The 92,293-nt window shown below is 56.0% G+C and carries 75 protein-coding genes, 4 tRNA genes, 1 rRNA gene and 2 pseudogenes (1 of these 82 running past the window's edge); 22 read left to right on the top strand and 60 right to left on the bottom strand.

All coding sequences use genetic code 11. The features are described 5' to 3' along the window. Positions 1 to 8 precede the first annotated feature (8 nt). The 5 genes from E0E17_RS08160 to pepQ form a co-directional block, all read right to left on the bottom strand. Positions 9 to 1,550 (bottom strand): 16S ribosomal RNA (locus E0E17_RS08160). A 399-nt stretch (positions 1,551 to 1,949) separates the two neighbouring features. Then, positions 1,950 to 2,486 (bottom strand): menaquinone-dependent protoporphyrinogen IX dehydrogenase, encoded by a 537-nt coding sequence (gene hemG, locus E0E17_RS08150; protein WP_130833245.1) that lies wholly within the window; start codon positions 2,484 to 2,486, stop codon positions 1,950 to 1,952. Between the two features lie 19 nt (positions 2,487 to 2,505). Beyond that, complete coding sequence (trkH, locus tag E0E17_RS08145; protein WP_130833243.1) at positions 2,506 to 3,957, bottom strand: Trk system potassium transporter TrkH; 1,452 nt, start codon at positions 3,955 to 3,957, stop codon at positions 2,506 to 2,508. Between the two features lie 30 nt (positions 3,958 to 3,987). After that, positions 3,988 to 4,605, bottom strand: a complete 618-nt coding sequence (locus tag E0E17_RS08140) for an IMPACT family protein (protein WP_130833241.1) — start codon at positions 4,603 to 4,605, stop codon at positions 3,988 to 3,990. Further along, positions 4,605 to 5,936 carry a Xaa-Pro dipeptidase gene (gene pepQ, locus E0E17_RS08135; RefSeq protein ID WP_130833239.1) on the bottom strand — a complete coding sequence of 444 codons (1,332 nt, stop codon included), beginning with the start codon at positions 5,934 to 5,936 and terminating at the stop codon, positions 4,605 to 4,607. The genes E0E17_RS08140 and pepQ overlap by 1 nt, the downstream gene beginning before the upstream one ends. Positions 5,937 to 6,121: 185 nt before the next feature. Here pepQ and fadB point away from each other — a divergent pair, with 185 nt between their 5' ends. Together fadB and fadA are read left to right on the top strand one after the other, a co-directional pair. Beyond that, a complete protein-coding gene (fadB, locus tag E0E17_RS08130) occupies positions 6,122 to 8,305 on the top strand; it encodes a fatty acid oxidation complex subunit alpha FadB (RefSeq protein ID WP_130833237.1) in 2,184 nt (727 codons plus the stop codon). A 10-nt stretch (positions 8,306 to 8,315) separates the two neighbouring features. Then, positions 8,316 to 9,479, top strand: coding sequence for an acetyl-CoA C-acyltransferase FadA (fadA, locus tag E0E17_RS08125; RefSeq protein WP_130833235.1), 1,164 nt, complete (start codon positions 8,316 to 8,318; stop codon positions 9,477 to 9,479). A 58-nt stretch (positions 9,480 to 9,537) separates the two neighbouring features. On the opposite strand, the gene fre is transcribed toward fadA, so the two are convergent. Together fre and ubiD are read right to left on the bottom strand one after the other, a co-directional pair. After that, positions 9,538 to 10,239, bottom strand: a complete 702-nt coding sequence (gene fre, locus E0E17_RS08120) for an NAD(P)H-flavin reductase (RefSeq protein ID WP_130833233.1) — start codon at positions 10,237 to 10,239, stop codon at positions 9,538 to 9,540. Between the two features lie 42 nt (positions 10,240 to 10,281). Then, positions 10,282 to 11,766: a 4-hydroxy-3-polyprenylbenzoate decarboxylase gene (ubiD, locus tag E0E17_RS08115; RefSeq protein WP_130833231.1), complete on the bottom strand. Its 1,485-nt coding sequence runs from the start codon at positions 11,764 to 11,766 to the stop codon at positions 10,282 to 10,284. A 210-nt stretch (positions 11,767 to 11,976) separates the two neighbouring features. Between ubiD and rfaH the strand changes: the two genes are divergently transcribed. Next, positions 11,977 to 12,465 (top strand): transcription/translation regulatory transformer protein RfaH, encoded by a 489-nt coding sequence (gene rfaH / locus E0E17_RS08110; protein WP_130833228.1) that lies wholly within the window; start codon positions 11,977 to 11,979, stop codon positions 12,463 to 12,465. Here rfaH and tatD read toward each other — a convergent pair. The 9 genes from tatD to udp form a co-directional block, all read right to left on the bottom strand. After that, the gene (gene tatD / locus E0E17_RS08105; RefSeq protein ID WP_130833226.1) at positions 12,462 to 13,244 is read right to left on the bottom strand and encodes a 3'-5' ssDNA/RNA exonuclease TatD; all 783 of its coding nucleotides are present in this window, start codon (positions 13,242 to 13,244) and stop codon (positions 12,462 to 12,464) included. The two genes, rfaH and tatD, sit on opposite strands and share 4 nt — an antisense overlap. A gap of 91 nt (positions 13,245 to 13,335) precedes the next feature. Beyond that, a complete protein-coding gene (tatC, locus tag E0E17_RS08100) occupies positions 13,336 to 14,088 on the bottom strand; it encodes a Sec-independent protein translocase subunit TatC (protein WP_130833224.1) in 753 nt (250 codons plus the stop codon). A gap of 2 nt (positions 14,089 to 14,090) precedes the next feature. Then, positions 14,091 to 14,621, bottom strand: coding sequence for a Sec-independent protein translocase protein TatB (tatB, locus tag E0E17_RS08095; protein WP_130833222.1), 531 nt, complete (start codon positions 14,619 to 14,621; stop codon positions 14,091 to 14,093). A 3-nt stretch (positions 14,622 to 14,624) separates the two neighbouring features. Continuing rightward, positions 14,625 to 14,882 (bottom strand): Sec-independent protein translocase subunit TatA, encoded by a 258-nt coding sequence (gene tatA / locus E0E17_RS08090; RefSeq protein WP_130833220.1) that lies wholly within the window; start codon positions 14,880 to 14,882, stop codon positions 14,625 to 14,627. Positions 14,883 to 15,010: 128 nt separating this feature from the next. Then, entirely contained in the window at positions 15,011 to 16,648 is a 1,638-nt protein-coding gene (gene ubiB, locus E0E17_RS08085) for a ubiquinone biosynthesis regulatory protein kinase UbiB (protein ID WP_130833218.1), read from the bottom strand. Further along, positions 16,645 to 17,250, bottom strand: a complete 606-nt coding sequence (ubiJ, locus tag E0E17_RS08080) for a ubiquinone biosynthesis protein UbiJ (RefSeq protein ID WP_130833216.1) — start codon at positions 17,248 to 17,250, stop codon at positions 16,645 to 16,647. The genes ubiB and ubiJ overlap by 4 nt, the downstream gene beginning before the upstream one ends. A gap of 12 nt (positions 17,251 to 17,262) precedes the next feature. After that, on the bottom strand, positions 17,263 to 18,018 hold the full coding sequence (ubiE, locus tag E0E17_RS08075) for a bifunctional demethylmenaquinone methyltransferase/2-methoxy-6-polyprenyl-1,4-benzoquinol methylase UbiE (protein WP_130833212.1): 756 nt from the start codon (positions 18,016 to 18,018) through the stop codon (positions 17,263 to 17,265). Positions 18,019 to 18,093: 75 nt separating this feature from the next. Next, on the bottom strand, positions 18,094 to 19,608 hold the full coding sequence (rmuC, locus tag E0E17_RS08070; protein ID WP_130833210.1) for a DNA recombination protein RmuC: 1,515 nt from the start codon (positions 19,606 to 19,608) through the stop codon (positions 18,094 to 18,096). 222 nt (positions 19,609 to 19,830) lie between these two features. Further along, positions 19,831 to 20,592: a uridine phosphorylase gene (gene udp, locus E0E17_RS08065; RefSeq protein ID WP_130833207.1), complete on the bottom strand. Its 762-nt coding sequence runs from the start codon at positions 20,590 to 20,592 to the stop codon at positions 19,831 to 19,833. A 297-nt stretch (positions 20,593 to 20,889) separates the two neighbouring features. On the opposite strand from udp, the gene E0E17_RS08060 reads away from it, so the two are divergent. Further along, positions 20,890 to 21,726: a dienelactone hydrolase family protein gene (locus E0E17_RS08060; protein ID WP_130833205.1), complete on the top strand. Its 837-nt coding sequence runs from the start codon at positions 20,890 to 20,892 to the stop codon at positions 21,724 to 21,726. Positions 21,727 to 21,950: 224 nt separating this feature from the next. On the opposite strand, the gene metE is transcribed toward E0E17_RS08060, so the two are convergent. Further along, positions 21,951 to 24,224: a 5-methyltetrahydropteroyltriglutamate--homocysteine S-methyltransferase gene (gene metE, locus E0E17_RS08055; RefSeq protein WP_130833203.1), complete on the bottom strand. Its 2,274-nt coding sequence runs from the start codon at positions 24,222 to 24,224 to the stop codon at positions 21,951 to 21,953. 174 nt (positions 24,225 to 24,398) lie between these two features. Between metE and metR the strand changes: the two genes are divergently transcribed. Both metR and E0E17_RS08045 read left to right on the top strand, forming a co-directional pair. Then, on the top strand, positions 24,399 to 25,331 hold the full coding sequence (gene metR, locus E0E17_RS08050; RefSeq protein WP_130833201.1) for an HTH-type transcriptional regulator MetR: 933 nt from the start codon (positions 24,399 to 24,401) through the stop codon (positions 25,329 to 25,331). Positions 25,332 to 25,430: 99 nt separating this feature from the next. Continuing rightward, positions 25,431 to 25,919, top strand: coding sequence for a YehS family protein (locus E0E17_RS08045; protein ID WP_130833199.1), 489 nt, complete (start codon positions 25,431 to 25,433; stop codon positions 25,917 to 25,919). 28 nt (positions 25,920 to 25,947) lie between these two features. Here E0E17_RS08045 and E0E17_RS08040 read toward each other — a convergent pair whose 3' ends face one another. Beyond that, on the bottom strand, positions 25,948 to 26,808 hold the full coding sequence (locus E0E17_RS08040; protein ID WP_130833196.1) for a carboxylate/amino acid/amine transporter: 861 nt from the start codon (positions 26,806 to 26,808) through the stop codon (positions 25,948 to 25,950). 379 nt (positions 26,809 to 27,187) lie between these two features. Here E0E17_RS08040 and glpT point away from each other — a divergent pair, with 379 nt between their 5' ends. Then, positions 27,188 to 28,534: a glycerol-3-phosphate transporter gene (glpT, locus tag E0E17_RS08035; RefSeq protein ID WP_130833194.1), complete on the top strand. Its 1,347-nt coding sequence runs from the start codon at positions 27,188 to 27,190 to the stop codon at positions 28,532 to 28,534. Between the two features lie 48 nt (positions 28,535 to 28,582). On the opposite strand, the gene yigL is transcribed toward glpT, so the two are convergent. Together yigL and pldB are read right to left on the bottom strand one after the other, a co-directional pair. Then, complete coding sequence (yigL, locus tag E0E17_RS08030; RefSeq protein WP_130833192.1) at positions 28,583 to 29,383, bottom strand: sugar/pyridoxal phosphate phosphatase YigL; 801 nt, start codon at positions 29,381 to 29,383, stop codon at positions 28,583 to 28,585. A 52-nt stretch (positions 29,384 to 29,435) separates the two neighbouring features. Continuing rightward, on the bottom strand, positions 29,436 to 30,431 hold the full coding sequence (gene pldB, locus E0E17_RS08025; protein WP_130833190.1) for a lysophospholipase L2: 996 nt from the start codon (positions 30,429 to 30,431) through the stop codon (positions 29,436 to 29,438). A 107-nt stretch (positions 30,432 to 30,538) separates the two neighbouring features. On the opposite strand from pldB, the gene rhtB reads away from it, so the two are divergent. Then, entirely contained in the window at positions 30,539 to 31,162 is a 624-nt protein-coding gene (rhtB, locus tag E0E17_RS08020; protein ID WP_130833188.1) for a homoserine/homoserine lactone efflux protein, read from the top strand. Between the two features lie 58 nt (positions 31,163 to 31,220). On the opposite strand, the gene rhtC is transcribed toward rhtB, so the two are convergent. Genes rhtC through pldA form a run of 3 tightly spaced genes read right to left on the bottom strand, consistent with a single transcriptional unit; the run spans position 31,221 to position 34,589 of the window. Beyond that, positions 31,221 to 31,844 carry a threonine export protein RhtC gene (rhtC, locus tag E0E17_RS08015; RefSeq protein ID WP_130833186.1) on the bottom strand — a complete coding sequence of 208 codons (624 nt, stop codon included), beginning with the start codon at positions 31,842 to 31,844 and terminating at the stop codon, positions 31,221 to 31,223. A gap of 12 nt (positions 31,845 to 31,856) precedes the next feature. Further along, positions 31,857 to 33,686 (bottom strand): ATP-dependent DNA helicase RecQ, encoded by a 1,830-nt coding sequence (recQ, locus tag E0E17_RS08010; RefSeq protein WP_130833184.1) that lies wholly within the window; start codon positions 33,684 to 33,686, stop codon positions 31,857 to 31,859. A 24-nt stretch (positions 33,687 to 33,710) separates the two neighbouring features. Then, positions 33,711 to 34,589 (bottom strand): phospholipase A, encoded by an 879-nt coding sequence (gene pldA / locus E0E17_RS08005; RefSeq protein ID WP_130833182.1) that lies wholly within the window; start codon positions 34,587 to 34,589, stop codon positions 33,711 to 33,713. Between the two features lie 175 nt (positions 34,590 to 34,764). On the opposite strand from pldA, the gene E0E17_RS08000 reads away from it, so the two are divergent. Together E0E17_RS08000 and rarD are read left to right on the top strand one after the other, a co-directional pair. Beyond that, complete coding sequence (locus E0E17_RS08000) at positions 34,765 to 35,235, top strand: thioesterase family protein (protein WP_130833179.1); 471 nt, start codon at positions 34,765 to 34,767, stop codon at positions 35,233 to 35,235. A gap of 47 nt (positions 35,236 to 35,282) precedes the next feature. Next, positions 35,283 to 36,179 carry an EamA family transporter RarD gene (gene rarD, locus E0E17_RS07995; protein WP_130833177.1) on the top strand — a complete coding sequence of 299 codons (897 nt, stop codon included), beginning with the start codon at positions 35,283 to 35,285 and terminating at the stop codon, positions 36,177 to 36,179. Here rarD and E0E17_RS07990 read toward each other — a convergent pair. Both E0E17_RS07990 and corA read right to left on the bottom strand, forming a co-directional pair. After that, positions 36,151 to 37,197, bottom strand: a complete 1,047-nt coding sequence (locus tag E0E17_RS07990; protein WP_130833175.1) for an AbrB family transcriptional regulator — start codon at positions 37,195 to 37,197, stop codon at positions 36,151 to 36,153. The two genes, rarD and E0E17_RS07990, sit on opposite strands and share 29 nt — an antisense overlap. A gap of 99 nt (positions 37,198 to 37,296) precedes the next feature. Continuing rightward, positions 37,297 to 38,250 carry a magnesium/cobalt transporter CorA gene (gene corA / locus E0E17_RS07985; RefSeq protein WP_130833173.1) on the bottom strand — a complete coding sequence of 318 codons (954 nt, stop codon included), beginning with the start codon at positions 38,248 to 38,250 and terminating at the stop codon, positions 37,297 to 37,299. A 527-nt stretch (positions 38,251 to 38,777) separates the two neighbouring features. On the opposite strand from corA, the pseudogene E0E17_RS07980 reads away from it, so the two are divergent. Both E0E17_RS07980 and E0E17_RS07975 read left to right on the top strand, forming a co-directional pair. Beyond that, positions 38,778 to 38,959 (top strand): annotated as a pseudogene (locus E0E17_RS07980) (type II toxin-antitoxin system RelB/DinJ family antitoxin). Then, a pseudogene (locus E0E17_RS07975) lies at positions 38,959 to 39,250 on the top strand (type II toxin-antitoxin system RelE family toxin). Before E0E17_RS07980 ends, E0E17_RS07975 begins: the two co-directional pseudogenes overlap by 1 nt. A gap of 91 nt (positions 39,251 to 39,341) precedes the next feature. On the opposite strand, the gene uvrD reads toward E0E17_RS07975, so the two are convergent. The 7 genes from uvrD to E0E17_RS07940 form a co-directional block, all read right to left on the bottom strand. After that, positions 39,342 to 41,504, bottom strand: a complete 2,163-nt coding sequence (gene uvrD, locus E0E17_RS07970; protein ID WP_130833170.1) for a DNA helicase II — start codon at positions 41,502 to 41,504, stop codon at positions 39,342 to 39,344. Positions 41,505 to 41,556: 52 nt separating this feature from the next. Further along, entirely contained in the window at positions 41,557 to 42,273 is a 717-nt protein-coding gene (yigB, locus tag E0E17_RS07965; RefSeq protein ID WP_130833168.1) for a 5-amino-6-(5-phospho-D-ribitylamino)uracil phosphatase YigB, read from the bottom strand. Then, on the bottom strand, positions 42,270 to 43,181 hold the full coding sequence (gene xerC / locus E0E17_RS07960) for a tyrosine recombinase XerC (protein ID WP_130833166.1): 912 nt from the start codon (positions 43,179 to 43,181) through the stop codon (positions 42,270 to 42,272). The genes yigB and xerC overlap by 4 nt, the downstream gene beginning before the upstream one ends. Then, positions 43,178 to 43,882 carry a DUF484 domain-containing protein gene (locus E0E17_RS07955; protein ID WP_130833164.1) on the bottom strand — a complete coding sequence of 235 codons (705 nt, stop codon included), beginning with the start codon at positions 43,880 to 43,882 and terminating at the stop codon, positions 43,178 to 43,180. The genes xerC and E0E17_RS07955 overlap by 4 nt, the downstream gene beginning before the upstream one ends. Then, positions 43,879 to 44,703 (bottom strand): diaminopimelate epimerase, encoded by an 825-nt coding sequence (gene dapF / locus E0E17_RS07950; RefSeq protein ID WP_130833162.1) that lies wholly within the window; start codon positions 44,701 to 44,703, stop codon positions 43,879 to 43,881. Before dapF ends, E0E17_RS07955 begins: the two co-directional genes overlap by 4 nt. A gap of 33 nt (positions 44,704 to 44,736) precedes the next feature. Beyond that, on the bottom strand, positions 44,737 to 44,982 hold the full coding sequence (lptM, locus tag E0E17_RS07945) for an LPS translocon maturation chaperone LptM (protein ID WP_130833160.1): 246 nt from the start codon (positions 44,980 to 44,982) through the stop codon (positions 44,737 to 44,739). A gap of 154 nt (positions 44,983 to 45,136) precedes the next feature. Next, the gene (locus tag E0E17_RS07940) at positions 45,137 to 47,701 is read right to left on the bottom strand and encodes a class I adenylate cyclase (RefSeq protein ID WP_130833158.1); all 2,565 of its coding nucleotides are present in this window, start codon (positions 47,699 to 47,701) and stop codon (positions 45,137 to 45,139) included. 315 nt (positions 47,702 to 48,016) lie between these two features. Here E0E17_RS07940 and hemC point away from each other — a divergent pair, with 315 nt between their 5' ends. Genes hemC through hemY form a run of 4 tightly spaced genes read left to right on the top strand, consistent with a single transcriptional unit; the run spans position 48,017 to position 52,052 of the window. Next, on the top strand, positions 48,017 to 48,958 hold the full coding sequence (hemC, locus tag E0E17_RS07935; RefSeq protein ID WP_130833156.1) for a hydroxymethylbilane synthase: 942 nt from the start codon (positions 48,017 to 48,019) through the stop codon (positions 48,956 to 48,958). Beyond that, positions 48,955 to 49,695, top strand: a complete 741-nt coding sequence (gene hemD, locus E0E17_RS07930) for a uroporphyrinogen-III synthase (RefSeq protein WP_130833154.1) — start codon at positions 48,955 to 48,957, stop codon at positions 49,693 to 49,695. Before hemC ends, hemD begins: the two co-directional genes overlap by 4 nt. Positions 49,696 to 49,719: 24 nt before the next feature. Further along, complete coding sequence (gene hemX, locus E0E17_RS07925) at positions 49,720 to 50,853, top strand: uroporphyrinogen-III C-methyltransferase (protein ID WP_130833152.1); 1,134 nt, start codon at positions 49,720 to 49,722, stop codon at positions 50,851 to 50,853. A gap of 2 nt (positions 50,854 to 50,855) precedes the next feature. After that, complete coding sequence (gene hemY / locus E0E17_RS07920; RefSeq protein ID WP_130833150.1) at positions 50,856 to 52,052, top strand: protoheme IX biogenesis protein HemY; 1,197 nt, start codon at positions 50,856 to 50,858, stop codon at positions 52,050 to 52,052. A gap of 546 nt (positions 52,053 to 52,598) precedes the next feature. On the opposite strand, the gene E0E17_RS07915 is transcribed toward hemY, so the two are convergent. From E0E17_RS07915 to trxA, 18 genes are all read right to left on the bottom strand, one after another. After that, positions 52,599 to 52,675 (bottom strand) — tRNA-Pro (locus tag E0E17_RS07915). 30 nt (positions 52,676 to 52,705) lie between these two features. Next, positions 52,706 to 52,792 (bottom strand) — tRNA-Leu (locus E0E17_RS07910). A 16-nt stretch (positions 52,793 to 52,808) separates the two neighbouring features. Then, positions 52,809 to 52,884, bottom strand: a tRNA-His gene (locus E0E17_RS07905). A gap of 58 nt (positions 52,885 to 52,942) precedes the next feature. Then, a tRNA-Arg gene (locus E0E17_RS07900) sits at positions 52,943 to 53,019 on the bottom strand. A 159-nt stretch (positions 53,020 to 53,178) separates the two neighbouring features. Beyond that, positions 53,179 to 53,919: a lipopolysaccharide N-acetylmannosaminouronosyltransferase gene (gene wecG / locus E0E17_RS07895; protein WP_130833148.1), complete on the bottom strand. Its 741-nt coding sequence runs from the start codon at positions 53,917 to 53,919 to the stop codon at positions 53,179 to 53,181. A 34-nt stretch (positions 53,920 to 53,953) separates the two neighbouring features. Then, on the bottom strand, positions 53,954 to 55,297 hold the full coding sequence (wzyE, locus tag E0E17_RS07890; protein ID WP_130833146.1) for an ECA oligosaccharide polymerase: 1,344 nt from the start codon (positions 55,295 to 55,297) through the stop codon (positions 53,954 to 53,956). After that, positions 55,294 to 56,364 (bottom strand): TDP-N-acetylfucosamine:lipid II N-acetylfucosaminyltransferase, encoded by a 1,071-nt coding sequence (gene wecF / locus E0E17_RS07885; RefSeq protein WP_130833144.1) that lies wholly within the window; start codon positions 56,362 to 56,364, stop codon positions 55,294 to 55,296. The genes wzyE and wecF overlap by 4 nt, the downstream gene beginning before the upstream one ends. Further along, positions 56,361 to 57,611 (bottom strand): lipid III flippase WzxE, encoded by a 1,251-nt coding sequence (wzxE, locus tag E0E17_RS07880; RefSeq protein ID WP_130833142.1) that lies wholly within the window; start codon positions 57,609 to 57,611, stop codon positions 56,361 to 56,363. Before wzxE ends, wecF begins: the two co-directional genes overlap by 4 nt. Further along, on the bottom strand, positions 57,611 to 58,741 hold the full coding sequence (rffA, locus tag E0E17_RS07875) for a dTDP-4-amino-4,6-dideoxygalactose transaminase (protein ID WP_130833140.1): 1,131 nt from the start codon (positions 58,739 to 58,741) through the stop codon (positions 57,611 to 57,613). The genes wzxE and rffA overlap by 1 nt, the downstream gene beginning before the upstream one ends. Next, complete coding sequence (gene rffC, locus E0E17_RS07870; protein WP_130833138.1) at positions 58,728 to 59,435, bottom strand: dTDP-4-amino-4,6-dideoxy-D-galactose acyltransferase; 708 nt, start codon at positions 59,433 to 59,435, stop codon at positions 58,728 to 58,730. Before rffC ends, rffA begins: the two co-directional genes overlap by 14 nt. Beyond that, positions 59,413 to 60,294, bottom strand: a complete 882-nt coding sequence (gene rfbA / locus E0E17_RS07865) for a glucose-1-phosphate thymidylyltransferase RfbA (RefSeq protein WP_130833135.1) — start codon at positions 60,292 to 60,294, stop codon at positions 59,413 to 59,415. The genes rffC and rfbA overlap by 23 nt, the downstream gene beginning before the upstream one ends. Beyond that, on the bottom strand, positions 60,291 to 61,388 hold the full coding sequence (gene rfbB, locus E0E17_RS07860; protein WP_130833133.1) for a dTDP-glucose 4,6-dehydratase: 1,098 nt from the start codon (positions 61,386 to 61,388) through the stop codon (positions 60,291 to 60,293). Before rfbB ends, rfbA begins: the two co-directional genes overlap by 4 nt. Continuing rightward, positions 61,385 to 62,644 (bottom strand): UDP-N-acetyl-D-mannosamine dehydrogenase, encoded by a 1,260-nt coding sequence (gene wecC / locus E0E17_RS07855; RefSeq protein WP_130833131.1) that lies wholly within the window; start codon positions 62,642 to 62,644, stop codon positions 61,385 to 61,387. The genes rfbB and wecC overlap by 4 nt, the downstream gene beginning before the upstream one ends. Further along, complete coding sequence (wecB, locus tag E0E17_RS07850) at positions 62,641 to 63,771, bottom strand: non-hydrolyzing UDP-N-acetylglucosamine 2-epimerase (protein WP_130833129.1); 1,131 nt, start codon at positions 63,769 to 63,771, stop codon at positions 62,641 to 62,643. The genes wecC and wecB overlap by 4 nt, the downstream gene beginning before the upstream one ends. 10 nt (positions 63,772 to 63,781) lie before the next feature. Further along, complete coding sequence (wzzE, locus tag E0E17_RS07845; RefSeq protein ID WP_130833127.1) at positions 63,782 to 64,831, bottom strand: ECA polysaccharide chain length modulation protein; 1,050 nt, start codon at positions 64,829 to 64,831, stop codon at positions 63,782 to 63,784. Between the two features lie 25 nt (positions 64,832 to 64,856). Continuing rightward, entirely contained in the window at positions 64,857 to 65,942 is a 1,086-nt protein-coding gene (gene wecA / locus E0E17_RS07840; RefSeq protein ID WP_130835497.1) for a UDP-N-acetylglucosamine--undecaprenyl-phosphate N-acetylglucosaminephosphotransferase, read from the bottom strand. 271 nt (positions 65,943 to 66,213) lie between these two features. Then, the gene (gene rho / locus E0E17_RS07835; protein WP_130833125.1) at positions 66,214 to 67,473 is read right to left on the bottom strand and encodes a transcription termination factor Rho; all 1,260 of its coding nucleotides are present in this window, start codon (positions 67,471 to 67,473) and stop codon (positions 66,214 to 66,216) included. Positions 67,474 to 67,937: 464 nt separating this feature from the next. After that, positions 67,938 to 68,270, bottom strand: coding sequence for a thioredoxin TrxA (trxA, locus tag E0E17_RS07830; protein ID WP_130833123.1), 333 nt, complete (start codon positions 68,268 to 68,270; stop codon positions 67,938 to 67,940). 117 nt (positions 68,271 to 68,387) lie between these two features. On the opposite strand from trxA, the gene rhlB reads away from it, so the two are divergent. Beyond that, positions 68,388 to 69,680: an ATP-dependent RNA helicase RhlB gene (gene rhlB, locus E0E17_RS07825; RefSeq protein WP_130833121.1), complete on the top strand. Its 1,293-nt coding sequence runs from the start codon at positions 68,388 to 68,390 to the stop codon at positions 69,678 to 69,680. A gap of 7 nt (positions 69,681 to 69,687) precedes the next feature. Then, positions 69,688 to 71,172: a guanosine-5'-triphosphate,3'-diphosphate diphosphatase gene (gene gppA, locus E0E17_RS07820; protein WP_130833119.1), complete on the top strand. Its 1,485-nt coding sequence runs from the start codon at positions 69,688 to 69,690 to the stop codon at positions 71,170 to 71,172. Positions 71,173 to 71,217: 45 nt separating this feature from the next. On the opposite strand, the gene rep is transcribed toward gppA, so the two are convergent. Next, complete coding sequence (gene rep, locus E0E17_RS07815) at positions 71,218 to 73,239, bottom strand: DNA helicase Rep (RefSeq protein WP_130833117.1); 2,022 nt, start codon at positions 73,237 to 73,239, stop codon at positions 71,218 to 71,220. 73 nt (positions 73,240 to 73,312) lie between these two features. Between rep and ppiC the strand changes: the two genes are divergently transcribed. Further along, positions 73,313 to 73,594, top strand: a complete 282-nt coding sequence (gene ppiC / locus E0E17_RS07810) for a peptidylprolyl isomerase PpiC (RefSeq protein ID WP_130835496.1) — start codon at positions 73,313 to 73,315, stop codon at positions 73,592 to 73,594. On the opposite strand, the gene E0E17_RS07805 is transcribed toward ppiC, so the two are convergent. Together E0E17_RS07805 and pdeH are read right to left on the bottom strand one after the other, a co-directional pair. Beyond that, positions 73,595 to 75,655 carry an AsmA family protein gene (locus E0E17_RS07805; RefSeq protein WP_130833115.1) on the bottom strand — a complete coding sequence of 687 codons (2,061 nt, stop codon included), beginning with the start codon at positions 75,653 to 75,655 and terminating at the stop codon, positions 73,595 to 73,597. A gap of 63 nt (positions 75,656 to 75,718) precedes the next feature. Next, positions 75,719 to 76,477: a cyclic-guanylate-specific phosphodiesterase gene (gene pdeH, locus E0E17_RS07800; protein WP_130835495.1), complete on the bottom strand. Its 759-nt coding sequence runs from the start codon at positions 76,475 to 76,477 to the stop codon at positions 75,719 to 75,721. 292 nt (positions 76,478 to 76,769) lie between these two features. Here pdeH and kdgK point away from each other — a divergent pair, with 292 nt between their 5' ends. From kdgK to E0E17_RS07785, 3 genes are all read left to right on the top strand, one after another. Beyond that, positions 76,770 to 77,702, top strand: coding sequence for a 2-dehydro-3-deoxygluconokinase (gene kdgK / locus E0E17_RS07795; protein ID WP_130833113.1), 933 nt, complete (start codon positions 76,770 to 76,772; stop codon positions 77,700 to 77,702). Between the two features lie 85 nt (positions 77,703 to 77,787). Further along, the gene (locus tag E0E17_RS07790; RefSeq protein WP_130833111.1) at positions 77,788 to 78,426 is read left to right on the top strand and encodes a glutathione S-transferase family protein; all 639 of its coding nucleotides are present in this window, start codon (positions 77,788 to 77,790) and stop codon (positions 78,424 to 78,426) included. A 443-nt stretch (positions 78,427 to 78,869) separates the two neighbouring features. Continuing rightward, the gene (locus E0E17_RS07785; RefSeq protein ID WP_130833109.1) at positions 78,870 to 79,742 is read left to right on the top strand and encodes an alpha/beta hydrolase; all 873 of its coding nucleotides are present in this window, start codon (positions 78,870 to 78,872) and stop codon (positions 79,740 to 79,742) included. A 9-nt stretch (positions 79,743 to 79,751) separates the two neighbouring features. Here the strand turns inward: E0E17_RS07785 and E0E17_RS07780 are convergent, their stop codons facing one another. The 7 genes from E0E17_RS07780 to bcsB form a co-directional block, all read right to left on the bottom strand. After that, positions 79,752 to 81,248: a M16 family metallopeptidase gene (locus E0E17_RS07780; RefSeq protein WP_130833107.1), complete on the bottom strand. Its 1,497-nt coding sequence runs from the start codon at positions 81,246 to 81,248 to the stop codon at positions 79,752 to 79,754. Positions 81,249 to 81,497: 249 nt separating this feature from the next. Then, positions 81,498 to 82,784, bottom strand: a complete 1,287-nt coding sequence (locus E0E17_RS07770; RefSeq protein WP_165446214.1) for a dicarboxylate/amino acid:cation symporter — start codon at positions 82,782 to 82,784, stop codon at positions 81,498 to 81,500. 216 nt (positions 82,785 to 83,000) lie between these two features. Further along, positions 83,001 to 85,010: a biofilm formation regulator HmsP gene (gene hmsP, locus E0E17_RS07765; RefSeq protein WP_207302081.1), complete on the bottom strand. Its 2,010-nt coding sequence runs from the start codon at positions 85,008 to 85,010 to the stop codon at positions 83,001 to 83,003. Positions 85,011 to 85,216: 206 nt separating this feature from the next. Further along, positions 85,217 to 86,224 carry a family 8 glycosyl hydrolase gene (locus tag E0E17_RS07760; protein WP_130833101.1) on the bottom strand — a complete coding sequence of 336 codons (1,008 nt, stop codon included), beginning with the start codon at positions 86,222 to 86,224 and terminating at the stop codon, positions 85,217 to 85,219. Between the two features lie 10 nt (positions 86,225 to 86,234). Next, positions 86,235 to 86,687 (bottom strand): cellulose biosynthesis protein BcsD, encoded by a 453-nt coding sequence (gene bcsD / locus E0E17_RS07755; RefSeq protein ID WP_130833099.1) that lies wholly within the window; start codon positions 86,685 to 86,687, stop codon positions 86,235 to 86,237. Continuing rightward, positions 86,687 to 90,700, bottom strand: a complete 4,014-nt coding sequence (locus tag E0E17_RS07750; RefSeq protein ID WP_130833097.1) for a cellulose biosynthesis protein BcsC — start codon at positions 90,698 to 90,700, stop codon at positions 86,687 to 86,689. The genes bcsD and E0E17_RS07750 overlap by 1 nt, the downstream gene beginning before the upstream one ends. Further along, on the bottom strand, positions 90,693 to 92,293 hold the 3' portion of the coding sequence (bcsB, locus tag E0E17_RS07745) for a cellulose biosynthesis cyclic di-GMP-binding regulatory protein BcsB (RefSeq protein WP_130833095.1). It continues 814 nt past the right edge of the window; the window shows 1,601 of its 2,415 coding nt (coding positions 815-2,415); its start codon lies off the right edge, out of view — the gene reads right to left on this strand; it ends in the stop codon at positions 90,693 to 90,695. The genes E0E17_RS07750 and bcsB overlap by 8 nt, the downstream gene beginning before the upstream one ends.

The following is a 92,293-nucleotide window of genomic DNA, read 5'->3' as shown; positions in this document are numbered from 1 at the left end:
CGTTCAGGTAAGGAGGTGATCCAACCGCAGGTTCCCCTACGGTTACCTTGTTACGACTTCACCCCAGTCATGAATCACAAAGTGGTAAGCGCCCTCCCGAGGGTTAAGCTACCTACTTCTTTTGCAACCCACTCCCATGGTGTGACGGGCGGTGTGTACAAGGCCCGGGAACGTATTCACCGTGGCGTTCTGATCCACGATTACTAGCGATTCCGACTTCACGGAGTCGAGTTGCAGACTCCGATCCGGACTACGACGCACTTTATGAGGTCCGCTTGCTCTCGCGAGGTCGCTTCTCTTTGTATGCGCCATTGTAGCACGTGTGTAGCCCTGGCCGTAAGGGCCATGATGACTTGACGTCATCCCCACCTTCCTCCGGTTTATCACCGGCAGTCTCCTTTGAGTTCCCGACCGAATCGCTGGCAACAAAGGATAAGGGTTGCGCTCGTTGCGGGACTTAACCCAACATTTCACAACACGAGCTGACGACAGCCATGCAGCACCTGTCTCACGGTTCCCGAAGGCACTTCCGCATCTCTGCAGAATTCCGTGGATGTCAAGGCCAGGTAAGGTTCTTCGCGTTGCATCGAATTAAACCACATGCTCCACCGCTTGTGCGGGCCCCCGTCAATTCATTTGAGTTTTAACCTTGCGGCCGTACTCCCCAGGCGGTCGACTTAACGCGTTAGCTCCGGAAGCCACGCCTCAAGGGCACAACCTCCAAGTCGACATCGTTTACGGCGTGGACTACCAGGGTATCTAATCCTGTTTGCTCCCCACGCTTTCGCACCTGAGCGTCAGTCTTCGTCCAGGGGGCCGCCTTCGCCACCGGTATTCCTCCAGATCTCTACGCATTTCACCGCTACACCTGGAATTCTACCCCCCTCTACGAGACTCAAGCCTGCCAGTTTCAAATGCAGTTCCCGGGTTGAGCCCGGGGATTTCACATCTGACTTAACAGACCGCCTGCGTGCGCTTTACGCCCAGTAATTCCGATTAACGCTTGCACCCTCCGTATTACCGCGGCTGCTGGCACGGAGTTAGCCGGTGCTTCTTCTGCGGGTAACGTCAATGACGAAGCGTATTAAGCTTCATCCCTTCCTCCCCGCTGAAAGTACTTTACAACCCGAAGGCCTTCTTCATACACGCGGCATGGCTGCATCAGGCTTGCGCCCATTGTGCAATATTCCCCACTGCTGCCTCCCGTAGGAGTCTGGACCGTGTCTCAGTTCCAGTGTGGCTGGTCATCCTCTCAGACCAGCTAGGGATCGTCGCCCAGGTAGGCCGTTACCCTGCCTGCTAGCTAATCCCATCTGGGTTCATCCGATGGTGTGAGGCCCGAAGGTCCCCCACTTTGGTCTTGCGACATTATGCGGTATTAGCCACCGTTTCCAGTGGTTATCCCCCTCCATCGGGCAGATCCCCAGACATTACTCACCCGTCCGCCACTCGCCACCCGGAAAGCAAGCTTTCCTGTGCTGCCGTTCGACTTGCATGTGTTAGGCCTGCCGCCAGCGTTCAATCTGAGCCATGATCAAACTCTTCAATTAAAAGCTTGATTTGCTTCAACTCGTGAAGCGATGCTCAAGGAAAAACGTCGTAATGAATTACGTGTTCACTCTTGAGACTTGATATTTTTTAAGCCCGGAGGCTCCGATATCAATCCTGCGAGTGCCCACACAGATTGTCTGATAAATTGTTAAAGAGCGGTGCGACGCGGCTCAGCCGTCTGTCGCGAGGTGGCGTATATTACGCTTTCCTCCTTCAGAGTCAATCCTTTTTTCAGGATTTTTCTCCGGCGGTTCAGCGGGCTGAACCTGCTGACCCGGCGGCCTGTATGCCGTTGTTCCGTGTCAGTGGAGGCGCATTATAGGGAGTTCTTTTCCCCTGACAAGCGTTAATTACAAAAAACTTGCCGTTTGGGTTAAATTTCGCCAGATTGTATTAATTCAGGGCTTTTTGCCTGGTAATTGCGCGAATTCCTCGGCAAAACGCTGCACTTGCTGCCAGTCGGTATACTCAACCTCTTTCGTTGCGTCCGTTTCCCCGCCGGTCATGCGCATAATCAGCTGAATCATGATGCGATCGAACCAGCGATAGCGCGGATAACGCAGCGCGCCGGCAAAAACCGCACAGCAATCGGGTTGCCAGGGAGACTGCAGCAAAAACTTACGGGTATAGGCGTTGGTTTCTGGTGTGCGCTTTTCAGCTTTGCGCGCGGTCAGGTTAACTGAGAAGAAACCGCCCGGACGTTGCTGCAACGCCTGTAGATGCTGCTGCACAAATTGCCCCACAGCGGGATGAAAATGACCATAGCGGATCGAGGCGCCAATCAGCACGCGGTCATACTGCGACCAGTCGAGTTTATCCGCATGCAGAATGTTCAGCACCTCACAGGCGACCTTCCCTTCCAGCACCTTTGCTATATAAGAAGCGATATCGCGTGTTTGTCCATCGCGGCTGGAAAAAAGAATTAAGGCTTTCATAACGGCTTCCTGTCAAAAATTACTCACGCCAGAATGTCGGCGTAAACAGCACCAGCAGCGTAAAGACCTCAAGACGACCGAACAGCATCGTTAAAATCAGGATCCATTTCGCTACGTCATTCATCGACGTGAAGTTATCTGCCACCACACCCAGTCCGGGACCAAGGTTATTCAGTGTCGCGGCCACCGCAGCGAATGCGGAAAAATCATCCACGCCCGTAGCGATGATCGCCAGCATGCTAACAAGAAATACCAGCGCATAGGCGGAGAAGAATCCCCAGACCGCCTCCAGGATGCGTTCCGGCAGAGCACGGTTGCCCAGCTTGATGGTATAAACCGCATTCGGGTGCACCAGGCGTTTCAGTTCCCGCGAGCCCTGCTTAAACAACAGCAGGATACGGATGACCTTCAGGCCACCGCCCGTCGAGCCAGCACAACCGCCGATAAACGCCGAACACAGCAGCAGTACCGGCAGAAAGAGCGGCCAGTGCGCAATGCTGTCAGTAGTAAAGCCCGCCGTGGTCGCCATCGACACCACCTGAAAAAACGCCTGATTCAGGGTCTGCCAGCTGCTGTCATACACCTGATGCAGCCAGAGTATCAGCGTACAGATCACTACCAGCGTGATCTGTACGCCAATAAACATGCGAAACTCCGGGTCACGCCAGTAAACACGCAGATTACGCCCGCTCAGCATCGAAAAATGCAGGCCGTAGTTACAGCCTGAGATCAGCAAGAATATCGCCACAATAGTGTTAATGGTGGGACTGTTAAAATAGCCGATGCTGGCGTCATGGGTAGAGAAACCGCCGATGGCAATAGTGGAGAAGCTGTGACCGATAGCATCAAAGGCGGACATCCCGGCCAGCCAGAGCGCCACCGCGCAGACGATGGTTAAAACCACATAGATCAGCCATAACGTTTTTGCTGTCTCGGCAATACGTGGTCGCATTTTATTATCTTTCAGCGGTCCCGGCATTTCTGCCCGGTAAAGCTGCATGCCACCGACGCCAAGAATCGGCAGTATCGCCACCGCCAGCACAATGATCCCCATACCGCCCAGCCACTGCAGCATTTGTCGATAGAAGAGAATCGCTTTTGGCAGCGTATCCAGACCCACTAAGGTGGTGGCTCCGGTGGTGGTCAGTGCAGAGAACGACTCAAAAAAGGCATCGGTTACGGACAGGTGCGGCTGTTCCGCAAAGATAAAGGGCATTGCCCCCACGCTGCCCAGCACGGTCCAGAACAGCACCACGATTAAAAAGCCTTCGCGCGGCTTCAGCTCACTTTTCTGTTTACGGTTTGGCCACCAGAGCAGTGAACCAATCACAATCGCCATTAAAAAAGTCTGACTGAACGCACGGCCGGCGCCGTCACGGTAAATCAGGGCCACCAGGCCGGGGACGATCATGGTGACCGAAAACAGGATCACCAGCAGACCGACAATGCGGGTAATGGCACGAAAATGCATTCAGCCGTTTCCTTTACAGAAATAAGAAAGTCACTGTTTCAGCGGGATCAGCATTAACGTGCCCCGACTAAAGTCTGACAAATTTTGTGCAACCACGTCGGCCTGGCCATACGGCAACGCCAGCAGGAGATCGATTCGATCCAGAAAGCGGCTCTCTACCACTTCACCATCATACCGTTGCAGGATACGTTCTATATCGTTCAGTTGTGCATAGTCACATTGCAGATGGAAACGCTGCATGGGCACTTTGCGCTTTCGCGCCAGCTGCTTTAGTCCCTGCTGCACGCCGCCGCCATAGGCTTTCACCAGACCACCGGTGCCCAGCATAATGCCACCGTAGTAACGCACCACCACTGCGGTGATTTCACCCATCTGACTGCCCATCAGTTGCGCCAGCATCGGTTTACCTGCGGTGCCAGAAGGTTCACCATCATCAGAAAAACCGAGCTGCTGTGAATCGTCAGGCGCCCCGGCAACCCAGGCCCAACAGTGATGACGCGCAGCAGGATGCTCCGCTTTAACCTGCTGCACAAAGGCACGCGCGGCCTCCACTCCTTCGGTATGGGCCAGCAGCGTAATAAAACGGCTCTTTTTAATGGTTTCCTCGCTGCTGGTCACGGGCTGCGCAGGAATATCATAAGCGTTCATCAGGCCAGATGCAGATCGCGTGTCATGTTTTCAATCCGGTTGGCATGAATCACGACATTATCCTCAATACGCACGCCGCCGTACGGTCTGAGCGCATCAATGGTCTGCCAGTCGAAGTACTGGCCGTACTTACCTTCACGCCATGGGGCAAGCAGCGAGTCGATAATATACAGACCCGGCTCAATGGTCAGCACCATTCCCGGCTCCAGCGTACGTGTACAGCGCAGATAAGGATACTGTTTTGGTGCCGCCAGATGGGTGCCGCGATCGTCCTGCATAAAGCCAGCCACATCATGAACCTGAAGACCCAGCGGGTGGCCAAGACCATGAGGCATAAAGGGAGCAGTAATATCTTCTGCCACCAGCGCCTCTTCGCTCAGCCCTTTCACCAGACCAAACGACAACAATAATTTCGCAATACGCTGATGCATTTGCAGATGATAATCGGTGTAGCGTACCCCTGCCTGCAGCGTATTGATCAGCGCCAGCTCCTCTTTATTCATCGCCTCAACCAGCTGGGCATAAAGCGAGTGACTCTGCGCGGCATAGCTGCGGGTCAAATCCGCGGCGTAACCGAGATACTCTGCGCCCGCATCAAGCAGGAAGCTGTGGCGTTTCGCGGGCGGCTGGTGATCCAGTCTGGTGTAGTGCAGCACGGCGGCGTGTTCATTTAGCGCGACGATATTGCTGTACGGGACATCCGTATCGCGATGTCCGGTTGCGGAGAGATAAGCAATATTGATATCGAACTCACTCAACCCGGAGAGAAACGCCTCTTTCGCCGCACGGTGACCGGCTACCGCCAGCTTCTGCGCCTCGCGCATACAGGCCAACTCATAGTCGGTTTTATAGCTGCGATAATAGTGCAGGAAATCGATCGCCTGCTGGGGGTTCACCTTATCAGCGCTAAAGCCAAGCTGCGCGGCACGCGCAGGATGTGCGCCAATATAAGCGACATTTTCGCGCTGTACAGGCAACAGCTGACCAATCTCATCCGCCTTTTTCAGCCCGATAACGTCAATATCGTCCGTCCAGAAGCTGTTCGGCAGCGGCTCAACGTTGTGCCAGTAATCCACCGGCGAGTAAAACCATAATTTTGGTTTATTCACGCCATCCACCCATAGCCAGCAGTCAGGCACCTGGGTAACCGGCACCCACGCTTTGAACTGAGGGTTCACTTTAAACGGATAGCTATGGTCATCAAGAAAAACAGTTAACAGCTCACCTGAATGGATCAGCATGGCATCCAGTTTACAGCGGGTCAGCATCTGCTGAGCGCGCTGCTGCAGCGTAGCAATATGCGTGTGATAAAGGCGTTTAAGGGAATCCATAATTCTCTCTCCGGCATCGCGAAATGGCCGCAGTGTAGCACAGCCCGACGGCGGATGCCGTGTTCCGGAGGCTGTGATCTTGTTAGCAAATAAGCAAAATCTCGTTTGCAAAAAATTAACATGGCTCCCACACTCTCGGTCATCTGGTATGACCAGATCCCCATTGGCAGTTTCAGGAGACGGACATGCTCTACCAAGGCGCTACCCTTTCTCTCAAATGGCTTGAAGATGGCATCGCCGGGCTGGTATTTGATGCTCCCGGTTCGGTCAACAAGCTGGATGTACGTACCGTTGCCAGCCTCGGCGAAGCGATTACCGTTCTGGAGCAGCTGCCGACGTTACGCGGCCTCCTTATCAGCTCCGCCAAACCTGCGTTTATCGTGGGTGCTGACATCACTGAATTTCTCTCGCTGTTTAATACCCCGGGCGAAAAGCTGAGCCAGTGGCTGGCCTTTGCCAATACTATTTTTAATCGTCTGGAAGATCTGCCGGTGCCCACCGTGACCGCCATAGATGGCTATGCGCTGGGCGGCGGCTGTGAATGCGTTCTGGCTACCGATCTGCGTATCATCACGCCAAAGGCGCGCATCGGCCTGCCGGAAACCCGCCTGGGCATTATGCCGGGCTTCGGCGGCAGCGTGCGCTTACCGCGCCTGCTGGGGGCAGACAGCGCGCTGGAGATTATTGCGGCGGGTAAAGATGTCGATGGCTATACGGCGCTGAAGCTGGGGCTGGTGGATGCAGTGGTCGCGCCAGAAAAATTACATGACGGCGCGCTGACTATGCTGAAAGCGGCGATTGCCGATGGCAGCTGGCGTCAGCGTCGTCAGCCAAAGCTGGAGCCGTTAAAACTCAGCCCCATCGAAGCGGCGATGAGTTTTACCAGCGCCAGGGCACTGGTGATGCAGACCGCCGGCAAGCATTACCCCGCCCCTCTGACCGCAGTGAAAACCATCGAAGCGGCAGCAGGCCTCGGACGTGACGAGGCGCTGAAGCTGGAAACCGCGGCCTTTGTACCGCTGGCGCAATCAGACGAAGCCCGGGCGCTGGTAGGGATTTTCCTGAACGAACAGTATGTGAAAAGCCTGGCGAAACAGCGTGCGCAGGATGCCGGTACGCCGGGTCAGGCAGCCGTATTAGGCGCAGGCATCATGGGCGGCGGCATTGCTTACCAGTCGGCGTTAAAAGGCGTGCCGGTCAAAATGAAAGATATCAATGCACAGGCGCTGACGCTGGGCATGCAGGAAGCGAGCAAGCTGCTGAACAAGCAGCTTGAGCGCGGCAAAATTGATGGCAAAACCCTCGCCAGCGTGATCGCCACCATTCAGCCAACGCTGGATTATGCCGGTTTCGAACACGCCGATATTGTGGTGGAAGCGGTAGTCGAAAATCCCCGGGTGAAAGCGCAGGTACTGGCCGAGACAGAAAAACATCTGCACGACGGGGCGATCCTCGCCTCCAACACCTCGACCATCCCCATCAGCCAGCTGGCGCAGGCGCTGCAGCGGCCAGAGAATTTTTGCGGCATGCACTTTTTCAACCCGGTGCCGCGTATGCCTTTAGTCGAAGTGGTGCGCGGCGAGAAAACCGCCGACGCCACCCTGAGCAAAGTGATGGCCTGGGCCAGCAAGATGGGTAAAACGCCGATCGTGGTGAATGACTGCCCGGGCTTCTTCGTCAACCGCGTGCTGTTTCCCTATTTTGCCGGTTTCAGCCTGCTGCTGCGTGACGGCGCCGACTTCCGCCAGATCGATAAAGTGATGGAAAAACAGTTCGGCTGGCCCATGGGCCCCGCCTGGCTGCTGGATGTGGTGGGCATTGATACCGCGCACCATGCGCAGCTTGTGATGGCCGACGGCTTCCCGACGCGCATGAAGAAAGATTATCGTGATGCCATTGACGTGCTGTTTGAAGCCCAACGCTACGGACAAAAAAATCAGCGCGGCTTCTGGCGCTGGGAAGAGGATAAAAAAGGCAAGCCGCAGAAAATCGCCGATCCTGAGGTAGACAACCTGCTGCAGACCATCTGTGAGCCTAAACGCGTGTTCAGTGATGAAGAGATTATCCAGCGCATGATGATTCCGATGCTGAATGAAGTGGTGCGCTGTCTGGAGGAAAAAATTATCGCCTCGCCAGCGGAAGCGGATATGGCGCTGATTTATGGCCTGGGCTTCCCGCCCTTCCGCGGCGGCGCCTTCCGTTACCTGGATACGCTGGGCAATGATCGGGTGCTGGCACAGATGCAGCGCTATCGCGAACTGGGTGCACTGTATCAGGCGCCTGCCCTGCTGGAACAAAAAGCGCACCAGCATGAGAGCTGGTATCCCGCCGCCAAACCGATGGATGACGCCGCGCTGAAAAGCGCGTGAGGAGTAGAGAGTGGAAAATGTCGTTATTGTTGATGCGCTGCGCACGCCTATGGGGCGCTCAAAAGGCGGCGCATTTCGCCATGTCCGTGCGGAAGATTTGTCTGCTCATCTGATGCGCGAACTGCTGAGCCGTAATCCTGCGCTGGATGCCAGCCAGCTGGATGATATCGTCTGGGGCTGCGTACAGCAGACGCTGGAGCAGGGCTTTAACATCGCCCGCAACGCCGCCTTGCTGGCGGAGATCCCGCACCGCGTCCCGGCCACCACCGTCAACCGCCTGTGTGGTTCGTCAATGCAGGCGCTGCACGACGCAGCGCGCGCCATTATGGTGGGTGATGCGCAGGTCTGCCTGGTGGGTGGCGTGGAGCATATGGGCCATGTGCCGATGAACCATGGCGTCGATTTCCATCCCGGACTGAGCCGCACGGTAGCCAAAGCGGCGGGCATGATGGGACTGACCGCCGAGATGCTGGCGCGCATGCACCATATCAGCCGGGAACAGCAGGATGCCTTTGCGCTGCGTTCTCATCAGCGTGCCGCCCAGGCTACGGAACGCGGTGATTTTAAACAGGAAATCCTGCCCACCTGGGGCCATGATGCCGACGGGGTACTGAAGCGCTTCGATTATGATGAGGTGATCCGCGAAGAAACCAGCCTGGAAGGGCTGGCGGCGTTAAAACCGGTGTTTGACCCGGTCAACGGCACCGTTACCGCAGGCAGCTCATCCGCGCTCTCAGACGGCGCGGCTGCCATGCTGGTGATGAATGAATCGCATGCCCGTGAACGGGAATTCAACATTCTGGCGCGCATTAAAAGTATGGCGGTGGTGGGCTGCGATCCGTCGATTATGGGTTACGGTCCGGTTCCCGCCAGCCAGCTGGCTCTGAAACGTGCCGGCCTGACCATCGATGATATCGACGTGTTTGAGCTGAATGAAGCTTTTGCCGCCCAGACTCTGCCCTGCCTCAAAGACCTCGGCCTGCTGGATAAGCTCGATGAGAAAGTGAACCTGAACGGCGGTGCGATCGCGCTGGGCCATCCGCTGGGCTGCTCTGGTGCCCGTATCAGCACCACTCTGCTGAATATCATGCAACGACGCGATGCCCGCTTTGGCCTGGCGACCATGTGCATCGGCTTAGGCCAGGGCATCGCAACGGTGTTTGAGCGCGTTTAACTTCTTTAGCTTGTCCCTGAGCTCTTTTCCCGCCCGTAACAGGCGGGTTTTTTCTGCCTTAAATAAAGGCGAAGGCGTCGCCAAACATATGTGCTTCCTGCGCGCCACGCTCCGCACAGAAACGATCGCGGGCGATTTTTGCCATCTCGAAGCGACCGGCAATGTAGATATCGTGCTCACTCAGCGAAGTGAAATCCTGCATCACAGCGGTCAGCACCGTACCGCTGCGGCCCTGCCAGCCCGCTTCCGGTTGCTCAACCACCGGGATTACTTTCAGGTTCGGATGATGGCGGGTCAGCGCGTTCAGTTCGTCCAGATCGTAGAGGTGTTTCAGTTCACGTCCGCCCCAGTAGATCGCGATATCACGATCCGGCTGCTGCGCCAGCGCCGTCAGCAGAATCGAGCGCACGTAAGAGAAACCTGTACCGCCCGCGATCAGCAGCAGCGGGCGGCTGCCCTCTTCGCGCAGCCAGGCATCGCCATGGGGCATATCGACAGTAATCTGGCGCTGGTTCTGAATCCGCTCCATCACTGCCATCGCATACAGGTTTAAATCGGACGCACCAATGTGCAGTTCGATCAGATCTTTTTCCATCGGGGTGGAAGCGAGGGAGAAGGGGCGTTTATCCCGCTCATCCATGACTACCATCAGATACTGTCCTGCCCGAAAGCTAAAATCCGCTTCCGGCACCAGCCGGACGCGGTAAACGGTATCGGTAATGGCTTCCACCGAAGTTACTTTACAGCTTAACGTTGTCATGCGTTGCCTCTGTCGGGTCGTCATTGGGATCAGAGCACGCCATCAACGCTGCGGCGGCTGATTAAAAATGCCTAACTCATCCCAGATTGCGTCAATGCGCGCGGTCACGGCAGGATCCTTGACGATCGGTCGGCCCCATTCGCGCTGGGTCTCGCCTGGCCATTTATTGGTCGCGTCGAGCCCCATTTTTGAGCCCAGGCCGGAAACTGGCGAGGCGAAATCGAGATAGTCGATCGGGGTGTTTTCTACCAGAACCGTATCGCGAGCCGGATCCATGCGCGTGGTTATCGCCCAGATCACATCGTTCCAGTCACGGGCATTAACGTCGTCATCACATACAATAACAAATTTGGTGTACATAAACTGACGCAGGAATGACCAGACGCCAAACATCACGCGTTTGGCATGACCGGCATACTGTTTTTTAATCGTCACCACTGCCAGGCGATAAGAGCACCCCTCCGGCGGCAGATAGAAATCCACAATCTCCGGAAACTGTTTGATCAGGATCGGCACCAGTACTTCATTCAGCGCCACGCCCAGCACTGCGGGTTCATCAGGCGGCCGTCCGGTATAAGTTGAATGGTAGATCGCCTGCTGCCGCTGCGTAATATGCGTTACGGTGAACACCGGGAAGCTATCCACTTCATTATAGTAGCCGGTGTGATCGCCATAGGGGCCTTCCGGGGCCATATCGCCCGGTTCAATGTAGCCTTCAAGCACGATTTCGGCACTGGCGGGCACTTCGAGATCGTTAGAAAGGCACTTCACCACCTCGGTTTTATTGCCACGCAGCAGGCCTGCAAAGGCATACTCAGACAGCGTATCGGGCACGGGCGTAACCGCGCCAAGAATGGTGGCGGGATCGGCGCCCAGCGCGACCGCCACCGGGAAGCGTTCACCGGGATGCGCCTTGCACCACTCCTGAAAATCGAGCGCGCCGCCGCGATGGGAGAGCCAGCGCATAATCAGGCGGTTTTTGCCGATCACCTGCTGACGATAGATGCCCAGATTCTGGCGCTCCTTGTGCGGGCCGCGGGTCACGGTCAGCCCCCAGGTAATCAGCGGCGCGGCATCGTCAGGCCAGCACTTCATTACCGGAATGCGTGACAGATCGACCTCCTCTCCCTGCAATACCACCTCCTGGCAGGGCGCATGGCGCACCCGCCTGGTCGGCATATTCAGCACCTGTTTGAACTGTGGCATTTTGTCGAACAGATCGCGGAAGCCTTTGGGCGGCTCCGGCTCTTTCAGAAAGGCGAGCAACTTACCTACTTCACGCAGTGCGCTGACATCCTCCTGCCCCATTCCCATAGCCACGCGTTTTGGCGTGCCAAACAGGTTACAAAGCACCGGCATATCATAGCCTTTTGGATTCTCAAACAGCAGTGCCGGCCCGCCCGCGCGCAGCGTACGGTCCGCAATTTCGGTCATTTCAAGTTCCGGGTCGATCGGCTGAGCGATCCGCTTCAACTCTCCGCGCTGCTCCAGCAAAGAGAGGAAATCTCGTAAGTCCTGATATTTCATGTGGCTTTAGCTTTCCGGCCAGAGTGAATCGGCCATTATAGAGCCGATTCGGATGAAGTGTTGAGGTTTATGCGGCACACGCACGCAACGCCCCCGGCTGGTAAGAAAATTCTCAGTTATTTTCCGCTAACCACCGCTTTACGCCCCCCGATGCGCTATAACTCTGGCAGCAGGTTTGCTATTCTTAGCGTCCGATATTTGGGAGCAGTTATGGAATCCTGGTACTTACTTTACTGTAAACGTGGGCAGCTGTTGCGTGCTAAAGAGCATCTGGAACGGCAGGAAGTGCATTGCCTCAGCCCGATGATTGCACTTGAAAAGATTGTGCGCGGTAAACGCACCACGGTCAGTGAGCCGCTGTTTCCCAACTATCTGTTTATTGAGTTCGATCCCGAGGCGATCCACACCACCACCATCAGCGCGACGCGTGGCGTCAGTCACTTTGTGCGTTTCGGCACCATGCCTGCCACAGTGCCGTCAGAAGTGATTGAAGCGCTGCAAAGCGAAGCTCCGCAAGCGATGCTGGCGCCCGGTACGCCGCAGACCGGCGATGAAGTGCTTATCACCGAAGGCACCTTTGAAGGCCTGCGCGCTATTTTTGCCGAACCGGATGGCGAAACCCGCTCTATCCTGCTGCTTAACCTGCTCAACAAGCAGGTGATGCGCAGCGTCGATAACAAACAGTTCCGTAAACTTTAAGCCAGTCCAAACAGCCTGCGGGCATTACTGTCAGCGCTGGCGGCCAGCGACTCTACCGTTTCACCCCGCCAGTGAGCGACCTGCTGCACAATATGAGGCAAAAAGCAGGGTTCATTGCGCCGTGAGGTGGGCCGGGGACGCATATCGCGCGGCAGCAGCCAGGGGGCATCAGTCTCCAGCAGCAGGCGATCGGCCGGAATCAGCGGCAGCATCTCACGCAGCGCCAGCCCGCGTCGTTCATCACACACCCAGCCGGTAATGCCGACCGATAACCCCAGCGCCAGACACGCTTCCAGTTCCTCTCGCGTGCCGGTAAAGCAGTGAACCACCGCACCCGGCAGCCGGGGCAGCCAGGGCTCCAGCACCGCGACCAGGCGATCATGCGCTTCGCGGCAGTGTAAGAACACCGGCATATTTAACTCTGCCGCCAGCGCCAGCTGCGCATCGAAAGCATATTCCTGCTGATCGTGGGCTGAGAAGTTGCGATTAAAATCGAGTCCGCATTCGCCTATCGCCACCACTTGCGGGCTCTCCGCCAGTCGCCGTAGCGTACTGGCCGTTTCTGTTGACCACTCGCTGGCATGATGGGGATGCACGCCCGCCGTTGACCAGCAATAGCCCGGATGGCGTTCGGCCAGGCGCTGCGCCTGCGAGCTTTCCAGCGCGTTCGTGCCGGTAATCAGCATGCCGGTGACGCCCGCTTCGCGCGCACGTACGATAACCTGTTCGCGATCTCTGGCGAATTGCGTGCTGGTCAGGTTTACACCGATATCAAACATAGGCTCTTCCAAAACAGAAACCGCCCTGTCGGGCGGTTTGAATTTATCGGGACCCCGCCGGTGCGGGAGGCTTAATGATGAGACATCAGGATTACGTCTCCTGTTCCTTATCCCTATCCTGACGCCCTTTTCCCACATAGTAACGGGAAAAGAATACGCCAACCTCAAACAGGCAGTACATCGGAATAGCGAGCAAAGTTTGCGAAAAAACATCCGGCGGCGTGAGCAGCATCCCGATTACAAAGGCCCCGACCAGAATATAGGGGCGCTTCTTCTTCAAATCTTCCGGGCTGGTGATGCCGGTCCAGCAGAGCAGCACAATCGCGACCGGTACTTCAAAGGCCACGCCAAAAGCCATAAACAGCGCCATGACGAAATCGAGATAGTTGCTGATATCGGTCGCGATCTGGACGCCCTGCGGCGCGGTTTTGGCAAAAAAGCCAAAGGCCAGCGGGAAAACAATGAAATACGCAAAGGCGACGCCGACATAGAACAGCAGCGTACTGGAGAACAGCAGCGGCATCACCAGTCTGCGCTCATGCCGATAGAGCGCAGGCGCCACAAAGGCCCAGACCTGATAGAGGATCACCGGCACCGCGAGAAACACCGAGACAATGATAGTCAGCTTGATCGGCGTAAAAAAGGGCGAAGCAACATCGGTCGCAATCATGCTGGCGCCAGAAGGCATCTGACTAATCAGCGGGGCGGCGACCAGATGATAGATATCGTTAGCAAAATAGATCAGCGCCAGAAAAATAATAAAGACGGCGATGATGCAGTTCAGCAGGCGCTTGCGCAGCTCAATCAGATGGCTGATGAGCGGTTGAGTATCTTCAACGTCCATGGTTATCGTTCATCACTGGCGGGAGAGGACTTAGCCGCATCACGACGTTCAGCACCCGCGCTTTCAGGCGGGTGAGCGGGCGTGGCAGCCTCGCTGTGAGTTTGCGCCGCCTGAACCCCGGTCTCATTCTGACGTTCAGACGCAGCGGGCATCACAGCGGGCTGTTGCGCCGTCGGTGACATCTGCTGGGGTGCGTGAATGGTATTGGCTTCGTCATCGGCCTTTTCAATGTCGATGCTTTGCTGAACAGAGCGCTTCATGGCGTCAGCGGTTTTACGCAGCTCTTCCATGGATTCTTTCAGCTCCGGAGAAAGCGAGCCTTTGCCCGCCTCTTCGACTTTTTTCAGGCTGTCCTGCAGTTCCTGCAGCTTCAGTTCCTGTGCCAGTTCCTGTTGCACATTCGCTGCCAGCGAACGCATCGCGCGGATCCAGCCCACCACGGTTTTTACCGCAACGGGTAGCCGTTGCGGACCGAGGACAATCAGCCCGATAACAAACACCAGTACCAGTTCACTAAAACCAATGTCGAACACGGTTTACACCTGCTTGTCGTTCTTGGTTTCTTCTTTGTGCGCTGTAGTTTGCTGCTGTTTATCCGCCAGCGTTTTGGCGTTAAATTCAGCATCCTGCTCTTTAGGATGATCTTTTTTTTCATCCTCATCGCCCATCGCTTTTTTAAAGCCGCGAATGGAGGAACCCAAATCTGACCCCAGATTACGTAATTTGTTGGTACCGAACAGAAGTACAACAATGACGGCAATAATTAACAATTGCCAGATACTGATACCGCCCATGGGATATAACCTCAACTATTCTGTAAAAAACTGACGCGAAACGCACCGCTCACTGCCCTTTCCGGCGCATTGCGCGCGGCACAGGGGATAAGCCAGCGACATTATCGCGTTTCAGGTGAAACTCACAATCAGTTTGTTTTGCGCCAACCTACCAGCCAGGTCACGACACCCGCAGCCATTAACAGGGCAGGAAAGAAATCCCAGTCTGGCCGGTTCAGCAACACCGCGGTTCCGCTCAACAGTAACGCCGCCCCCACGCCAAACAGATAGCGTGACTGATGATGACGGGTGCGCTGCGTATTCAGATCGTTAACCAGTTTATCGACACTGTGTTGCAACATTTTATGCTGACGCATACTTTCATAAAAAAGTTCCGGCAGTTCCGGCAATTTCTCCGCCCAGAACGGCGCTTTATCTTTTACTGCCCGCCAGATGGCAGGCAGTCCAATCTGATCTTTGATCCACTCTTCAAGGAAGGGTTTGGCGGTCTTCCACAGATCGAGCTGCGGATACAGCTGACGACCGATGCCTTCCACATAGAGCAGCGTTTTCTGCAGCAGCACCAGCTGGGGCTGCACTTCCATGTTAAAACGGCGCGCGGTATTAAACAGGTTCAGCAGCACATGGCCAAACGAGATTTCCGCCAGCGGCTTCTCAAAAATCGGTTCGCATACCGTGCGGATCGCGAACTCAAAATCTTCCACGTTGGTGTCCGGCGGCACCCAGCCGGAATCCACATGCAGCTCAGCCACCCGGCGGTAGTCACGATTAAAGAAGGCGATAAAATTCTCTGCCAGGTAGCGCTTATCTTCTTTATTCAGCGAACCGACGATTCCGCAGTCAATGCCGATATATTGCGGGTCTTCCGGATGATCATAGCTGACAAAGATATTGCCGGGGTGCATATCCGCATGAAAGAAGCTGTCGCGGAATACCTGCGTAAAAAACACCTGCACACCACGCTCAGCCAGCAGCTTCATGTTTACGCCATGCTGCTCCAGCTGCGCCACATCGGCAATGGGAATACCATAGATACGCTCCATCACCAGCATCGATTCGCTGCAATAGTCAGAATAAACTTCCGGGATATAGAGCGAGCGGTCACCGTCAAAATTGCGCCGTAGCTGGATGGCATTCGCTGCTTCACGCAGCAGGTTAAGCTCATCAAGCAATGTTTTTTCGTAATCGCGCACCACTTCTACCGGACGCAGGCGACGACCGTCGGGCAGCAGACGCGGCACCCAGCGGGCAATGCGATAAACCAGGCGCATATCCGCTTTGATCACCGGCAAGATATCGGGACGGATTACTTTGATCACGACTGCCTTACCGTTCTCTTTCAGCGTTGCGGTATGTACTTGCGCAATGGAGGCGGAGGCCAGCGGATTGATATCAAAATCATCAAACCAGGTTTCCAGCGGGCCGCCCAGCGAACGTTCGATCTGCGCTTTTGCCTGAGCACCGTCAAAAGGCGCCACGCGATCCTGCAGGATCGCCAGTTCATCGGCAATCTCCGGTGGAAAGAGATCGCGGCGGGTCGAAAGCATCTGTCCCAGTTTTATCCACACCGGCCCCAGCTGCTCCATCGCCATACGCAAGCGTACACCGATAGCCGCATCTTTATGGCGGTTCGGGATCCAGAACACCCCGCGTCGCCAGAGGCGCAACGGCAGCGTAATACGCATGCGCGGGATAAGCTCATCAAGGCCGTACGTCAGGAAAACCTTGATAATAAAATATAATCGCCGAATTTCTCCTGGCGTCATTTCGCCTCCAGCTGCGCTAAACGCGTCGTTAACGCATCAAGCGAACGATCCATCGCGTCTACTTCTTCACAAAACCAGGCGAGTTCCAGCGCACCCGGCGCAACGCGCCACTCTTCGGTGAGCGCCTGACCAAGATAACTCTGCTTACGCTGAAAATCGCTGCGTAAAAACTGTAACGCATGCTGCGCCGTCTGGCTGATGCTCTGTGCGGCGATATCGCCGACCCAGGGCGCCAGATACTCCGCCGGATCGAGCTCGGCGAGGTCGATCAAGGCAGAAAACCGCTGTACCACCTGCAGATCGCCTTCCACTTCCAGCTCGCCGCTCCGGATCAACCCGGTAAGCTGCTGACGATCGCGCAGTTTCGGCAAGGTCGCGAGGCGCATCGTAACCACACAGTCGCTGGTGTCCTGCCAGTCGCCCAGCACATCCAGCTGCTGTTCACTGAACACCAGCACCAGCGGTTGCGTCAGCTCTTTCAGGCGCAGCGTCAGCACCTTACCAGCCAGACGCTGGCGTGCGGCTTTCAGGCTACGATCGCGGTAAAGAATACGATTCAGCGCGGTTTCCAGCGCAGCCGTCATCAGGGGCGTTAGTCTCATCACCATAGCGGATTAAAACTTATAGCCACGATGCAACGCGACAATGCCGCCGGTCATGTTGTAATAGCTGGTATTTTCAAAACCGGCATCGTTCATCATCGCCTTGAGCGTCTCCTGATCGGGATGCATACGGATCGATTCCGCCAGATAACGGTAGCTTTCCGCATCTTTCGCCACCAGCTGACCGATGCGCGGCAGGATATGGAAAGAGTAAGCGTCATAGGCTTTGCTTAACGGATCGATCAGCGGTTTCGAAAACTCCAGCACCAGCAGACGTCCACCCGGCTTCAGCACGCGATACATGGAGGCCAGCGCTTTCTCTTTCTCGGTGACGTTACGCAGCCCGAATGAAATGGTAATACAGTCAAAATGGTTATCAGGAAACGGCAGCGCTTCGGCATTCGCCTGCACATAGCTGACGTTGCCGACCACACCGAGATTGCGCAGCTTTTCGCGGCCCATTTTCAGCATAGAGCTGTTGATATCCGCCAGCACTACCTGGCCATTCTCTCCCACCAGACGGGAAAATTTCGCCGTCAAATCGCCGGTTCCGCCCGCCAGGTCCAGTACCCGCTGGCCGCGACGCACACCGCTGCTGTCGATGGTAAAACGTTTCCAGACGCGATGGATGCCAAAGGACATCAAATCGTTCATCAGGTCATATTTTGCCGCTACGGAGTGAAACACGTCCGCGACCTTTTCAGCCTTTTCGCTTTTGGCGACAGTCTGAAAACCAAAGTGGGTTGTTTCCTGTGATTCATCTGCCATCGGTTATACCTGCTCTACAATCAAGACTTCCCGAAGTGTAACAGAGTCCCGGAAGTCAGGCACGTTACGCCCGCGTTATTCATTGATCTGACGTAACGACTGGGTGGACGACGTTATCTCTCCGGGTGCCTCCTCCTCTTCATCAAGCCATGCGCGATCGTCATCCTGATCCGGCTTCGCCTGTTCTACCAGTTGTGGATTAATTGAGCGTTTTACCTCTACTCCCAGCGAACGAAAAGCCTCGCTCTGCGCGATCAGATTGCCACGCCCTTCTGCGAGTTTTTTCATTGCCAGACGGTAACTTTGCTGCGCTTTATCCAGGTTGTGGCCGATGCCGCTCATGTCATCCACAAACAGGCGCATCTTGTCATAGAGCCGTGCGGCACGATCGGCGATACGCTGCGCATTCCGGCTCTGGTGCTCATAGCGCCAGAGATTATTGATGGTACGCAGCGCCACCAGCAGCGTGGTGGGGCTGACCAGCATAATATTTTGCTGCAGCGCCTCGGTGATCAGCTCAGGCTGACGATCGATCGCCAGTAAAAAGGCAGGCTCAATGGGGATAAACATCAACACATAATCCAGCGAGCGTAAACCGGGTAATTGTTGATAATCTTTACGGCTCAGTAAGCGAATATGACCGCGCACGGCGCTGACATGCTCCTGCAGCGCCTGCTCGCGTGTGATCTCATCCGTCGCATTAAAATATCGCTCGTACGCCACCAGCGTCATCTTGGCATCGATGACCACATCTTTCCCCTGCGGCAGACGCACGATAACGTCGGGTTGCATACGGCCCTGCTGCTCCAGCTGTATGCTGACCTGAGTTTCATATTCGTGACCGGCACGCAATCCTGAGGCTTCCAGTACCCGGCTCAACACCACTTCGCCCCAGTTGCCCTGGATTTTATTGTCGCCTTTCAGCGCTTTCGTCAGGTTAATCGCCTCCTGCGCCATCTGCGCATTCAGCTGCTGTAACTGGCGGATCTCATGCGCCAGAGTGTGACGCTCGCGCGCTTCCAGGCCAAAGCTCTCATGCACCTGTCGCCGGAAGCCGTCCAGTTGCTCACGCAACGGATTTATCAGGCTGTTCAGACTCTGGCGATTTTGCTCATCGACGCGGCGGCCACTGTTTTCGAAGATACGGTTAGCGAGGTTTTCAAACTGCGCGCTGAGGCGCTGTTCGCTGTTGGTCAGCAGACGCTGCTTCTCTTCGGCGGCGAAGCGCGTCTCCTCCAGACGAATGGTGACTTCACGTAGTTCCGCCTCCTGCGCACTGTTTACTTCCAGCTGATTACGCAGTTCGCGGTTCAGCTGTTCGCATTCGCTGCGCCAGTAATCGAGCTGATGGAGTTTTTCCTGCGCCGCGCTGAGCGCGCCATGCAGCTGGCGCAGCTCCTGCTCGCGCTGCTGTAGTTGCTGCTGTGCACTTGCCAGCTGTTGCTCTTGCCGACGCTGCGTCTCTTCCATCAGCCGTTTTTCGGTGGTGAACCGGGTCTGCTGATGCCCTGCACGCAGCTGCGCCAGTATCCAGCCGATGCCGAGCCCGGCCAGCGCCAGGCAACTACTGATAATAAATTGCTGATCCACGTTAACTCTCACCCATCGCGTCGTTCAGGGAAAAGGTAGAGTCGCACTGTATGAATGTCCAGACAATTTTCTGTGCTGACACATCAGGTTGCGTAGATTTTGCGGCATCTTGCTCAGGCGCAGTGCAGAGACGGAGAATCCTGGCAGGAGGGGAGCGTTTTTGAACCGGCGAGGGTAACGCATCCCCTCCTCCGCCGGGAAAGAGAGGAGGGCGTTAAGAGGTTATAACAGGCGACGCGCTGCTTCCACGACGATTTTCACCGCATCGCTTTCCGTCTGCTTCATGGTTTCCGCGTCGGGAATCTCTTTCTGCGTGCGGTTGACAATCACTCCCGCCACCATCCCGGCGCGCAGGCCCTGGCTGGCGCACATGGTCAACAGGGTTGCGGATTCCATCTCATAATTGAGCACGCCCATTTGCTGCCATTCCTGCATCGATCCCTGAAAACGGCTTACCACGCGACCGGAGAAGGTATCGTAGCGCTCCTGGCCGGGATAAAAGGTGTCAGACGAGGCGGTGATGCCGATATGCGTTGTCGCACCGCAGGCTTTGGCCGCCTCAACCAGTGCTGTGGTACAGGTAAAATCAGCCACCGCCGGAAATTCCATCGGTGCAAAATGGAGGCTGGCTCCGTCGAGGCGTACTGACGCGGTGGTGACCAGCACGTCGCCAACATTAATATGCGGCTGAATCGCCCCGGTAGTACCGACGCGCAAAAAGGTACGCACACCCAGCTGAGCCAGTTCTTCTACCGCAATGGAGGTGGAAGGACCGCCGATACCGGTAGAGCAGATCACCACAGCCTTACCATCAAGCTGCGCCAGCCAGCTGGTGAATTCGCGATGTGAAGCCAGGTGTTGCGGATTTTCCATCATTCCGGCAATTTTTTTTACGCGCTCCGGATCGCCAGGCACAATCGCCAGCGTTGCGCCCTGCAGATCGGCTTTGGTAAGCCCCAGATGGAAAACGTCAGACTGCGCCATAACAAGCTCCTGAAAAAAGAGGTTCAGCAGGCACTCTACGTCACTGCGCCGGATAATTATGTGATTACAATCACCAGAAAAAATGAAAGTTACATTTCAATGGATAATTATTGCGACAACAGTCACATATAATCATTTTTCCCACAACTAATGCTACAGGCTGCACTGTGTAACCCCGGTCTGCAATGTTAATAGAGATGAAGAAATGGCAACTTTCTGTCCCCTCTGCTACCCGGTGCCTGGCTATCCCCCAGGCTATAGTTACCTGATTGCGCTATTGCTTGCACGGAGAGAACAATGAAAACCGAAGAAAATATGGCACAAAAACGCGCAACCGGCGGCTTCGCGCCGGCCGTGTTGCCCACGGCCTCGACCACTATTGCGACAGAAAGCGCCGGGATTCAGTGTGGGGAAACCTCTGTGCCCAGCCAGGGCGAAAATATGCCCGCTTATTTTGCCAAACCGAAAGATGCCGGTGACACTTTGCCGGTGGTGCTGGTTGTGCAGGAGATCTTTGGCGTCCATGAGCATATCCGCGATATCTGCCGTCGTCTGGCGCTCGAAGGCTATCTGGCGGTTGCGCCGGAACTCTATTTCCGCGAAGGCGACCCGAATGATTACGATGATATCCCGACGCTGTTTAAAGAGCTGGTGAGCAAGGTGCCCGATACCCAGGTGCTGTCCGATCTCGATCATGTGGCGAACTGGGCCGCACGCAACGGCGGCGATATGCGCCGTCTGGGCATTACCGGCTTCTGCTGGGGAGGACGTATCAGTTGGCTTTATGCGGCGCATAATCCGCAACTGCGTGCCGCCGTTGCCTGGTATGGTCGTCTGATGGGCGATAAGACCATGAAACAGCAAAAGCATCCCATTGATGTGGCAATAGATCTGAACGCCCCGGTGCTGGGTCTGTATGGTGGTCAGGATAACGGAATCCCCCTGGAGAGCGTCGAGCAGATGCGTCAGGCGCTGCGTGCCGCCAATGCCAAAGCGGAAATCGTGGTCTATCCCGAGGCGGGACACGCGTTTAATGCCGACTATCGCCCCAGCTATCATGCCGAATCGGCAAAAGATGGCTGGGTACGCATGCTGGCCTGGTTCCGTCAGTATGGCGTGGCGCCCAACGCCTGAAAGTAAAAATCCGCCTTCATAGAAGTCGGCTTTGATTGCACCCCATAGGGGGGTACCAAAAACCTTAAAAAGCAGTCTCTGCCTGTTCCGTAAGATTCAAATCCAGAGACGATAAGGCAGAGCCAAAACGTATTGATGACCACGCCCGCAGGACGTGGTTTTAAGCTGGCAATAAAAAAAGGGCGCTCAGGCGCCCCAACATCCAACACAACATTTAACAGAACTTATCCGCGCGTCGCTGCCCGCAGATTTTGCGCCGCCTGCACCATATTTGCCAGCGCCTGACGCGTCTCTGTCCAGCCACGGGTTTTCAGTCCGCAGTCCGGGTTTACCCACAAACGGGCTGGTGGGATATGCTCCGCCGCCTTGCGCAGCAGCGCTTCCATCCATTCCACACCCGGAATATTCGGCGAGTGGATATCGTAAACACCAGGGCCGATTTCGTTGGGATAATCGAACGCTTCGAAGGCTTCCAGCAGCTCCATATCGGAACGTGACGTTTCAATAGTGATGACATCGGCATCCAGCGCGGCTATCGCCTCCATGATGTCGTTGAACTCGCAGTAACACATATGGGTGTGGATCTGCGTCTCATCCTGCGCGACCGCCGCATTAAGACGAAACGCCTCTACCGCCCAGGCCAGATAAGCAGCCCATTCGGATTGATGCAGGGGCAGGCCTTCGCGCAGCGCCGGTTCATCAATCTGGATAATACCGATGCCGGCTTTTTCCAGATCGGCGACTTCATCACGCAGTGCCAGCGCGATCTGTCTGGCGATGGTTTCCCGTGACACATCTTCACGCGGAAACGACCAGCAGAGGATAGTGACCGGACCGGTCAGCATCCCTTTTACCGGCTTGCTGGTCAGCGACTGGGCATATTTTGCCCACTCCACGGTGATGGGGTGCGGGCGGCTGATGTCGCCAATGATCACCGGCGGCTTCACGCAGCGTGAGCCGTAACTCTGCACCCAGCCGTTACGGGTAAAAACAAAACCATCCAGATGCTCGCCGAAATATTCCACCATATCGTTGCGCTCCGCCTCGCCATGCACCAGCACGTCGAGACCCAGACGCTCCTGCTCCACAATCGCCTGTTTGATATGTTGCGCAATGGCGGTGTGGTAGTGTTGACCGTCAAGACGCCCCTGGCGGAAATCGAGGCGCAAGCCGCGGATTTCCGGGGTTTGCGGGAAAGAGCCGATAGTGGTGGTGGGCCAGGCGGGCAGCCTGAAGCGCTGACGCTGAACGCTGGCACGCTGTACATAAGGGCTGCGCCGCTCGCTGTCTTCAGGACGAATCGCCGCCAGGCGTGCGCCTACTGCGGCATTATGCACACGGCCAGAATGCGCGCGGGCGCGGACTGGCGCACTCCAGGCTTCCAGTGATGCGGGATCGTTATGGTTAAGCGCCTGGCTGAGTAGCGCCAGCTCGCCGCATTTTTGCAGTGCAAAGGCGAACCAGCTTTTCACTTCTTCATCAAGACGGGTTTCGACGCTCAGATCGATCGGACTGTGCAGCAGCGAACAGGAGGAGCCCACCCATAAGCGATCGCGCTGGCTCACCAGCGGCTGCAGACGCTCAAACCAGCTGCTGAGGTCGGCACGCCAGACATTACGCCCGTTAATCACGCCCAAAGAGAGCAGCCAGTCAGTAGGGATCTGCTGATGCAGCTGCTGAATATCGTCACGTCCATGCACCAGATCGACATGCAGGCCCTGTACCGGCAGCGAACGAATAACGTCCAGATTCTGGCCGATGCTGTCAAAGTAGGTCGTCAGCAGCAGGTCAGAGGCGCCCTGCAGCGCAGCATATGCAGGCCGGAACGCGGCACGCCAGGCCTCCGGAAGCTCCAGCGCCAGGATCGGCTCATCAATCTGCACCCACTCCACATCACGTTTCGCCAGTTCAGCCAACACCTGCTGATAGACTGGCAGGATATCCTGCAGCAGGGAGAGGCGATCAAAAGGTTCGCCTTTCACCTTTCCTGACCAGAGATAGGTCACCGGGCCCAGTAACACCGGCTTGATGCGATGGCCCAGCGCCAGCGCTTCATCAACTTCATCCAGTAGCTGGGTCCAGGCCAGACGAAACTGCTGCCCTTTGGTGAATTCCGGCACGATATAGTGATAGTTGGTATTGAACCACTTGGTCATTTCACCCGCAGCCGCCGGTTCGCCGTTTGGCGCACGACCACGTCCCAGGCGAAACAGGGTATCAAGATCCACCGAGCCATCTTTATTCTGATGACGCGCCGGGACATTGCCCAGCATCAGACTGGTGGTCAGCACATGATCGTACCAGGCAAAATCGCCAACCGGCAGCAGGTCCACCCCTGCGTCGCGCTGCTGCTGCCAGTGACGGGCGCGCAGTTCACGTCCTGTCGCCAGCAAGGCTTCCCGGGTGCTGTTACCTGCCCAGTAACTCTCCAGCGCTTTTTTCAGTTCGCGATGCAGGCCAACACGAGGAAAGCCGAGGGTATGAGTCAGAATGGTCATTAAATGTTCTCCTGAAATTCTTTTAAGTGCTGACGGCGGTGTCGCTGCGGTTTAAAACGACAATCAAAACCGCGCCAGAGATGTTTAGCCGTCCAGATGTTTACACCGCTATAATCTGCGGGTAGTGTATGTTCCTCAAGCGCAAATTGTTCAACCCCGATGTGAAGGACTCTCATGATTGAACTCAAGCATCTGCGGACGCTGCAGGCACTGAGGAATACGGGTTCGCTGGCGGCGGCCGCGGCTCAACTCCACCAAACGCAATCGGCGTTATCGCATCAGTTCAGCGATCTGGAACAACGCCTCGGATTTCGTCTGTTTGTCCGTAAAAGTCAGCCGCTGCGCTTTACGCCGCAGGGGGAAATTTTGCTGCAACTGGCCGAGCAGGTGCTGCCGCAAATCCAGCAGGCGCTGCAGGCCTGCCATGAGCCGCATCAGACCAGCTTGCGCATCGCGATTGAGTGTCACAGCTGCATACAGTGGCTGACGCCAGCGCTGAATAACTTCCGTCAGAGCTGGCCGCAGGTGGTGATGGATTTTAAATCGGGCGTGACTTTCGACCCTCAGCCTGCTCTGCAGCAGGGTGAACTGGACGTGGTGCTGACCTCGGATATTCTGCCACGCAGCGGGCTGCACTATTCTCCGATGTTCGATTTTGAAGTGCGTCTGGTGCTGGCGCCGGATCATCCGCTGGCGCTAAAGACACATATCGCGGCAGAAGATCTGGCAAGCGAAGTTTTAATGATCTACCCGGTGCAGCGACAGCGCCTCGATATCTGGCGTCATTTTCTGCAACCCGCAGGCGTCAGCCCGGCGCTGAAAAGCGTCGATAACACCCTGTTGCTGATTCAGATGGTCGCGGCCCGCATGGGCATCGCCGCGCTGCCGCACTGGGTGGTGGAGAGTTTTGAACAGCAGGGGCTGGTGGTGACCAAAACCCTGGGACCAGGGCTCTGGAGCCGGCTTTATGCAGCGGTGCGCGATGGCGAACAGCGTCAGCCCGTGGTAGAAGCCTTTATCCGCTTTGCGCGCCAGCATGCCTGCGCCCACCTTCCTCTGGTGCGTGATGCCCTGCGGCCCGCCCCCCTGCTTAACACGGCGCCCTGAACAGTGCTGGCGGTCGAAATGCCGCCCCTTTTCTGGTATCGTCGTCGCCCTCTGCCCTGTTATGTGCAGCCTTGTTAACCAGCCGAAGAAGAATTCACCATGACCAATAACGATATTCTGCGCAGCGTGCGCTATATGCTTGATCTGAGCGACGCGAAAATGGTGGACATTTTTGCCCTGGCAGAGAGCGAGGTACCGCTGGCTGACGTTCAGGCGTGGTTAAAAAAAGAGGATGATGCCGCGTATCGTCCCTGCCCCGATGTGCTGATGGGCTATTTTCTCAATGGACTGATCTTTTACCGTCGTGGCAAAAGCGAGGATGCGCCTGCGCCTTCTATCGAACGCAAAATGAATAACAATATTTTCATCAAAAAACTGCGTATCGCCTTTGCTCTGAAAACTACCGATATTCCTGAGGTGTTAAAAAAAGCTAATTTTAACGTTTCTCAGGCGGAAATCGGGGCCATCTTCCGTAAACCTGACCACAAGAACTATCGCGAATGTGGCGATCAGATTCTGCGTAACTTCCTCAAGGGGCTGTCGCTGATTCACCGCCCTGCGTCTGGCAAGCCTGCACAGAAGTCATAAGCGCCTGCTGCCGTGACAGCGGTGAGCCTCAGGAGAGACTGTGGCTCACCACCCAACGTTTGTGTACCCAGAGTGATGCGCAAATTACCGTCGCACCGAGCAGAAAGCTGCTCCAGTGCGGCTGCTGCTGCCAGATCGCCAGGTTAACCAGCAAGCCCGCCGGAACATGCATGTTGTTCATAATGCCCAGTGTGCCGGCGTCGACCTGAGTCGCTCCGTAGTTCCACATGAAATAACCCAGCCCCGAGGCCGCCACCCCCAGCCAGATCAGAATTCCCCATTGCAGAGAAGTGGTCGGTAGTTTTTGCGCATTGCCCCACAGGCACCAGGCGATCACGGCAATCAGCACCGCGCCGAGGTAGAACCAGGAAAAGGCAGTATGCTGCGGCATGGGACGTGTCTCCTGCAGGCGCTTATAGCCCACCATGCCCACCGCGAAGCAAAGGTTCGCCAGCTGCACCAACAGCAGGCCAAACCAGAAGTGGTCGCTTACTTTGTCGTAGCGAATAATCGCCGCTCCCGCCACTGCCAGCAACGCGCTGAATGCGTAACCGATGCGTAGCGGACGCCGACTGATCAGATCATAAATCAGCGTGACGTAGAGCGGCGTCATAACGGTAAACAACAGGAATTCCGAGACGCTGAGGTAGAGATAGGCCTCAAAACTCAGCAGATACATAATGCCCAGCTGCAGCATGCCCACCAGCATATAGAGCAGTAAGGTCGAGGGGCGATAACCGCGCCAGCGCAGAAACGGCAGGAAGACCAGCGTCGCCAGCGCCAGGCGCATCAGCACTGAGAACCAGCTGTCCACCTGACCAGCAAGATACTCGCCGATCAGGCTAAATGAGAATGCCCAGAGAATAGTAGTTACAATCAATAAGATCACGTATACGGCCCCGAAAAACAGTCAGCCGCTAGTGTAAACAAAGCTGTGTGCAAAAGGCGAAATTTTTGGTTTACATCTGGTCATTATTTAATCTGCCGCATCGGGCAGGCAACCATTCTTTCATGGCGCGTTTATTTTCTGAACACAACACAGCGTGATCCCCCTGCCAGAAAAATGAGCGTAAAGAAACATTTTATGAACCGTAATGTTCTTTTTTGTCATAAAATTGTAACAATGAGTCATAAATCACAGTATTAATCCGAAAATAAAATATGATACGCGCGAAATGGAACATCACGTGATCAATTTATGTTCGCCTGCCATTTTGAGTCCGACCCCCTGGGGGAAAAAAACAATAGTGCGCCGGGAGGCCTGTTTCATGTTAAGTTTTTTTAGACCTGCACCACACCAGTCTCGTGTTGCGGCGGATCGGGTTGATCCGTTGTATCGCCGTCTGCGCTGGCAAATCTTTATTGGTATTTTCTTTGGCTACGCAGCCTACTATCTGGTACGTAAAAACTTTGCGCTCGCGATGCCTTATTTAGTCGAGCAAGGGTTTTCTCGTGGCGATCTCGGCTTTGCTCTGTCCGGCATCTCTATCGCCTATGGCTTCTCAAAATTCATCATGGGTTCAGTCTCGGACCGCTCTAACCCGCGCGTGTTTCTGCCAGCTGGTCTGATCCTCGCTGCTGCGGTGATGCTGTTTATGGGCTTTGTGCCCTGGGCAACCTCCAGCATTGCGGTCATGTTTGTGCTGCTGTTTCTCTGCGGCTGGTTCCAGGGTATGGGTTGGCCGCCATGTGGTCGTACCATGGTGCACTGGTGGTCACAGAAAGAACGTGGCGGTGTTGTTTCTGTCTGGAACTGCGCCCATAACGTGGGTGGCGGTATCCCTCCGCTGCTGTTCCTGCTGGGTATGGCATGGTTTAACGACTGGAAAGCGGCGCTCTATATGCCTGCTTTTGGTGCCATCCTGATCGCAATTATCGCGTTCGCGCTGATGCGTGATACTCCTCAATCCTGCGGCCTGCCCCCGGTTGAAGAGTATAAAAACGACTATCCGCCTGACTATGACGAGAAACATGAAGAAGAGCTGACCGCTAAACAGATTTTCATGCAGTACATTCTGCCGAACAAACTGTTGTGGTACATCGCGCTGGCGAACGTGTTCGTTTATCTGCTGCGTTACGGCATTCTCGACTGGTCGCCGACCTATCTGAAAGAAGTGAAGCACTTCGCGCTGGATAAATCCTCCTGGACTTACTTCCTGTATGAATATGCGGGTATCCCGGGCACCCTGCTCTGTGGCTGGATGTCAGATAAAGTCTTTAAAGGCAACCGTGGCGCAACCGGCGTGTTCTTCATGACGCTGGTAACTATCGCTACCGTGGTGTACTGGCTGAACCCGGTGGGCAACCCCGGCATCGATATGGCCTGTATGATCGTTATCGGCTTCCTGATCTACGGTCCGGTTATGCTGATTGGTCTGCATGCACTGGAACTGGCACCGAAAAAAGCTGCCGGTACCGCAGCGGGCTTTACCGGTCTGTTTGGCTACCTGGGTGGTTCGGTTGCCGCGAGTGCTATCGTGGGCTACACCGTTGACTACTTCGGTTGGGACGGCGGCTTTATGATTATGATTGGCGGCTGCGTGCTGGCCGTGCTGCTGCTGATTCTCACCATGATGAGCGAGCGTCGTCACAAAGAGCTGGTGCTGAACAGCTAATCACTTCCTGTTATCAGTGACAAAAAAGGCCGGGTTAACCGGCCTTTTTTACTCCAGAAACAGTTTGCGCAGCGTATGGGGTACCGCATCATCGCGGTTGCTGCCAATCACCTCCAGTTCCGGCAACCGATCCTTCAGCCGCTGATGCGCATTGGCCATAATGCAGCCCTTGCCCGCCATGGTCAGCATCTCTTTATCATTCATCCCGTCACCAAAGGCGATACACGCCTGCAGCGAAGTCTGCAGCCGCTTCGCTACGGCTTCCAGCGCATGGCCTTTGGAGACGCCGCCCGCCATCACTTCCAGACAGCCAGGCAGAGAGAAGCAGACGTTTACCCGATCGCCCCAGCGCGCCTCAATCGCCTGCTCCAGCGGGATCAGCTGGGCAGGATCGTCGCTGGTAAAAAAGACCTTACTGATGCCATCAACCGGCAGCATGCCCGGCTCAAATACCTGATAGTTGAATTCTGACTCGCGGAAATAGTCCTGCTCTGCCGGGCGATGGCGGCTGATAAACCACTCATCGTTGCGATACACATGCGTCAGGATAGCGCTGTCGGTGTAACGCAGCGCATACAGATCCCGGGCAATATCTTCATCGAGATTATGGCTGAAAATCAGCTCGCCTGCGGCGTTATGCACGCGTGCGCCATTGGCGGTGATCATATACGCCGGGATACCGAGCTTATCGCGCATTTGTCCGACATCGATATGGTGACGGCCGGTAGCGAAAACAAAATGAATATCCTTTGCGGTAAGCTGTTGCAGCGTTTCACGGGCAAAGGGCGTCAGAGTATGTTCGGGAGAAAGCAGCGTGCCATCCAGATCGGATGCAACGATGTGATACATGTAAACCTCTGTCGTTATGATATCAACGGCCGGAGCCGCGCGGGTAAGATCGCTATGCGCCGTGGCGGTCAAAAAAGTCAACCACGGCATTCAGCGCTTCAGCGCGCATCGCGTCTTTTTCAAACAAGATCTCATGACGCGCGCCCTGAATAATCATGGGTTTCGTGCCTTCGCAAGGGTGACCCGCTTCAGCCATCGCAGTACAAAACAGATCCTGCGAGCGGTTATCCACCACCCGATCGTCACTGGCCTGCAGCACCAGCATCGGCGTGGTGATACTGGCCGCCTGGCGGATAATATTGCGCCCCGCGTGGATGCCTTCGCGCACCCAGTGGTACGTCGGCCCGCCCACGCGAATGGCCGGATCGTCAGCATAGAAGCGCAGACTGCGCCGGTAGCGCTCACGGCTGTGCGTCAAACGGTTAATGCCGAAGGGATAGGGCCGCCAGCGTCCGGTTCCCAGCGCGTAGCCATCGCGCAGAGCGGGGCGTTTTTCGGCCCAGTCAAGAATGCGGTGCGCCAGAAAAGAGGGCATCGGCAGCGCAATACCAAACATCGGCGCAGCCAGCGCAACTCCATGAAAAGCCTGCGGCTGACGCGCCAGAAACAGCGTCAGGATCGCGCCGCCCATCGAGTGGGCCAGCGCAAAACGCTGCTGATAATGGCCACCTACGATCTCTTTCAGATAAAGGGTTTCCAGATCCTCAACGTAGTGGGTGAACTCCAGCACATGCCCACGGTGTGAATCTTCCAGCAGGCGATCGGAACGCCCCTGCCCGCGATGGTCGATGATCACCACGTCGAAACCACAATGAAACAGATCGTACGCCAGTTCCGGGTATTTAACGTAGCTTTCAATGCGCCCCGGCACCAGCAGCACCACGCGCTTGTGCTCCGGGGCGGTGAAGCGAACATAGTGGATAGTCAGATTTTCCACCCCGGTAAAGGTAAGCTCTTCCCGGCGATGCCAGAAATCAAGCAGGGGCCCGGTCGCGAAAGCGGCAAAGGCTTTCTCGCGCGTCAGCCAGCTTTGTCTGTGTTGATCCATCCGCTCTCCTGCCGCAAAAAAGGTAACAGGCGCGTCTGCGCCGCGTAGCGTCCCGCTTATTTCTGGCGTATTGTGTCACATTTCCGCCCGAACCGGGAGCGTAACTCATGACCCTTGAATGGTGGCTGGCCTACCTGCTCACCACCACAATTCTCAGCCTTTCACCTGGCTCAGGCGCTATTAATACCATGAGCACTACCATCAGCCACGGCTATCGCGGCGCAGGCGCTTCCATTGCCGGCCTGCAGCTCGGGCTGTCGCTGCACATTATGCTGGTGGGGATTGGCCTTGGTGCTCTGTTCTCGCAGTCGCTGCTCGCCTTTGAAATTGTGAAGTGGGTGGGTGCCGCTTATTTAATCTGGCTGGGTATCCTGCAATGGCGCGCTGCGGGCGCTCTCGATCTGCAGGCCGTGGCCAAAGCGATGCCGCGACGCCGTCTGTTTAAACGGGCAGTGCTGGTGAATCTGACCAATCCCAAAAGCATTGTGTTTCTGGCCGCGCTCTTCCCGCAATTTATCCTGCCCGAACAACCGCAGGCGATGCAGTATCTGATCCTGGGCGTTACCACGGTGCTGGTCGATATTATCGTGATGATTGGCTATGCTGCGCTGGCAACCCGGATTGCGGCCTGGATCCGCGGACCTGAACAGATGAAGCTGCTGAATCGTATTTTTGGCGGGCTGTTTATGGCAGTTGGCGCGCTGCTCGCCAGCGCCCGTAAAATCGCTTAATCGCTGACGTTACGCCCTGCGCGGCACCGGGAGGAGTGACCTGGTGCCGCGCCGGAATTTAGCGGGAAAGGATCAGGTGGATGCCGAAACCGGCAAACAGCACGCCAGCCATGCCATCGACCCATTTCGCCATGCGCTGATACTTCTCGCGTATCCAGGGCAAGGCAAAAATGGCCGCCACCAGCGCAAACCAGGCAAAGGTTTCACCCACAATCAGCAGGAATAATCCCCAGCGCTCAAGGGTGCCCACATTATCGCCGACGAAAAGCGAGAACACGCTGCCAAAATAGATTACTGCTTTCGGGTTCGACAGGTTAGTGAGAAAGCCTTTCAGAAAGCTCATCCCGCGCTTCGGCAGCTCAACCGGCTGCGTCAGATTCTGCGGATGTTTATGTTGCTGACGTGCCGAACGCAGCAGCTGCCAGCCCATCCACAACAGATAAAGCCCGCCGCCGACCATGATGATCTGATGCAGCCAGGCCATTTTTTGCAGCAGCAGGTGCAGGCCCATCAGCGCCACACCGGCCCAGATAACGATGCCGAGGGTAATTCCCAGCACCCCCATCAGCGCCTCTTTGCGGGAACGGCTGGCGGCCGTCTGCGAAACAAAAAAGAAATCGGGGCCCGGGCTCATCAGGGCCACCAGATGCACCATCGCTACCGTTAAAAATAATATCAACACAGGCTTGTCCTTCTACTCTTCATCGTCGAGATGCTCTTTGATCATCAACAGAAACGGCTTACCAAACCGTTCCAGCTTGCGATGCCCTACCCCGTTGACGCTCAGCATCTCTGACGCGGTAACCGGCATCTGCTCCGCCATTTCGATCAGCGTGGCATCGTTAAACACCACATAGGGCGGAATATTCTCTTCATCGGCAATCGCTTTGCGCAGCTTGCGCAACTTGGCGAACAGCTTGCGATCGTAATTGCCGCCATAAAACTTCGGCGGGCTGCTGCTGCGGGTTTTGGCGGTGATCAGGCGCGGCACCGCCAGCATCAGCGGCACCTCGCCGCGCAGCACAGGCCGGGCGGCTTCGGTCAGCTGTAGCGCCGAATGCATGGCGATATTTTGCGTCACCAACCCCAGATGAATAAGCTGACGTAACACGCTGACCCAGTGCTCATGACTCTGGTCGCGTCCGATTCCATAAACCGGCAGTTTGTCGTGTCCCAGTTCGCGAATGCGCTGGTTATTGGCGCCACGCAATACTTCGACAATATAGCCCATACCAAACCGCTGGCCGACGCGATAAATGCCCGACAGCGCTTTTTGCGCCTCCACCAGGCCATCGTAACGCCTGGGGGGATCGAGGCAGATATCGCAGTTGCCGCACGGCTGTTGACGACCTTCCCCAAAGTAATTAAGCAATACCAGACGACGGCAGGTTTGCGCTTCGGCAAAGGCGCCCATTGCGTTCAGCTTGTGGCGTTCAATATCCTGCAGCGGTCCCGGCGCTTTCTCTTCCAGACAGCGGCGCAGCCAGGCCATATCCGCCGGATCGTAGAGCATCATCGCTTCCGCAGGCAGCCCATCACGCCCCGCACGCCCCGTCTCCTGGTAATAGGATTCGATATTGCGCGGGATGTCAAAGTGCACCACAAAACGAACGTTGGGTTTGTTGATGCCCATGCCAAAGGCCACGGTGGCGACCACAATTTGTAAATCATCACGCTGAAAGGCTTCCTGCACGCGGGCGCGCTGTTCGCTGTCGATCCCGGCATGATAGGCCCCGGCGCTCACGCCACGGCTCTGCAGCCGCGCCGCGGTGTCTTCCACTTTTGCCCGGCTGTTACAGTAAATGATGCCGCTTTTGCCGCGCTGCTCCTGCACATAACGCAGTAGCTGCTCAGTCGGCTTGAATTTTTCTACCAGGGTGTAGCGAATATTGGGACGATCAAAGCTGCTGATTTGGATCAGCGGATCGCGCAGCTGTAGCAGATGCACGATATCGTTACGCGTCGTCTCATCCGCCGTAGCGGTGAGCGCCATCACCGGCAGATCGGGGAAACGCTGACGCAACTGGCCCAGCGCGCCATATTCCGGACGGAAATCGTGACCCCATTGAGAAATGCAGTGCGCTTCATCTACCGCCAGCATCACCGGTTGCCAGTGCGCCAGGGTTTCCAGAAAGTTGTCCATCATCAGGCGTTCAGGCGCGATATAAAGCAGCTTTACCTGACCGCTGCGGCAGTCAGCCATCACTTTCTGCTGCTGCTCGCGCGTTTGCGTTGAGTTCAGACAGGCTGCCGCCACGCCGTTCGCCAGCAGCTGATCCACCTGGTCCTTCATCAACGAGATCAGCGGTGACACCACCAGCGTCAGCCCGTCACGCACCAGCGCCGGGATCTGATAACAGAGCGATTTACCGCCGCCGGTCGGCATCACCACCAGGCAGTCGCGCCCTGCCAGGGCGGCTTCAATAATGGTTTGCTGGCCGGGACGAAACTGCTGATAGCCAAAGGTATCCTGCAATACCTGATGCGCCAGCGTTTCCTGATTGATGACTGCCGATGTTGCCACTGTAATCCTGTGTTACTGACTGAATCAGAAGAGATCGTTGAGCGTTACGCCCATACCAATACGCGTCTGACGATGATTGTAATCGATGAGGGATTCCCCGTAGCCGCTGAAAAGCTGCGTATAGAATCGAACGTGTTCGGTAAGAGGATAACTCCAGCCGAGTTCAGCGCCGCCGTAGCCGCTGTTCCAGTTATAGTGCCCCTGCACGCTGAAGATGCTGTCGCCCAGCATATAGCCCAGCTTCAGCCGGTAATAGCCCATATATTTGGTGATATCCGGGTTATCATCCTCGCTGCTGCTTTCAGGCAGGCGATACCAGGGTTTCACTTCGACCATATAATTGCCGTTCTGGGCCATCAGTCGGGCGTAAAGGCGATTCCAGCTGCGTGACGTGGGATCGCTACGGCCATTTGACTGATGATTAAAGCCCAGCTCCACGTCCCGTAAGGTCCAGCCCGCGAAGCTGTAATCCGTGGCCCAGCCAAGAAACACCTGTGGCTCATAATTGGTTTCACGGAACGGCGATGAGGCGCCGCGGTTGGAAAGCTGCCACCAGGAACGCTGCGTATAGGAGGCTGCCAGCACCGAATTGTCGCCCAGAATACCGCGCCACAGCGGAAATGCCAGACTCAGCTGAAATTTTACCTCATCTTTCTTCGCATCGTCACTCCAGTCGTAGCTGGAAATCGCTTCGCGATTGAGATCGCTGGTCAAGGTATAAAGCAGATAATTGCTTTCATAAGGATACATTACGAAGGGGTTATCGTGCTTTTCCAGCAGGTTCGCGATAATACTGCCACGCACCGCGGGTGCGTCATGCACTTCTTTAATCGTCGCTTCCTGGGCCTGAGCCAGCGCAGGAAGTAACAGGGCCGCAGCCAGAATGGTGCGAAGCATACGCATACATCTCTCCGTTAGTACTGCCTGAAGGGGGTGAAAAACAGGCCATTCTACACGCAAAAACAGGTAAAGATCAGCGCTGTTTTCCTAAACTGGACCGCCCTTTTTGCCCTGCACAGAATCGCCAGCCGTGTAAAATTTCATACCCTCTCAGGTTAATTGCAGGAAAGGAAAGACGATGTCAGCAGTGCCTTTATCTCAGCAGGATGCCCGCCACCTGATCGGTGACATCTTTGTGTATCAGATGCCCTTTAACCAGGCGCTGGGTCTCCAGCTTGAACGTCTCGAAGCGGATTACGCCGAGTTGAGCTTCGCCAGTAAAACCATGCTGGTAGGGAATCACGCCCAGCATATTCTGCATGGCGGCGTCATCGCCTCTGTGCTCGACGTGGCTGCCGGTCTGGTGTGTGTCAGTAGCGCTCTGACGCGTCAGGAAACCATCAGCGAAGAGGAGCTGCGCCAGCGTCTTTCCCGCATGGGCACCATTGATTTACGTGTCGATTACCTGCGTCCGGGACGGGGCGAGCGCTTTATCGCCACCAGCAACCTGCTGCGTGCCGGCAACAAGGTCGCGGTGGCGCGGGTTGAGCTGCACAATCAGCAGGGAGACTACATTGCAACCGCCACGGCAACCTATTTGATTGGTTAACTTTATCGCAGGGCGCGCAAAGCGGCCTCTTTGTCACTGAGAAACTTATGAATACCCAACAAACGCGGCAGGGCATTTTTTATGCACTGGGCGCCTATTTTATCTGGGGCATCGCCCCCGCCTATTTCAAGCTGGTGAAGCAGGTCGCGCCCGCCGAAATTATGACGCATCGCGTCATCTGGTCAGCCCTGTTTATGGTGCTGCTAATCAGCCTGAGCCGTAGCTGGCCTCAGGTACAGGCGGTACTGCGGCAGCCAAAGAAGATGCTGCTGCTGGCGCTGACGGCATTTGCTATCGGCGGCAACTGGCTGCTGTTTATCTGGGCGGTCAATAACCAGCATATGCTGGAGGCCAGCCTCGGCTATTTTATTAATCCGCTGATTAACGTGGTGTTCGGCATGCTGTTTCTGCGTGAGCGCTTTCGTCGTCTGCAGTGGGTCGCGGTCCTGCTGGCGACGCTGGGCGTACTGATCCAGCTATGGCAATTTGGTTCTCTGCCGGTGATTGCCCTCGGCCTGGCGCTCAGCTTCGCCTTTTATGGTCTGCTGCGCAAAAAAATCCAGGTGGATGCGCAGAGCGGTATGCTGATCGAAACCTGCTGGCTGCTACCGCTCGCCGCCATCTACCTGTTCGGCATTGCCGACAGCAGCACCAGCCATCTGAGCGCCAACGCCATGAGCCTCAATCTGATGCTGATTGCCGCTGGCATTGTCACCACCATTCCGTTGATGCTGTTCGCCGCCGCCTGCACCCGGTTACGCCTCTCTACCGTCGGCTTCTTTCAGTATCTGGGCCCGACGCTGATGTTTCTGCTGGCAGTGGTGTTTTACGACGAGCGCATTACGCCTGATAAACTGATCACCTTCTGCTTTATCTGGCTGGCACTGGCGGTGTTTATCGGCGATGCCGTGTTGTTTAACTGGCGCGCGCGTAGCGTGAAATAAAACGCGCCATTGCCGGGCCGGTCAGCAGGATGGTAAACAGCCGCAGCGTCTGTAGCGCCATGACAAAGGCAATATCCACCCGGCTACCGGCCGCAATAATCGCCACCGTGTCCAGTCCGCCTGGACTGGTGGCGAGATAAGCCGTCATCAGATCAACGTGCAGCACCCAGGTCAGCATCCAGGCCAACAGGCCGCACAGCAGCATCAGACCGATAATAGAAATCAGCATTTGCGGCAGCGTGCGCAGCGCCAGTAAAAAAATGGGTCGCGTAAAGCGCACGCCCACGCTCCAGCCAATCAGCGCATAGGCCAGCGCCAGCAGCCACTCCGGCACCTGCAGGGTAGCGGTTCCCGTGGTATGCAGTGTGGCCCCGATAAATGCCGGCAGCAGCAGCGCTCCGGCAGGAATGCGCAGCCGTTGCCCCAGCCATGCACCGCCGATCATCACCAGCAGCGTCACGCCAAAGCCGCCGTTCAGGGCGGGAAACCAGACCAGATTGAGATGCTGTGTATCATCGCCCAGGCCGATACGTGCTACCACGGCGGCGGCCGTCGCGACAAACAGCACGCGCAGATACTGCATAAAGGCCACCAGGCGCGGATCGGCACCAAAATCCCCCGCCATTGCCACCATGGCCGAGGCGCCGCCCGGAGACGATCCCCAGGCACCGGTGGGGCCGGGCAGATCGCTGAAGCGGACCAGTAAAAAGCCGGACAGACCGCTGGCGGCCAGCGTCAGCAGCAACACGGCCAGCACTACCGGCCAGTTATTGAGCAAGGGGGTAAGGATTGAGGGCGACAGACTCTGGGCGATCATACATCCCAGCACCGCCTGCGCCAGAGTAAAGAGTCGCTTATCAATACGCAACGATGCGCCAGACAATCCCATCACTACGCCCACGATCATCGGCCCCAGCAACAATGCCGCGGGGACATGAAAGTACTGCAGCAAAAAACCCAACAACAACGAAGCGACCAGCAGCATCGTCCACTGTAACTGCAAAGGGAGACGTTCCATAAAACAGAGAGTCAGTGAGAAAATAAGAGCTTACAGACTACGCAGATTGGGCTCGAAGCGCCAGCAGTACGGGCCGATATACATCAGCCCGCCACCGTTTCACAGCCAGTTTTTACGCTTGAAGTAGAGATAAGGGGCGAGGCCCGCGAGGATCATCAGACCGATCGCTGCCGGATAGCCGAAGCTCCAGCTCAGCTCAGGCATAAAATCAAAGTTCATGCCGTAACTGGAGGCCACCAGCGTGGGCGGCAGAAACACCACCGAGACCACCGAGAAGATTTTGATGATGCGGTTCTGTTCGATATTGATAAAGCCCATCGCCGCCTGCATCAGGAAGTTCACGCGCTGAAACAGCGATTCATTATGCGGCAGCAGCGATTCGATATCGCGCAGGATCTCGCGCGCCTGCTCCAGCTGGTTGCCTGGCAGGCGTGCTTTACGCACCAGGAAGTTGAGCGCGCGCTGGGTATCCATCAGACAGAGACGTACTTTCCAGCCGATATCTTCCATTTCCGCCAGACGCGAGAGCGCCTGGTCATATTCTTCCCCCTGCTGCCCTTCCATGATGACACGGCTCAGTTTTTCCAGCGCGCTGTAGATGTTCTCGATTTCATCCGCCAGTTGTTCGATTTTGGTTTCAAACAGATCGAGCAGCAGTTCAAAAGCGTTACCATCAATCAGCGTCTGGTTACGCGCGCGCATGCGATAGAGGCGAAAAGCGGGCAGCTCGCGCTCACGCAGGGTATAGAGTCGACCTTCGCGGATGGTAAACGCGACGGTTGAGTTACCCGCATGATCGGCAGCATCTTCGTAAAAGAAAAACGAGTGAATATGTAAGCCGTCTTCGTCTTCAAAAAAACGCGCCGAGGCTTCGATATCTTCCAGTTCAGGGCGGGTCGCCAGGCTCTGCCCCAGCTCGCTCTGAACGCGGTCACGTTCGCCTTCTTCCGGCTCGATCAGATCGACCCAGATGGATGAGGTGAGTTTATCCGCGTTATCTTCCAGTTCCAGACGCGTCAGACGGCTGCGGTCCAGTTTAAATGCGCTCAGCATAGCAATACTCCCCATTGCAGACTAAATGGGACAAGGCTGTGTACCGCACTGCACCAGTTGCAGAACGGGCACGGCAAAGGCCTGAACACAGAGAAACTCGCGTTTCGAAGGAAAATCAGTGCTGACTCAAGCGACAGACAGGGAGGTCGCTGATAACCGCTAAGGCTACCAGCAAAAAGAGGTAGCCTTAGATGTTATTCCTGTTAATCAGGTTGATGAGCCAACATCGACTGGGCGTGTCCAAGGCATTGTCCTCTCTTGATAATAGTGCGCGCATGTTACGCTGAGACGAAAAAGTCGTCAAGGGAAGCCCCGGCCCGGCTTAGCAACGGCCTGCACGACTCCCGCTGAATACAGCGAATGCGCAAGGGCCACGTCTGAATTAATGAATATCTGACCCGGTATGCTGTAAAGTGAGATCGCTGATGCGATAATTGTAATGACATTTGTAATTACAAAAGGCCACTACAATGGGTACGATTAATTTGCGTATTGATGATGAGCTTAAAGCGCGCTCTTAGGCCGCGCTGGAAAAATGGGTATCACGCCTTCAGAAGCGCTGTGCCTTATGCTGGAGTATGTGGCTGATAATGAGCGGCTTCCTTTCAGACAGACCTTATTAAGTGATGAGGATGCTGATCTCGTGGAAATAGTCAGAGAACGACTGCGTGACCCGAAACCAGTACGGGTAAAACTGGATGAACTCTGATGGCGTATTTACTGGGTTTTGATCAACGGGCACTAAAGGAATGGCGCAAACTGGGCCCGACTGTACGCGAGCAACGTAAAAAGAAACTGGCAGAAGCCCTTGAGTCACCGCGCATTGAGGCAGATAAGCTATGCGGGATGCCTGACTGCTACAAAATTAAACTCCGGTCATCCGGTTACCGTCTCCTATACCGTGATTGATGAAAGGGTGACTTTTTTTGTTATTGCGGTTGGAAAGCGAGAGCGCTCAGAGGTTTATTCTGCAGCGGTAAAACGTATTCCTCTGCTATAAAAGAGTATTGCTGTTTCACCGCCATGGTGTTGCTTTGCATTGACAGGACAGCACCGGACTGTCCATCTTCGGTGCTATGCATCAGAACCCGTCAGGCGCTTTCCAGCCGTGCGTAGGCCGCCACCAGCCACTTGATACCCTGCCCCTGAAACGCTACCTGAATCCGGCTGTGATCGCCACTGCCTTCCAGGTTGATAATGGTGCCTTCGCCAAATTTGGCGTGGCGCACGCGCTGGCCGAGGGTAAAGCCGCTGTCGCTTTTTGCCAGCGGCGTGCCCATGCGCTGATGGCTCACCGGACGACTGACGCTGGCGCGCAGGCGTACCTCTTCAATGCACTCTTCCGGCAGCTCGCCAATAAAGCGGGACGGTCGGTGATACACCTCTTTGCCGTACAAACGCCGCGTTTCGGCCCAGGTTAAGGTGAGTTTCTGCATGGCGCGCGTTACGCCGACATAGGCCAGACGACGCTCCTCTTCCAGCCGTCCCCCCTCATCCAGCGACATCTGGCTCGGGAACATACCCTCTTCCATGCCGACAATAAAGACCTGACTAAACTCCAGCCCTTTCGCCGCGTGCATGGTCATCAGTTGAACCGCATCCTGCCATTTATCCGCCTGCCCTTCGCCCGCTTCCAGCGCCGCGTGCGACAAAAAGGCCTGCAGCGGCATTAAATCTTCATCTTCATCCTGATAGCTGAACTGACGCGTCGCCGTCACCAGTTCCTCAAGGTTTTCGATACGCGCCTGGCCTTTTTCGCCTTTCTCCTGCTCATACATCAGCCAGAGGCCGGAATCCTTGATTACACGATCCGTCTGCACATGCAGCGGCAGCTCCGCCGTCTCCTGCGCCAGTGCATCGATCAGTTCACAAAAGCGCTGCAACGCCGATGCGGCGCGCCCCGCCAGCGCCCGTGCCTGCAACAGCTCACGCGTCGCCTGCCACAGGGTTAACTGGCGCTCACGCGCCGTCTGACGCACCACGTCGAGGGTACGATCGCCCACTCCGCGCGTCGGCGTGTTGACCACACGTTCAAACGCCGCGTCGTCATTACGGTTCGCAATCAGGCGCAGGTAGGCAAGGGCGTCTTTAATCTCCTGACGTTCGAAAAAGCGCATTCCGCCATAAATACGGTACGGCATGCTGCTCTGCAGCAGCGCCTCTTCCAGCACGCGCGACTGGGCGTTACTGCGATAGAGGATGGCGCAATCGGCCAGCGCATTGCCATGTTCCTGCCAGCTTTTAATGCGGTTTACCACAAAACGCGCTTCATCCAGCTCGTTAAAGGCGCAGTACAGGGAGATAGGTTCGCCGTCACTGTCATCTGTCCAGAGCTCTTTGCCGAGACGCCCGTTATTATTGGCAATCAGAGCGTTAGCCGCTTTGAGAATATTTTTGGTGGAGCGGTAGTTCTGCTCCAGGCGGATGGTTTCCGCACCGGGGAAATCGTTCAGGAAGCGCTGAATGTTCTCGACCTGGGCGCCACGCCAGCCGTAGATAGACTGATCGTCATCGCCGACGATGATTACGCGCCCGCTGTCACCCGCCAGCATACGGATCCAGGCGTACTGGATATTGTTGGTATCCTGGAACTCATCCACCAGTATGTTGGTGAAGCGCTCCCGGTAATGGTTGAGAATCTGCGGCTTGTTCAGCCACAGCTCGTGAGCGCGCAGCAGCAGTTCGGCAAAATCGACCAGCCCGGCGCGATCACAGGCTTCCTGATAGGCCTGATAGATACGCAGCCAGGTCTGTTCCACCGGATTGCCGTAGCTCTCGATATGCTGCGGTCGCAGGCCCTCATCTTTTTTGCCGTTGATGTACCACATGCCCTGACGCGCCGGCCACTGTTTCTCATCCAGGTTCATCGCTTTAATCAGGCGCTTCAGCAGGCGCAGCTGGTCTTCGCTGTCGAGAATCTGGAAGTCCTGCGGCAGGCGGGCATCAAGATGGTGAGCACGTAACAGCCGGTGCGCCAGACCGTGGAAGGTGCCGATCCACATGCCGCCCTGGCTGGTGCCGATCAGCTGTTCGATACGATGGCGCATCTCTGCCGCCGCCTTGTTGGTGAAGGTGACCGCCATAATCGAATAGGGCGAACAGTTCTCCACCGACAGTAGCCAGGCGATACGGTGCACCAGAACGCGCGTTTTGCCGCTGCCCGCGCCTGCCAGAACCAGCAGGTTGCTGCGCGGTGCCGCCACGGCCTCGCGCTGCTTGTCATTCAAACTGTTGAGCAGATCAGAAACGTCCATAAGCACCGTTAAGTCAGAGAAACCATCATATCACTGGATATTTTTACAGCCATTATAGCAGTGAGGTTAGTGAAGCCAACTGCGAAATTTCAACATGGGGTAACAGGCGCGCATCACGCATCTGCATCAGATTTCCCTGGCGCAGGTTAATCCAGCACGCCTGCAGGCCGCAACGCAGTGCGCCGGTCACATCGGCGGTGAGATCGTCCCCGACGTGCAGAATATTTTCCGGCGCAATCCCGAGCCGCGTCGCCGTCAGATGATACATATCCTGCCATGGCTTGGCGCGGCCATGCGGCCCGGCGCGCAACGCAAACTGAAAATAGCGTTCAATCCCCAGCAGTGCCGGGTCGGCATTGCCATTGCTGATAGCGACCAGCGGCACGCGTGCGCTCAGCGCGGCGAGCGTCAGGTGCGTCTCTTCCGGCATCTCTACCCGACTCCGCCAGTGGGCAAAAACCGCCATCACCTTATCAGCCCCGCTACGCGCTTCCTCCGCTGACAGGCCGACGTTGAGCATCGCCTGTTCGACTGAGCGCCGACGCCACTCCGTTACATCATGATAAATATCGGGTTCGCGCAGCAGCAGTTCATTGCGCAGCGCCTGATAATCAGCTTCGCTGAAGGCGCTGAGCGCCGGATGGTATGCCTGCAGGGCGGCATGTGATTCCGCCGTGGTTCGGCGGATGACCGGACGATTGTCATAGAGTGTGTCATCCAGATCGAAAGTGATCGCTTTGATCGGACGTAGCGGACGATAAAACTTCATGAGCCTTTTCCTCGTTTAGCACGGGGATGTGCGGCATCGTACACCGATGCCAGATGTTGAAAATCGAGATGGGTATAGATCTGGGTAGTGGTGAGATTGGCATGCCCCAGCAACTCCTGCACTGCGCGCAGATCGCCGCTCGACTCCAGCAGATGGGTGGCGAACGAGTGACGCAGCTTATGCGGATGGATATGGCTGGCGACGCCCTGCTTCACACCCCACTCCGCGAAGCGCTTTTGTACGTTGCGCGCGGAGATGCGGCACCCCTGGCTGGAAAGAAACAGCGCGTCATCGTCGGGAGCAAAGAGGTCGCGCAGCGCCAGCCAGTGCTGTAGCCAGGTAACGGCAGTGCGGCCAACCGGCACACGTCGCTCTTTGCTGCCTTTCCCCATTACCCAGACTTCTCCGGCTTCCAGATCGAGATGGCTGCAGTCGATATTCACCAGCTCCGACAGACGCAGCCCGGCACCGTACATCACTTCCAGCATAGCGCGATCGCGTACCGCCAGCGGATCGTTAAGGTCAATGTCCAGCAGCTGGTTGATCTCATCGACATCAATATTTTTCGGCAGATGGCGCGCAGCGCGCGGTGTGGCAATGCCTTTGGCCGGGTTAGCCGCCAGCATTCCCTGGCTGACCTGCCAGTCGAGAAAGCTGCGCAGTGCAGAAAGGCGCAGCGCCAGGCTGGCAGGCTGCAAACCGGCGCGACGGCTGCGCGCAGCCAGCGCGCGCACTTGCGCCGGATCGAGCTGCGCCCAGTAGTGAATTTTCATCTCCTGCGCCAGCGCTACCAGCGCCTGGAGCTGACGCGCATAGTTACTCTGCGTCAACGGGCTAAGCTGGCGCTCCACTTTCAGGTAGCGCAAAAAGCCCTCGACGGCAGCCTGCAACGGCGCGTCCTGGCTCATGTCCGTTCTACCCAGCGCACCAGCAGATCCGGCAGCATCTGCGCCAGATGCTGTAACAGTAAGGTTCCCATACCTGCCTGATAATGCTGCGTGTCGCGACTGCTGAAAATCAGCACGCCCAGGTCGCCGTGCTCGCCGATAAGCGACATCGCCACCGAACCAATCGCTTTGGCCTGAGGCAGCAGCAGTAACAGTTCCGGCCCGTTCAGGCTGCCGAGAAAATGGTGCTGTTTGCCGAAACGCTGAATACGCAGCAGTTCAAAGGCCTGACGCGACAGCGCCAGCTGGGTGAAATCAGAAGGAGCGCCAATGCGCCATTTGTCACTGAACAGCCGTACGTTAGCACCTGCCAGTCCGAGATCGCGCGCCCATTGCTGCAGGCGATTCAGCATCGATTGCAGACTATCGGCTGCCGCCAGATGGCTCTGCAGGGCCAGCAGGCGGTCAAAGAGCTGATGATTGGCGGTCGCCTGTTCCATCAGCAGGGTAATTTCCTCTTCCAGCTGCTGGATATGGTTGCGCTGACGCGCCATATGCCACTCGACCAGCGAAATGCTGCCGCGCACCGGATGAGGCACCAGCATCTGCTCTACCTGGTGAGCGTTGCGGATAAAGAAATCGGGATTCTGCCGCAGATAGTCACTGACGGCCTGATCGTCCAGCATAACCTCACTGTCGGCCTGCTCTTCGACATTTTTCATAAATGAATAAACCCATCATAAACATGTGTGGCCGGGCCGGTCATAAATAACGGCTCCCCTGGCCCTTTCCAGGCGATATGTAGCGTTCCACCGGGCAGATCGACCTGGACGTTTTCCGCCAGAATGCCCTGCTGAATTCCGCAGGCGACGGCGGCGCAGGCGCCGCTGCCACAGGCCTGCGTTTCGCCCGCACCGCGTTCATAGACGCGCAGGCGAATCTGTTCCGGGTTCACCACTTCCATAAAGCCGACGTTAACACGCTCCGGAAAACGTTCGTGACTCTCCAGTACCGGCCCCAGGCTCTCTACCGCCGCGGTTTTCACGCTCTCTACCTGAATTACGCAGTGCGGATTACCCATCGAGACGACGCCAAACATCACCGTCTGCTCATTGACCCGCATCAGGTAGAGGTTCTCTGCCTTGTTGGCGCGAAACGGCACATGCTGCGGCGCAAAATTGGGCTCGCCCATATTCACGCGCACCTGTTCATCAGGCGTGACGCTGAGTACCATGCGCCCGGTCTGGGTGCTGACGCGAATATCGTTTTTGTTGGTAAGCCCCTTCAGACGCACAAAGCGGGCAAAGCAGCGCGCGCCGTTGCCGCACTGGGCCACTTCACTGCCATCGGCATTAAAGATGCGATAGTGAAAATCGAGATCGGGATCGTAGGGAGGCTCTACAATCAGCAGCTGATCGAAGCCAATGCCGAGATGCCGATCCGCCAGGCGGCGAATCAACTCCGGCGAGAAAAAGACGTTTTGCGTCACGGCATCCACGACCATGAAATCGTTGCCGAGACCGTGCATTTTGGAGAACTGCATTTTTTGCTCCGCCGGATGATACGCCATGGAAAGTTAGTTCGCCTGTCTGGTCGGTTCGGTCTGAATCAGCTTATCGACATCAGCCTCAGACGAGGTGGCCGTGTCGCTGGTGTGATTATCAGACGCCGGGGCCGTGGCGTCAGGGCTTTCAGCGGCGGTCTGGTTGTTTTTCTGTTGCGGCTGATCCTGGGGCGGGAAGTAAAGCGGTCCTTTTAATCCACATCCTGCCAGGCTCGCTAACACCAGCACAAGGCTTAGCTGGCAAATCACTCTCTTCATTTTGTCTGCTCATTAATGTCCTTTACCCGGTTGCTTATCATCGCAGTTGAAGTTGGAAAAGCAACAGGAAATGCCTGCAAATAGCGTGAAGCCTGCGGCACTCACCGGAGAAAAGGGAAAGCGCAAGCGGGTGCTGAACGCACCCGTCATGCCATCAATGCATCTGGTAGCGCGGCTGATAATCGCCGTTGAGGTTATCGTTATCTGACTGCGTCGTACACAGTTGCGTCAGTGTCTGACTGCGGAACGGGATAACCTGAAAACGATCGCCGACGTTCACAATCTGATAGAACTGCGGCAGGTTAAAGTTGATAAAGCTGGAGCCGTAGGTAAAGCGATCGTGTGAGGAGGAGTAAAAACGGCTGACGTCACGCACCAGCTCCTCTTTGCTGCCTTCGCAGTGGTGATAGATCTCAACCCGGTTGGTTTCATCCAGGATATAGATATTGAAACCGCGATCGTCATGGGTATCTTCAAAGAAGAACTGGATGATGCCTTCGCTGGCGTAGCCGTTCACAACCGGCGGCAGCGGCGTCTGGTTTGACTCAACTTTGATCGACAGCCCGTGCAGCTTGTTGTTGGAAATGGCGCCATAAAACTCGACGGCATTTTCCAGCTTCTGCACCGAGACGCTCATGCGCTCAAAGAACAGCCCCCAGGTCTGTCCCGAGACGCGCAGCGCTTTGAACCGGCCCGGCTCCAGACGCGTGCTGGAGAGACGCAGCTCAATACATTCAGAAACCAGCTGCTGCACACGGGTGCGGATCAGCCCGCGCAGATGCTGACTGTAGCAGAACACCTCGACGTTATCGGGCGGCGCGGCATCCTGATGCATTTTGCCCAGAATGGTTTTCAGCGCTTCAATCATCGCCTGCTCGCCGTTGAAATGCAGCGTACGCACTTCGTTCCACGAGTTGCGATAAAGCAGATCGATGCTGCCCACCAGGCACTGCTGCTGCTGACCAAAGCTGAAGACATCCAGCTTACGGAAGTCAAAGTGCACCACCTGATTGCGAAACGCCGCGGTGGGGTCATATTCCAGGTTAACAATGATCGCCAGATGGCGAATTTCACACGGACTGTAGAGCGCTTTTGGCGTCGGCGCAGGCAGGCGCAGCGGAAAATGGTGCGATACATCATTCACCAGCTCCTGCAGACGCGCCAGATCGCACACCTCGTTGCCTTTGATATGCAGCCGGGTTTTCGCCGTCAGCAGTCCGTTAAACCAGGCCCAGGCCACCAGCTTGTTCAGGTAACGGTTATACTCCAGCGGCTGATGGCTGATGATGGAGTCCATGTCCGGTGCCTGGTTGTAGAGATACCAGCCTGCCCGGTTGGCGCGGCCCGCCGGCACATGAATAAACGTCAGGTTCTCTTCCGAGAGATCGGGCGAGATCTGCGGATTCACCAGGGTGACTTTCCCCGGCAGGGCTTCAAAGGCGGCATACAGTTTACGGGTCAGCACGCCAATATCCTGCGGGCTGGCGCTGACGCTTAAATTGTTGCGGCGGGCAAAACGGATCAGGTTGCGATAGCTCTGCATCATGGCATCAAGCAATTCGTTGTGCGCTTCACGCACGCGCTCGATTTTCCACTCGGCACGGTTATCCAGCACTGCCAGTTTCGCTTCGTCCCAGCCCCACTCTTTCACCAGCTGGGAGAGGATTTCACGTCGCCAGCCAGAACGGTGATGCTGCTCCTCGTTGGTCAGCTTTTCACACACTTTCAGGTAGAAGCAGCGGCGCACCAGATCGAGACGTGGCTGATCGTCCACGCTGGTCAGATAGTGCGTCACGCGCTCCAGCATCATGCAGTAGGGATCCAGCCCAAAGCTGACAATTTCGCCATCGTGCAGACGCTGCTTGATATCCATCGCCAGCAGTTGGGTATGGGGATACTCCCAGCTGTAGGCTTCCAGCAGCAGGGTTTTCAGCACCGCTTTATAGGGTGAGTCGATACTTTTATAGAGCTGCCACAGGCTGGCACCGAAGTACTCCTCCGCCGACAACGTGCCCAGCCCGCCCAGATCGAGCCACTCGTTAGGCGTCAGGACACCCTGCGCATAGAGCGACATCACGTAATCGTCGTAGTGATGCTCCTCTTCGCCCGGCACCATATTCCACAGGATGCGTTTGCCCGCCATACGCACAGCGGTACGGTAAAACTCATCCAGCAGCAGGATATGTTGGGTTGATCCGCAATCCTCTCCCCCCAGACTGCCGCTTTCATTATGACGGAAGCGGTTTTCATCGATCAGGAAGAAGCTGACTTCCACGCCCATCGACACGCACCATTTCTGCAACTGCGTACATTTACGCTGCAGGCTCAGGCGTTCTTCGTTATCCAGCCACGACTGGTGACAGACCCAGATATCGAGATCCGACACGCTGTTTTGTCCCACCGAGGAGGTACTACCCATCGAGTAGATACCGGTAATCGGCATCTCCCCCTGCGACGTCGGCGGCAGCGTTAGGGTCTGTTGACCGGCCAGATTGGCCAGCAGCTGCAGCTGGCTTTCTTCGGGCGTGAAGAAGCTGATGCCATGTGGAACGTTACCCTCAAGGTAACCTGGCATCAGCGGATGATGATAATGTAATAAGGTCGGCAGCAGACTGTAGACGTGCTGGAAAGCAGGTCCCATAGCGGCCAGCGCACGATCAACGCGCAGCTGGTTGATGGCATCCAGTCTCTGTTTCAGTGTCTCTATGTAGAGGTACAAGACGTTTCGCCTGATTGTCCCAGTGTTTAAGCACCCTGTTTCCGAAATCTGCCGCTTATAATAAAGGTTTCTGGCAGATTATTGCTGGAAACGTGATCAATCTAACACCTGACAGATTGACCGTAAAGAAAGTTGCGCTACTTAACAGTTTAGCACATTCCTCTTGTCGCTCCGTCTTTTTGGGCTGGCAGACAAAATGAGCCGACGCTGAAGCAACGCCAGTATGCTCACCCGGCCATTTTCAATCCGTTGAAACTGACAGCCTTCCCGTATCAATGATAGGATATTCTATGAACGATCTAAACGGTTAACAGAATGTTAGACAAAATTTTCAGAATTGCTACAAGACAAAGTCCGCTCGCCTTATGGCAGGCAGAATATGTACAGCAGCGCCTGATGGCAGCCCACCCTGGCCTGCGCGTAGAGCTGGTACCGATGGTGACGAAAGGTGATGTTATCCTCGATACCCCGCTGGCGAAAGTCGGCGGCAAAGGTTTGTTCGTCAAGGAACTGGAACTGGCGATGCTGGAAAACCGCGCCGACATGGCCGTGCATTCCATGAAAGATGTGCCCGTCGATTTCCCTGACGGCCTCGGTCTGGTTACCATCTGTGAACGCGAGGATCCGCGTGACGCCTTTGTGTCTAATCGCTACGACGCTATTGATGCGCTACCGCCCGGTGCGGTCGTCGGCACCTCCAGCTTGCGTCGTCAGTGCCAGCTGAACGCGCGCCGTCCGGATCTGGTTATTCGCTCGCTGCGCGGTAACGTCGGCACCCGACTGGCGAAGCTCGACGCGGGCGATTATGACGCCATTATTCTTGCCGCAGCCGGTCTGAAGCGCCTCGGCCTGGAAGATCGCATCCGTCTTGCCCTGCCCGCTGAGCTCTCCCTGCCTGCCGTGGGTCAGGGTGCTGTCGGGATTGAGTGCCGTCTGGATGACCATCAGCTGATCACACTGCTGCAGGCGTTAAATGATGAGGATACCGCTACCTGCGTAACGGCGGAACGCGCCATGAATACCCGCCTGGAAGGGGGGTGTCAGGTGCCGATCGGCAGTTTTGCGGTGCTGGAAGAAGGCGAACTCTGGCTGCGTGGTCTGGTGGGTTCACCGGATGGCAGCACGGTGGTCAGCGGCGAACGTCGTGGACCGCGTGACCAGGCGGAGCAGATGGGCATTTCGCTGGCGGAAGAGCTGCTGGATCGTGGCGCCCGTGACATCCTGCGTGATGTTTATCAGGGAAACCCGCCGGTATGACCATTCTGGTGACCCGTCCGGACCCCGCTGCCAGCGAACTGGTGACGCGTCTGCAGACGCGTGGTCAGCTTGCGTGGAGCCTGCCGCTGATTGAGTTCACGCCGGGCCGCGATCTGGATGCGTTACCGCACAAGCTGGCCGCGTTAAGCCCTGGCGATCTGGTTTTCCTGCTGTCGCAGCAGGCGATTCATTATGCGCAGCCGGTGCTGCAACGCAGCGGCACGGCGTGGCCGGATGACGTAGACTATTATGCTATTGGTCGCGCCACCGCTTTAGCTCTGCATACCGTCAGCGGCCTGGAGGTAGATTACCCGCATGCCCAGGAAACCAGCGACGAACTGATCCGCATCAACCGACTCCAGAAAGTGGCGGGCAAGCGCGCGCTGATCCTGCGGGGCAATGGCGGGCGTGAACTGCTGGCGGAGACGCTGCGCCAGCGTGGTGCTGAGGTGGAATTCTGTGAATGCTACCAGCGCTGCAATAAAGCGTATGACGGCGCAGAAGAAGGCCGTCGCTGGCGCGATCGTGGGATCACCACGCTGGTGGTAACCAGCGGTGAAATGTTACAACAGCTGTTCTCGCTGTTCCCCGCCATCGATCGCGAGGAATGGTTACTCCACTGTCGGCTGCTGGTTGTCAGTGAACGTTTGGCTACGCTGGCCAGTGAACTTGGCTGGCGACATATTCAGGTAGCCGATGGAGCCGATAACGATGCGCTGCTGCGCGCGTTACTCTGAACTTACATTACGGGATGTGCCACAATGACGGAACAAAAAACGTCCTCCGCCATGGTTGAAGAAACCACCCCTGCGGTAGATAACACCACGACGCCAGCGTCTGAGCCGCCGCGCAATCGCAATAATAGCGGTGCGGTGCTGGGTGCGGTGGCGATTGTGATCGCACTGGCGATGGGAGCGGGCTTATACTTCTACGGGAAACATCAGGCCGATTTACAGGCGCAAACAACGCAACAGCTGAGTGAGCAGCTCGCCAGCCTGCAACAACAAGCCAGCAACGATAAACAGCAGTTGGGCCAGCAGTTAGCCAGCGCCAATGGCGCGCTGCAGGAAGCACGCAATCAGCAGGAAGCGACCGAACGCGAGCTGGAAAAGCTGCGTGAAAAAGTCGCTACCATTTCCGGTAATGATGCCCGCACCTGGCTGCTGGCACAGGCGGATTATCTGGTTAAGCTGGCGGGACGCAAGCTCTGGAGCGAGCAGGATGTGACCACTGCCGCCGCGCTGCTGAAAAGCGCAGACGCCAGCCTGGCGGACATGAACGATCCCAGCGTCACCAATGTGCGCCGTGCGCTGACCACCGATATCAGCAACCTCTCAGCAGTGAGCCAGATTGACTATGACGGCATCATCCTCAAGCTGGATCAGCTGTCGAACGGCGTTGATAACCTGCGCCTGGCGGACAACGACAGCGATGACGCGCCGATGGATAACGACGGCGGCGAACTCTCCAGTTCACTGCGGGAGTGGCGACAGAATCTGGTAAAAAGCTGGCATAACTTTATGGATGATTTTATTACCGTCCGCCGCCGCGATAATACAGCGCAGCCGCTGCTGGCCCCCAATCAGGACGTCTATCTGCGTGAAAACATCCGCTCGCGCCTGCTGATCGCTGCGCAGGCGGTGCCGCGCCATCAGGATGAGATCTATAAACAATCAGTCGATACCGTGTCGGCCTGGATCCGCGCCTGGTATGACACCAACGATGCGGCCACCAAAGCGTTTCTCGCCCAGCTGGACGAGCTGAGCCAGCAGAGCGTTTCGATGGAGATGCCAGAATCCCTGGAAAGCCAGCCGCTGCTGGACAAACTGATGCAGACGCGCGTACGCAACCTGTTGGCACAGCCATCGGTTCCGGCTAACCCGCAGGGAGAGTAAGTATGTTAAAAGTATTGATACTCTTCCTGCTGCTGATTGCCGGGATCGTGATTGGGCCGATGATCGCCGGACATCAGGGCTATGTGCTGATTCAGACCGACAACTGGAACATTGAAACCAGCGTCACTGGCCTGGCGATTATCCTTATCCTTAGCCTGATCGTAATTTTCGTGGTGGAGTGGCTGCTGCGTCGCCTGTTTCACACCGGCGCACGTACGCGCGGCTGGTTTGTGGGCCGTAAACGTCGTCGCGCCCACCGCCAGACGCAAAGTGCGTTAATGAAACTGGCGGAAGGCGATTACCGACAGGTCGAGAAATTACTGTCAAAAAATGCTGACCACGCCGAGCAACCGGTCGCCAATTATCTGCTGGCCGCGGAAGCCGCACAGCAGCGCGGCGATGAAATTCGCGCCAATCAGCATCTGGAACGCGCTGCGGAGCTGTCAGAAAACGATCGCATCCCGGTGGAAATTACTCGCGTGCGTATTCAGCTGGCGCGTAATGAAGATCACGCTGCCCGCAGCGGCATTGATCGCCTGCTGGAAGTAGCGCCGCGTCATCCGGAAGTGCTGCGTCTGGCTGAACAGGCCTATGTGCGCACCGGTGCCTGGGGAGCGCTGCTGGATATTCTTCCTGCCATGCAGAAATCGCAGGTGGGTGATGAAGAACATCGCGCCGCGCTGCAGCAGCAGGCCTGGCTGGGCTTAATGAATCAGGCCATGGCCGAACAGGGCAGCGAAGGACTGAAGCGCTGGTGGCATAACCTGAGCCGTAAAACGCGTCAGGAAACGGCGCTGCAGGTCGCCATGGCGGATCACCTGATTGAGTGTGACGATCACGATACCGCACAGGAAATCGTGCTGGACGGGTTAAAACGTCACTACGACGAGCGTCTGGTGTTACTGATGCCGCGGATTAAAAGCGGTAATCCGGAAGCGCTGGAAAAAGCGCTGCGCCAGCAGATTAAACAGCACGGCGCCACGCCGCTGTTGCAGAGTACGCTGGGTCAGTTGCTGATGCGTCATGGTGAATGGCAGCAGGCTGCAGAGGCGTTTAACCAGGCGCTGGCACAGCGTCCCGATGCCTTTGATTATGCCTGGCTGGCGGATGCCTGTGACCGCCTGCATCGCCCGGAGGAAGCTGCCAAAATGCGTCGTGAAGGCTTATTGCTGACGCTGAAGAACAACAGCGGCAGCTGATGCCAGTTTTTTGTACACGCCGGGCTGATGCCCGGCTTTTTTTTGCCTGATGACTGATAAAAAAACACCTGCCAGAGGCAGGTGAAAGATCAGGTCGGTCAGACAACCGATTTGGTACCCGACTCAACGTAGTGTCCGTAGTTCCTGTAAGACAGAAGCGATACAGGCGGGGCGGACAACAGGTACCACAAATTGGCTCTGCATCATTCCCGGGTTTATGCAGCATCAGCAGACATAAGAAGTGGAATGAGCATCTACAGCAGAAATTATTGCATAATCCATGCCAGAATGGCAGTTATCTGAACTCTCTTTAAAAATCCTGAGATTAAACAAATAATAAAAGAACGCAGCGGGCAATTTCCCCTGCCGTTTTGTCACGGTCATTGGCAAAAATGTCGTTAACCAGAGACGGATAAAACCAGCAAAAAGAAAGCAGAAAGGAATCAGCAGGATAGATGTCGTAAAACAGCGACAGGCAATACCGGGGAGCGTCGCCATTTTCAGGACGCAGAAAACAAAAAACCTCGCAAATGCGAGGTGAAAAGATGGTCGGCGAGAGAGGATTCGAACCTCCGACCCACTGGTCCCAAACCAGTTGCGCTACCAAGCTGCGCTACTCGCCGATTTTAATCTTTCTTACTGCTTATTTTGCCTGGTGCGAAGAGAGGGACTTGAACCCTCACGTCCGTAAGAACACTAACACCTGAAGCTAGCGCGTCTACCAATTCCGCCACCTTCGCGTATCCCAGCAAAATCTGGGGTGGCTAATGGGACTCGAACCCACGACAACTGGAATCACAATCCAGGGCTCTACCAACTGAGCTATAGCCACCATAATTCTTTTACTAACGCGGTAATCTAACCACCGCAGCTCTTGCGCACAAACTAAATGGCGCGCCCGACAGGATTCGAACCTGAGACCTCTGCCTCCGGAGGGCAGCGCTCTATCCAGCTGAGCTACGGGCGCGTAGCGCCGTTGCGGATGGGCATACTACGGATTTGCCGTGATGCTGTCCAGTGCTTTTTTCACAAAAAAACGCGTTTGATTACGCTTTGTGCGTTATCCCGGCTTCCCGCTCACTATTTCTGCACAACCGGGTAAGAATTGCCGCAAAAATCAGCGATATCAGAGATCGCCGCGCCAGTGGTAGCGCAAATATCTCAGCAGTTTTAGCTGCCTGCGCCAGCGACTCGGCTGCATAATAAGCCGGTAAAGCCACTCCAGCCCCAGCTGCTGCCAGATTTCAGGCGCTCGTCTGACATGACCGGTGAACACGTCGTAGGTACCGCCGACGCCCATATAGAGCGCCTGCGGCCAGACCTGGCGACAATCACGCATCAGGATTTCCTGACGCGGCGAGCCCAGGGCCACGGTAACGATCTGTGCGCCGCTGGCCGCCACGCGCGCCAGCAACGCATCGCGCTCTGTCGGCGCGAAATAACCATCCTGGCTGCCGACAATATTGACGTTCCACTGACACCGCAATTTATCGCAGGTTTCATCCAGAACCGGCTGCCGCCCGCCAATCAGAAACACCGGCGTGCCCTCGCGCCCGGCGCGCTCCATCAGCGCTTCCCAGAGGTCAGCGCCGGCAATGCGGCTTACCTGCGCAGCGGGATATTTTTTGCGGATGGAACGGACAATGCTGATGCCGTCAGGGTATTTAAATTCTGCCTGCTGCAGCAGCACCCGCAGATCGCTGTCGGTTTCGGCCGTCAGCATCTTCTCCGCATTGATTGCCACCAGCGTACCGCAACGCACTTTTCCGTCAGCAAAAAGAAAATCAAGAAACGATGCCATTCGATCGAAACCGTACAGCGTCACACCGCGAATCTGATACTGCGGCGCATCGGGTTGCCTTGTCATAAGCTGTTTTTATCTTCCTGTTGTGGCAGATGGCTCAGGTTGAGCGCTGTAACGTCTGAACCTCACGCCGACGAATCAGCCCGGCGTGATCCAGTAACCAGTAAAGCAATTTTGCCATCACGATACAGGCGCTAAAAATAATGCAGAAGAACACCACGCGCGATCCGAACGCATCCAGCCCTTCACGCACCAGCACGATCATATTAAATACCGCCCCGAAGCAGAAGCTCTGCAGAATAGCCGCTTTATAAGGGTTACTCTCCTGGCACCCACGCGCATAGAGCCAGTCAAACCATTTAATAATCATACCGACCGCGACCGCGCCCAGCGGCAGGAACCACACGCCGCCCATCACCACCAGCGAACCAATCAGCGTGGGCGAGATCGCCAGCCCCGAATGGTTGCCCAGTACCTCCCAGGTAAAGTAGTTAGCGCTGTTCAGCACTGCGGAAGGCCGATCCGGCCACAGCCAGCCGGGAATAAACACGTAAAAATCGCGCCACAGCGGTGCCAGCCCCTGAAACCTGATGTTGTCATAGTGCTGCAGCAGCAGCGCCAGATTTTCCCACGGAGAAAAGGTATCGCGCGTCAGATAGAGGAAGGTGTAAAACGCTTCGTCACCCGCCACGTCCAGGTTATAGCGCCGCAACGCCAGCCAGAACATGCCAACAATCGCCATCGCCCCGGCACCGGCCAGCATCCACAAGGTGATCCAGCCACGCGTAATGCCAATAAACAGAAACAGCGCAAAGGCGATAATGATATTGGCGCGCGTACCGCCCACCAGCGCATAGGTCAGCAGCCCAAATCCTACCGTGACCAGCAAAAACAGGATCCAGTTACGCTGCGTGGGCCGCAGGAAATAGATCACCAGCATCGCCGGAATAAAGAAGTAGAAGAAGCGTTTGAGTGCCACGCCAGACACTTCACTGGAGAAAATCTGGTTATAGGCGCTCAGGCGGAACAGCAGAAAGCCGTTATGCAAAAAGAAGAGGGTTACAGTGCTCAGCGCCACCAGCGCCAGCAGCAGCCAGCTCAGATGCGTCTCTACCCGGTTCAGGCTGAACAGCGCTCTGCCGGGCGGTGCCGTGGCAGGCTTCAGACGTATTTTATAACTGACATAATAGATGGCGTAAAAGGCGGTGGCCGCCAGCAGCGCCTGCAGCAAATAACCTGCGGGCACGACCGCCATATCAAATCGGAACACCAGAATACTGGTCAGAGGAAAACCAAAATAAAAAGTCAGTAAAAACAAGAGTGAAAAAAACAGATGAAAGTTGAAGCGTACCCGGCGGAACTCGCGCCAGGTCAGGGTCAGCACAAAGCCGAGTGACAGCAGATAGACCGTCAGCAGACCGCTGAACTGCATCAGGTTCATATTGCCTCCCTTTCGCTGAGCGTTAAGGCAGCTTTCCAGCCCGCCAGATACGCCGGTGCAAAAAAGGCGATGGCTGCTTTATCACACTGCGCCAGTTGGCGACGTGCTTCAGCAATGAGCTGTTCATTCAGCAGCTCATCGCTGAACAGTACCGGCAGCTGCTGCTCGCTGAGATCGCGCCAGAACGGATTTTTCCGGTTAAGCACAAAAGGGATATTGGCCTGGATAAGCAGACAGAGCGTACCTATCCCCTGCTGCCTTGCAAAGAGAAAATAGCCTAACTGGCAACGGGCGATCAGCTGCAGAAAATCGGGGAAAGCGAGTTTTTCCCGGATAAGATGTACATTGCCCGCCGGAAACAGGCGCTCTGCGGCTTCAGCCACCCGGGCAATGTACGCCTCGTTATCTGGCGGATAACCCAGCGGCACCTCAATGCGCACCTGATCGCCAAACTGCGCATGAATCGCTTCCAGTGCCTGGATATGCCGGTTGCTGGCATCGCCTGAATTTCCCAGCAGAATGGTAAAGGGTTCTCCACCAGATAAGGATGCCGGCGCGCTTTCCGGTATACGGGTCGGAAAGTAGAGCAATGAACAGGGCACGCTGGCATGACGTTGCTGATAGTGATGGATATCGCCGCGGGTAGCAAACAGATGGGCCACCCGCCCCTGCGCCAGGCGACGCAGCAGATAAAATAGCCGGAATTTCAGGCCCCGCGCATCCTCATAGAGATCCGCTCCCCAGACGTGCCAAAAGATCTGGGAGCGTCTGATTTTACCGCTCAGCAGCGCCAGCCAGAGATAAGGATTGAACTGTCCATGACAGAAAAAACGCTGCTGATGGTTGGCCGCGCGGGCCATCATCGCCTGCGCCAGCGCTTTTTTGCTGGCAAACCGCTCAATCTCCAGCGCGTCAAAACCGGCAAACGCCTGCGCATCCTGTGCCACCACCATAAAGCGACGGGGATAAGCCACAGGCTGCTCGCGACTTAAAACATCATTAAAAAAGCGCAGCACGGTCTGGTTGTGATGGGGGATATCCGATCCCAAAACATGAATTAACGTCATTTTTTCCAGCAATAGAAAATGAATGCACCGCAACAGAGCGCAAACCAGATCATATAGGTGGCCATATACGCCTGCACCGCGCCGGTAGCGCCGTGCAGGGGGATCAGCCAGCGCGAAAAAAGTGTCAGAAGTATAAACTGGCTGACCTCCGCCACAATGTAGAAACGCAGCGAGGCTTTCGCGATCACCAGATAGCCAAACACATAAGCGCCCACTTTAAAAATGTCGCCGCTCAGCTGCCAGACAAAAAGATCGCGCATCCCATGGAATTCAGCGGAGAACAGCAGCCAGATAGCGACATCGCGCAGCAGCCAGATAGCGAGGCTGACGGTCACCACCGCCGGGATAACAAAGCGCAGCGCACGCCAGATTTCGTGCGCGATCTCTTTTTTGCTCTGCAGACGCGCCAGCGTGGGCAACAGCCAGACGCTAAAGGTGGCGGTAATAAACTGCAGCCAGGCGTCAGAAAGCGTAGTTACGCCCTGCCATAAGCCCACCTGCTGCCAGCCATACTGTTCAGCCAGCAGATTACGCATCATCACCCAGGCTACCGGCAGCGTGACTGCGGTGATCAGCGCCATCAGGGTAAATTTAGCCAGGCGGCGCATCAGCGCCGGATGCCATTGCGGTCGCAGCCAGGCGATCGGCAGCGCCACACGCCGCTTTAACAGGCTGAAGGCCGGGATCACCACCAGCGCAGGCACCAGCGCCAGGCCCACCAGCGCCCCGGCATAGCCGCCAGTCAGCCAGCACAGCAGATAGCCCATCACTCCCAGCACACTGCCGATAATCAGCGCCAGCGCATTGCTGCGCGCGTCGCGAAAGCCTTTCAGCAGTGACAGCAGCAAATTCGCCCAGGCGATGCCCAGCTGCAAAAAGGCGACAATACGGATTACATGCTGATAGCGATCGTGACCAAACAGCGCCACGCTTATGGGACCTGCCGCCAGCAGAAACAGCAGTGCCAGCATCAGCGAGAAGCCGAGCACCATGACCGAAGCGGTTCCGGTCACCGCACGCAGCTGCGCCGGCTCATGCTGATATTGCGCAACGTATTTTGTCACACCATTGAAAATACCGGCGCCAGCCAGCACGCCGAGTACGGTGATCAGCTGACGGAAGTTGCCCGCCTGGCCGACCCCTTCCGGGCCAAAGCTGAGCGCCAGCAGCTTGACCACCAGCAGCCCGGCAATAATTTTCACCAGTGTGGAAGTCGCCGTCCACACCGACGCTTTTGCCAGTGACATCAGGAGAAGAAGCTCAACAGAGAACTGATCACGGTGTTTTGATTATTGTCTGACAGGTTGTAGAACAGCGGCAGACGCAGCAGGCGTTCACTTTCCCGCGTGGTGAAATTATCTTCGCCCTCAAAGCGGCCAAAACGCTGACCGGCAGGTGAAGAGTGCAACGGAATGTAATGGAAGACAGTTAAAATTTCCGCCTCTTTCATCCAGGCGATCAGCGCGCTGCGATCCTCATTATCCCGCAGTTTGATATAAAACATATGCGCGTTGTGCTGGCAGCTGGCCGGGATATACGGCAGCTCGATGCGCCCGCTGGCCGCCAGCGGCTGCAGCGCCTCATAGTAGCGCTGCCAGAGGCGTAAACGCTGTTGATTGATGCTTTCCGCCGCTTCCAGCTGCGCCCAGAGCCAGGCAGCCTGCAAATCGGACATCAGATAGCTGGAGCCTAAATCGCGCCAGGTGTATTTGTCCACCTGACCACGGAAGAACTGACTGCGGTTTGTGCCTTTTTCGCGGATGATCTCGGCACGTTCTACCATGTGGTCATCATTAATTAGCGTGGCGCCGCCCTCGCCCCCCGCCGTGTAGTTTTTGGTTTCATGGAAGCTGAAGCAGCCAATATGACCAATACTGCCCAGCGCGCGTCCTTTGTAGGTCGCCATTACCCCCTGCGCGGCATCTTCAATCACATACAGCTGATATTTCTGCGCCAGCGCCATGATGGTGTCCATTTCACAGGCCACACCGGCATAGTGTACCGGCACAATGGCGCGGGTTTTCGCGCTAATCGCCGCTTCAATACGCGTCTCATCAATATTCAGCGTGTCGGGCCGCACGTCGACAAAAACGATGGTCGCCCCGCGTAGCACAAAGGCGTTGGCGGTGGAGACAAAGGTGTAGCTCGGCATGATCACTTCATCACCGGGCTGGATATCAATCAGCAGGGCGGCCATCTCCAGCGAGGCGGTGCAGGAGGGCGTGAGCAGCACTTTTTTACTGCCAAAGCGCTGTTCCATCCATTGCTGACAGCGGCGGGTAAAGCCGCCGTCACCGCACAGCTTGCCGCTGTTCATCGCTGACTGCATGTACTCGATTTCGCTGCCTGTGATCGGGGGAGCATTAAATGGAATCATCACCTTTCCTGTAAAACCAGTACGCGGTGCTTTCCAGTCGGGCACCGCTGCGTAAATAGAGGCGCATGGCCGCAAGATTACTGAGCTGCGTCGCCACCCGCAGCCGGTTCAGCTGTCTGACGCGTCCCCAGTCGGCGGCGGCCAGCATTAACCGCTGCCCTACGCCGTTGCCCTGTGACTGCGGCAGAACGGCGAGCAAACCGATACGCGCATCGCCATCAGTTTCGCGCAGTGAGACAAAGCCCTGCAGCGTTCCGGCGTCATCCACCGCGATCAGGCACTGATCGTCAAAGGTGCCGCGCACAGCATTTTCAATCCATTGCGCATAAAAATCACTGCTTGCGCCGCTGGGAAACCAGGGAGCGCGAAAACGACTGCGGGTAAAGGCCTGTGCCGCCGCCGCGCGCAGAGCGGGAATCTGCGCCTCACGCGCGATACGGACGCCGGTCTGCCGCTCGGTTCGCTTGATATTTAAGGAGAGATCCGCTTCCCCTTCTACCAGCTGAAAACCGTGCTCGCTCAGCGCATCGATAATCTCCACACGCTCTGACGGCACTTTCGCCTGCAGCAGCGCCCAGGGGCGCATCGCTTCTGTATCCAGCGGCTGCGTCCCTTCAAATCCGACGCGTGCCGTGCACAGGCCAAAAAAATCACTCTCCCAGGGGAGCGGATTAATATTGACGTGGATGGACATGTAATAAATCCAGCAGATACTGGCCGTAGCCGGTTTTGGTTAAGGCCTGCGCCGCCGCGTAAAGCTGCTCGTCGCTCAGCCAGCCGTTGCGCCAGGCAATCTCCTCCAGACAGGCGATTTTAAAGCCCTGACGCTTTTCCACCGTTTGCACAAACATACTGGCTTCAATCAGGCTGTCGTGAGTGCCGGTATCCAGCCAGGCGAAACCGCGCCCCAGCAGCTCAACGGACAACTCCCCGCGCTCAAGATACATCTGATTGATAGAGGTGATCTCCAGCTCGCCCCGCACCGAGGGTTTCACCTGTTTCGCAAACTCAACCACCTGATTATCATAAAAATAGAGGCCGGTGACCGCCCAGCGCGATTTGGGCTGGCGCGGTTTCTCCTCGATGGAGAGCGCATTGAAGTTGTCATCAAACTCCACCACGCCAAAGCGCTCCGGATCCATCACCTGATAGCCGAACACCGTGGCGCCCTGGTTTTTCGCCGCCACTTTTTTCAGCTTCGGGCTGAATCCCTGGCCAAAGTAGATATTGTCGCCCAGCACCAGACAGCAGGGATCCTGACCAATAAAAGATTCGCCAATAAGAAACGCCTGTGCCAGTCCATCCGGGCTGGGCTGCACCGCCCAGGAGAGTTGCAGGCCAAACTCGCTGCCGTCCCCCAGCAGCCGGACAAAGTAAGGTTGATCCTCTGGCGTGGTGATAATCAACACCTCACGGATCCCGGCCAGCATCAGCACTGATAACGGATAGTAGATCATCGGCTTGTCATACACCGGCAACAACTGCTTGGAGATGCCGCGCGTGATGGGGTGCAGACGTGTTCCGGAACCTCCCGCCAGCAGGATACCTTTCATGCTTCGCTCCCCGGCTGTTGCGTGGTCGAAGACAATCCGAGACGTTCACCACGGTAACTGCCGTCCATGATCGCCTGCCACCAGGCGCGATTATCGAGATACCACTGCACAGTTTTGCGGATGCCGCTTTCAAAGGTTTCACGCGGACGCCAGCCCAGCTCGCGCGCAATTTTGCCGGCATCGATGGCATAACGCTGATCGTGTCCGGGTCGATCGGTAACAAAGGTAATCAGATCGCGATAGTGACGTAAGCCCACCACTTTACGCTCCGGGGCCAGTTCCTCCAGCAGCGCGCACAAGGTTTCTACCACCTCAATATTGCGACGTTCGTTATGGCCGCCAATATTATAAGTTTCACCCACTTTGCCGTGACTCACCACGGTATAGAGCGCGCGGGCGTGATCTTCGACAAAAAGCCAGTCACGAATCTGAGCGCCTGCACCATAGACCGGCAACGGCTTGCCGCTCAGGGCGTTGATGATCATTAACGGGATCAGTTTTTCGGGAAAATGATAAGGACCGTAGTTGTTAGAACAGTTGGTTACGATCACCGGCAGACCGTAGGTACGCAGCCAGGCGCGCACCAGATGGTCGCTTCCCGCTTTGGTGGCAGCGTAAGGACTGCTTGGCGCGTAAGGGGTGGTTTCAGTAAAAAACGCCGTGCTGTTCTCCAGGTCGCCAAACACTTCATCGGTGGAGATATGATGAAAAAGAAAGGCGCTTTTGCGCGCCGCGGCCAGCGCGTTCCAGTAGTGGCGCGCCGCTTCCAGCAAATGATAAGTGCCGACAATATTGGTTTCGACAAAGGCCAGCGGACCGTCAATGGAGCGATCCACATGGCTCTCCGCCGCCAGGTGCATAATGCAGTCGGGCTGATAACGCGCCAGCACGCGGTCGAGTGCCGGGCGATCACAGATATCGATCTGTTCAAAAGCAAAGCGGGAATTATCGGCCACGCTGGTGAGCGAGTTCAGGTTACCGGCATAACTGAGCTTATCGACCACCACTACGCGGTGCGGCGTTTCATTAATCAGAAAACGCACCAGCGCTGAGCCAATAAACCCGGCGCCGCCGGTAATTAAAAACTGCTTCATCGCCAGACCCCTTTGGTATCTACGATCCACGGCTGGGTCACACTTCCGGCGTCGATGGCGCGGAAGGCCTGATGATCCACCAGCATCACCAGCAGGTCAGCCTGCTGCAGCGCCTGTTGCAGCGGAACCAGTTGCGCCTCGTTAGCCAGCCGGGCCGGAATCTGCTGCACGTGCGGTTCCACTACCCAGGTTTTGCCGCTGTGCCAGCTGGCGATCAGGTGCGCCACTTCCATCGCCGGGCTTTCACGTAGATCGTCGATATTGGCTTTAAACGCCAGGCCGAAACAGGCGATGGTAATATCGCTGGCGCGTTTCCCGCTGTGGGTAAGGCAGTCCGCCAGCGCGCTTTTCACCTGCTCCAGCACCCAGCCAGGTTTGCTGTCATTCACTTCGCGCGCCGTGCGGATCAGGCGCGCCTGTTCCGGGTTTTGCGCCACGATAAACCAGGGGTCGACTGCGATACAGTGCCCACCAACGCCGGGGCCCGGCTGCAGAATATTGACGCGCGGATGACGGTTTGCCAGCGCGATCAGCTCCCAGACGTTGATGCCCTGTGCGGCGCAGATCAGCGACAGCTCATTGGCAAAAGCGATATTCACGTCGCGGAAGCTGTTTTCCGTCAGCTTACACATCTCCGCAGTGCGGGCATTGGTTTCCACACATTCGCCCTGCAGAAAAATACGATAGAGCGCGCTGGCGCGTGCTGAACAGGCGGGCGTCAGGCCGCCAATCACACGATCGTTTTTTATCAGCTCCACCATCACCTGACCGGGCAGGACGCGTTCAGGACAGTAAGCGACAGCCACATCGCTGTCGCCTGGCTGCAGTGGAAAACGCAGATCGGGACGCATCGCTGCCAGCCATGCTGCCAGCTGTTCCGTGCTGCCCGGCGGCGAGGTAGATTCCAGAATAACCAGATCGCCTTTTTTCAGCACGGGGGCGATCGATTCTGCGGCGGCGCGTACAAAACTGAGATCGGGCTGATGATCGCCGATAAAGGGCGTGGGTACCGCGATTACAAACGCATCTGCGGGTTCTGGCGTGGTGGTTGCCCGCAGGCAGCCTGTGTTCACCGCCGCGCGTACCACTTCATCCAGGTCCGGCTCAATAATATGGATTTCGCCACGATTGATGATCTCCACCGCGCGGGCATTAATATCCACCCCCACGACTTTTTTTCCCTTTGAGGCAAAAACGGCTGCGGTCGGCAGCCCAATGTAACCCAGTCCAATGACGGAGATGGTTTCAAAACTCATAAATAGACCCTGTTGCTTTTTAAAGCCTGCAGGATGCGCCTGCAGGCCTGGCCGTCGCCATAGGGATTATGTGCATGGCTCATCGCTTGCCATGCCGCGTTGTCCCGCAGCAGATGGCTCACTTCAGCCACAATTTTATGGACGTCGGTCCCTACCAGCCTGACCGTTCCCGCTTCGACCGCTTCCGGCCGCTCGGTGGTTTCACGCATCACCAGCACCGGTTTGCCCAGCGAGGGCGCCTCCTCCTGAATGCCGCCGGAATCGGTGAGAATCAGCCAGGCACGGTTCATCAGCCAGACAAAAGGCAGATACTCCTGCGGCTCGATCAGGAAGATATTGTCGATATCGCTGAGGATGCGTTTTACCGGCTCGCTGACGTTGGGATTGAGGTGTACCGGATAGACAATCTGTACCTGTGGATGCTGACGCGCAATCTGCGCCAGCGCGCTACAGATACGTTCAAAGCCATCGCCAAAGCTTTCGCGGCGATGACCGGTGACCAGAATCAGCTTCTTGCTGGTGTCGAGAAAGGGGTAACGCGCGGCAAGACGCGCGTTCAGCTCAGTATCACCTACGACCCGATCGCGTACCCAGAGCAGCGCATCGATCACCGTATTGCCGGTAACAAAAATACGCGCGTCAGGCAGGTTTTCCCGCAGCAGATTGCGGCGTGAGGTCTCGGTCGGCGTAAAATGAAAGGTAGCCAGATGACCGGTTAATTTACGGTTAGCCTCTTCCGGCCAGGGCGAGTAGAGATCGCCGGTGCGTAAGCCCGCTTCAACATGGCCTACCGGCACCCGATGATAAAAGGCCGCCAGACTGGCCGCCAGCGTGGTGGTGGTGTCGCCATGCACCAGCACCATATCGGGATTAAAATCGGACAGTACGGTTTTCAGGCCCTGCAAAATCCGGCAGGTAATCTCCGTCAGCCCCTGCTCCGGGCGCATAATATTGAGATCGTAATCGGGCTGCAGATGAAACAGCTGCAGTACCTGATCAAGCATTTCCCGATGCTGGGCGGTCACGCAAAGACGCGATTCAAAATCAGCATCCTGTGCCAGCGCCTTTACCAGCGGCGCCATTTTTATCGCCTCAGGTCGGGTACCAAAAACTGTCAGAACTTTCACACGGCTTCTCTTAATGATGCTGCTGTAATTTCAGACGCGGGCGGCGTATCAGCGCAACGCCAGCGCCGACCAGGGCTCCGGTCGCCCCCCACATCATCATCAAGAACAGACGCCGTGGGCTGTCACGCCTGACCGGCTCTTCCGGCGTACGCAGATAACGATATGTCTGGAACTTACGGTTCACGTCCGGACCCGCCTGCAGTGTCGTCAGCATCGCCCTGTTTTGATCATAACTTATATCATAGCTGGGTCCGCCAGCCTGCAGCGCATCCAGCTGCGCCTGTAAACGGGAGCGTCCGAGCAGAAACAGCTCCGAATCGGGCAGCGTTTCGCTCGTTACCGGCGTCTGATTTTCGCTGATCTCCGGCTGGCTGGCAATTTTCAACGCCTGCTCAAGACGGTGGCGCTGGCGTTCGAATACCGCCCGGGCGACACTCTCCTGGCGTTTTATCTGCGCCTGCAGCTGCTCCTGGTAAGCCTGCCAGGCCCCCTGCAATTCCGCATTCAGATGGCGTGCCGCGCGTTCGCTGGCAAAAGCGATATACTGGCGCAGCAGGTTATTGGCATTGTTGGCGGTTTCGGCTTCCAGCCTGATACTGTCACGGGTGTTATGCGCGCTGTCGGCGGGCGTAAAAGTAATATTCGTGATCAGTTCATCCAGCGCCGCGGCATCGTTACGGGCGTTGCCGCTTTGCCGGCTTTTGTAATAGTCTGTTTGCAGCCAGAACTCCCGCCGCGTATCCCATGACGCCAGCTGCATGGTAAACTCCTGATATACCTCATCCATAACGTCAGGCTGCGGCACGGCGAGGTTTACCGCGTTGTTACGCAGCGCCAGGCCGTGAAGAAACTGCTGCTGCGCATAGTAATTTCCCAGCATATTGATAGTGGGTCGATCGGTAATCGCCGTCGCACTCCACACTTGCTTCATCAGTAACGAGGCTACCCATGCCAGCAACGCAAAGAGCAGCGCCAGGCCAATGATCCAGCGCTTGCCGCGCCACAAGGTGCAGCAGAGGCCGCGAATATCCAGTTCGTTCTCCACAACGGAAGCGGTCATAACAACATTATCCTTTTCAGGGTACTTATCTGGGTAATTTTCTGGCTTCTCTGCGGTGCTGCAGACGACGTTTGGTACGCCTGATTAAACGCGCGATGCGCCATGCATGCTTGATGCAGTAGCCATAGAGCATAAAGGCGCACAGAAACAGCAGTAGCATGACCCATTCAGGGATAAACGCCAGATATTCGCCCAGCACTCCGATACCGGCCAGCAGGGCGGCGGCCAGGGTAATCAGCATAAAGGCCTGACGAGAGGTGAAACCGGCACGCATAATCAGATGATGAATATGCTGACGATCAGCAGAGAAGGGGCTCATCCCCTTGCGCAGACGACGATACATGATCGCCACCATATCCATCAGCGGGATAGCGATCAGCCAGAGCGCTGTGACGGGGGTAATGGGATGACTCAGACCTTGCGTGGTTTCCAGTAATATCCAGATGATGCTGAAACCGATCATGGTGCTGCCGGCATCGCCCATAAAGACTTTATAGCGGCGCCCGAAAAAGCCGAGGTTAAGCATGATATAAGGCAGCGTGGCGGCAATCAGCGCGAAGCACCACATCGCCAGACTTAGCTGCCCATCGAAATAGAGAATGATGCCCATCGCGCCAAAGGTGACACAGGAAAGCCCACCGAGCAGGCCATCAATGCCGTCCACCATATTAAAGGCGTTAATCGCCGCCCAGACGGCAAACAGCGTGAGCACATAGCCAAAGGGGCCCACCACCAGTTCTACCGGACCGATAATATAGCCCAGGCTGAGCAGATAGAGCTTGGCTCCGACCATCATCACCACCGCCACGACCGCCTGCACCATGGCGCGAAATTTCACGCTGATATCGAAACGATCGTCCAGTGCGCCGACCAGCACCAGCACTCCGGCGCATAACAGATAGAGCAGGCCGTGCGGAAGATAGTAATTCGTGATGGCAAAGGTGAAACAGATACCGGCGAATACCGAGATACCGCCAACCAGTGGAATCGCACCCTGATGACGTTTACGCAAATTGGGCGTATCAACCAACCCGATTTTTATCGCTACCTTGCGAGCAAAAAAAAGGAAAACCAGAGTAAATAAAAAAGTTAATCCAAGCTCGGTACTTATAGTGAGTAAATTCACGTTAAACGCTCTCAGCTAAAACATGGATACTATAAGCAAAAATAAGAGTTTTGCCGTTCATCCAGATTCCGAATTCTGTTTATCCGATGCGCAGCACCACGCTCAGGCATCGTTACCACAGTCTTTATAAATCTCCCGTCAGGGGTAATCCTATAGCTCATAAATGAAAAACGCCACGTCGGGACGTGGCGTCGGGGCAAATTCCAGGCGGATTCAGAAGAAATCGGGCAGAAACTCTACTCGCGTCAAATCTGAATCAGGAACGTTTCATCATGTCGAAGAATTCGTCATTGGTTTTGGTCATTGCCAGTTTGTTGATGAGGAACTCCATTGCGTCGATCTCACCCATCGGATGAATAATCTTACGCAGGATCCACATCTTTTGCAGTTCTTCCTGGGAAGTGAGCAGCTCTTCTTTACGGGTACCGGAGCGGTTGTAGTCGATAGCCGGGAAGACGCGTTTTTCCGCGATTTTACGGGCGAGGTGCAGCTCCATGTTACCGGTGCCTTTAAACTCTTCGTAAATTACTTCGTCCATCTTCGAACCGGTGTCGATCAGCGCGGTGGCGATAATGGTCAGACTGCCGCCCTCTTCCACGTTACGCGCCGCACCGAAGAAACGTTTCGGACGATGCAGGGCGTTGGCATCCACACCACCGGTCAACACTTTACCGGAAGCCGGTACCACGGTGTTGTAGGCACGCGCCAGACGGGTAATGGAGTCGAGCAGAATAATGACGTCTTTTTTGTGCTCAACCAGACGCTTCGCCTTTTCAATCACCATTTCAGCGACCTGTACGTGACGAGAAGCAGGTTCATCAAAGGTTGATGCCACCACTTCGCCTTTCACCAGACGCTGCATTTCGGTCACTTCTTCCGGACGCTCATCGATCAGCAGAACCATCAACACGCAGTCAGGATGATTATAGGCAATGCTTTGCGCGATGTTCTGCAGCAGCATCGTCTTACCCGCTTTCGGCGGCGCAACAATCAGGCCACGCTGACCGCGACCAATCGGCGAAGCCAGATCCAGTACGCGAGCGGTGAGATCTTCTGTAGAGCCATTACCCCTTTCCATGCGCAAACGTGAGTTGGCATGCAATGGCGTAAGGTTTTCGAACAGAATCTTACTACGCGCGTTTTCCGGCTTGTCGTAGTTAACCTCATTGACTTTCAGCAGCGCAAAGTAACGCTCGCCCTCTTTCGGCGGACGGATTTTGCCAGAGATGGTGTCACCGGTGCGGAGATTGAAGCGGCGGATTTGGCTGGGAGAAACGTAGATGTCGTCAGGACCGGCGAGGTAGGAGCTGTCTGCGGAGCGGAGGAAACCAAAGCCATCCTGCAGTATCTCCAGCACACCATCACCGAAGATGTCCTCGCCACTTTTCGCATGCTGCTTCAAAATGGCGAAAATAATGTCCTGTTTGCGCATGCGCGCCAGGTTTTCCTGTCCCATATTTTCGCCGAGAGTAATCAGCTCAGAAACCGGCGTGTTCTTTAATTCGGTAAGATTCATAGTGATGGGTTCTTAAACTCGGGGTAATTCTCGAAATGTTTGTCGTGAATGGTATGGCAAAAATTCCATGCCTGTTAATGGCTCAGTTTTTTACTCGTCTCGACAATGGTCGTCAGGGATGGCGCCAGGATGCGCAGAGACGGTAGAAACGTCAGGCCGAAATTGATGCTAACCGTCAGGTTGTCAAACTGCCGTTACGATACAGTGTGCCGACGTTCAACAAAGGAAATCTTTAGATTCTAACTACAAGGTAAGTGCGTAAAGCAGTGAAAGTAATCTAGCACGCCTGAACCCTGCCGTCCATACCCTTCCTGTTTCCGGCGTCTGCCTTGCGGCAACCTGAACGCATCGGGTATCACGCTTTGACTTGCTCTCCCAGGCTGCCGCTGCCTTGTGGCAGCCTGGAAGTCTTTAAATATAGCGGTGGAAAGAAATTTCGCCACCGCAGCCTTCCGGCTCCGGGCTTAGCCCAGGTTAGCGTTCAGGAACTCTTTGAGCTGACCTTTGGACAGGGCGCCCACTTTGGTTGCAGCCACTTCACCGTTTTTGAACAGCAGCAGCGTCGGGATACCGCGAATGCCATACTTCGGTGCAGTGCCCGGGTTATCGTCAATGTTCAGCTTGGCGATAGTGAGCTTACCGTCGTACTCTTCTGCGACTTCATCAAGAATCGGGGCGATCATTTTGCAAGGACCACACCATTCAGCCCAGAAATCTACCAGCGTGACACCCTCTGCTTGCAGAACGTCGGTGTCGAAACTGTCATCGGTCAGGTGAACGATTTTATCGCTGCTCATGTTTTACTCCACAAGATTATGCCTGGCGAATTGGCGTAAAATATACCAACGTAGCTTGACTTTATTTCATCGGATACGCTTTCGTAAAGCGATAATAAGCTGATATTCTACCACACTATGAGCAAAACACACTTAACTGAACAGAAGTTTTCCGACTTCGCCCTGCACCCCCAGGTAGTGGAAGCCCTTGATAAAAAAGGTTTCCATAACTGCACGCCGATTCAGGCGCTCGCATTACCTTTTACGCTTTCCGGGCGTGATGTTGCAGGTCAGGCGCAAACCGGTACCGGGAAAACGATGGCGTTTCTGACGTCAACGTTTCATCATCTTCTTACTCACAAGCCCGTGGAGGGCCGTCAGGTTAACCAGCCACGCGCGTTAATCATGGCGCCAACCCGCGAACTGGCGGTGCAGATCCACGCGGATGCTGAGCCCCTGACGCAGGCTACCGGCCTGAAACTGGGCCTGGCTTATGGCGGCGACGGCTACGACAAACAGCTGAAAGTGCTGGAACAGGGTGTCGATATTCTGGTGGGCACCACAGGCCGCCTGATCGATTACGCAAAACAAAATCACATTAATCTGGGTGCCATTCAGGTCGTGGTACTGGACGAAGCCGATCGCATGTTCGATCTGGGCTTTATTAAAGATATTCGCTGGCTGTTCCGCCGTATGCCGCCTGTGACGCAACGGCTCAGCATGCTCTTCTCTGCGACGCTCTCTTACCGTGTGCGCGAACTCGCGTTTGAGCACATGAACAATGCAGAGTATGTGGAAGTCGAGCCAGAGCAGAAAACCGGGCATCGCATCAAAGAAGAGCTGTTTTATCCTTCGAATGAAGAGAAGATGCGCCTGCTGCAAACCCTGCTGGAAGAAGAGTGGCCGGATCGCGCCATTATTTTTGCCAATACCAAGCACCGCTGCGAAGATATCTGGGGTCATCTGGCCGCCGATGGACACCGCGTTGGCCTGCTGACCGGCGATGTGGCGCAGAAAAAACGCCTGCGCATTCTCGACGACTTTACCAAAGGCGACGTCGATATTCTGGTGGCGACCGATGTGGCGGCGCGCGGCCTGCATATTCCTGCCGTGACGCATGTCTTTAACTACGATCTGCCAGACGATTGCGAAGATTACGTGCACCGCATTGGCCGTACCGGTCGCGCGGGTGCCAGCGGATGCTCTATCAGCCTCGCCTGTGAAGAGTACGCGCTTAACCTGCCGGCAATTGAAGAATATATTGGTCACAGCATTCCGGTAAGCAAATACAACAGTGATGCCCTGCTTGACGACCTGCCGCCGCCTAAACGTCTGGCGCGTAGCCGTTCCGGCAATGCCCCACGCCGTGGTAATAACGCCAACCGCCGCAGTGGCGCACCACGCAACCACAACCGTAAACGTTCGGGTTAAGCTCACCATGCTAAGCGCATCGTCACTTTATGCTGCGATTGATTTAGGTTCTAACAGCTTTCATATGTTGGTGGTGCGCGAAGTCTCTGGCTCGATCCAGACCGTGACGCGCATCAAGCGCAAGGTACGGCTGGCTGCCGGACTGGGTAAAGAGAATCAACTCTCAGCAGAAGCGATGGCGCGCGGCTGGCAATGCCTCAAACTTTTTTCCGAACAGCTGCAGGATATCCCCGCTGAGCAGATCCGGGTCGTGGCGACCGCTACGCTGCGCCTGGCTGAAAACGCGCAAGAATTTTTAAACCAGGCAGAGCAGATCCTGGGCTGCCACATCAACGTCATCAGCGGTGAAGAAGAAGCACGCCTGATTTATCAGGGTGTTTCTCATACTACCGGCGGTCCCGATAAGCGCCTGGTGGTGGATATTGGCGGCGGCAGTACCGAGCTGGTGACCGGCGAAGGTTCGCACGCGACGGCCCTCTTCAGCCTGTCAATGGGCTGCGTGACCTGGCTGGAGCGCTACTTCAGCGATCGCCACCTGGCGAAAGAGAATTTTGCCCAGGCGGAGCAGGCGGCACGCGCCATGATTCGTCCGGTTGCCGCACCGCTGCATGAACAGGGCTGGCAGATCTGCGTAGGCGCCTCGGGAACGGTACAGGCGCTGCAGGAGATTATGGTGGCGCAAGGGATGGATGAGCGCATTACCCTGAATAAGCTACAGCAGCTTAAGCAGCGTGCCATTCAGTGCGGTAAGCTGGAAGAGCTGGAAATTGAAGGGCTGACGCTGGAACGCGCGCTGGTTTTCCCCAGCGGCCTTTCCATTCTGATCGCTATTTTCCAGGAGCTGGGTATCGAAAGCATGACGCTGGCTGGCGGCGCGTTGCGCGAGGGCCTGGTATACGGCATGCTGCATTTACCGGTGGATCGTGATATCCGTAGCCGTACCCTGGTAAATGTTCAACGCCGTTTTACCATTGATATCGAACAGGCCGGGCGCGTGCGCCAGCTGGCGGAAAGCTTTTACCGGCAGGTAAATAATGCCTGGAAGCTGGATCAGCGCTGTCATGACCTGCTGATGAGCGCCTGCTCAATCCACGAGATTGGTTTGAGCGTTGATTTCCGTCATGCGCCGCAACACGCCGCTTACCTTGTTCGTCATCTTGATCTCCCTGGCTTCACCCCTGCTCAGCGAAAACTGCTGGCCTGCCTGTTACAAAACCAGAGCGGCAATATTGATCTCGCCTTGCTGTCGCAACAAAACGCCGTGTTGCCACGCCAGGCTGAGCGTCTGTGTCGTCTGCTGCGGCTGGCGATTATCTTTTCCAGCCGCCGTCGTGATGACACCTTACCGGCTGTCAGGCTACAGGCGCGTGAGGATGAACTACATCTGACGTTGCCCTCCGGCTGGCTGGAGGCGCATCCGCTGCGCGCAGAATTGCTGGAGCAGGAGAGCCGCTATCAGTCCTATATCCACTGGCTGCTGGCGATATCCTGAGCAAACCGGCGGCGCCTGGCGCTGCCGCCCGGGCTGACTTCGTCGTCAGCCTTTTTTCGCTTTATCCAGCATTGCACGCAGACCGGCAACGCGGCTCTGGCCGGTTTTCATGCGCTCTTCCGCGCTGACTACTTTGCGTTCGGTTTCCCAGACCACATCGTCCTGCGGCAGCTCAAGCAGAAAACGGCTCGGCTCGGGGCGCACCAGTTCGCCATACTGACGACGCTCGCGGCAAAGGGTAAACGTCAGCTCTTTCTGCGCGCGCGTGATGCCAACATAGGCCAGGCGACGCTCTTCCTCAATATTGTTCTCATCAATGCTGCTCTGATGCGGCAACAATCCCTCTTCCATGCCGACGAGAAACACATAGGGGAACTCCAGCCCTTTTGAGGCATGCAGCGTCATCAGCTGCACCTGATCAAGATCTTCCTCGCTTTCGCCGCGCTCCATCATGTCGCGCAGGGTAAAGCGCGTGACCACCTGCGCCAGCGTCATCGGTTCATCAATATCGCTGCCTTCCAGCATTTCGGACATCCACTGAAACAGCGTATTGACGTTCTTCATGCGCATTTCGGCCGCTTTGGGGCTGGTGGAGGTTTCAAACAGCCAGCTCTCATAGTCGATGCCGCGGATCAGGTCGCGTACCGCAGCCACCGGCTCGCGCTCGGTTAAGCGGATAATCTCCTCCAGCCAGCGCGTAAAACGCTGCAGGTTTTCCAGCCCCCGCCCGGTTAAGGTTTGCGCCAGGCCGAGATCGAAGCTGGCGCTGAACAGGCTCTTGTTACGCTGATTCGCCCACTCTCCCAGCTTTTGCAGGGTAGCCGGGCCAATTTCGCGTCGCGGCGTATTCACAATACGCAGAAAAGCGCTGTCATCGTCGGGGTTGGTTAAGACACGCAGATAAGCCAGCAAATCTTTGATCTCCGGACGAGAAAAGAACGAGGTGCCGCCGGAGATCCGGTAGGGGATCCGGTTCTGCATCAACAGCTTTTCAAAGACGCGTGACTGATGATTGCCGCGATAAAGAATGGCGTAATCTTTATACTGTGTCTTGTTGATAAAGTGATGGGCGATCAGCTCCCCCGTCACGCGTTCCGCTTCATGATCCTCATGGTTAGCGGTCAGCACCTTCAGTTCGCTGCCCATACCCAGTTCAGAAAACAGGCGCTTTTCAAACACGTGCGGGTTATTGGCGATCAGGATATTCGCCGCTTTCAGAATCCGCTGTGAGGAGCGGTAATTCTGTTCCAGCTTGATTACTTCCAGCGCCGGGAAATCCTCTTTCAGCAGCACCAGATTCTGCGGGCGCGCGCCGCGCCAGGAATAGATAGACTGATCGTCATCACCCACCACGGTAAAGCGCGCGCGCGTGCCCACCAGCAGCTTGACCAGCTCATACTGACTGGTGTTGGTATCCTGATACTCATCCACCAGCAGATAGCGGATGCGCTGCTGCCAGCGCTCCCGCACTTCAGGATTACGTTGCAGCAGCAGCGTCGGCAACAAAATCAAATCGTCAAAGTCGAGGACGTTACACGCCTTGAGATGTTGATCATAAAGCGCATAACAGTGCGCGAAGATATTATCGCGTTCCGAACGTGCCAGCGCGGCGGCGCGCGCCGGATCCACCAGGTCGTTTTTCCAGTTGGAAATGGTAGAGATCAGCTGCTGTAACAGCGCTTTATCTTCTTCAAGCCACTGCTTCGTCAGCTCTTTCAGCAGGGCCAGCTGATCCTGATCGTCGAACAGGGAAAAACTGGACTTCATGCCCAGCGCGGCATATTCGCGCTTAATGATCTCCAGACCCAGCGTATGGAAGGTCGAGATCATCAGGCCGCGCGTCTCTTTGCGACCCAGCGTCTGTGCAACACGCTCTTTCATCTCACGCGAGGCTTTATTGGTAAAGGTCACAGCGGCGATGTGGCGCGCCTGATAGCCACACTCACGGATCAGGTGGGCGATTTTATTGGTAATAACGCGCGTTTTACCCGATCCTGCGCCCGCCAGCACCAGACAGGGACCGGTAACAAATTCGACGGCACGTTGTTGGCTGGGGTTTAAACGCATAACAGAAATCGCTCAGTAAAAATGGGCAGGGATGAAATAATGGGCGGCCAGTATACACGAGAGAGAGATGAACATGGCGAAAACCGCAGCGGCTTTACATATCCTGGTGAAAGAGGAAGCGTTAGCACAAAAGCTGCTGGCGCAGCTGGAAAAAGGAGCCAGCTTTCAGCAGCTGGCGAAGAAGCACTCCACCTGCCCGTCGGGACGCAACGGCGGTGATTTAGGCGAATTCCGCCGGGGACAGATGGTGCCGGCATTTGATAAGGCGGTCTTCTCCTGTCCGCTTCTGAAACCCTGGGGACCGGTGAAAACCGCCTTTGGTTACCACATTATCAAGGTGCTGTGGCGCAACTGATTATTTCTGGCTTTTCATCTGTTGCAGCACCGCGCTGCACTGATTCTCTTCGTTGTCGCTTGGCGAGATCAGCGCCAGCAGCGCCGCTGCCGGAGCGACCACAGTGCCCAACGCCACTGCCGCCGCGCCTCGTGCCAGTAATGGCCCGGTTTTCACCCCGGCATCAGGATTTTTAAAGGTGCCGCGCACGTAGAGTGGAGAGCGCAGCGTAATAATACGCACCCCCTTGCTCTCCGGATTGATAGAGAGATCAAGGCGTTCGCTGGCAAAGTTGGTGTTGCCAGTGATGTTAATCACCGCATTTTCCGTATCAAAAACAAACAGGCGCGGCGTGGCAACGCCCTGACGCAGGGTGATATCGGACGCGGCGCAGTTAATCTGCACCTGCTCGTCGCCAAACAGCTTGCCCACCACATAGTTACCGACATTCAGCCCGGCGATTTCCATCAGGTTACGGCTGATCACGCCGTTATTCATCAGCAGCTTCAGCTGACCGTCGCTGGTCGCCAGCAAATCGGCCACGCTGTTGCCGGTGCCGCGCAGCGACGCATCGCCATTCAGCTGCCCCAGGCTGCTCCGCATCTCTTCCACGTCGGGAAACAGCTGACGCAACTGCAATCTGCGGGCATGAATATCAGCACGACCACGCATCGGCGTGCGGTCGCCCTCCAGCCGGATAGTGGAATTGATGCTGCCGCCCGCCATGCCAAAACGCAGCGGGTCGAGTAGAAGATCGCCTTTTTTTAACACCAGATGGGTATACAGATCGCTGAGCGGCAGAGAATTGCTGTGTTCAATACGTTTGCCGCTGAACTTCACGTCCGCATCCATCACATCCCAGTTTTTGGTATCAAACCTGTCATGCGGCAGTACTTTGCCGGCAGGCTGGCTCGACTTCTCGCCGCGCTGCGCTTTTGCCTGCGCTGTCTTTTCACTGCCCTTACCGGAATCGACGCCAATCAGCGGGCCAAGATCCGCCATACGCAGCTGACGTGACGTCAGCTCACCGCTCAGCTTCGGGCGCGGCTCGCTCTGGGTATAAGTCAGCGAGCCGTGAATATCGCTGTCGCCAATATGGCCGTTAAAATCCTGATAGCGGTACACGGAGCCCTTTTTGTCATTAAAGCGGGCGGTCAGATGCCCGTCCGTGGCGTACGGCGGCGTATCAGGCAACAGTACGCCGGTCAGACCGTAGAGATTCGCCAGCGTATCGCCGGAAAAGCGCAGGCGAACATCCAGTCCCCCCATATTCAGCGGATCCCGGAGAGTCCCGCTGACCTGCACACGCGTTGTGCCGTTGCGGACGTCCGCCTGAATGGGAAAAGGCGTCTCCTCGCTGCGCAGTGAGAGCATGCCGCCGATTTTACCTTCGCCATCAAACTGCTCATTCTGATATTTACCGTTCGCCCGCCAGCCAAAGACAAAATCACCGGCACCTTGTTGCTTCTCATCACCGCCCGCAATCTGCGCAAAGGAGACCGCTTTACCCAGTGAATTCACCCTGACAGTGACGTCAGCCTTGTTGACCGCATCGCGATAAAGGATTTTTCCTTCATCAAACAGAATATTGTCGAGGCGGAAAGACCAGGCGGAAGGCGGTGCGGCAGAATCTTTTTCGTCGTTGTTGGCGAGGTTAAATGTCCAGTTATTTTTCCTGTCGGCCGTCTGAATCAGGCGCGCATCCGGCTGCTGCAGCTTGATCCAGGGAATGAACACTTCTTTATGCAGCAGAGCCAGCGGGGCCAGCGTCGCTTCGGCGCGCTGCAGATGCACCATTGTCACTTCAGGAATGTCGGGCGGGTTGCCCAGCATGATATCTTCCGCATGCAGATGCGGCCAGGGGACCCAGCTGCGCCAGCCGGGTTCATCGCGCTGACGCTCCCAGACGACGCCCAGATCGCCGCGAATAGCAAAAGGTCGATTCAGTTCAGCCGAGACTTTCTGGTTGATGGTTGGCTTCAGGCGATTCCAGTCGAAGGTAGCAATCACCACAACCAGCACCACAACCAGCAACAAAAAAATCCCGATAATCCAGCTAATCACTTTTCCCGTGCGTGACATCACTCTGACTCCTTGCCCTGATATCGTCTCTGATAAAGATAGACGAGCCGAAACAGAACAACATCAGGACAGCTGTAACGCCAGTGAAGAAAGTTGTGAAAAGGGAAGCGGACGGGAAAAGAAGTAGCCCTGCGCCGCGACGGCCGGTGAATGGCAGACCTGCAGCCATTCTTCTTCAGTCTCTACCCCTTCGACAATGACACCGTTACAGTAACGATTGATCAACGCCAGCAGCATGCTGAACAGGGTGCGTCCTTCCGCGCTGTTGCGCAGCAGAATAAAGAGATCGCGTGAAATCTTGATGTAGTCATATTTCAGCTCGGTCAGGGCAGAGAAATTCGCCATTCCGGATCCAAAATCATCCAGCCACAGCGGCCCCAGCTCCGGCATCTGCGCCACAATCTCCTTCTGCGGCAGGATATGATGCTCCGTCAGTTCAAAGCGTACCCACGGCAGTTGGGAAATCAGTCTCCGCAGGGGAAGATGGTGCTGAATAGCCAGTAGCGTCGGGCCGTCAATATTGACCGAGGCCACGACATCGCTGTGGTGAAAGAAATCTGCCCACTGCGCCAGTAAAGCCAGCTGCTCCTCGATCAAGCAGAGACGCTGCGGGATCTCCAGCGCGGCGAAATAGGTTTCAGGAGACAGTTTTTTTTCCGGCGCACAGGGGCGTGAAACAGCTGTCAGCAGCTCAATCGCCAGCAAACGGCCTGATGTCTGATAGATGGGCTGAAAGGTATAAAAGCGCTGGCATTGCTGCCAGAAAAGCGGGGGTTGCTTGAGGTCAGTTGAAGATGGTAGCCGATGACAAATATTCTGCATCACTAGGGTTTAGTCCTGAACAGAGATGAGTGCCTGCAAAAAAAACATCACAGCAGTCAGTATCGGTTATCCTGCGGATAACGTTATCTGCCACCAGGCCACAAAAGAGTGTTGAGTTTAACAACGTGACGGGTGAGCAATCGAACAAATAAGCCCGGTTTCGCCGCTATATCATCCTGATAACGTAATGTTTTCATACTTTAACTAAAATTAAAACAGCGTTTTAAAAACTATTGACGCTGCGTTGTTATGACGCGAGACTAACTGTTCAATCTCTGACAGGCCAAAGACCATGACGCAGAAAAAAATCGCTGTGATCGGCGAATGTATGATTGAACTGTCTGAAAAAGGCGAAAGTATAAAACGCGGTTTTGGTGGTGATACGCTGAATACCGCCGTCTATCTTGCCCGCCTGGTGGATACCGCGCAGCTGAGCGTTGACTACGTTACCGCACTGGGCACCGACAGTTTCAGCGATCAGATGATTGCTGCCTGGCAGCAGGAGCAGGTGCATACCCGGTTGACTCAGCGGCTGGAGAACAAAATGCCCGGCCTGTATATTATTGAAACCGATGATCAGGGCGAACGCAGCTTCTGGTACTGGCGCAGCGATGCGGCGGCACGTTACTGGCTCGACGGCCCGCAAGCCGCCATTCTCTGCCAGCAGCTGGCGCAGTATGACTATCTGTACCTCAGCGGTATCAGTCTGGCGATACTGCCAGCGGCCAGCCGGGAGAAACTTCTGCAACTGCTGCAGACGTGCCGGGCGAACGGCGGCAAGGTCATCTTCGATAATAATTACCGTGCGCGCCTGTGGTCTGATAAAGCCACCGCGCAGCAGGCTTACCAGGCGATGCTCGCCTGCACTGATATGGTGTTCTTAACCCTGGATGATGAACATCTGCTGTGGGGAGAACAGCCTGTGGAGGCGGTGATTGCCCGTACGCGCGCAGCGGGCGTGCAGGAGATTGTTATCAAGCGTGGCGCGGAATCCTGCCTGATAGCGTTGGGTGAGGATACGCGGCTTGAGGTGCCAGCCTGCGAGCTGCCTGCAGAGAGGATCATCGACACCACGGCGGCCGGCGATGCCTTCAGCGCAGGTTATCTGGCGCAGCGTCTGAGCGGCGGCACGCCAGCGGATGCGGCGCGCCAGGGACATTTGATCGCCAGTACCGTTATCCAGCATCGTGGCGCCATTATTCCACGCAGCGCGATGCCCAACTGATTGCGATGCCCTGCGCACCGCAGGGATTTTTGCATCTCCATCTCTTCCATGCTGTCAAACAAGGTGATTAATCAGGAGCATCGTTATGTTAAAAGTCTGGGGTCGGAAAACATCTTCCAATGTGCAGGCCGTCATGTGGTGCATTGGTGAACTGGAACTGCCGCATGAGCGTTACGATGTGGGACATAAATATGGCGGCAACGATACGCCCGAGTTTCTGGCCATGAACCCAAACGGCCTGGTGCCGGTCCTGCGTGACAACAATGGCCCTGCGCTGTTCGAAGCGGGCGCTATTCTGCGTTATCTGGCGAACCGCTATGCCGAAGGCCCGTTCTGGCCATCAGCGCTGGAGGCGCGCACGCTGATCGACATGTGGGCCGAATGGGTCAAAGTCTCGGTGATCCCCGCCTTTTCGAAACCGATTTTCTGGCCGCTGGTGCGTTTACCTGCGGCGGAACGCGATCCGGCGGCGCTGGATACTGCTGTTACAGAGCTCACCCGACTGCTGAAAATTGCCGAAGATCGCCTGAGTCAGCATCACTGGCTGGTGGGTGACGATCTGACGCTGGCCGATATTCATCTGGGCTCGCTGCTTTACCGTTACTACAACCTTGATTTTAAACGTGCAGAGCTGCCCGCGTTGCGCCGCTATTACGATCGCCTGACGCAGCGTCCCGCCTATCAACAGCATGTGATGGTGTCGTTTGAAGAATTAAGAAACTGACCCGGCATTGACCGTCTGTTTGCCGCGAGGGCGCCCCGGCGTTACGGGCCCCTCTCTTCTTCTGGCGGCACAGGGCAATTTACACCGCCAGAATAAATTTTCCTGAAGCGAACAAATGCCATAAACCCCTTTATTTGCGTTAGCGCGGCACAATATTTCTCTCGTTTACCTTAATCACTGTCTTTTACTCTGAAGAAAAGCCTGACACCACTACTCCCGCATAAAGAGTTCTGAATGGCTTTTGCGCTTACTGAATGATTTAAAAGCTTTTTATCTCCCTGCTCGTCCCCCAGGCATAGTCTGAAACTCCCTTTTCCCCTGCTGTTTTGGCTGGACGATAGCGCAAAAAAAGACCATGTTTTACCCAATCGCAGCAGGGTGCTGTCCGGTAATGAACGGTCGCGCCCCCCATCAGAACGATACGCTTCGCTTCAGGAACATTTATGCATAGTGAAATTATTAATATCTGGCCCAACGGTGATGCACCGGGTGCCAGCGATTCACACGCACAGCCGCAGATTGTTGATATCGCCAAAGAGTATGAACCTTACGATCGTGCAGCGACCGGTGTACGCTGTCCGGAAATGGCCATCTGGCACCCGGAAGAGTCCAACGGCATCACATTGCTGGTGGCGCCAGGCGGCGGTTATCAACGCGTGATGATCGATCGGGAAGGCAGCGCGCTCTCCACCTTTTTTACCGCAATGGGCTACACCCTGGCGGTGATGACCTACCGTCTGCCTTACGATGGCCATCACGAAGGTCCGGATGCGCCGCTGGCGGATGCGCAACGTGCAGTACGCGTCCTGCGTGAACGCGCTCAGCAAGGTCTCAACGGAAAATACATTGTGATGATGGGCTTCTCCGCTGGCGGCCATGTGGCGGCCAGCCTGGGCACGCGTTTTGCGGAAAAAATTTATCCGGTTCAGGATACGGCGGATAACCAGTCGCCACGCCCTGATGCGATGGTGCTGCTCTATCCGGTCATCAGCATGCGCGATGGCCTGGCGCATGAAGGTTCACGGACCCGTCTGCTGGGAGCCTGGCCCGATCAGAAAATCCTGGAGGCCTACTCGCTGGAAACGCGCGTTCATGCCCAGACGCCGCCCACGCTGCTGATCCATGCCGTCGATGATGAAACGGTCTCTGTCAACAACAGCATGGTTTTTTTCAGCGCCCTGCGTGAACATAAAGTCCCGGCCGAGCTGCATTTTTATCAGAAAGGCGGCCACGGATTTGGCATCCGTGGCCTGGCAGATTTGCCGCTGGCCAGCTGGCCGATGCTGGTCACAGAATGGCTGCGAGCCAAAACCTGATCCCCATCGCTATGAGGAGGCGGGCGGTGACGCCTCACTGGTGCTACTCTCCGGCGCGGCTTCCTCAGCGCCGCCTTGCGCGGCGGGAGGCGCCATCACTTTATCCCAGCTGGCCTGCAGCGCTTTAACATTGGTTTCCGCCTCACCTTCCGGCTGCAGCAGCACCATGGTCAACTCCTGCGTCAGTTGCTGGCGCAGTTCCTGATTCAACTGCTCCAGCGTGAAGCCCGCAAGAAAAGCGCGACGCAGGGTCTGATACTGCTCCGGCGCGATATCCACCACCGAGTTTTGCTGTGAGCGCAGACGCTGGCTGATTAATACGTCCGTATCGGTGCGCGCATAGGTAGTAAACAGTTTGTTCAGCTCCAGCAGCTTTTGCGCCATCAGCGCATCGAACTCCTCCTGCGGCAACCCTTTGTCGCGCACCGCGGCCAGTTCGCGTGCCACCAGATTCATGTTTTGCGCCAGCGAATCGTTGCGGGCATCGAGGTTAATGGCGCACTGGGCGCGCTGATAAATCACCCGACAATCAAAGCCGACCTGCACGCCCTGCGCTTTATTGTTGCTCAGCGCGCGCTGCACATGCCAGAACAGGGCTTCGCGCGCCAGATCGCTCTGCCAGTAGCGCTGCAAATTTTGTGAATCGCGGATGGGTTGCCATGGCGTATCCCATACCAGCGACAGGCGATCCTGGCGCAGCGCGCTGTTCACCAGGTTCACCGGCTGATGGGGCAGCGGCGAGAGCGTGGGCAGCGGTGCAGGCGTCTCACGCTTTCCCTCCAGCGGGGAGAAGGCGCGGTTAATCTGTTCTGCCAGGCTGCGGCTTTCAACATTGCCCACCACATAAAGTCGCATCGCATCCGGGGTATACCACTGACGATAGAAGGCGTTGAGCTGTGCGATATCAATCGGCGTCTGAGGCGGTTCAGCGGGGTCATGCGCCAGCAGCGCAGAACCTTGCAGGCGATAGCGCCACCAGACATCCTGGGTATTAACAGGCCAGGTGGTAATAGGATCAGACGCCGCCAGCGCAGTATTCACCACCTGCTCATTAATGGTCATTTTACCGGCGGTAGCCGCCAGCCAGGCCAGCGCTTCTTTCAGCAGTTCCGGGCGGTTGTTTGGCAGACTGAGGTTATATTGGGTGAAATTATAGGAAGAGATGGCGGGCGGCAGCGGATGGCGTGGATCCATCGCCTGTTGCCAGAGCGCGCGCTGTTGGTTGGTATTAAGCGCGACATTATGCACCAGCGCCATGCGTGGTAGCAGATGGCTGAACCCTGTTTGTTGCGTGGTCTCCACCAGCGAACCGGTATCGACAATCAGACGTAATTCAATGCGATCGCTGGGACGCTGCGGCGTAGTGAGCACCTGCCAGCTGAAGCCATTATCCAGTTTTCCCTGTTGCCAGGCTGGATCGGGTTGGAGTGTTTCAGCCTGCAATGCCTGACTGGCTGCGGCTAACACTAACCCGCCAACCAAAAGCCGAATTCTGGTGCCCTGCATGTGAACCCCTACTAAAACAGATCAAAATGTCGTTATCACTGGCACTTGCTTGCCATTGTTGCGTGCGGTTGCCGTGGCATCAGGCCGCTACGTTTTTTCAACAACAGACTCTTTGACCACGGGAAGGCCAGGATGTCGCGCAACGAAGTGAAAAACCATGTAAAAAATAAGTGGGGGCTATTATCCAAATGCCCGCTGTCAGGGCAAGCAACAGCGGGCATTTGCGCGGAAATTGGTAAAATTTCTGCTTCAGAGCGGACTTTCTGACGTTTGTGGCTGATTTTTAGCGCCTGATAAGGTCCGCTTCAGCTGTTTTTCGTCCAGTTGACCAACACGTTTTGCCACTACGATGGTGGCCACGCCGTTACCGACCAGGTTTGTCAGCGCACGCGCTTCCGACATAAAACGGTCGATACCGAGGATCAGCGCCAGACCTGCCACTGGCAGATGCCCCACGGCAGAGAGGGTGGCGGCCAGCACAATAAAGCCGCTGCCAGTGACCCCTGCCGCCCCTTTGGAAGAGAGCAACAGCACCACCAGCAGCGTGATCTGATGGAAAATATCCATATGCGCATTGGTGGCCTGCGCGATAAACACCGCCGCCATGGTGAGATAAATTGAGGTGCCATCCAGGTTGAAGGAGTAACCGGTCGGGATCACCAGACCCACCACCGATTTTTTGCAGCCGAGGCGCTCCATCTTATCCAGCATACGCGGCAGCGCCGACTCTGAAGACGACGTGCCTAACACAATCAGCAGTTCCTCTTTGATATAGGCAACAAACTTAAAGATGTTGAAGCCGGTAATGCGCGCGATCAGACCCAGCACTACCACCACAAACAGGATACAGGTGAGATAGAAGCAGAGAATCAGCTGACCCAGCTGTACCAGCGATCCCACCCCATATTTACCGATGGTGAACGCCATCGCACCGAAAGCCCCGAGCGGTGCCAGACGCATAATCATATTGATAATGCCGAAAATCACCCGGGAGAAGCTTTCAATCACGTTAAAGATTAAGGTACCGGCACTGCCAAGGCGATGCAGGGCAAAGCCGAACAGAATCGCGAACAGCAGCACCTGCAGAATATTGCCGCTGGCGAAAGCGCCAATCACGCTGCCGGGAATCACATCCAGTAGAAACGCCACCACTCCCTGCTGTTCCGCCTGCTGGGCATATACCGCTACTGCTCTGGCATCCAGCGTGGCAGGATCTACGTTCATTCCGGCGCCCGGTTGCACTACGTTCACCACCACCAGACCAATAATCAACGCGATGGTACTGACAATTTCGAAATAGAGCAGTGCAACCGCACCGGTGCGCCCTACCGCTTTCATGCTTTCCATGCCCGCAATGCCGGTCACCACCGTACAGAAGATCACCGGGGCAATAATCATTTTAATCAGTTTGACGAAGCCATCGCCCAGCGGCTTCATCTGCGTGCCGAGTTCAGGATAAAAATGGCCCAGCAGAACGCCAATGCCAATAGCCAGCAAGACCTGCAAATAGAGGCTTTTAAACAGCGAGATTTTCATAAAAGGTGTCCACTAACGACAGGAGCAGTGATGATGTCAACATCATCATTATGACCCTTCCCTGTCGGGGTTATATCAGACGTTTCCAGGTGAGGGAAAAAAATAACACTCTGTTAACTTTATGCCTACTATCTGGTCCTGATTAGCGCGTCTCTCTCCGTGCAAATATGAACTGAAACGCTTCAGTCAAAAGCTGAAACGCTGTCAGAAAAGCTGTTAATTGTGCGCTTGTTCTGAGGTCAGAAGCCAGCGCTCATTAAAGGTTGCAGCAGGCAGCGCTTCTGCATACAGATAGCCCTGGCCGATAGAGATGCCGCGCGCCAGCAGCCAGTCACGCTGCGCTTCGGTCTCCACCCCTTCGGCAATCACATCCAGATCAATAATTTCCGCGATCGCCGCCACTATGCGCACCATAGTGTCATCATCCGGCAGAGCAGCCACAAAGCTACGATCCATCTTCAGCTTGTTTACCGGCAGCGCTTTCAACTGATGAAGGGCGTTCAGATTGGAATAGCCCATGCCGAAATCATCCAGCGCGACCGCAACCCCTGCCTGCTGCAATGCCCGTAACAGCGCTATCGCCTGCTCAGCATCGCCAATCTCGGTGGTTTCGGTTAGCTCCAGCACAAAGCTGCCCGGCAGAATACGATGGCGCTCCAGCAGCCCCTGCAGATGCGTCACCATACTGTTGTCGCGTAGCTGAACGGCGGAAATGTTGACGCTCAGCGGCAGTGTGATCCCGCGTTTCTGCCAGCCCGCCAGGATACGGCACGCCTCCTCAAGCACCCAGCGACCAATAGCAGAGATCACCCCTACCTCTTCCGCGCTGGCAATAAACTCTTCCGAAAGCCCATAGCTGCCGTCAGGCTGGCGCATGCGCAGCAGCGCCTCTGCTCCTGCCAGCGCGCCGGTTTTCATATTGATTTGCGGCTGTAAAAACAGGACGAATTTCTCCTCCTGCAGGCCCTGTAAGATATCGTGCTCCTGCGTCAGGCGTTTCTGCGCCCGTTCGGTCAGCTGCGGATCAAAGAACAGAATCTGGTTTTTACCCTGATGACGCGCCGACATCATCGCTGATATGGCCCGCTCCAGCGGTTCATTGGGGGAGGACAGCGCCCCCTCATGCAGTGCAATCCCGATGCTGACGTTAGGCCGCAGCTGCAGCTGATAAAGGTTGACCGGCTGGTTGAGGCGAATCATCAGGTTGCGAGCCAGACGAATGGCCCGGAACGGGTTATGGGCGCGCTTCAGCAGCAGCGCGAAATCACTCGGCCCCAGTTGCGCCAGCAGCGTCTGGTCATCAATGGTGTGTCGGATTTTCTCGACCAGCGTCAGCATCAGGGTATCGCGCTGCTCGTTACTGAGTACGCCATTGGCCTCCTGCAGGGTTTCAATACGCACCACCATCACGCCAAACGCTTTTGGATAATGGGCGCTGTACTGCTCCAGCAGCGCCAGAAACAGCGTGCGGTTTGGTAAGTCGGTCACGACGTAGTGCGTGGTTAAGCGGCTCATCTCATCGTGCACGGCTTCCAGCACCTGCTGGTTACGGTTGTAGCTGCGGATCAGGATGCCAATCTCGTCATCACGATGCCCCCGCGGCAGCGTCAGCTTGTGGGTCAGCACCGCCTGCGGCGGCAGTTCCTGCAGCTCACGGGAAATCCCGCGCAACGGGTGCACAATCAACCGGTTGATGCACCAGCTGATAGCGACGGAGAGCACCAGGGCCAGCAACAAATAAGTGATGATCAGGGTGGATAAGGTGCTGAGAATGAACTGATAAACGCGCCAGGAGTCTGCCTGCAGCACCAGATAGGCCAGCGGTTTCGGCAATCCCCGGTGCTCCACTGAGTAGAGCGGCAGCGTGATTTGTACCGGCAATTCAAACAGGCGGGACACCAGCAGCGGCACCGGTTTCTCTGCCACAAAATCGGCATGCAGCGCCTGAAAAGCGTTGGGCAGCACCACGTCGGCACGGGAAAGAATACCGGCCGGCTGCAGCCCGTAGAGAATCGCTTCCGCCTCGGGGATATCCGCTTTCAGCACCGCCTCGGACAAAGGCTGGCGCACGGTGTGCGCGATGGTTTCCATCTGCCGGGCATAGTCTGCCCTGTGCTGCTGCACAAAATGGAATAGCTGAATAACGATAAAGATACAAATCGTGATCAGCGCCACCGCTGAGACAGCGGCCATCTGCTTTATCGTAAGAGAACGACTGATGCGCAAGGTACTCTCCATGCCGAAGTCCCGGATATCAGACAGGAAAATGCGCTGTAAGTATATCTCAGGAGGGAGATATTTTTGGCCGATTCACTGCGCCCGGCAGCAGACAGGGGTTTCCTGCCCCCGGGCCAGGGCGGAAAAAGCGCCGCCTGTTTCCCTGGCATTGCGATCCATGAAACGCGATCAGACCGCCGCCTGACCGCGCTTTTTCACCGTTTTTCCTGCCACGCCAGCCATGTCAACAGCTGCAAACTGGCAGAAAAATAGTTCTGTTCGGGGGTCAGTTTGTTATTCAGATAGCCTGTTTCACCCAGGATTAAATCACGAATCGCCAGCAGCCCGCCTTCCATATTGTAAGGGGCTGGTGTATTGGCCAGTACATCGAACCACGCTGGCGTTTTCTGCCGATCATAGCGCTGCCAGACGTTCTGAAACGGAACAAGCCGCAGGCTTTGAGGATCGTACCACCAGAGGTTCAACGGAATGCGGATCGCGTCGTAACTAAAACGCGCCGGCCATTCCACGGCCGGAGCCAGTGAGCCGTCAGCATTTAGAGCTACCCAGTCAAGAGGCAGACCGGTTTTGCCAAACTGCATTTTGCCAAGCAGATCCATTCCGTCGTCAATTAACTTATTCCATACCTGTAAATGACTGTGCGTGGCAAAGGCCTGCCAGGCGGCAAAGACAAAGTAGGAAGGGTTCAGCACAACATAACTGGTCTTATTAAAACCCTGCGCCCCGGGCAGCATAAGCGTATGCCCGGCATAGTTAATCACATTGTGTTTAATGATGGCGCGTTGGATGCGATCGGACTGCTGCTGATATTCAGGTGCCTGCCATTGTTGTGCCGCGCGCTGTAAAGCCCAGGCGATCAGCACATCACCATCGGAAGCATTATTTTTATCCGCCACCGGCACATCAGCATCCGGAACATAACGCCAGTAGAAGAGATCGTTTTGCTCATTGCTCAGATGGGTGCGTGTCCATTGCCACAGCGCATCAAAGGTTGTGCGATCATTATGCGCGACCGCCAGCAACATGCCATATCCCTGTCCTTCTGTATGACTGACATTATTATTTGCGGTATCAATAATGCGACCGTCGCGATTCATGAAACGGCTCTTAAAGATATCCCAGCTGTCAGCGGCCGCTTGCGCACTGAATACGAGCATCATTAAACAGAATATCCACCGACGCCAGAATGCCTTTTCTTTCATTTCTGCATCCTTATTGATAGCGGTACAGCAACGTATTGCCGTCACTCATTTCCAGCGCGACAGGCACCGCAGCGCTACCGCCCTGTCCCTGCAGCCAGCCCGCATACAGACCTTTCAGCACCGCGCTTATCGCACTTTGCCAGCGGGCGGGCTCCATAAGATTGCCCCCGGAGGGGAGCGCATGATGCTGAATTAACAGGGCGCGATCCTGCGGCTGCAGGATGACAAATCCCCAGTTAAAACGTGCCAGCTGCAGATTTATCTCCCGCTCCAGATCCTGGACGGTGCGCGCTTCCGGTAAAGTGTAACGTGAAGCCAGCGATTCCCCCATCACGCTTAAAAAAGCCGCAGCTTCATCTTCACCTGCATTAGCTATCATGCCGTCAATTATCACGCTCAGCAGATCAAACCAGCCTGCTTGCCAGGGGTGGTTCTGTGGTCTGCCGTCCATATGCTCACTCATTATTTATCTCCGAAAAGATAGCGGAACCATAGCTGGGCTGTACTCTCGTTATAATCACCAAAAGTGTCATAACCTAGCTGGCCGCCAATGGACATATCTTTGCTCACTTTATAATCCGCACCAGCATGAATGTTATAGCCGATGCCATTTTTGCTGCCGCCTGAATAATAAGACTCTTTCGCAAAACCGCTTTTTACCATCTCATCCAGGAAGGATTGCCATTCAGGGTTGCCCGGGAAATAGGCGCTCTTATCCTGACTGTAGGACTGATAACCTACCGATCCGCCCAACTTGACGTCCAGATCGTCATACTTACGGGTAAAGTCAACCGGGAGCGAAACAGAAACATAGTTCTGCGGGCTAAAGTATCCCCCCTGACCGTAGCTGAAATAGCTGAGGTTCTTAGAGAAATCCATCCATGACAGGCTCATGCCCAGCTTCAACTCCCGGTCGTCATAATGGAAAGGCCGTACGTAAGCGCCCGCATTCGCCTGCACGCTATCATTGCTGGCGACGTTTTCGCCCTGATAGCTGTAAAGGCCAGCTCCGGCATAAAAGCCCGCATCTCCGTTGTCATAGCTCAGCAAGGCGTTTCCGCCATTTTTTGTCACGCGTCCCCAACGCTTGCCGGACAGCTTATCTTCCGTACCAACATAAGAGAGCAGGCTATCCGTTACCGCACGACGCTCGCCCGTCAGGATCAGCGTCAGGTAATCGGTCAATTTCGGCGACCACTGGATGCCGCCAATCAGGGTACTTAAATCCTGGCCCAGCGGCGTGCTGCCGAGGTCGATCTTATAGTTGCTGCCTTTCAGAGCCAGGCTCAGTTCTACACCGCTGGTATTCTGAGTGTTACTGCTGTCCGAACCGGCCTGGGTCACGCTGGGCTTGCGTGACGAGGCCAGCAGATAATCTTTAACGGCCCGGTTGTTATTGAGCCACGCCAGATTCTCTGCGCCCTGTGCCGTCAGCGGATTGAGCTTATCGAAGGTAATATTTTTGAGCCGATCTTCGTTGACCAGCTCGGGATGCGCCGCTGCGAAGTTTGCCCTTTCGGCAGCATTTAGCCCCTCAATATAACGTTGTTCGTTATTAATGGTATTAACCAGGTTTTGTACCGCATTGCCCCCCGCGCCGCTGCCAAGCCGGCGCCAGGCATCGCCACTGGCGGTACCCGCGTTTAACGTGACTGGCGTAACGCTGAACTCAAAGCGTGCATCGCCAAAAGGCGCACTCGACCAGGTGAGCGGTGCTTTCGCTTCCGTCAGTTTACTCAGCCCGGATTCACCGTCCCGGCCGCGAACCTGCACGCCGCCCTGCAACCAGGTGCCGGTTTTCTGTTCCAGATCGTCCATCATGTCAGTGATCTGATGCAACATACGGCTTTGTGCCGTGGGCATTGCGGCCTCGCTATCCGGGAGAATAGATGTTGCGCTACTGGCTGGCACGCTCTGCCACGGCAGCACGCTGCCGTAACTGGAGGGTGAACCTTGCTGCTGCGGCGTATTACGATTGATAAAAGGGTTGTCTGCCAGCGCCAGTCCGCCAATGGTGGGAACGCCACCGCTTTCCGCTCCCTGCAGGCCGATCAGCTGACCGCGGGCTGTGCGTAAATAGCGCATCGCCTGGGCATGATTGCCGTTGGCTTCCGCAACGCGCGCCAGCAGCAGCAGACGATCCGGCTGTTGTTTGTTATCCAGGCCGCGCGCTAACGCATTGGCTTTGTCCAGATCATTTTGTGCCAGCGCCACATTAATCGCGCCCTCACGGGCATCCTGACCGGGTGTATCCTGGGTGATCAGATAATCGTAAACGACGCCCGCTTCTTTATTCATCTTGCCGGACTGATAGAGGCGTGCCATCGCAAACATCAGATCACGATTTTGTGGATCATGCTGTAAAGCGCCAATCAGCTTGTCGTAGGCAGCGGCATATTGCTTCTGCTCACGTAACCGATCTGCCTCGTTAATAACGTAGCCATTGCGAATGCCCGCCAGCTGCGTGGGAGTACTGCGCGCCTGCAGTACCGGATTGTTGAGGAAATTCTGCGCTTCGCTGCTCAGACCCGCCTGATTCAGCACTGCTACCTGAGCTGCATAATCTCCCGCATTTCCCTGCACGCCACGCTGCATATTACTGCGCACAACCTTGACTGCAGTGTTCAGATCACCAGCCTGCGCCAGTTTTTTGGCCAGATTACCTGCATCGACAGGATTGGACGGTGGATTGACCGCCAGCGCTTTTAACGTATTCGCGGCGGCGGCCGTTGAACCCTGCGCTAAATACTGGTCAGCAGTTGCCATTTGCAGGTTAAAATTCACGCGCTGCGCCAGGGTACGCATCGCCTGGTTCTGGCTGTTCACCGGAATACGCTGCATCAACTGACTCGCCTGCTGCCAGGCTCCGCTTTCGCTGGCGTTAATCGCCCCGGCATACACTTCATTGACGCTGGCATTAGAGCGCAGTACGGGCTGCATCACATCGGCAGCCTGGGCATTATTGCCCTGGCTACGGTAAATCCGCGCCAGATCGAGGCGCAACCAGCCATCATTGGGGAAGCGCTGAATTCCCTGCTGCAAAATCGTTATAGCGCTGGCACTGTTCCCCTGCTCCAGCGCACGCTTCGCCTGTTGCCGCAGCGGTTCACTGCTGCTGCTACCGCGCGGCGCCACACTCTGACGCACGCTGTCCGGCAGATCGCCGAGCAAAGCATTGGCTTCTGCGGTACGATTCTGCTGACGCAGCACATAAAACAGCCCTTCTTTCGCGTTACGATTATCCGCATCAGACTGCAGCACGGCGCGGTAGGTTTGTTCAGCCTGCTCGAACTGCTTATCACGACGCAAAACATCGGCGCGAAACAATTTTGCGGCCACGCCTTTTTCACCTTCCGCCTGCGTTAAGGGCTCGCTCAGCGCCAGAGCCTGTACGCTGTTGCCACTTTCCAGCGCCTGACGGGCACGGGTCAGTTGCGCGTAAAATTGCGCATCATTCGCCTGCTGCTGACGCGTTTCACTCTGTTCGCCCCCCTGCTGCGCGGCTCGCTGCAGGTAGTCTGCCGCTGCACCGAACTGGCCGCTGCGCTGTGCGACATAACCCATGCCAGCCAGCGCGTCAGCATCCTGGGGGTTGGCTGCCAGAACCTTGCTGAAGAACTGTTCGGCGCCAGCCACATCGCCACTGTTCAGGGCATCATAACCAGCCCCTCTTTCCGCACCGCCCACATTTTTACGGTAATACTCCATTACCGCACTGTCCTGAGGATGGCGCTGCAGATAAGTTTGATAGCGCTCAGCATCCTGTGACTGCGGAGCCAGCCACAACAGCGACTGGCGCAGCGCGCTATCAGCTTCTTTACTGGTTTCCGCCAGGCTTTCCAGGAGTGATATCCCTTCACGTCGTGTTGACTCCTGATAGCTCAACACTTTACCCAGCGCCAGCTGGGCGCTTTTATCCTGCGGATGCGCGGCGGCAAACTGGCGCAATTTATCTACTGCCTGTGGCAGCAGTGAACGATCGCCAGCCATCGTCAGGTAATATTCCGCAGCCAGATTAGCTGGCGGTTCTTCGCCGCTAAAAGTATTGCGCCAGGTCTGCAGAGCAGCCGCAATATTACCGCTCTTTGCCTGCTGGCGAGCCAGCGTGACCTGTGACTGCGGAACAGCCTGCATCTTGCGCGCATTATCCAGTTCGGCCAGATGACTATCATCAGGGGAAACCTGACTCAGTCGTGAACGCCAGTACGCAGCAGCTTCATTGTCACCGCTCTGCTGGGCATAAAGCGCCAGCAGATAAAGCGCTTCTGTATTATTCGCCTCGACGGTTAATACTTTTTGCAAGGCCGCTTTCGCCAGATCGTCGTGGGCTTTCTGATGCCAGTACGTCGCCTGATCAAATAACGCCTGTAAGGCCGGATTATTGCTCCCGGCGGCCAGCAACGGCTGCGATAACGTCAGGGTTCCGCCCAGTAACAGAGCATGTCCAATACCCGCACTCAGCAACTTTTTATTCATTGTTATTATCCCTACTTCTTGCCGAATCGCGTTGGCCTTGCGAATGCAGGCGCTGCCGGGCATGACGTTTCAGCATCACCCAGGTTGCCAGCCCTGCTACGCCAGAAAGCAGCAGCGCGAGCAGCGCCATCAGCACGGAATGCTGGTTGGCATACCACACCACCATCAGATACCAGGGCAACTCGCCACTCGGGAACCGGGGGCCGACACGGAAGCTGCGCACGCCGTTTTCATCGGTAATAATGGCGGTATCGCCACGTATACCTGCGTTAATGGCTGGCAGGTTGAGATCGTCATGCAGGCGCATAAGCTGATCGTCGCTGGTTGCCACTGCCATGACCACCAGGCGTTCGCTATTCCAGGGCGAGCGATAACTGATAAAACCGCGCCAGGATTCATTAGAAGAGAAGTAACGATCGGCATCCAGCTGCTGCCGATACCAGTCTCCGCTAATCCAGCTAAGCAGCTTGTCCCAGCTATCTGGCTCTTTAACTCCCAGAGTTACACCGTTAATGTCATAAACCGTACCGGCCAATACCCGCTGATTAAATTCACTATTCCGGGTGGTGCTGACCGCCAGCACATCGCTTTGCTGCAGACGCGCCAGGTTCGCTCCCCCCTCCGGCATCCCAAACAGCACGTGGTTTTGTACCAGCGTCACACCAGTCGCGTTGCCGGAACGTGCAGCCATATCGAGCAGCGTACTGATTTCCGCATCACCAGGCTGAGCAGGCAGCAACAGCAGGGTCTGGCTAAAATCGGCCAGACGCGAAAAAGGAAACGAGGCACCGACGAAATAGGAGAGATTCGGCAACAGTGCAAAATGGCGTGTATTACTGAGGTCAATCCAGGAGTCTTCTTCGATACGACTCTTGATATTGTTATTCAGCACGACGTTACAGGGCGCATCTGCCTTTGGTTTGATGTTGAAATAGAGCGCCAGCTGGTTATCGCCATAGATCAGGTAGGGATCCAGCTTGATCCGATAGTGTTCCTGACGGGCGTCGCCGCCCAGACGATGCCAGAGACTCTCCAGCACACCCTCTTTATTCACCGACAGATTGCGTAAAAAAGTACCGTTCAGGGTGAGGTTCAGGAAGGACTGCTTATCATCAATCCAGTTTTCTGCCGGAAAGCGATAATGCAGGTCCACCGGAATCGTGTCACCATCCCACAGAAAAAGATCTGGCGCGGCACGGAAATTAACGTGCAGCGCATCATGCCAGATGCCGGTCGTGGTCAGGCTCTGATCTTTGCGCAGCAGCTCACTCAGGCGCACCGGGCGACTGGTGTTAATCCAGCGCGGCGCGTCATAGGGCTTACGATCGGTGATTTTCTGCGTGCTGACAGTCAGAGTACTCTCTTCGCTGGTCAGAGGCTGACTGGTTAAGCGCCATGCAGCCTGGCGCAGCTGCGCTTCATCCTGGCCAATCACCAGCAGCAGTTTGTAGAGCGGATTGTCCGGATTATTGACCACCTGTAACGTCGGTGCTGTTACTGCCGGAAATGTCAGCGCACCAATTTTGTCGCCCGGATGCCCAAAGAGGATACCGTTCTGTTGCGGCAATTGACCGCGAACCACAGGAAAATGAA

This window comes from [Erwinia] mediterraneensis (assembly GCF_900604315.1).
Taxonomy (GTDB): Bacteria; Pseudomonadota; Gammaproteobacteria; order Enterobacterales; family Enterobacteriaceae; genus Pantoea; species Pantoea mediterraneensis_A.
This window is presented reverse-complemented; position numbering and strand designations above follow the sequence as displayed.

Coding starts and splice junctions, on each gene's coding strand:
- pldB (WP_130833190.1), bottom strand. CDS start 30,431: ATGGATCAACACAGACAAAGCTGGCTGACGCGCGAGAAAGCCTTTGCC.
- glpT (WP_130833194.1), top strand. CDS start 27,188: ATGTTAAGTTTTTTTAGACCTGCACCACACCAGTCTCGTGTTGCGGCG.
- fadB (WP_130833237.1), top strand. CDS start 6,122: ATGCTCTACCAAGGCGCTACCCTTTCTCTCAAATGGCTTGAAGATGGC.
- fre (WP_130833233.1), bottom strand. CDS start 10,239: ATGACAACGTTAAGCTGTAAAGTAACTTCGGTGGAAGCCATTACCGAT.
- E0E17_RS07750 (WP_130833097.1), bottom strand. CDS start 90,700: ATGAATAAAAAGTTGCTGAGTGCGGGTATTGGACATGCTCTGTTACTG.
- hemC (WP_130833156.1), top strand. CDS start 48,017: ATGTTAGACAAAATTTTCAGAATTGCTACAAGACAAAGTCCGCTCGCC.
- rhlB (WP_130833121.1), top strand. CDS start 68,388: ATGAGCAAAACACACTTAACTGAACAGAAGTTTTCCGACTTCGCCCTG.
- wzzE (WP_130833127.1), bottom strand. CDS start 64,831: ATGACCGCTTCCGTTGTGGAGAACGAACTGGATATTCGCGGCCTCTGC.
- pdeH (WP_130835495.1), bottom strand. CDS start 76,477: ATGCAGAATATTTGTCATCGGCTACCATCTTCAACTGACCTCAAGCAA.
- E0E17_RS08000 (WP_130833179.1), top strand. CDS start 34,765: ATGTCAGCAGTGCCTTTATCTCAGCAGGATGCCCGCCACCTGATCGGT.
- rfaH (WP_130833228.1), top strand. CDS start 11,977: ATGGAATCCTGGTACTTACTTTACTGTAAACGTGGGCAGCTGTTGCGT.
- uvrD (WP_130833170.1), bottom strand. CDS start 41,504: ATGGACGTTTCTGATCTGCTCAACAGTTTGAATGACAAGCAGCGCGAG.
- E0E17_RS07770 (WP_165446214.1), bottom strand. CDS start 82,784: ATGAAAATCTCGCTGTTTAAAAGCCTCTATTTGCAGGTCTTGCTGGCT.
- lptM (WP_130833160.1), bottom strand. CDS start 44,982: ATGAAGAGAGTGATTTGCCAGCTAAGCCTTGTGCTGGTGTTAGCGAGC.
- E0E17_RS08060 (WP_130833205.1), top strand. CDS start 20,890: ATGAAAACCGAAGAAAATATGGCACAAAAACGCGCAACCGGCGGCTTC.
- rfbB (WP_130833133.1), bottom strand. CDS start 61,388: ATGAAGCAGTTTTTAATTACCGGCGGCGCCGGGTTTATTGGCTCAGCG.
- wecG (WP_130833148.1), bottom strand. CDS start 53,919: ATGACAAGGCAACCCGATGCGCCGCAGTATCAGATTCGCGGTGTGACG.
- rep (WP_130833117.1), bottom strand. CDS start 73,239: ATGCGTTTAAACCCCAGCCAACAACGTGCCGTCGAATTTGTTACCGGT.
- pldA (WP_130833182.1), bottom strand. CDS start 34,589: ATGCGTATGCTTCGCACCATTCTGGCTGCGGCCCTGTTACTTCCTGCG.
- wzyE (WP_130833146.1), bottom strand. CDS start 55,297: ATGAACCTGATGCAGTTCAGCGGTCTGCTGACGGTCTATCTGCTGTCA.
- yigB (WP_130833168.1), bottom strand. CDS start 42,273: ATGAAGTTTTATCGTCCGCTACGTCCGATCAAAGCGATCACTTTCGAT.
- rffC (WP_130833138.1), bottom strand. CDS start 59,435: ATGTCCATCCACGTCAATATTAATCCGCTCCCCTGGGAGAGTGATTTT.
- trkH (WP_130833243.1), bottom strand. CDS start 3,957: ATGCATTTTCGTGCCATTACCCGCATTGTCGGTCTGCTGGTGATCCTG.
- E0E17_RS07955 (WP_130833164.1), bottom strand. CDS start 43,882: ATGAAAAATGTCGAAGAGCAGGCCGACAGTGAGGTTATGCTGGACGAT.
- E0E17_RS08045 (WP_130833199.1), top strand. CDS start 25,431: ATGACCAATAACGATATTCTGCGCAGCGTGCGCTATATGCTTGATCTG.
- trxA (WP_130833123.1), bottom strand. CDS start 68,270: ATGAGCAGCGATAAAATCGTTCACCTGACCGATGACAGTTTCGACACC.
- hemG (WP_130833245.1), bottom strand. CDS start 2,486: ATGAAAGCCTTAATTCTTTTTTCCAGCCGCGATGGACAAACACGCGAT.
- bcsD (WP_130833099.1), bottom strand. CDS start 86,687: ATGAGTGAGCATATGGACGGCAGACCACAGAACCACCCCTGGCAAGCA.
- hemX (WP_130833152.1), top strand. CDS start 49,720: ATGACGGAACAAAAAACGTCCTCCGCCATGGTTGAAGAAACCACCCCT.
- ppiC (WP_130835496.1), top strand. CDS start 73,313: ATGGCGAAAACCGCAGCGGCTTTACATATCCTGGTGAAAGAGGAAGCG.
- ubiD (WP_130833231.1), bottom strand. CDS start 11,766: ATGAAATATCAGGACTTACGAGATTTCCTCTCTTTGCTGGAGCAGCGC.
- hemY (WP_130833150.1), top strand. CDS start 50,856: ATGTTAAAAGTATTGATACTCTTCCTGCTGCTGATTGCCGGGATCGTG.
- E0E17_RS07805 (WP_130833115.1), bottom strand. CDS start 75,655: ATGTCACGCACGGGAAAAGTGATTAGCTGGATTATCGGGATTTTTTTG.
- wecF (WP_130833144.1), bottom strand. CDS start 56,364: ATGACGTTAATTCATGTTTTGGGATCGGATATCCCCCATCACAACCAG.
- tatC (WP_130833224.1), bottom strand. CDS start 14,088: ATGGACGTTGAAGATACTCAACCGCTCATCAGCCATCTGATTGAGCTG.
- pepQ (WP_130833239.1), bottom strand. CDS start 5,936: ATGGATTCCCTTAAACGCCTTTATCACACGCATATTGCTACGCTGCAG.
- wzxE (WP_130833142.1), bottom strand. CDS start 57,611: ATGTCACTGGCAAAAGCGTCGGTGTGGACGGCGACTTCCACACTGGTG.
- yigL (WP_130833192.1), bottom strand. CDS start 29,383: ATGTATCACATCGTTGCATCCGATCTGGATGGCACGCTGCTTTCTCCC.
- rarD (WP_130833177.1), top strand. CDS start 35,283: ATGAATACCCAACAAACGCGGCAGGGCATTTTTTATGCACTGGGCGCC.
- corA (WP_130833173.1), bottom strand. CDS start 38,250: ATGCTGAGCGCATTTAAACTGGACCGCAGCCGTCTGACGCGTCTGGAA.
- rhtB (WP_130833188.1), top strand. CDS start 30,539: ATGACCCTTGAATGGTGGCTGGCCTACCTGCTCACCACCACAATTCTC.
- dapF (WP_130833162.1), bottom strand. CDS start 44,703: ATGCAGTTCTCCAAAATGCACGGTCTCGGCAACGATTTCATGGTCGTG.
- E0E17_RS07780 (WP_130833107.1), bottom strand. CDS start 81,248: ATGCAGGGCACCAGAATTCGGCTTTTGGTTGGCGGGTTAGTGTTAGCC.
- E0E17_RS07760 (WP_130833101.1), bottom strand. CDS start 86,224: ATGAAAGAAAAGGCATTCTGGCGTCGGTGGATATTCTGTTTAATGATG.
- ubiB (WP_130833218.1), bottom strand. CDS start 16,648: ATGACGCCAGGAGAAATTCGGCGATTATATTTTATTATCAAGGTTTTC.
- wecC (WP_130833131.1), bottom strand. CDS start 62,644: ATGAGTTTTGAAACCATCTCCGTCATTGGACTGGGTTACATTGGGCTG.
- metE (WP_130833203.1), bottom strand. CDS start 24,224: ATGACCATTCTGACTCATACCCTCGGCTTTCCTCGTGTTGGCCTGCAT.
- xerC (WP_130833166.1), bottom strand. CDS start 43,181: ATGAGCCAGGACGCGCCGTTGCAGGCTGCCGTCGAGGGCTTTTTGCGC.
- tatA (WP_130833220.1), bottom strand. CDS start 14,882: ATGGGCGGTATCAGTATCTGGCAATTGTTAATTATTGCCGTCATTGTT.
- rffA (WP_130833140.1), bottom strand. CDS start 58,741: ATGATTCCATTTAATGCTCCCCCGATCACAGGCAGCGAAATCGAGTAC.
- rho (WP_130833125.1), bottom strand. CDS start 67,473: ATGAATCTTACCGAATTAAAGAACACGCCGGTTTCTGAGCTGATTACT.
- ubiJ (WP_130833216.1), bottom strand. CDS start 17,250: ATGAGACTAACGCCCCTGATGACGGCTGCGCTGGAAACCGCGCTGAAT.
- tatD (WP_130833226.1), bottom strand. CDS start 13,244: ATGTTTGATATCGGTGTAAACCTGACCAGCACGCAATTCGCCAGAGAT.
- E0E17_RS07785 (WP_130833109.1), top strand. CDS start 78,870: ATGCATAGTGAAATTATTAATATCTGGCCCAACGGTGATGCACCGGGT.
- hemD (WP_130833154.1), top strand. CDS start 48,955: ATGACCATTCTGGTGACCCGTCCGGACCCCGCTGCCAGCGAACTGGTG.
- udp (WP_130833207.1), bottom strand. CDS start 20,592: ATGGCGCAGTCTGACGTTTTCCATCTGGGGCTTACCAAAGCCGATCTG.
- E0E17_RS07990 (WP_130833175.1), bottom strand. CDS start 37,197: ATGGAACGTCTCCCTTTGCAGTTACAGTGGACGATGCTGCTGGTCGCT.
- E0E17_RS08140 (WP_130833241.1), bottom strand. CDS start 4,605: ATGAACGCTTATGATATTCCTGCGCAGCCCGTGACCAGCAGCGAGGAA.
- E0E17_RS07790 (WP_130833111.1), top strand. CDS start 77,788: ATGTTAAAAGTCTGGGGTCGGAAAACATCTTCCAATGTGCAGGCCGTC.
- ubiE (WP_130833212.1), bottom strand. CDS start 18,018: ATGGCAGATGAATCACAGGAAACAACCCACTTTGGTTTTCAGACTGTC.
- kdgK (WP_130833113.1), top strand. CDS start 76,770: ATGACGCAGAAAAAAATCGCTGTGATCGGCGAATGTATGATTGAACTG.
- metR (WP_130833201.1), top strand. CDS start 24,399: ATGATTGAACTCAAGCATCTGCGGACGCTGCAGGCACTGAGGAATACG.
- gppA (WP_130833119.1), top strand. CDS start 69,688: ATGCTAAGCGCATCGTCACTTTATGCTGCGATTGATTTAGGTTCTAAC.
- rfbA (WP_130833135.1), bottom strand. CDS start 60,294: ATGAAAGGTATCCTGCTGGCGGGAGGTTCCGGAACACGTCTGCACCCC.